The sequence below is a fragment of the Microcoleus sp. Pol12A5 genome (genome assembly GCF_036701435.1).
GTDB lineage: Bacteria > Cyanobacteriota > Cyanobacteriia > Cyanobacteriales > Microcoleaceae > Microcoleus.
The window spans coordinates 1-115,343 of sequence record NZ_JAUBQU010000004.1; the positions used below are offsets into that span (position 1 = coordinate 1).

Here is a 115,343-nt window from a genome sequence, read left to right on the forward strand (position 1 = left end):
TTTACCCAAATCCCTTCTCTTACTTGATGAATGAGAGGGAATTCTTATTTTCTTCTGCCTAGAGTGACAGAAGAGGGATATTTAAGGGTTTCAGCCATTTTTGACCGATCGACCTCTTTGACTTACTCCAAAAAGTTTTCAGCTTTTTTAGGGGCTAGAAAATATCTAACTCCCAATTACCTTTGAATGCTTCTCGGATCGAGAGCATCCCGCAACCCATCCCCCAATAAATTAAACGCCAACACAGTCAAAATAATCAGTATAGCCGGAGGCCAAACCAACCAAGGCTGCAACACTAAAATTGAAGCATTAGTAGACAGGGATAATAAATTTCCCCAAGAAGGATCGGGCTGTTGAATTCCCAAGCCAATTAAACTTAAAACCGACTCCGCCACAATAAAACCCGGAACCGACAAAGTAGCAGAAATAATTACATAAGTAGCAGTTTGTGGCAAAACGTGGCGGACAATAATATAAATTGGATTTGCGCCCATTGCCCGCGCCGCTTGCACGAATTCTAGCTGTTTAATTGACAGTACCTGACCGCGAATCACCCGGGCTAAACTCGCCCAACTGATAAATGAAGTAATCAGCACAATCAATATAAATCGTTGAGCACTTGTCAATCCCGGTGGCAATACTGCTGCTAGCGCTACTAATAAATAAAGACCGGGAATCGTCATCAATACTTCGGCGAAACGCATTAAAATACTATCAATCCAACTGCCGAAATAACCAGATATGCCTCCGATTAACAATCCCAAGGGAAAAGAAATTGCTATTCCTACTAAACCGATGCTGAGGCTAATTCTGCTGCCGTGTACTAAGCGACTGAATTGATCGCGAGCTTGTTCATCCGTACCTAAAATGTTAATTTGGCCTTCTCCTGTAGTACCAAACAAGTGCCTGTCTAATGGCAAAACTCCTAAAAACTTATAGGGAGAACTTTTGACAAACAAACCGATAACAGAGGGTTTTTGCCAGTCTACAATTACCTCGCGAGCGCCGGTATTCGCATCCACCGGGCCCTGAGTAGTCGGATAAACGTGGGGCCCAATAAATCGCCCGTCTTGGGTGGTTAAATAAATCTGAGTCGGTGGCAGCAATGAACCGTTTAATTGAGAGTCGTAGGGGTCGTAAGGTGCCACAAATTCGGCTAAAAGCGCGACTGTATAAAAAATTAACAGCAGCACGGCTCCCAACCGAGCTAGAGGATTGTTTCTAAGATTTTGCCACCAGTTCATAAGTTTTTAGGTTTGAGTTTTAAGTGGGTTAGTAATAAAGACTAAAGTTCTTTGTAGAGACTTTAGTCTGTTCTTAATGGACTCAACAGCCAACAGTTAATTTCTGAGTTATAAAAGTTTTCATAATTGAATTGCTTACTACAAAAATTAGACTACTTGTGTTCATTTTCGACCAAGATTATTCTAGTTTCATCTTCTGGTATTTTCCCCAATTCCTCGCCGCTAAAAGGATTGTAGAAAAACGAGCCTGTTTGGGGCGGCAATTTGGGATTGAGTACAATTTCTACTATACTTTTTACAACCCCAGTGAGCGGGATTGCTAAGATAACTCCCAACAATCCTCCGACTCTTCCTCCTAAGAGCAAAGCTGTGAAAATAATTACCGGACTTAATCCGGTGAGATTGCCCATAATTCGGGGAGCTACTAAATTATCCTTGATTTGCTGGAGACCGATCGCCACTACCAACACTTGCAGCGCCAGCCACCAATCAATAAAGGCTACAATTATACTAACAGTGCCAATTCCCAAAGTTGCTCCAATAAACGGAATTATTTCCGTCAACCCTATAAACACGGCAAACAACAGAAAAAACGGCACTTGCAGCCACCAAAAAGCCAGAGTCAGCGAGATGGCCATAAATAGTCCCAGCAATAACTGTCCCGATACAAATCGCTGGAGGTTTCTCTCCAAAGTCTCTGTTAAAACATAGCGAATGTCTGGGGAAAAAATGCTGGTCAAACCCTGCCACACTCTTTTCCCGTCTAGGAGCATATAAAAGGAAATTACCAAAATAAAAATTAAGTCCAAAAACCAGTTGACAGTACCTACAACTAAGCCTAAACCCGTACCGGCGATCGCCTGGACTTGTCCCTGGACTCTAGCTGACAGTTGCTGCTCGAATATTTGCACGTCAAACGGTAAATTGCGCTCGGCACTCCACGCTTGAAATTCACCTAGCTGCAGCCGCCCCGACTCCAGCAATTCCGGCAACCTCACCCCCAACTGGCTCGCTTGGCTGAATACGGGCGGCACAATAGTTAAACCGATTACTACTACTATCACACCCGCAGTTAAATAAACCAGCCCCGCAGCTACTCCCCGCGGCAAAAATACTTGCAGTCTTTTTACTGCATAATTTAATAAAAATGCAATGAGTCCCGCTGTTACTAAAATGCTCACCAGTTCCCCAACATAACTGACAGCAGTTAGGGTAAACCATCCCGTCACTAGCACTAGCAGCCAAGTAATTAGAAACTGTTGGAGGGGAGAAAAGAGACTATTCATTTTGATTTTTTTTAAATAAAGTGGCACAATTTTTTCATCAGATGTGCCGTATTATACAATAAACACATGAGAGTATAGATTAGGAATAATCTGTTCAAGATTAGACTGACTTTTCTGTGCATTGATAGATAGGTGACGGCTCAGCCAGTTGGGGAAACACAAATGCCAGCCCGATCGACCCCACGATCCGAAATCACTCTAATATTCAGTATGCCCCACAGACCGATCAAATTAAATGTCGATCGTACAAACTCGGATCAATTCGCCATTGTAATGTGAAAGGGCACCACACTCACCCAAAAGGGGGACGCGGGACTGCTGAGGCCATCCGCTAAAATGAATCAAATATAAAAACCGCAATCTTTCTTTACAATCAAAAAATCACAGGCTAATAACGGCGAGAGGAACTACCGTGACCAATCAAATTTTTTCAGAAGCGGAAGAAAAGCAACCCCTTCCCCCCGTGCAGAGCGGACGTGACAAGAACTCAGCAGTGGATGTACCTGAAAGTGGGGTCTCAGAACACTCTCGCTGGTCGTTATCCGGTGAGGAAGATGAACGAGAAGTTGCCCTAGAAGCTCCAGAAATGGAGGGGGAACAATCAGAAGAGTGGGAACCAGAAGCAACTGAAGTTGGGCCCCGTAAAGAAATCAGGTGGCCGGCCTTGTTGGCGGGCGCGGGGGTTGGGGTGGCTGCAACGCTGCTAGCAGTAAACTTGACTGGGGGCAAGCAGAGTTCACCTCCGGCAGCTCCAATTCCATCGGCAACTCAGCAGGCGACGGCTGCGACGGTGACAGTGGCGCCTGTGGAATCAGCCCAGGTGGGTGAAACTTTGGAAGCGACAGGCACGGTGGCAGCCTACGACTTGCTGCCGGTACTGCCACAAGCCAACGGTTTGCAAATCAAGCAGGTGTTGGTGAATGAAGGGGATGTGGTAGAAAAAGGTCAGACGATGGCGGTTTTGGACGATTCGGTGTTACGATCGCAAATTGCCGAAGCGCTTGCGGGAGTACAATCGGCCAATTCTACCGTAGAACAAGCCGAAGCTCAGGTAGAGCAAGCTCAGTCAGCCCAACAAGAAGCCCGAGCCGGGGTCGCTCAAGCCCAAGCTGGCGTAGAAAAAGCCATCGCTGACGCAGCGCAAGCCAAAACAGGGGTCGGGCAGGCAAGGGCAGGTGTGGAACAAGCTAAAGCCGGTGTCACTCAAGCTAAAGCAGGCATTGCCTCGGCTCAGGCTAAATTAGATCAAGCTCAAAGAGAAGTAAATCGCACCCAAGATTTGGCGACCCAGGGAGTAATTAGTAAGCAAGATTTAGAAAGACGCAAGACAGAACGGCAGACTGCTGTTCAAGACTTGAACAAAGCTAAAGCTGACTTGAATACAGCTTTGGAAGAACAGAATAAAGCAGCGGAAGAAGTGCAATCTTCTCTCGCTAAAGTAGCTACTGCTGAAGCTAATATCAGTACGGCTAGAGCCGCTCTCGCCAGCGCTCGTGCAAAAGTGAATACGGCCGGAGCGAGTGTCAGCAGCGCCAGAGCAAATGTCGGAAATAACGCAGCAAGTGTCCGCAGCAATGATGCCCAAGTCAAACAGTTACAAACTCAACTAGAACAAACAATTGTTCGAGCGCCGGATAGTGGCACTGTGGCTGAAAGAATTGGTCGAGTTGGCGATGTTTCTTCGGGCAGTCAAAAACTTTTTTCGATTATTCGCGGCAACAAGCTGGAACTGCAATTAAAAGTACCGGAAACTCAGGTTTCGCAAGTCCGACCTGGAACAGCAGTCCAAATTACTTCTGACTCTGACAAGCGCATTAAGTTGTCAGGAACTGTGCGAGAGATTTCGCCGCTAGTTGACCCGCAAAATCGACAAGCTACGGTGAAGATTGATTTGCCGGCAAGCGAGTTTTTGCGATCGGGAATGTTTTTGCGCGCATCTATTTCGACGGCAACGGCTCAAGGTTTAAAAGTGCCGGCTAAAGCTATTGTGCCGCAAGCTGACGGCAGTTCTATTGTTTATAAACTTGTGGGCGAGGACAAGGTACAGGCTCAACCGGTGGAAGTTGGGGAAATTTCCGGGGGTGCTGTGGGCGATTTGACTGCTGCTAAGGTGGTGGTTAAAAAGGGTTTGAAGGCGGGCGATCGGGTGGTTGTTACTGGGGCTGGTTTTCTTAAGGATGGCGCTGAGGTTAAGGTTGCTAAATAGTTATTGGTTAGGGCTATTTGGAGTTAGGATTATTTAGAGATTATTGCCTTTTTTTTGCCGCAGATGAAGGCGGATCGACGCCGATGAACGCAGATAACCACTGCCAACATTTCGATTACGCACGTCTACGGAAATTGCATAATTAAAGCACAGTTAACATTCAACAATCACGGACGGTACAACCAGAATTGATATCAATTATGTCTTTGGTAAATATCAGTGTCTAACTTTCTGGGATATCTGTTCGTAGCGGCAACCTCACGGTAAAGGTTGCCCCTTGTCCCTCACCCGGACTTTCTGCACTAACAGTACCGCCGTGGAGTTCTACTAAATGACGGACGATCGAGAGTCCTAGCCCCAATCCAGAGTCTCTGCGAGAGAAACTGCTATCGGCCTGACGGAAGCGATCGAACACATAGGGGAGAAAATCAGGGTGAATGCCCTTACCAGTATCGCTAACTTGGATTTGAGCCATGCCATCAATGTAGTCTAATGCGACTTCAATTCTTCCCCCGGCTGGGGTGAATTTAATCGCATTTGAAAGTAGATTCCACACTACCTGTTGTAAACGGTTTGGATCGCCCAATACGTTTAGTGTTAAAGGAGTTAGCCTGGATTCCATTTGAAGATTTTTGGCTTCTGCTGCCAAAAGAACCACCTCCATTGCATTTTCAACCAGTGGATTCAGCTCAATTTCAGAAGCATTGAGCCGAAATTGACCTGTGGTAATCCGCGAAACGTCTAAGATGTCATCGATGAGCTGGTTTTGTGCTTTGGCGGCGCGCTCGATCTTTTTTAGCGCCTCCTCTGTTTTAGCCTCGTCAAATTTTTTCAGGCGCAGCAACTGTGCCCAGCCAATCATCGCATTGAGCGGCGTCCGCAGTTCGTGAGAGAGGACGGACAAAAACTCATCTTTGATGCGGTTGGCATCCTCAGCAGCCGCACGAGCCGATTGTTCTTGAATCCGAAGGCTGCGTTCTGTCTCCAACTGTTTTTGTTCGGTGATATCCTCGATCGCCAACAGAACCATCTGTGTATCGCCTATCGGAGGCATTTTGCGGGCATTGAGCAGCATTATTTTATGCCCGATCTGCTCAAAGTCATGCTCGACTTCAAAATCTTTAAACTCGGGGTTGCCTGCCAGAATTTCTTCTAGGAGCGATCGCAACTCGGGAATATTCCACTGTCCATTACCCATATCGAACAATGAGCGCTGCTCAGTTTGGCTCGGCATCACCTGAAACGTCTCGTAGAAAGAACGGTTGGCGGTGATCGCCTGCAGGTCGAGATCTAGCACTAGCAACGGTTCCCGCACGGTTTCCACGATCGTTTCGGCGTAATTTTTCGCTTCCATTAACTGCTGGGCGCTCACTTTTAGCTCGTTGATATCCACCAACATCAGCACAGCGCCATCAATCTTGTTGTCGATCGTCCGGTAGGGTCGAATGTGAAAATCGTACCAACGACCGTCTCGATCTTGAATCTCCTGAACTTTCAAATTGAGCGTGCGGATCACCTCTAAAATCCGTTGTTCTAAGTCCGGCACTATTAACTTGTGAGTGATGTCGCTCAAAGACCGCCCGACATCGCTAGAAATTAAGTTGAAGATACCTTCGATTGCAGGAGTAAACCGGCGGATTCGCAGGTCGCTTCCCAGCATCAGGATCGGAATATTGATGCTGGCCAGCAGATTCTCTAAATCGTTGCTCACCTGAGTGGATTCAACATTGCGCCGCTGCAATTCGTCATTAATCGTGTTGAGTTCTTCATTGGTTGCCTGAATCTCTTCTTTTGCCGTTTCGAGTTCCTCATTCATGCTTTGCAACTCTTCGTTGCTCGACAAAATCTCTTCGTTGGCGGCTCTCAAATCTTGATTAGCTGCTTGATGTTCTTGGACGATCGCTCCGAGATGTTGTTTAGTGGTTTTCAGTTCCTCTAGCAGCCTTGCAATCTCCTGACTTTCAGACTGTAAAGGATCGGAATTGACTCTACTATCGTCTGCAGCAGGCATTGCAGAGATCGTCGGGGACTCCTCTTGAAACAACACTAAAAAATAGTCTTTTGCCACAGCGCCGGCTTGGAATGGAATCACATTAATTCCGACCTGCCGGACGATCTCGCCCTCTTTAACTTGCAAGCCTGCCCGTGCGATCGATTGCTTCTGCCGTGAGGCTTCTTGAATTGCAGTTTGCAGTTCCACGCGCAATCCTTCTTTTGCCATTCTCAGCAAGTTAAAGCTCGCCCTACCGGGAGCGACTTCTAGGTAGGGATTCGTCTGTCCTCGAAATTGCAGAATCTCGCTGGCTGAGTTAATCACGACCCCGACAGGGGCATAGTGATTCAAAACAATGCGATCGGCCTCTTTCTCCATTTCGAATTCCTCCCATCTTTCGGTCTGCTGCGGTAGAAGGTTGGAGGCTTTCAGAGGATAGTTGCTCACATTTAAATCCATGCTGAGCCAATCCGATCGCTGTTTTTTAGTATAAATTTTATTCTTTTTGTCGAATACCGCAAAGAATTCTGAAAACTCACCAACCGTTTCCGAATAGCCTAACAGCAAAAAGCCCGCGGGTCGAAGCCCGTAGTGGAACAGTGGCAGCAGTTTTTTCTGCAACTCTGGTCCCAGATAGATCAGCACGTTCCGACAGGCAATCAAATCCATCCGGGAAAATGGCGGATCGGCGATCAGGTTTTGTCTGGCAAAGACGCAGAGTTCCCGCACGGGCTTAGCGATTTGGTATCCGCCCTCGACTTCGACAAAGAACCGATGCAGGCGTTCGGCTGAAACATTCGCGACTTGGGCCCGGGTATAAAAGCCAGTGCGGGCGCTCACGATCGCATTTTCGCTGATGTCTGTGGCATAAATCTGAATCGACAGGTTAGTAGATCGAGCTGCTAAAAACTCTAGCAAGCAGATGGCCATCGAGTAAGCTTCTTCACCTGTTGAACAGCCGGCAATCCAAATTCGGATCGGTGTTTTCGGCGATTTATCTTTGACAATTGCGGGAAAAACATTGGTGCTTAAGGCTTCAAAGCTTTCGGGGTCGCGGAAAAAGCTGGTGACATGAATTAAGACATCGTGATACAGCGCCGTTACTTCTGTCGGGGCGTTTTGAAGATATTCGGCATAATCTTCGATCCGTTCCAGCTTGTAGAGCAACATCCGCCGATTTATCCGCCGCTTCAAGGTGGTTTGCTTGTAGTTAGTGAAGTCAACTCCTGTAGCAGCCCGCAGCAAACTGTAGATAATGGCGATCGCATCTTTATTTGCGATCGTCTCTTCGCTGGTTGTCGATTCTGTCGCAGGCTGAGCGGCAATGTAGGGATGACGGCCGATCTCTGCTATTTTCTGGGCAATTTTTTCCGGTGTCAAGATAAAGTCTACCTGACCCGTAGCCACCGCAGTATTCGGCATACAGCTAACTTGTGCCGAATTTTCACATTGGGCAAAAGTAATACCACCGGCAGCCTTAATCGCTTTTAACCCTTGGGCACCATCGCCGTCGCCCCCGGACAAAATGACGCCAATGGATTTGTTCCCCCGTTCTTCGGCGAGGGATAACAGAAAAGTATCGACGGACATAAATACCCCGGTTCGTCTGCCGCGAGGCTTTAGCTTCAGCAGTGAGCCCTCAATGGTCATGCTGAAATTCGCGGGGATAACGTACACCTGATTCGGTGCTATGAGCATCCCATCTGTCACCTCATGCACGCGCATCTGGGTCGATCGAGCCAGAATCACACTCAACACACTTCCCTGACTCGGCAACATATGCTGAATTATTACAAAGGCCATGCCGGTATCGATCGGCAAATGGCTCAGTAATTCCATAAAGGCTTCCAATCCACCTGCAGAAGCTCCTATTCCGACTACAGGAAATAAGTCGTTTTGATTGTTTTGTTGCTTGCGATGGACTTGGATACCAACTTTACGTTGAGATTTCTTGGAATTATTTTTTCTTGTCATTTTTTATACCCTGTTTATTCTTTTTTTGACCAAGTATTATTTTAGAGTTTATATTTATTATAATAATTGATAATCCTAAAATAAATGATTAACCATCTACCTGCGGATATATTGAGAGGCAGTCTGCGCGTGCGATCGAGCGATTTTTAAATTATTATTATTATTATTATTATTATTATTATTATTATAGAGAGCCATACTGCCTGCATCAAGGGGGACAATCGTGAGGGTTGAGATTTATCAAAAATTCTACTAATTGTACTCTTGAAAGTTGATAAGGAGTAAATTTTTCACCTTCTGCGATCGTAGCAATTCTATGAATGTTTGCCAGAGAGTCGAGTTCCCCTCAGTTCCCCTACTTATCGAGGAACTTCCAACCGGAATCTTGTCCACCCTTCTCAAGCAGTGGGGCTAGGGATAATAGGCGGCGAAAGAAAACAGTACAATTAAGTAGATAAACCTAAAAAAACAGAAGACCATACAGAACCGTAATTAATCTTGTTTTTAGGCAGCTTGTGGCGCTCCCAAATTCGCTCGCGCCGCGTCGATATAAACTATCTCTGGATTATGTTTTTAACTGCTTCATCACTTTTGGCTGGGGCATTTTTACCTTTTGAGTCATTTCCAGAGTATCGTCGATTAGCGGTTGCCAATATCGATCTAATTCACCAATTACTTTCTGAACTTCTTCTCGTGTTTAAGTTTGAGGCTGTTAATTTGCCGACACAATCTAATAACTGAGTTGATTACTTTCCCACAATCAGGCACTTTTTGCTAATATCTTAAATAAAAGTAACAAAAATATATTTTAATGGGGCGAGGGAAATTAGGGAAATCCAAGCAGCGCTGCAAAATTCGGATTCTCAAGACAGGCTGCCGGGGGTAACTGCTGTGAGAAAGGGCGCTTCTGCGGTGGCGCTACCGATGTTGGTGAGGAAAGTGAACGATGGGGAGTTTACTGTGCGGTTCGTGGTGATGGGATGGCGGCAGACTCAAACTGCGGAAGCTTTGGCGGCGCTGTTAAAAATGATGCAGTTCGATCGCGATCGGAATGTGCGCGCAGAAGCCGCTAACTCTTTGTCAAGGTTCGGGCAAGCTTTTCGTCGCGATGACAATTTGCTCGTCCGCCGCAGTTCATGGCTCCGCTGTGCGATCGGCGATCGCCCAAAATAGATTGTCAAAATGCTATACTCAAAATCAGAAAATAGTTGTACAATGTTTTTCTAGTCATTTTTTACCGCTGCGCCTCCAAAGTCAAAGAAGGTGAAAACAGGTAAAATACACTAAGCGCGGGCGTAATTCAGTGGTAGAATGTCAGCTTCCCATGCTGAACGTCGTGGGTTCGAGTCCCACCGTCCGCTTTGACTGAATTTTCATAGAAGTATGAGAATTAATTAGTGCTATAAATTCAATCTATGACTTATTTCTTAACCGCTGCTTTATATAAGTTCGTTGAACTACCTGATTTTGCTGAGCTGAAAGCACCGCTACTCGATTGTTGCAACAACAACAACGTCAAAGGCACTATCTTGCTAGCCCAAGAAGGCATCAATGGCACGATTGCAGGCTCATCCGAGGGCATACACGCAGTGCTGGCATTCTTGCGTAGTGACCCGCGTTTTGCGGATCTCGTACACAAGGAATCTTTCTCGGAAAAAGCACCTTTTTACCGCCTGAAAATACGCTTGAAGCGCGAAATCGTCACGATGGGAGTACCGGACATTAATCCCCGCCTCATGGCTGGCAAATATGTTAAGCCGGAGGAGTGGAATAAGCTGCTTGAGGATCCCGATGTTGTCGTGGTTGATGTGCGTAACGACTTCGAGGTATCTATGGGTACTTTTGAAGGCGCTATTAATCCAAAAACAAAAAGCTTTTCTGAGTTACCGGAATGGGCGCTGCGGGAAACTGCTTTACGCAATAAACCCAAGGTGGCCATGTTTTGCACGGGTGGTATTCGCTGCGAAAAATCTACTGCTTTTTTGCGTACTCAAGGTTTTGATGAAGTCTATCATCTCGAAGGCGGAATTTTAAAATATTTGGAAACGGTGCCGGAAGCAGAAAGTCGTTGGGAAGGCGAATGTTTTGTCTTTGATGAACGGGTTTCTGTTGGTCAGGGGTTAAAGCCGGGAAACTATGAACTTTGTCGCGGTTGTCGTCACCCGATTAGTCAGGAAGATAAGGCTTCTGAATTATTTGTACTTGGTGTGAGTTGTCCTCATTGTCATGACTCAAAAACTGAAACCAAAAAACAAGCTTTATCTGAACGTCAACGTCAGATTGAGCTTGCTAAGCGTCGCAACCAAGTACATATAGGCGCGCGCTACGATGCGAAGGAAAAAGTAGATGGTGCGATCGACTAATATGATTATTCACTAAGCTTAAAGAAACCCCTTTTATACGAAAAATCTTGTTTAGCGACAAGGAATCTACCAAGGAACGGGGTTTCTGACCCGAAAAACCCGGTCGCGCGATCGACTAATTATATCGTTTCCGGCGCAGACCGGAATGATATCAAATCCGCGCTTCATCGTCGGGCATAAAATCTAATCCTGCGGTCAACAAATAATTCGCGCAATTTTCATTTATTTGACCAACAGTCAACAGTCAACAGTCAACAATAATTCCGGTGCAACCGGAATTGATATAATATGTCAGCAACATACCCGATTTTATATTCCTTCCGCCGCTGTCCCTATGCTATGCGCGCGCGCTTAGCCTTGATGGTTAGCAATCGGGTGTGTGAGTTGCGGGAAGTTGTTTTGCGAGACAAACCACAAGAGATGTTGGAAGTATCTCCCAAAGGTACAGTACCATTATTGATTGATGTTGATGGGCAGGTACTCGATCAAAGTATCGATATCATGTTGTGGGCCTTGAGACAAAATGATCCTGAAAAATGGTTGATGCCACAGCAAGGTTCTGTTACAGAAATGCTGGAACTAATCGCTCTATTTGATGATAGGTTTAAATATCATCTTGACCGTTATAAGTACCCCGATCGTTATCCCGGTGTTGATGCCCAAGTACATCGGTATGAAGGTTCTTTATTCCTGGAGAAACTCAACTCACAGTTAAGTGCCACTAAATATTTGTTTGGTAACAATGTAGCATTGGCTGATATGGCGATCGCACCTTTTGTTCGTCAATTCGCTCATACGGATCGAGCTTGGTTTAACGAACAGCCTTGGCCACAACTACAAGCTTGGTTAGCAGGGTTTACAGACTCGGAAATTTATAGCAGTGTTATGCAGAAATATCAGAAATGGGAATCCGGTAATCCAGGGGTTATTTTTCCTCCCTCGTAATTACTTATTCTTATTCGCTGCCCGCATATTTATTAATTCTCAAAATGTTATTTACCATGCTAAACTTATTGTTTTGAGAATACCAGATTGACCGAAAGCATCCAGGGTACAAGCCCCCGGATTCATCCGTGAATAAATAAAAAACCTATATCCGATAAATAAGCCCCCGAATTTATCCGTGGGGTCAATCCTTCAATTCTTTAATCTAAAATCTAAAATTTAAAATCTAAAATCGATTGGCTGTCATTTGACTAGAAAAGTGATGCAGGCAAAAATTGCGTTTTGCTAAAATTTTTAACTGGAAAGGATTTATTGTAATCTAGTAAGTATTGTCAGGCTGAAATTATGATTGATGTTGGTTCGTTAGTTCGATCGCCCCGAAACGATTTGGGAGTCGGAAAAGTTGTCGAGGTATCGCGTACCGAGGCGGTAGTTGAATATTTTTGCTCAGTTAAAAACCGCATCCGCAAAACTGTACCCTTGGGTTTGCTGCAAGAAGCCAGACTTCAGCGCCAAACCCGCTGCTACCTCTGGAGTACCACTCAGGAAAGATGGATAATTGGGCGAGTTTATGACTGGGATGAAGATAAATTAGAGTACGAAATTGATCTGCCCGACAGCCAAAGTTTGCAAGCAGTCGAAAGCGAACTTTACGTTCGCTGCAATATCCCGATCGCCGATCCGATCGACATTTTAGCAGTCAAAGGCCAAGAAACGCCGTATTTTCACGATCGCCGATTGGCATTTGTTCAATCTGCGATCGAACAGCGGGCCGTCAGCCGCGGCATGACCGGTTTAATTTCTGCTAACATAGACCTCTATCCGCACCAAGTTGAAGTCGTCCGGCGCGTCCTAGAAGACCCAATCGTGCGCTATTTATTGGCAGACGAACCAGGATTGGGAAAAACAGTAGAAGCAGGGACAATTCTCCGCCAATTCCTGCTAGATGAACCCAACGGACGCGCGGTGGTTCTGGTTCCGAAATACTTGCTCGAACAGTGGCGGCAGGAGTTAGAAAATAAATTCTATTTGTCTCATTTTGCTGACCGAGTGCAGCTTGTGGCTGTTAGCGACATCAATCAAATTAGCCGCAACGCTAACCTAGATTTTCTGATTGTGGATGAAGCGCATGATGTGGCGGCAATGGCCAATTCGAGCGATCGCGCTCAGCAGCAGTCCTTTGAACTCTGTCAGAAACTAGCTCAGAAAAGCAAAAATGTATTGTTATTATCTGCAACGCCAGTTCTCGGCCGCGAGCAAGATTTTCTAACGATGCTGCACTTGCTAGAACCCACAACTTACCGTCTTGATGACCTGGAAAGCTTCAAAGAACAGGTGCAAAACCGTCAAGAAATCGGCCGCGCTTTGCTGGATTTCCGAGAAAATGCCAAGCCTGCTGTTTTGCAAACAACACTCGCTCAACTTCGCACTATTTTTGCCAAAGATGATTTTTTAATCGGATTAGCAACCGAGTTAGAAAGTTGTTTGAAAACTAAAGAAACAGCAGAACAGGCTCGCCTTGTCCGAACTATTCGCACTCACGTTAGCGATACCTACCGTTTGCACCGCCGCATCCTTCGCAACCGCCGGGATGCGGTTGAAGATGTGATTTTCGATCGAGATGCTGTCCCCAAAACCGAGTACGATCTGAATGACGAACAGTGGGCGGAAATTCAAACCGTACTCGATAAATGGCGCACAGTCGCTCCCAAGTCTAGCGAATATCAGAGAATTTTTCTGCTATTTTTCCGCGCTTCCGGTACTTGGCTGAGTGTTTTAGAACGGGTTGTCAAAGCTCGCTTGCAGAAAAAATCGACTCCAGAACTCGATCGCGAATTTGGACAAAATGACACGGCAATTTTGACCAAAACTGCGTTGTTTCCCGAAGAAAGGGAAATGCTGGAAACCTTGCTCAACACCCTGGAAAAGCCCCAGGAAGGACTCGATCGACTGAGTTTGTTACGAATCGCGATTCTCCGATTTCTGGCAGTGGCTTTGAAGGTTCCGCGCGAGTATCACAGCAAACCTCGCGATTTGTTGTCGCGAATTCAACAGCAAATAAAACGCCCGATTCCGGGCGAGCGTTTCCCGAAAATTGTGATTTTTACCAGTTTTACGGCAACTTGTAAAGAGATTGCGGAAAATTTAGCGAAAATCTTTGGTAAAAATGCGATCGCCAGCCATGACACGACCAAATCGGCTGATGATGTGGAGGCTAGTCTCAAGCGGTTTAAGACTGAACCGCATTGTTTTATCTTAGTGTGCGATCGATCCGCGGAAGTAGGGGTAAATCTACAAGTGACAGATTGGTTAGTTCACTTCGATTTGCCGTGGTTTCCCAACCAGTTAGAACAAAGACTCGGCAGAGTCGATCGCATCGGCAGCAAAATGGGAGTGCAATTTTGTTTGTTTGCAGGCCCGGATTTGCCAGAGAGTCCCCACGAAGCTTGGTTTCAAGTTTTAAAAGATGGGTTTGATATTTTCAACAAATCTATTGCCAGCCTTCAGTTTTATGCTGAAGAAAAACTTCTCAAACTTGAAGAAAAGTTGTTTGCTGAGGGAGGCAAGGGCTTATCAAGCGAAATTGAAGCGATTAAAACTGAAATCGAACAAGAGAAAATCAACATAGACGAACAATACGTTCTCGATGAAATTGATACTCTTGATGACAGCGCATCTCAGTATTTTGAATCTCTCGATAACTGCGATGCTAAGCATAAAGAAATGCAGCGGGCCACTGAAGGCTGGTTGTGTCAAGCTCTTCACTTCAAACAAATCGAACATCCGAGTGTATCCGGGCTGTTGCGCTATCAACCTACTCAAAAAACGTTGATTCCCTCGAACGATTTGAGAACCAGATTGATTCCTTATTGCCAGCAATATGGCAGTTACAATCGCCGCATTGCTCATCAGAATGCGGATGTCGCTCTTTACCGAATTGGTGAGGGATTGATCGATGCACTTGGCTCTTATATTCGCTGGGACGATCGCGGTCAAGCTTTTGCTATGTGGCGGCATGATGAAAGTTGGGATGCTGCGCCTGGGAAGGAGTGGTTTGGCTTTCAGTTTAATTATTCAATCCAGACTGATGTGCAGCCTGCCGAGCAAGTTTTGCAAGCACAAAACATCGAAAATTACAACTTAAAAGCTTTGCAGCGCCGCGCTGATGCTCTGTTTATCCCAACTTTTGAAACTGTGTTTGTAGATGCTCGCAGCGAAGAAATGTCTCTGGTGGAAGATGCGGAAATTCTAGCGATTTTGCAGCGGGCTTATAAGGGGAAAGGCGGGCCAAATCGGGATTACAATTTGTCGAAAAATCGCACGTCGCTGATTGACAGTTTTGTCGATCCGCTAGATTGGGATGATTTTTGTCAAAAGGGACGGGTGGTATCGGAGGAATTGCTGCGCGGGCGATCGGCTTTTGTGGAAATGTGCAATAGTTTCGCTGTCACTGCTGCTATCCAACTCGAAAACCGGGTAAATCAATTGCAATTGCGCTTGAATCGACTTTCTAAATCCGAACAACTTTTAGAATCGCTTTTAGCTGAGGAAATCAGTACGGAAAGTTTGTTGAGTGAAGCGGTTTTAGCTGGTATTCGCCGCCCGCACATGACTCTTGAGTCTGTGGGATTTATTGTGATTTCTGGGCGTCCTCCTGTAAAGGAGGATGAAGGATAATTTGTTTGGGAGGGCGATCGCTCTTTTTGAGGGCGATTCCCTACCCTTCGGGAACCCATGCGGGAAGATAGCTTCGCTTCACGCTCTTTTTCAACCGCAGATGCAGGCGGATAAACGGGGATGGACGCAGATGAATGAAAGGGCGATCGGTCTTATTTAAACTGCGGAAGTGACAGCAATTTTTAGGTTATGGGACTGTAAAAAGGGTAAGATAAAAGCAGTAGTAATGAGTAGCAGTGATTTAGTTAAAAGCCACGTTTCGGTCTGACATCAAAGCGCGTCGATCGCATGGGCATTGAACCGCACAGCCAAAATGAAGAAGTCTCCGGTAAAAATTCTGCTAGTAGAGGACGATGGAGGGCTGAGTGCAACACTCGCCAAGGTTTTGGAAGCAAATCATTACGGGTTCGATCGGGCAAATGATGGACAAGCGGGCCTAGACTTGGCAGCAGCAATTGAGTATGACCTGATTTTGTTAGACGTGCAGGTTGCCAAACTAGATGGGATTAGTCTATGTCGGCAACTGCGATCGCAAGGCTACCGCAAACCGATCCTGTTGATGACGGCAAATGATTCAGATGCGGAGGTGGTGGCTCTTTTCGATGCGGGAGCCGATGATTACATTAGCAAGCCTTTTGCTACGGAAGTATTACTGGCAAGAATCCGAACTTTATTGCGACGCAGTAAAGCACTTTCCCCAGCAGGTTCTACTCAGAATTCAGCGACTAATACATTGACTTGGGGAGATCTTTGTTTAGATTTGGATGCTGGTAGAGTGACATTTTGCGAACAAATAATTTCACTGACAGCGACAGAATATAATCTGCTGGAATTATTACTCCGAAATCCCGATCGCATTTTTAGCCGCAGTGCTATTTTGGATCGTCTGTGGGGATTTGATGACGCACCAACCGATCGCGCCATTATCACTCATATTAAGGATGTCAGAAAGAAACTGAAGGCCGGCGGCTTAACTGAAGAAATCATCGAAACAGTTTATGGCATGGGCTATCGACTGAAACCGTACCCCCAATCTGCGTCATCTAGTTCAACTAATCCTGGGATTGAGCGCACCCAAAAACCTCAATCTCGCCGGATAGATAAGTCTGAGAGCGACAAAGTGTTAGAGCGGTTTCGGGGAGTATTCAACCAACAAATGGCTGTATTGGAACAGGCAAAAACCGATCTATTAGCCGGAAAGTTAGAAACAGAATTACAGCAAGCGGCAAAACATGAAGCTCATAAATTGGCAGGCTCTCTGGGATCTTTTGGTTATCCCGAAGGCTCGAAATTGGCACGATCAGCAGAGCATTTACTAATAAACGATCGCTCTTTGACTGCTGAGGAAATTACCCGCTTTTCGGAATTGGTGACAGGATTACAGCAGGAATTAGACAAAACACCAATTACATCAACGGCTGCACCAGTTTCTACTATTTCAAATTTTAACTATCGGGTTTTGGTAGTTGATGATGATGCTGCATTAACAGAGCGATTGAAATTAGAATCCGAAGCTTGGGGATTTCGGATGAAAATTGCGCCCAATATTACTGATGCCCGATCGCGTCTTGCTTTGTCAATGCCCGATGTGATGTTACTAGATTTAAGCTTTGCAGAGACAGAGGAAGATGGATTGACGCTACTGCGAGAACTGAGCGAGCGATCGCCTACTCTTCCTATAATCGTTTTTACCGGACGAGATAGCCTTGCCGATCGCTTGGCTGTATCGCGCTTAGGTGCTAAGCAATTTCTCCACAAACCTGCAACCACCGAGCAAATTTTTCGAGCGATCGCCCGTGTTCTACCCAGTCCCAAAACTTCAGAAGCCAAAGTTTTAATCGTAGATGATGACCCTTTGATGCTGGTTAAATTATCAGCGTTACTGACTCCTTGGGGAATTGAGGTGACAAATCTCAAAGAACCACAGCAATTTTGGGAGGTGTTAATTAGCATTGAACCAGATTTAGTAGTGCTGGATCTAGAAATGCCGATCGTCAGCGGCTTAGAATTGTGTCAGGTTGTCCGACAGGATATCCAATGGGAAAATTTACCGATTTTGGTGGTGACAGCCCATACCGATCCAGAATCTCTCCAACAAGCCTTTGCAGCGGGAGCCGATGATTTTATTACCAAGCCGGTACTAGGGCCTGAATTAGTCACGCGGGTACTCAGCCGAATCAAGCGCACTCGTCCTTTACTTAAGCCTGCGAATAGTTAAATAGAACTTACGCACGAGGGCTAAAAACCCGGTTTCCGCCTCAATCTAAAAAATGTAATTAATTAAGTAGATTAATGATAGAAAATACTGATGAAGATTATGGGAAATGGCAACAACAGCCACACCCAATCCTGGCTAAAACAGCAGTTTCTCTCTCCGCATCCCTCAAACTAGAAGATATTCTCAACTCTACGGTCACGGAGCTCAGAAACATTCTGCAATGCGATCGCGTAATTATCTTCCAATTTTCTCCAGGCTGGAGCGGAAAGGTTCTGGTAGAGTCAGTTGGTTCAGAATGGACAGCAATATTATCCACTCAGATACACGATCCTTGCTTGGGTCAAAGCTATATCGAACCCTTCAAACAAGGCTTATTCACCTCTAAATCTGATATTTATACTGCCGGAATTGATACTTGTCACCGGGAATTCCTGGCAACTTTTCAAGTGAGAGCTAACCTGGTTATTCCTATCCTTGAGGGAGAAGAACTTTGGGGATTATTGATTGCCCATCAGTGTGCAGCACCTCGCGAATGGCAACCCTCAGAAATTGAACTCATGCGACAGCTAGCAACTCAAGCGGGAATTGCCATTCAGCAAGCTGATTTATTTGAGCAAGTACAAAGGGAACTGAGAGAGCCAAAACAAGCAGAAATTGCCCTACAACAACTCAATACTGAACTCGAACAACGAGGCATAGAACGGACAGCAGAACTCAGTGAAGTCAACCATAGCTTGCAACACGAGCTCAGTCAAGTTGAAGACCTCTATAATAATGCTCCCTGTGGCTATCATTCCCTAGATGCAGCAGGAACAATAATTATGATTAATGATACGGAACTGAAGTGGTTAGGCTATACCCGCGATGAAATTGTAAATCAAAAGAAATTTGTTGATTTACTGACACTTGAAAGTAAAAATATTTATTATCAAAACTTTCCCTTATTTAAAAAACAAGGCTGGATCGAGAATTTAGAGTTTGAGGTGTTGAATAAAAGCGGAAAACCCATTTGGCTAAACTTAAATGCTACAGCAATTTATGATGAAGCAGGTAACTTCATGATGAGTCGTTCTAGCGTATTTGATATCACCTATCGCAAACGTACTGAAGAAGCATTTCGCCAATATGAACGCATCGTATTCAATACAACAGATGGGATTGTGTTGATGGATCGCAACTATATTTATCAAATAGTCAATCAAGCTTATTTGACTTGGTGCAACAAATATGAAAGCGAAGTTATCGGAAATTCTGTTAGAAATATCCTGGGTGCAGACGTGTTCGATAACTTGATCAAACCTCGGTTAGATAGGTGTTTGGCGGGCGAAAAAATTCAGTATGAAAACTGGTTTGATTCTCCCAATTTAGTCAGGCAATTTTTGAGCGTTACTTATACACCTTTACGTGATGCAGGCGAAAATATTGTAGGGATAATCGTTATTCTGCGCGATCTGACTAAACTTAAACAAGCCGAACAAATGCTGGAGCTTCAGGCTGTCATTACCCGCAACATGGCGGAAGGAATTTGCTTAGTAAGAGTAGATAATGCAGTTATTGTCTATGCCAATCCTAAATTTGAGCAGATGTTTGGCTATGACTTTGGCGAACTCAACGGTCAGCACGTTTCGATTCTCAACTATGGCAACGAATCGGTCAGTCCTGAAGATGTAAATCAAGCCATTCGGTCTGCAGTTTTACAAAGGGGTGAATTTAGCTATGAAGTTCATAATGTCAAGAAAGATGGAACTCCATTTTGGTGTAGTGCCACTTGCTGTGTATTCAATCATTCCGACTATGGCGATGTTCTGGTGGCAGTTCATCAAGATATCACAGTAGCGAAGCACCTCGAAGAAGTTCGACAACAGGCGGAAGCAGCCTTACTACAGAAATCTCGAAAGGAACATTTGCTATGGAGGATTACTCAAGGGATTCGCCAATCTTTGGATCTGAATGCGGTTCTAAATACTGCGGTTACTGAAATCAGGCAGACATTACAAACAGATCGCACTGCCATTTACCGCTTTAATCCTGATTGGAGTGGTGATTTTGTCGTGGAGTCAGTTGGTGAGGGTTGGGTAAAACTGATAGGAAGCGAGCTTCAAAAAAATTGTGCAGATACCTATCTGCAAGAAACTCACGGCGGTCGATTCCGCAATCATGAAAAATTTGTTGTTAATAATATTTACAGCGCTGAAATTCAACCCTGTCATATCGAGCTAGTGGAACAATTTCAAGCAAAAAGTTATGCAGTTTTCCCGATATTTTTGAGAGAAAATCTCTGGGGTTTGTTAGCTATCTACCAAAATACGGCTCCTCGTCAATGGCAATCGTGGGAAATAGAATTACTTGAACAGATTGCCAGCCAATTGTCGATCGCCATTCAGCAATCCAAACTCTACCGACAACTTAAGGTCGAACTGCAAGAACGCCAGCAAGCCGAAGCCACGATCCGAGAAGCCGAACGACGCTGGCGATCGCTCTTGGATAACGTGCAGTTGATTGTTGTCGGACTTAATATAGAGGGAAATGTCAATTACGTTAATCCTTTCTTCTTAAAAATTACGGGATATACTCACCCAGAAGTTATCGGAAAAAATTGGTTTGAAAACTTCTTACCCGGTTCTCTTCAAGAATCAGTTAAAATTGTTTTTTCAGAAGTTTTGACCCATAATTTTCATCCCTATTATCAAAATTTTATCTTGACCAAATCGGGTGAAGAACGGTTCATTGCCTGGAACAATACCATGCTGCAAGATTCAGAGGGAAACATCATTGGAACTATCAGCATTGGGGAAGATATTACCGAACGACAAAAGCTCGAACACATTAAAAATGAGTTCATTGGCATTGTCAGCCATGAACTTCGCACTCCTTTGACAGGAATTCAAATGTCATTGGGGCTAATAAAAAGTGGGGTTTATGATAAAAAGCCCGAAAAATCTAGACGCATGATTGAAATTGCCATCCTCGATACCAATCGTTTAGTGAACCTGGTTAATGATATTTTAGATTTGGAGCGCATAGACTCCGGGCGGGCAATTGTGGAGAAAACCGTTTGCAAAGCTGCCGATTTGATGCAGCAAGCAGTAGATAGCACTCAAGCGCTGGCTACTCAACAGCAGATCTCATTAATCGTTACCCCCACGGATGCAGAAGTCTGGGCAACAAGAGATGCGATCGTCCAAACTTTAACAAATTTGCTCAGTAATGCGATTAAATTCTCACCTGCCGATTCCACAATTCATCTGAGTGCCGAAAACCAGGCAGACTTTGTGCTGTTCCAAGTTAGCGATCGCGGACGAGGCATTCCTGCCGATAAACTAGAACTCATTTTTGGTCGATTTCAGCAAGTCGATGCCTCCGACTCCCGCGAAAAAGGAGGCACCGGTTTAGGTTTAGCAATCTGTCGCAGTATTGTTGAGCGGCATGGCGGCAAAATCTGGGCGGAAAGTATCTTAGGTGAAGGCAGCACATTTTGCTTCACCCTACCCTTACCCACTATTGAATAACGCTTAGATTAATCTGCAGTATCAATCCCAAATCCAAAATCTCCAATCCAAAATCCCATGACAGACAGACAAATTCTAGTTGTTGACGATGAAGAACACCTTCGGGAACTTGTGCAAGCCTGCTTAGAAGATTTAGGCGGATGGAAAACAGTGGGGGCAGGATCGGGAGAGGAATGTTTACAAATACTGCAAATAGAACAACCCAACGCTATTTTGCTGGATGTATCAATGCCGGGAATGGATGGGTTTACTGTGTACGAGATCCTCCAGTCCGATCCGATTACCCGATCGATTCCAGTGATTCTGCTGACAGCGAAAGTTTTGCCCAGCGATCGGGCTAAATTTGCCCAAATGGCGGTAGCTGGGGTAATTGCCAAACCGATCCAACCCATCACCTTGACGGAAGAAGTAGCAGAGATTTTGGGATGGAATGAATAACTTTCACCATTTTTGTCAAGTTTTGTAACAATAACGAAATCTTTACCAATTCCTTACCGTTGCTATTTAGTCTCCTGTTATGCAGCTAACAGTTCTTTGCATTAGGAGGAGACTCAATGAATGCTTTTCAGGGTGTGAATGATGTAAATCAGGATCTCACAGGTTCATTTTCCGGTTTGCCCGCTGGTTGTCAGCAATCCACACCTTGGATTGCTCATACAGAGGAAACACCGATCGCAGGCATTAAAATTCAAGAAAAGGATGTGACACTTATCCTTAAAGTTGACATTTCTGACCTTCATCTTGTCAAATTGAATCTCCACATCACTCCAGAAACTGTTTTAATTCAAGGTCAACCTACCAAAGTGGCTGGAGTAGAAGGTTATTACCTTCCTAGGGGATTTCAAAGTCTCATCCCGTTGCCCCACCGCGTACATCCTGAAATCTATGTGGCTAAAATACACCAGGATCGTTTAACAATTCGCTTGCTAAAGAATTGAGAGTTGAGCAATCCGAAGTTCGGATTCAACTCTCAAATACACATCTTTGAGCGGTTGCTTAAAGATGTGTATTTGAGACCCAATTGGCAACCCAAAAATTAATTTATAATCAAAAAAAATGAACGCTTTGCAAGTAGCTAATTACGATGGCAGGCTCCTGCCCGAAAACAAGATGATAGGGAAACAAATTCTCATCGTTGATGACCAAGAACACCTCCGCGAACTCGTACAGTTGTGCCTGGAAGACCTCGCGGGATGGAACACCCTGGTGGCCGAATCAGGACAAGAATGTTTACAAATCCTAGAAACAGAACGACCTAATGCTATTTTGCTGGATTTATCAATGCCGGGAATGGATGGGTTTGCTGTGTACGCTCGTCTCCAATCCGATCCCATAACTCGATCGATTCCAGTGATTCTGCTGACAGCAAGAGTTATGTCAAGCGATATGGCTGAATTTGCCAAAATGGGTGTTGCTGGGGTAATTCGCAAACCATTTGAACCCACAACCCTGCCGGGAAAAGTGGCAGAAATATTGGGATGGAATGATTGACACTCCCTGGTATGGCAGACGCAGGATTCTTAAGAGTTTACCTCTACATTCATAGAGTTGCTGCTTCCACCCAGCTTACAGCACTTGGCAACAAAAGAAAAATACACTTTCGTCGACAAAAAAGAGGTTTTTATGACAAGCTGTCCTTGCTGCACGAATCAAATGCTGCGTCACCTTCGCCAAAGTCAAGTATACTGGTTTTGTCGTCAGTGTTGGCAAGAAATGCCTGTTTACCCTCTTAACAGCTACGGTTCATCCCTCTCTATAAATGTAGTTAGAGAGTTAAGGATAACTAAGAAGCAACTTTTTTCAGAGGCGGTAGTTTTAAGGTGAAATTCCATCACACAGGCGTCACGCCCGCGCCACAATGGAGGCGGATGAATAAAAGGGAGCTCGCACTTACCGATTAAACCTCCTCAAAAATTGCGCCTCGCTGCTGTAGATTCACCTGCATCTCCTCATCCATTCCTGAATTGTTCCCGAATCTGGCTGACTCGACATTCGCACCGCTGAAATTTGTATTTGTTAAGTTCACTTCCAGCAGATTTGCGCCGCTCAAATTGGCACCGCTGAGGTTAGCTAAAGCTAGACTGGCTTTGTGCAAATCTGCACCGCTTAAATCAGCATTTCCTAAGAAAGCACCACTCAAATCTGCACCGCCGAATTTGGCATTTTGCAGGTTGGCGTCGCTGAAATCGGCATCGCTTAAATTTGCACCCCGGAAATTTACCCGATCGAGATTTGCGCTGCTAAAATCCACTGCACTTAAAGTCGTTCCGCGCAAGCTACCACCCGCGAAATCCAGTGCTGGATTGAGATTGGCGATTTGGGCCAGCTCTACAAAATTGTCGGTTTCAGCGGAGATAATGCGATCGACCATTTCCTGCAATTCCGATTCAGCTTCCGGGACAATTTTCAGTTCGCGCGGTTCAACCGGAGGTAAATTGTAGGACAATAGCGCCCAACTGAGGGCAGGTTGGAGTTTATGTTTTTGCAGGTATATAGTTAGGATTCTTTCTAAAATAGAATGTTGATTTGGCGTGATTTCGTGCGGCCACAAACCCTCCGCATCTGTGAGATTAATATCTTCTTTAGCAACCTCAAAAGCGGCTGCCATCCGAAATTCTTTGCCATAAATTTCTCCCAGCTTAGCATTTTTTAGCAAACCTTTTAATACTGATTTGCCTTGTTCTACTGAAAAAATCCAAGCTGGCGTTGTATCATCGCTGATTGTGGAAATGTGACAAAATATGCTCTCTGTTTCGTTAGTTTTTTCCGCCTTCTCCCCGTCCTGAACTCCCGGCTGACTTTCGGTTACTAAATTTTCTGCACTGCTTTGAATGGCCAGGGTTTCTTTAATCGGCAAAAGCTTAAAAGCACCGACTAACTGACGCGATGCTACGGGAATTTTGCCGTTTTCTAGATGGAGTTTGAGCGTTCCGCCTTGCAGACCAAATTTGACGCGACCACCTAGCAGGGGTTCCCAATGCTCGTTAAAATTCAGGCTCAAGTGAATGTCTAGCTGCTGGGTTTGGTCTGCAACCGATGGAAGTGGAATTGCTTCTAATTGCATCCACAAGCAATCTGGGTATTTGTTGTGACACTCGATCGATCGCATATCGGGTAGAATTGCTGGCACTACCAGCCTGTAATTGATATTTAAATTAGTTTATCATCTCTATTTTATCACAACAGAGTTTTTTTTAGTAGGTTAAAATTGTAAATTTTGTTTAATTTTATCCGCAACTCATAGGTTTGGCTTAATTTGGCTTTTTACCCAATTCCGAAATGCTTTTACTAATTCCAAATAATCTATTGTTTCTGCTTGTTCCAAAAATCTGACAATCTCTAATATCGGTAAGCTGGGAAATGCTAAACTGATATCGCCCTCAACGTATTCTCCATTTTCTAATCTGTTGATTCTGAGTCGCGATCCATTATAAATCCAAACTTCCGGCACTCCCAGAGCCGCATAAACCTGCAAGGTATTTTCTGAACGACTGGTAATATCAATTTCTACCACTAAATCCGGCGGCGGATCTTGATTCATGTCGATTCTTTTTTTGCCTTTAACGGCACTAATATTCTGGATGTAAAAACATTTATCTGGTTCTACACCGCTAAGTTCAGGACGTTTGAATGTGGTAGAACCAAGAGGTTCAATTCTCACCTCTAATTCTTCAGCTAAGGTTTCAACAAATCGACCCAATACTTCTTTGAAGCGTTCGTGTTCTGGAGAAGGTACCATAATTTCAAGATTGCCACGATTATATGTCAGTCGCAGTCGCCGCTGACTGAGTTCAGCCAGCAAAGTTTCGTAAGTTTGCCAACTGATACCCGATAGCTGGACAATTTGTTCCGGGGGGGAGAGAGTTTGAGCAGTCATCTGATTTTATATTTTAGATTTTAGATTTTAGATTTATCCCGCGAATAAATTAGGGGTCAGAAACCAAAATGTTTTGGATGATAGCGATTAAAAGGGCGGGTTTTTGAGATTGTCAATTATTGGCAGATATTTTTCGTGAACCCGCCCCTACCGTATTAGGGGTAATCGACCGGACATAATATCATTCCTTTGCACTTTTAGATTATATCATCGAAAAAAGCTCGATCACTCTTTAATTACTGAGTTAAAATATGTGCTATCGAGCCTGAATGTTTAGTCACCACTCTGCGCCGGAAATACCGAAGACAAATCTAGAGACAACTCTGGAAAACCCGGAATTACCACCGTCTGATTTGGCAAAACAACCCGTTGCAATTGATAACTATAACTCCCGTTTTGTTTCTGATAAGGTTCGCTGTGCATTTCCAGTTGGTTGTCACGCAAATTAAATATCCAATAATTAGGAATCCCTGTTTCAGCATAGAGAGGCAACTTCGTTCTCCGATCGTACTTCAAAGTAGAATCCGAAACCTCAATTACCAACAAAATATCAGCAGGCTCCGGGTGAGAAGATAAATAATTGTCAGAACGATTGCGGGCAATAACAACATCAGGCTCTGGTTCGCTATCATCCGTCAAAATAATCGGCTCTTGACCGCGCACGATCGCCCTTTTTCCCAGCAGCGCGTACAATTCTCCAAACAGCAGCGAATTACAAACAGAGTGAAACGTACCTTTAGCAGCCATAATGATAATTTCTCCGCGAATCAATTCAACTCTGTCATCCGGTTCAAAAAAACCCAGTTCTCCCAAACGGTGATATTCGGCGATCGAAAATCGTTTTGCAGTTACGGCAGTCATAGCTTTTCTTACCCTCCACAATTACCAACCTTTCCAATTAATTTTATTCAAAAATCCCGCCCCGTGCCATCAATTCAACCTTCAGGGCTTCGGAAATTCCCACACAACCAGAAAATTTCGCATTTTTAACCACTGTATTTTTCAAATCAGCGCGGCTCAAATCAGCACCGTTTAAATTCGCACCACTCAAATTAACACCGCTTAAATCAGCATTCTTGAAATCAGTATTTGTCAAATTTGCATTTACTAAAATCGCATTCGGTAAATAAGCACTGCTCAAATTGGCGCCGGTTAAATTTGCACCGCTCAAATTCGCCCGGGGCAGCTTTGTTCGCAAATCAGCACCGCTCAAATTGGCGCTGCTGAGCTCAGCATCCCGCAAATTAGCATTGCACAAATTAGCATCAATTAAAATAGCAGCGCTCAGCAAAGCACCGCTGAGATCTGCCAAAGTCAAATCTGCGCCTCGGAGGTTGGTTTCGCGCAAATCAGCACCGTTAAAATCAGTGTAATGCAAGTCAAAACCGCTTAAATTAGCCCCAGCAAAATCTTCAACCGGATTCAAACCAACTGTTTCTACAAGTTGTACAAAACTATTATTTTTATCAGTTAAAAACAGTTGCCGGACGATCGCCAATTGCTCCTGTCGGTACTGATTAGCCTTCTCGTAATCTGCTAAATACTTGTAAGCAAGCTTCAAATTCTTGAGAGCATTGCGCTCAACGCGATCGTCCTTGCTGGCGCGCGCGATCGACAACTGCTCCTGATAACATTCGATCGCACCAGGCAAATCTCCCTTAGCATCGTAAGCTAGCGCCAAATTGCCCAAAGTTTCCAATTCAGAGCGCCCGTCGCCAGTGTCACGTGCGATCGCCAAACGCTGCTGCTGGTAATCAATAGCACTAGAAAAATCCTCCAGAGCACAGCAAGCATTCCCCAGATTTCCCAAAGCATTTGCCTCGCCCCGGCGATCCCCAATTTCCCGCGCTAACACCAAATGCTGCTGGTAGCAGTCGATCGCCTGAACATAATTTCCCAGCGCTTCGTAAGCTACGCCCATATTACCCAGCGCCGCACCCGATCGTCGCTTATCGTTCATTGAGCGATACAGCGCCAGCGCTTCCTGCCAAGAACCCAGCGCCGCCTCAAATTGACGCGCCTGATATTGCGAAATCCCCTGCTTGATTAGCTCGCTAGCTTGTTCGCTCATAATGTCAAAATTAGTTAATAACTAAAGTTGATATTAATCGACTCAAAGCGGTAATTGCTAATCGGTAATCAGTAATCGGGGATCGGTATGGCCAATCCCCCTCTCCCATCCGTATTTTCACGTCCGTGCAAAAAAAAAGACAAAAAAAAGAGAGAGCTACCTAAGTAACTCTCTCTGCCATCAGGGTGCATCTACATAACACAATATAACACTATTAGGATGAGGGGTGTCACCCCCAAACGTGAAGATGTTGTAAAGAAATGTAGATTAATTATAAAGTTACGATCTCGCGAGAAGGGCGATCGCGCGGCGAGCTCCGGAAAAACCGATCGCGCGCCGCTGTATCCGCTACACGACCCCCTTAACAACTGCTTAGGCTGGGCCGTTAAGCTTCGCCGCCAGCAGCTCATTGGTCAGTTTGGGATCGGCCCGGCCGCCCGTTTCCTTCATCACCTTGCCGACAAAAAAGCCCAGCAGCTTAGTTTTACCGGCTCGGTACTGTTCGAGCTCCTTGGGATTGGCGGCCAACACCGCATCGATCGCTCGATCGAGCGCCCCAGTATCCGAAATTTGAATCAAACCCTTGCTCTCAACGAACTTCTGAGGCGAACCACCGTTTGCCAGCAACTCCGGCAAAATATCCTTAGCGATTTTGCCACTGATCGTACCGGCCTCAATTAGCCCCAGCAGTTCGGCTAAATCCTGCGGTTGGAAAGGAATTTCTGCGATCGCCAGTTTTTCATTTTTCAGATAAGCAGTAATATCGCCCATCACCCAATTCGCAGCTTGTTTAGCCACAGCACCGGCGGCGATCGATTTTTCAAAATACTCCGCCACCGCTTTGTCGTCAGTCAGCACCCGCGCGTCGTAGGGAGAAAGACCGAGCTCAGTTTCGTAGCGATTGCGCTTTTGGGCCGGCAATTCTGGCAGTTGAGCTTGCCAATCCTGCAATTGCTCGGCCGAAACTTTGATCGGAGGCAAATCCGGTTCCGGGAAATACCGGTAATCGCTCGCGCCTTCCTTAACCCGCATGCTGAAAGTACACTGCTTGTTTTCATCCCAAAGCCGGGTTTCTTGGACGATGGTTTCGCCATTTTCCACAGCTTGAATTTGCCGCTCGATCTCGTAATCGATCGCCCGTTCGATCGCATTAAAAGAGTTCATATTTTTAATTTCCACCTTCGTGCCGAACTCTTTTCTGCCAACGGGGCGCACCGAAATATTCACGTCGCACCGCAGCGAACCTTCCTGCATATTCCCGTCGCCCACACCGATGTAGCGCACGATCCGGCGCAATTCTTGACCGTATTCGGCCGCTTCCGCGCCCGATCGCAAATCCGGTTCCGAAACTATTTCGATTAGAGGCACACCCGCACGGTTGTAATCCACCATTGAATAAGTAGAACCGCTCAACCGATCGCTACCGCCGTGAACCAATTTTCCGGCATCTTCCTCCATGTGCAAGCGAGTGATCCCAATTTTTTTTCTAGTAGAATTTCCAGTCTCATCCACCAGTTCAATTTCTAGCCAGCCGTTAGTAGCGATCGGCAAATCGAACTGAGAAATTTGATAATTTTTCGGCAAATCGGGATAGAAATATTGCTTGCGGTCAAACTTACTGTAAGGTGCGATTTCGCAGTTGAGAGCCAGCCCTGCTTTCACCGCATACTCCAGAACTTTTTGATTTAATACTGGCAATACTCCAGGCATTCCCATACAAATTGGGTCAATGTTAGTATTTGGAGCATTGCCAAATTCTGTAGAAGAACTGGAGAAAATTTTAGTATTCGTACTCAATTGACAATGAGTTTCAAGACCGATAATGGCTTCGTACTGAGTTTTAACTGGTGCAGCAGCAGTCATAAGCGACCTACAAGACTGAATAACTTTAGATTTTATTTTAGCTTTTTATTGACCAAACTGATTGGAGATTATTTGTAGCTAGGGGGGTTTTCATTGGTGTCAGCAAGCGCGTCAAACCCTTAGTTCGGGAGGTTTAAACCCCTGCCAGACTTTGAGAAAGCGTGTTTAGTTGAGACAAATGGGGATCTGCATAGGCAACGCCCTGCGACAGATTGGCGATCGACCCAAGCCCGCAGCCACGCCGATCTCCTTTTGATCGCCCCCAAACAACAACTCTATGCAAAAATATACTTAGGGCCAGCTCCTGCCCGTACCCTTCCCTTACCCAAGAGAGTTTTAGACCGATCCACCACAATTGCCGATCGATCTGCACCCCAAATTCTTTGACTGGCAGTTTTTAATAACGCCGCCCGCCTCCAACGATCTGCTCCACGCACAGCTTAAAAGTTAAAAATGTATAATTTAACAGGAAATTACATATTTTTAACTTTTAAGCTTTAATTTTGAATTCTAAAAGTAACACTTGCCTAAGTGTCAAAACTATGCCTGAAATTCCAGTTAAAAGTGCCACACTGTTTCAGAACAGCATCACTGAGCTAGAGCAGGCGGAATCAGCCCTCGAACTCGCTTGGAACGAACTCGAAAAACAAACAGCAGAAACCATTGCTCGCATTGCCAACATCGGCTCAGCAAACCCACAGGAACTCAGAGACCGCTTAGTCGGGGCGAAGCAACTCCGGCAGCAACTTCAGACTCAAATAAAAAAAGCCAACTCGCGACGGGAATTTCACCTAGAAAACTCACCAATGGCAGTTGTAGAGTGGGACAAAGAATTTCGGGTAGTGCGGTGGTCGCCAAGGGCAGAACAAATATTTGGCTGGAGTGCAGCAGAAGTAATGGGCAAATACTGGCACGAATGGTCAATAGTTCATCAAGAAGACTTCGAGGAAGTGTGTGCCGTCACAAATCAACTGTTAGACTGCAGAGAAACCCGCAACATTTGCCGCAACCGCAACTATACCAAAGATGGCTCGGTAATTTACTGCGAATGGTACAATTATGCACTCATTGATGAATCGGGAAGAGTAGTTTCAATTCTCTCTTTTGCCAGAGACATAACCGAGTTCCAGCGCGCTCAAGAAGAACAGCATCATCGCGAACAAGCTTTCAGCGCCATCGCCGAAAATTCGACAGATATTATCGCCCGGTTCGATCGCAAATTACGCATCCTGTACATCAACCCAGCAGTAGAATCAACAATTGGAAAACCCGCTGCCAAATTGATTGGCAAAACCAACCAAGAATCAGGGATGCCACCGCACTTGTGCAGCCTGTGGGATGAGGCTTTTATCAAAGTTTTGGGTAGCGGCAAACCAGAAACTATAGAATTTGAGTTTCCCACTCCCGATGGCATAAAACATTACCACTGTCGAGTCATTCCCGAATTGGCTGAAGACAATTCAGTAGAAACAGTTTTATCCATCTCCCGCGACATCACAGAACTCAAACAAATCGAATCGCAGTTACGACAGAGCGAATCCAAATTTAAAGCCATAGTTGATTCTAATATGATCGGCTTAATTTTTTGGGATCTTAACGGCAGCATTACAGATGCCAATGCGGCTTTTTTAAACACGGTAAAGTATACGCGGGACGAGCTGCTTGCCGGAAGAGTTAACTGGCAAGAAATGACACCACCAGAATACGTGCGTTTAGATACAGAAAAAGTTGCCGAACTGAAGGCTAGAAATACTGTTGTTCCCTTTGAAAAAGAATTTATACGCTCCGATGGTAGTCGCGTTCCTGTGCTGCTCGGCAGCACATTTTTAGAAGGAACGAAGCAGTTAGGCGTCAGTTTTGTGCTGGACTTAAGCGAGCGCAAGCAGGCAGAATCAGAACTGCAAAAACATCAGCAACTTTTAGAGAGTATTGTTACAACAATACCTAACTTTCTCTACATTTACGATGCAGTAGAAAACAAAAATATTTATGCAAATGAATCGATCACAGCCATGCTGGGGTACACTCCCCAAGAATTGCAAGATTTGGGTACCGACGCTCTCGCTAACTTAGTTCATCCCGATGATGTGTTAAAGCTAATTACAGGCATAGAGCGACTAAAACACAGCAGGAATCCCTATGAAACGGATGACAGAGACTACAGAATCAAACACAAAAATGGGGAATGGCGCTGGGTGCACGATCGCTCTACAATCTTCAAAAGAACCCCAGACGGAAAAATTTTACAACTTATTGGTTCCGTACTCGACATCAGCGATCGCAAACAAGCCGAAGAATCATTAAAACAGCAAAAAGAACTGCTGCAAACTATCTTCGACAACGTGCCGATTATGCTCGCCTTCTTAGACAAAAATGGTCAAATAAACTGGGTAAACCGCCACTGGGAACAAGTGCTAGGCTGGAGTTTGGCAGAAATCAAAAACCGCGATATCTTAGCAGAATTTTATCCGCAGCCAGAATACCGTCAATATGTTTTGGATGAAATCCAAGCAGCAACTCAGAAGTGGAGCGATTTCAAAACACAAGTTAGAGACGGGCGAATTATTGACACTTCTTGGGCTAATGTTCACCTTTCCGACGGCAGTTGTATCGGCATTGGTCAAGATATCACCGAACGCAAACGAGTAGAAGCTGCACTCAAAGAACTCAACGAAACTTTAGAAGCTCAAGTCGCCCAGCGTACCGCAGAATTAGAGACTTTTTTCGATGCTTTGCCCGACTACATTTATGTTGTAGAACGGGACCATATGCACTTTTCTTTTGTCAACCATCCCCTTGCCGGATTTTCCGGCTTCGACAGCAGGCAGCAGATGCAGGGCAAAACCATTTTTGAGTGCTATCCCAGCGAACTCGCAGAACGATTCCGCCGGGAAAATTTGCAGGTATTTGAATCTGGCAAAACTCTGCACTTCCAGGAAAAATTTGTGAGAGCGAGCGGCAATGCTTACTTCGACACGTTTAAAATTCCGCTGAGAAATCTCAACGGTGAAGTTTATGCTTTAATTGGCACTGCTCGCGATATCACTGAGTTGGTAGAGACAAAACAAGCTTTGTCAGAACGTACAGAGCAATTAGAAGCTGCAAATCAAGAATTAGAATCTTTTTCTTACTCCGTCTCCCACGATTTGCGCGCACCTTTGCGACACATTTCAGGTTTTATAGAAGCGTTGAAGCAGCGGCTAGAATTAACTGAGGCTTTGAGCGATCGCAAAATAGTTCACTATATGGAAGTAATTGAAGACAGCAGCCAAAAAATGAGCCTGTTGATTGACGGTTTGCTCGCCCTGTCGCGGGTGACTCGCACCGAGTTGAGACAAATTCCGATCGATCTGAGCCGTTTGGTACAAAATGCGATTAAATTGACTAAACCTCCAACTGTCGCAAATGCGAACCAAACTCCCCACAGCGTTGAATTTGCCGTCGGAAAATTGCCGACGGTAATGGGAGATCCAACCTTGCTGCAACAGGTGTTCAGCAACTTGATTAGCAACGCCGTCAAGTTCAGCCGCGGACGCACTCCGGCTAGAATAGTTATTGAGGGTCTACCTGATGGAACGATTTTTATCAAGGATAACGGTGTGGGTTTTCCGATGGAATATGCCGATCGCCTGTTTGGAGCCTTTCAGAGGCTGCACTCCCAGAGAGAATTTGAAGGTACGGGCATAGGTTTGGCGATCGTCCAGCGGATTATTCACCGCCACGGCGGCACGGTTTGGGCCGAAAGCCTACCTAGTCAAGGAGCCACGTTTTACTTTAAACTAGGGCAAACAATCTCAAACCGTAATATAGATTCGTAAGTTAAGTGTATAAGAGTTTTAAATTCTACATTTAAAACTCTTATACACTTAAATAAGTCACAATCGGTGAGAGTATGAGAATTTTAGTTTGACACGAGTGTTAACTGTGAGGGATGGAAGCGAAAGATATAGGCTTGGCTGTGCAAGATACTTGCACTCCGAAAAAAACCTTTTTACAGAATAGGGAGGCTCCCCCATTGGTTCAGTCAGACTTAGACTCCCTGTGGTAAATAAAGGCCTTGAGAGTAGAGAATATAATTGATTGTGCTAAAAACCAAAAATATTGAGATAAAATTAACCAAACTCAGTCGTAAAAATTACATTTAGCAACCACACGAATAACCAATTTAAAACCTCCCCCATAGCTTATGTTAGATATAACTCAGACTAATTATCTACTAAAACTGGTAGCGGAATCAACATTAAAGTTGTTGATTATCGAAGACATGGCCGAAGATATGGAATTAATAGTACTCGCATTAGAAGCGGGGGGAGTAAATTTTAATTACGACACAGCAGAAACAGCAACAGAGTGCAGAAAACTGCTCCAAAATTGCAAGTACGATGCTGTACTATCCGATTACCGCCTGCCGGGCTTCAACGGCTTAGAAGTGTTGAAATTAATGCAGGAATTGAACCACGACATACCATTGATTTTAATAACGGGAAGTTTGGGAGAAGAAGCTGCCGTAGAGTGCATCAAAGCTGGAATGACTGATTACGTATTAAAAGGGCGGCTGTTTAGGTTGCCAACAGTCTTAGAACGATCGCTCCAAGAATACAAAATGCGGCGCCAACAACAAGAAGCGATCGCCCAAATTCAGCGGCAAGCTCAGCGAGAAGCGATCGTCAACCGCATCCTCCAAGCCATGCGCTTCACCCTTGTACTCGACGAAGTGCTGCAAACCACCGCAGATCAACTGCACGAAGCTCTAGACATCAGCGCCTGCGCCATCTTGCAGCCAGATGCTGAAGGCGGCATCAGAGTTCGCTACATCAGTAAAGCATCAGACAGAGAAGGGTTTGTCGGGCTAAATTGCAAAGTGGCCGAGCACTACAGATCGGGACTCGCGGCCGGGGAAACCCTGAGTATCGACGAGTTATCGACCCTGTGCCCGTCCCTGCAAGAATCAGCAGGGTTGGTAGGGTTTCGCTCCGTTGCGATCGCGCCACTGCTCTACCAGCAGTCATTTTTGGGAGGAATTAGCCTCTATCAGTGCGATCGGGCGCGCTCTTGGAGCGTGGAAGAACTGTCGCTACTCAAAGCCATAGCCGATCAGTGCGCGATCGCGATCCACCAAGCCGAACTCTACCAACAAGCCCAAACCGAACTTGCAGAACGCAAGCGCGCCGAAGCAGCAGTCTGCGGCATCCAGCAGCAGCTAGCCACAATGGCAGCCAACATTCCCGGCTCAGTCTACCGCACCGTGCTGCATCCAGATGGCACAATGTCCATGCCCTACATCAGTCCGGGCGTGCGCGAAGTTACTGGGTTCGGGGCCGAAGAAGTGATTTCGCACCCGGAACTCTTGACCGAAATCATCCATCCAGAGGACAAAAGTTCGTGTGACAGCAGGGTAGCAGCATCGAGAGCGAGTCTTTTGCCGTGCGATCGCCAGTACCGCATCGTTCTGAGATCTGGGGAGGTCAAGTGGGTGCAAGACAGCGCTAAATTTTCCAAAAACGAAAACGGCGACGTAATTATAGATGGAGTAGCCCTAGACATCAGCGATCGCAAACAAGCAGAGTCAGCCCTGCGCCAAAGCGAACAGCGATTTCGCTCGCTCATTGAAAACGCCACAGACATCACCATCATTCTCGACGCCGAAGGAATCTTCCGCTACATCAGCCCTTCCGTCAAGCGAATTTTAGGATACGCGCCCCACCAGGCGATCGGGCGCAGCGCCTTAGAAATAGTTCACCCCGACGACTGCGCCGCGATCGCCGAAACCCTCCACAAAGCTATAAAAAACCCCAAAAGAAGCCAGTGTCCAGTTGAGTACCGAGTCCGCCACCGCAACGGTTCCTGGTGTTATGTAGAAGCTGTAGCCACCAACTTGCTCTACGATCCCGCAGTCGAGGGAATCGTGATTAACTGTCACGACATCACTCAGCGCAAACTCGCCGAGGAACAACTGCTGCACGATGCTTTCCACGACGCCCTCACCGGATTGCCGAACCGATCGCTATTTACCGATCGGCTGGAACACGCTCTGAGGCTGGCAAAACGGCGCAAAGACTACTTGTTTGCCGTACTGTTTCTCGATTTAGATAGATTTAAAGTAGTTAACGATTCCCTCGGCCACGCCATCGGCGATCAACTGCTAGTATCGATCGCGCGGCGTCTGGAAGCTTGTCTCAGGCCCGGAGATACAGTGGCGCGCCTCGGAGGAGACGAGTTCGTGCTGTTGCTAGAAGACATCGAGGGCATCCATGAAGCTACCACCATTGTCAACCGCCTGCAAAAGAAAATTACATCCCCTATCCTTCTAGACGGACACGAAGTATTTATCACCGCCAGCATCGGCATAGCTTTGAGTTCTGGCGAATACCTGGAACCGACAACCCTGCTGCGCGACGCCGACACAGCAATGTACCGCGCCAAAGAACTCGGCAGAGCCCGACACGAAGTTTTCAACAGTTCCATGCACGCCCACGCTTTGCGACTGTTGCAGCTAGAAAACGATTTGCGACGGGCGATCGAATCAATTAGAGAGCCGGCCAAAGAAGAAGAATTTCCCCCATCCCCCGAATCAGTCTTACCTCCCTTATCCGCAGCGCCCCAGTTTATTATTCACTACCAGCCGATCGTGTCGATCGCCACTAACACAATTACCAGTTTTGAGGCCCTAGTGCGCTGGCAGCATCCAGAACGCGGTTTAGTTTCCCCCGGCGAATTCATCACCATCGCCGAAGAAACCGGCTTGATCGTACCCCTGGGCCGCTGGGTACTTCGCACAGCTTGCCACCAAATCCGCCAGTGGCAGCAGGTATTTCCCAGCAACCCCCCCTTGAGCGTTAGCGTCAACATTTCTGTCAAACAGTTTTCTCAGCCAGATTTAATCGAATACATCGACCAAGTTCTCGCAGAAACTCACCTCGACGGCAGCAGTTTAAAACTAGAAATTACCGAAAGCGTACTCATAGAAAATTCCGAATCAGTAACAGCAATGCTGGTGCAGCTCAGAACGCGAAACATACACTTGTGCATTGACGACTTTGGCACCGGCTATTCATCGCTTTCCTACCTGCACCGCTTCCCCACCAATACCTTAAAAATAGACCGCTCTTTTGTTAGCAGGATGGGAGGTGAGTTCGATTTCAGTAAAGGAGGGATTGACCCCACAGAAATTGTGCGGTCGATCGTTACTTTGTCCCACAATTTAGGCATGGATGTAGTAGCAGAAGGAGTCGAAGAAGCCTCGCAACTATCTATACTCAAAGGGTTAAAATGTGAGTACGCCCAGGGATTCTTTTTCTCAAAGGCAGTAGACTCTCAAACAGCAGCAGCCCTCATCCGACAGCAAGCAGAAAATCAGAATTTGCTGACATTTAGTTTGTTAGAGAAAGGTCATTAAAAAAACACGGCATTTTCTGAGTCCCGTTTCAGCATAAAATCTTAAAATATTTTAAAGCTGTGCCTAACTGGCGTCAGTTAATAACTACGGCATCCAAATCACTGTCAACGACCCAGATCTCAAGACACTCTTGCTTCGGGCCTAAGACTTAAACCATAGTTGACCAGAGGCGTACCTGCGTACTACGTTAACGGTAAGAGTTAAAGACCTACCAGGGAATGCTCTCGCTAGTTCCTTGCCAAGCGAAATTTAGGATTAAACAGACTTATTGGGTTAAATCAGTTTCCTAGATATAGTACCGGCTGTTAACGAAGGCGCAAGCTAACATTACCCCTCTCATAGAGGCTCATAAAGGAGCGAACATTATGCGATCGCCGGTTGCGACTTTGGATGTGGTAATTGTCCCACTGAAAGTACATTACAAAAGTACACTCCCATCTAGCAATCCCCGTGTAATGGAAAGATTCACGGCGGTTAAAACCGCCTAGCCGTTTCCGTCTCAGGTCTAAAGACACGCTCGTTTCCCACTTACCGAATTTTTTTATGACTATTGGCTACCTCGCACTCGTTCTCCACGCCCACTTGCCTTTTGTCCGCCACCCCGAAAGCGACTACGTTTTAGAAGAAGAATGGCTGTTTGAGGCGATTGCAGAAACCTACATTCCCCTGCTGCAAGTCTTTGAAGGGCTCAAGCGCGACGGCATCGACTTTAAAATTACCATGAGCATGACGCCGCCCTTGGTTGCCATGCTGCGCGACCCCTTGCTGCAAGACCGCTTCGACGACCACTTGGCTAAACTCGAAGAATTAGCCGATCTCGAAATCGAACACAACAGCGGAAACGGTCACCTCCGCTATTTAGCAGAACATTACGCCGCCCATTTCTCTCAAGTCCGCAACTTTTGGGAAAAGTACGATCGAGATTTAGTCAAAGCCTTCAAAGAACACCAAGACACCAACAACCTCGAAATCATCACCTGCGGCGCCACCCACGGCTACCTACCGCTGATGAAAATGTACCCCGAAGCAGTTTGGGCACAAATTCAAGTAGCTTGCGACAACTACGAAGCAAACTTCGGCCGCCGACCAAAAGGCATTTGGCTGCCCGAATGCGCCTACTATGAAGGCTTAGAACGGATGTTAGCCGACGCAGGCCTCCGCTACTTTCTCACAGACGGTCACGGCATCCTCTACGCCCGCCCCCGTCCCCGCTACGGCAGCTACGCCCCAATTTTCACCGAATGCGGAGTCGCAGCCTTCGGCCGAGATCACGAATCCTCGCAGCAGGTTTGGTCTTCCGAAGTCGGCTATCCAGGCGCGGCCGAATACCGCGAATTCTACAAAGATTTGGGCTGGGAAGCTGACTACGATTACATTAAGCCCTACATCATGCCCAACGGCCAGCGGAAAAATACCGGGATTAAATATCACAAAATCACCGGTCGCGGATTGGGTTTAGGCGATAAACAGTTGTACGATCCTTACTGGGCAAGGGAAAAAGCAGCCGAACACGCCAGCAACTTTGCTTTCAACCGGGAACGCCAAGTCGAACACCTCAACGGCATTATGCAGCGTCCGCCGATTATTGTTTCGCCTTACGACGCCGAACTTTTCGGTCACTGGTGGTACGAAGGGCCTTGGTTCTTAGATTACCTGTTCCGCAAGAGTTGGTACGACCAAAATACCTACGAGATGACGCACTTAGCCGATTATTTGCGGGGAAATCCGACTCAGCAAGTGTGCCGCCCGTCTCAGTCTAGCTGGGGTTTCCGGGGTTTCCACGAATATTGGCTCAACGATACCAATGCTTGGATTTACCCGCACTTGCACAAAGCTGCGGAACGGATGATTGAGTTGGGAAGCATGGAACCTGCGGATGAATTGCAGTGGCGGGCTTTGAACCAGGCGGCGCGGGAAGTGCTGCTAGCTCAATCTTCTGACTGGGCATTTATCATGCGTACAGGAACGATGGTGCCCTATGCAGTGCGGCGGACTCGATCGCACTTAATGCGCTTTCACAAGCTTTACGATGAAGTGAAAGAAGGGAAAGTTGATTCGGGTTGGTTGGAGAAGGTTGAGGAGATTGATAATATTTTCCCTGAAATTAACTATCGCGTTTATCGATCGCTTTAGGTCTCGTTTCCCCTTTAATCCTGTCCCCCCCAGCCCTGCTTAAGGGAGGGACAGGATGTTAATTAAAATTATGGGTGATGGGGCGATCGCCATGAGTCGAATGAGAGGGGCGATATTTGGTTGAGAGTGTGAGTGCGATCGCATTTTTGGTCGGGAAAGGTCGATCGCACTTTATGTCTTTTTCTCAACGCGCAGGCGAGCCCCTTTTTGGTATGGAAAGGTCGATCGCCGAGACCAGCAAATAGCCAGCTAATTAGAAAGAAAGCTGCCATAATTCACTCAAATATAAGCGGAACCAAATCGAGAAACTTAACTCGCGAAGTTAAAGCGATTGTTAGTTGAAATCCGAAGCCAAGTATTTGATTGTGCTAAAGAATTGCCGTAGTTGCGAGGATACAGCAATACTGTTGATATTAATGCGGAAAATTATTATATCGAAAGTTATCCTAAAATCCAAAGTTTTTCCATTGAAGGCGGCAACTTGTGTTTTTGCCGAAGTTCCTGAGTTTGCGATCGCGGAAATATCAAATCTAAGTTAAAAATACTTAAACTACCTGCTTGCCCATCAAGATTTGTTCTAGCAGACAATATCCACAATTCGTGGGAGGGGTGAAATAGAATAGGTGGAATTGAAACGGGAACAGGAAGAGAAGGAACGTCAGCGCGATGCGAACAAATAGAATTATACAAGCAAAAGGAACAAGAGCAGGAAGAGTGCGCTCAAGAACAAATGGAAATCTGCAGGAAGAACAAAAACAAAGAGAAAAAGCGATCTAGCCAACTTGAGAATATCATCTTTTTTTGTCGGAACTGCGATCGGAGGCGGACAAATCTTTTAGACCAGCTATCCCCTAATCAAAGATACACCCCTTAAATGGCAACCCGATTTTTCCCTCCCCCTTCATCCCTTCACGGCGACGATTATATGGAATTTGCTTTGCGGTTTAATATTCGGCCTGCTGATACGGGGTATCCTGCCACTGGCGATAAAAATATCCCCCAGAATCCTGCCACTGGTAAGAAAAATATTGCCCAGGTAAAGCGGTGCGTGACTGTCAATAGTAAATGGCTGCCGTGCAATCATTTTTCACCTTCGCCTACCCTAGGACTTACAAAACAGTGTATTCGTAAGGAAACGGCATTGCCCTGTCCCGCAGCAAAACCGAACGGCAATACAGTTCATCAAACAAAAAACCGGGTTTCTGCTCAAACCCGGTCACCATTAAGACAAGCAATATTAACACTGCTCAAACCTCAATTTTTCAATAATTTCATCCCCATTTTCACCTTATCCAAAATCGTTTTTTGCGAGACACAAGTAATCAGACAAAGCTTGCCGCAATTCAAAGTATCGCGGCGAACTGCCTGAGCTTTTTCGCCGTACCAAATCTCGCGGGCGCTGGCGTTTTTCACATTACCAATTACGGGAAAATCATCGCACAATTTCACATCGCCGCGGGTATCAATCCAGTAATTCCGCAGTCCAACGCGGCAAGGACGAGTTGAATCAGGAGCTTTTTCTTCCGCAAAGTGAGGAATCATCAATCGCAACACTTCATCGCTGTTCATAATCGGAGCACCGTTATGCTTCATTTGAATTAGGCGCTCGATCACCTGTGAAAATTCCTCAATGTCTTCTTTTTCAATCCACAATTCCTCGTATGTTTCTGGCGTCCAGCGGTTGACTGGTTGGAAGTTCACCGTCGTCGCCCCAATTCCCTGAGCCCAAGTGACTATTTCCGGGAGGTGGCGGAAATTGAGTCGGTTCATTGTCGGTTTGATGTTGATCGGAAACAGGATGTTCTGTTTTTCTTGTTCTTCGCGCAGATAACCGATTCCTTTAGAAAGTCTGTCAAACAATCCCGGTTGACCGCGCAAATAATCGTGCAGTTCTGCATTCGGCCCGTCAACGGAGATATTCACATTAAAAGGACGAGCAGCTACAGTTTTGGCTGCATTTTCCCGGGTCATGCAATAGCCGTTGGTGGTGACGCCGGCGTGAATGCCATTTTTATTCGCAAAGGCCAGCAAGTCTAGAAAACCTTTTTTAATATAAGGTTCGCCGCCACTAAAGTTGATTGAAAACTCGCCCACAAATTCTTTGACGCTCAAGAGGGCATTTTGCCATTCTTCAATCGTCATTTCGTCTTTATATTCTTTAAGCCGCCAATATTCGCACTGGCGGCATTTAACATTGCAATGCTCATTGACGATTCCGTAAAAAGTTACGGGGCTCGTCACGTCGTATCCTGTATTGATCCGCAGCGATTCCGCTACTGCACTCTTGGTGTGCTTAACGCCCAGTCTCGATAATGTTAAAGCATCCATGTCTTTTTTTCCTTACGTGTTGTTAGTTAAGTCAATTTCTCGCACCCTCTTTTGTACGTATAATTACGCATCGCTGATTACGTATTGCTTTTAAGTACGTATGCCCCATCCTAAGTGTTCCCTTTGGGTATGGCTAGATGTTTTTGAAATATTTATAATTTTAAGAGTTGTAACATATTAGTATTTCCAATCAATCAAGTGTTTCTTTGTGTTAAAACATGAATCATGCTTAATAATTGCCAAAATATATGGGTTTAATCTTGCCTCAAATTAATATTTGTAATTTTTGTTTAAATATTGTTAAATAACTTAATATTTTTTGTGAGTAAAACTCCTTAAGTAAGCGGTATCAATAATTTAAAATTATAGTTAAATGAGCAGCCCATACAGCAGTTAACTTCACACAACCTTTAAAATATGGGAATTTAAGTATTTACAGGGCAAAAAATGACGACAAACATGGGACGATATTTGCACGTACTGAAATTGTTCTGGGGTGCGGCGATCGCAGCGGAACTAGAATACCGAATCAACTTTGTCCTCGCGACCCTCAGCAGCCTCGGAAATCTTGCGGGCAGCTTGTTTGGGCTGTTTTTGTTTTACCGTACCGACTACACGTTTGCCGGCTATTCATGGGAAGAGGCTTTAGTTGTACTCGGTATTTTCACGATTTTGCAGGGGTTTTCGTCAACCTTTCTAGCACCTAATCTCAGCCGTATTGTCGATCGAGTGCAGCAAGGTACTCTCGATTTTGTACTCCTGAAACCCATCAGTTCCCAATTCTGGCTATCTGCAAACACAGTTTCGCCTTGGGGCATCCCAGATTTAATCTTCGGCACCGTATTGCTGCTGTATGCTGCTAACAAGTTGGGAGTAGAAATCGGCAACTATTTTTTAACAGCAATACCGCTGTTATTTGGAACTATTACTCTTTACAGTATATGGTTTATGTTAGGGGCAACCAGCATTTGGTTTGTCAAAATTTACAATGTTACCGAAGTCCTCAAAGGATTGTTAGAAGCGGGTAGATTTCCAATGGCAGCTTATCCCGCAGCTTATCGATTTTTCTTCACTTTCGTAGTTCCCGTTGCCTTCTTGACGACTGTGCCAGCAGAAGCCATGCTGGGGAGAGGTGAAATCGTTTGGATGGCAGGGGCGGGAATATTGGCGATCGGGCTGTTATTTTTCTCCCGCTACTTCTGGCAATTTGCACTCCGCTTTTACACCAGCGCTTCCAGCTAGTTAAGTAGGTAGGTAAGCTGGTGCACATCTAGATTGTCTATTATGTTTGAGAGGGAGAGGATTTGACACCGGGGAACAGGGAATTGAAATATACATTTTAAAAGCCCAACAGCGTATCTAAATTTGTTTTTCTACTTACTTAGATAGTTAAATAGATTTAAGACTTCAACTTATCCTTGAAAGGTAAACTGGAAATAAACCACGCAAACGAAGGCAAACCAATGAAAAGAAAAAAACTGGGTAAGAGTAATTTTACTATCAGCGCGATCGGTCTTGGAGGTATGCCAATGTCCTTAAGCGGCCGGCCGCCCGAATCGCAATCAATTTCGGTAATTCACCGCGCCCTCGATTTGGGTGTCACCCTAATTGACACCGCAGATTCCTACTGCCAAGATCAATCCGACAAACACCACAACGAGCAACTGATTGCCAAAGCTTTGCAACAGTACAGCGGAGATGTTAGGGCGGTTACCGTCGCCACTAAAGGCGGCTTAATGCGACCTCAAGGTGCGTGGACGCGCAATGGCAACCCCCACCATTTACGCAAGACAATTCGCGAAAGTTTTGAAGCATTGGGCGGCCAGAAACCGATCGACCTTTGGCAATATCACTCGCCCGATCCCGCTTATACCATTGAAGCAGCCCTAGCACCCGCAAAAGAAGCAGTAGAAGCAGGAATGATTCGATTTATTGGAGTGTCCAACTTTTCTGTAGAGCAGATCAAACGCGCCCGCGATACAGTAGAAATTGTCTCTGTGCAGAATCAGTACAATCCGTGGCACAGACAGCCGGAATCAGACGGCGTTCTGGAATATTGCGAAACCGAAAAACTGACATTTTTTCCCTGGAGTCCTTTGGGAGGAAGCCGCCGCGTCACCAGCTTGCAAGATATACCCGCGATCGCCAAATTAGCCGCAGAAAAAAACGTTTCAGTTTACTGTATAGTATTAGCTTGGTTAATGGCTCAATCGCCCTGCATCGTTCCGATTCCCGGTGCGACCAAAGTATCGAGTATTGAGGACTCTGTGCGGGCGCTCGAAGTTAAATTGACTGACGAGGAATTGCAACAAATTGCCGCAAGTTAAGTATATAAGGGCAAAAAAAACAATAGAACAGGCTTTTCTGCCTGTTTCACAAACAGAACTTTATTGTGGGGTGGGTCGGAAAGCCCGCCCCTGAAAGTCGAATTTAATGAGTAAAGTTGACATTTTTTGAGGAATTGGGTTTTATGGAAGCTAATCAAGTGAATGCCGATCGAGACGTAGCAATTGAACATCAAAACGTACCTGTTGCCCATGAAGGACTGCACAACTTTTTATACAGTTCCGACTCAGAACACAGCGCAGCAGCCGCTATTTCTGAAATAGAAAATGACGGCACGCAAGTAATGTCAATAGATACATGGCGCGATTTGGCAACTAACGCGAAAGTCGCCGGCGTTTACGCTGTAATGGACACTTCCCGCAACACTAAGTTTATCGGTTATTCGCGAAATATCCTGCTTTCAATCAACGGTCACATCGCCCAAAATGGCGCCGAAAATTGTGCTTTCCTGCGCGTGCAAACTTTCAAATTCCCGAAGCGGGAAGAAATGGAAAGTTTGCGGGATGCTTGGATAGCAGAAATTGGCAGTATTCCGCCTGGAAACGGTGCTGAAAGCGAAATGTGGGCGAGTACAGTAGGTCAAGCGGCGCGATCGGCAATGTCTGCGGAGGAACAAAAAGCTTATGAGGAAAAGAAGCTGAAATTGCGAAAAGCAATGGCAGATTCCAGTCTTACCAAAGAGTTAGAAACCGCTGTCCAAAGTGACGGCAAGCGCGCTAAAGATTTGGAAGCGGCTGTTAATAATGATGACTGGAGTGCGGTGATTCAATCGCAAACCCAGGAAACAAAATCCGGCGAATAAAACTCGCAGATACATAAACTTTTGTCCGCCCTAAATGGGGCGGGTTTATGTAGATTATGGGTGGAAATTAAAGAGTGTTTGTGAACCAGCTCATACTAATTAATGACTAACTTTGCGTTCAGTAACTAAAGTCAAACTTACCCATTCACCCCGCTCATTGTAACTGCGAATCATCCGAAACCGTAAGTGAGGTTCTACCAACCAACCAGCCTCGAAAAATATAGGTTTTCTGGATTCAATCTTAACAGGTAAAGTGCAAGAACCGCCGTCAGGAAGGAGCACAACTTGCACGGGGGAAGCACCTTCGTTAAAGTGCAGAACTGAACCGTCAATGCTGGCGCTAGAAGTGATAACAGTAGCATTACTGCCAAAAGTAATTTTCTGCACTAGGCGATCGCTACTTTCTAAATGCAATTGCATTTTGGTTGAATAAATGTCAGGAGAACGCCCATCTGGATACATTGTCACGGCTTCACCCTGCCACTCTCCCAGCAAAGCCTCAACAGTTAAAGGCGGACGTTCGGGGACATTTTTATCCGGCTGTTTTTCCCGAATTAAGGTAAGGTTTGATAAATTGCCGTCGGTATTGTATAGCTGAACGAAGCGCAATCGGCGATAATTGTAGATAAAACCAAACTCGGCACCGCACTCAGAATAAGGCGCTAGTTGAATAGTACCCTGAGAAAAAGCTCCATTTTCAAAAAACAAGATATCCCGTCCCAAACCCTGATATTCTCGAACAAGTTCGCTCACTTCTGGTTCGCCGACACCGCTAGGATTTGGGGAAAAGCGACGGAGTTTCAATCGCACTGTTTTGTTGTCATTGAAACCTTCGAGAGAAATAATGCTAGGAGTATCCTGAAGTACCTCTCCTCGCATTGATAGCTGAGTGAAGGAACCGTGCCATTCTCCCAAGTTTTGCAGAAAATTTTCCCACTGCGCTACCATATTCTTACCTGTGGATATATGTCTAAAAATAGAATTATAACTCTGCTGACGGATTTTGGATTAAGCGATGTTTATGTGGGAGTGATGAAAGGTACGATCGCCCAAATTAACCCGCAGTTAAAAGTCATTGACATTACGCACCAAATACCATCTCAAAATATTGCGGCGGCGAGGTTTTGTTTGATGACTGCTTTTGCTTATTTTCCGCCGGAAACCGTACATATTGCTGTCGTCGATCCGGGTGTGGGAAGCAAGAGACGCGGGGTTGCGGTTAAATGTGCTAATTGCTTTCTTGTCGGACCGGATAACGGGTTGTTTAGCGGGGTGTTGAGTCGGGAAAGTGCGAGATCCTCTGTCGAACTCACCAACCCCAAATACTGGCGCACACCTCAACCCAGCAGCACTTTCCACGGTCGCGATATTTTCGCTGCAGCGGGCGCTCACTTGGCGAACGGGGTGGCGTTGGAAGAGTTGGGAGATGCGATCGACCCTGCAAGTTTAGTGCAGTTAGAAATACCAAATTGTGCCGTTACAGCCACAGGTATAGATGGCTGTGTTCAATATGTCGATCGCTTCGGCAATCTAATTACTAATATCCCCAATAATTGCATTATAGGTAACAATTGGTCAGTGACAATTAGCAATAGTTTTGATGCAATTCGCATCCCCAGCGGTAAAACCTACAGCGACAGCGAACCGGGCGATTTAATTGCCATAACTGATTCTGACGGTTGGGTAGAAATTGCCGTTAATGGCGGCAGCGCTCAATCTGTCTTAAAATTGGAATGCGGAGCGATCGTGCAATTGCTTTTTGAAACTAACAATTAAATAGGACTTACGCATGGGCGATCGGAAACCGGGTTTTTTACGAAAATACTTTGTTGTCACCAGCAGATGCGGTGAAAAACCCGGTTATGAAGGCGGAGTGCGTAAGTCATAGTTTTTTTCGATCGATTACTTTTTCGGCAAAATCCACAATAGTTTGGCGATATTCGGGATTATTAAAAAAAGCATCTCCATTATTGTGCCTAGCATTAGGAACTAGCAAAATTTTTTTATATTCAGGAGAACTAGCATATAACTTTTTGCTCATAGTAGCAGGAACAAAAGAATCGGCAATCCCGTGAACAAACAAAATCGGCATTCGCAGTGATTTAACCTTAGCAATAGAATCAAACCTTTGCGTCAGCAACAACCGCACCGGAAAAAATCGCATATAAGCATTATTTTCCACCATATCCACCATAGAAGTAAACGAATTGTGGACAATCAAACAAGCAGCTTCTGGATGCCTTATTGCTAACTTAATAGCAACAGCACCTCCCATTGAATGACCATAAAATAAAATTTGGCTAGGCAACAGTTGCCGCTGCTTAACTAAATAATTATAAGCGGTTTCCGCATCTTCATATAGCCGATATTCGCTGGGAAAGCTGCCTTGACTGCGGCCGTAACCCCGGTAATCAATCAGCAATACAGAAAAACCCAATTGCCGAAAGCGGTAAGATTGAGCGATATTCGCACCGATGTTCAAACCCCTGCCGTGCAGGTACAATAAAGTTCCTAATGATTGTCGGTTTGCGGCGGGCAGCCACCAACCGTGAAGTTTTTCAATTTTGCGCGATCGACCCTTAACTGGCAACCAAACTTCTTGGTAAGCGATGTTAAAAGCATCTGGTGTTTTGGCGATTGTAGGTGTTGGCTGAAAGATCAAACGAGTTTGCAGAAAAAACAAGAGTATACAGGAAGCAATGTAGGCGATCGCCCAAAGTTTTCCTAAACACAATAGCCCTCTCAAAAAACGTTTTTTGGTTTTGTTTAGCTTGCTCATTTTTGGCAGGGCTAATTCTTAACTTCAAGTATTAAAAACCCGGTTTATTGAAGAAACCGGGTTTCTCATCTTTATCCAGCTACCACGAAATTAACCAATTTTCCAGGCACCACAATTACCTTTTTAATCTCCTTACCTTCTAGGTGACGCTTGGCCAATTCCGACTCGCGAGCAAACTTTTCCAAAGCAGCTTTATCAGCACCAGAAGGCACTTGAATTATGCCGCGAGTCTTGCCCATAACTTGAATTACCAGCGTAATTTCATCGGTAACTAATGCAGATGGATCGACAGCCGGCCAACTTTGCGTATGCACAGATTCACTGTTACCAGTATTGTGCCACAACTCATCAGCTATATGCGGTGCAAAAGGCGCTAACAAGCGAATCAAAGTGTTAATTCCTTCTGCATAAATTGGCGAATCTTTACACTTAGCATCATTCAAAGCATTGCTGAGTTTCATCATTTCAGAAACAGCAGTATTGAACTGATAGTCGCCCTCTAAATCTTCGCTAACTTCCTTAATTGCAGTGTGAATTGCCCGCCGTAAATCCTTCTCAATTTTGCTTAATTCAGCATTCTCTCCTGCTTGATCGGGGGTGGCAGGGACTCGTCCAGCAAACTCTGTAACCACGCGCCAAACGCGATTTAAAAAGCGAAATTGCCCTTCCACATCAGCGTCGTCCCACTCCAAATCCTTCTCTGGCGGCGCTTTGAATAAAATAAACATCCGCGCCGTATCTACACCATATTTTCCCATAACTTGCAAGGGGTCAACGCCGTTATATTTTGATTTTGACATCTTCTCGTAGAAGACTTCTAAAGCTTCACCAGTTTCAGGATCTTTTGGATTTGCGGGGTCTATATCTGCTGGGGGAACGTATTTGCCAGTAACGGGGTTTTTGTATGCCATTGCTTGCACCATGCCTTGAGTTAACAGGCGTTTAAATGGTTCGTCACAATCGATCAAACCCCGATCGCGCAAAACCTTGGTAAAGAACCGCGAATACAGTAAGTGCAAGATGGCGTGTTCGATGCCGCCGACATATTGGTCTACGGGCATCCAATCATTTGTCTTTGCCGTATCGAAGACTTGCTCTTGATTTTGAGCATCGGGATAGCGCAAGAAATACCACGAAGAATCGATAAAAGTATCCATCGTATCTGTTTCGCGCTTCGCCGGAGTGCCGCAACTCGGACAAGGAACGTTTACCCATTCTTCCATCTTTGCCAATGGCGAACCTTTGCCAGTAAATTCTACATTTTCCGGCAACAACACGGGTAAATCTGATTGAGGGACGGGTACTGTGCCGCAGGTGGGACAGTGAATTACGGGAATCGGGGCGCCCCAATAACGCTGTCTAGAAATCAACCAATCTCTCAAGCGGTATTGGATTCTGGCTTTGCCATAACCTGCATTTTCGGCATGGTGAATAATCGCTGCTTTGCCTTTAATTGAATCCATGCCGTTGAAGCTTTCGGAATTAATCATAATCCCAGGTTCGGTGTAAGCTTCGGTCAGCGGAACTTCATCATCATCCACAATTACTACTTTAATTGGCAGTTGATATTGATTGGCAAATTTGAAATCTCGCGTGTCGTGGGCGGGTACTCCCATGACTGCGCCGGTGCCGTATTCGTACAGCACATAATCGGCAATCCAAATGGGGATTTCTTCGCCGTTGAAAGGATTGATTGCTTTGCCGCCTGTGGGGATGCCGCGCTTTGGTTTGTCTTCGGCTGTGCGATCGATCTCGCTTTGGGCGGCGACTTCTTTGATGAAGGTTTCTACGGCCGCTTTTCTATCTTCGGTTGTTACGCGCTGAGTTAGTGGATGTTCCGGTGCTAAAACAACGTAACTGACACCGTAAACTGTATCGGGACGTGTGGTGAAAACGGCGATTTTTTCATCCATTCCGACAATCGGAAATTCTAAGTAAGCGCCGACTGATTTGCCGATCCAGTTGGCTTGCATTAATTTGACTCTTTCTGGCCAATCTGGCAATTTGTCTAAGTCGTTTAATAACTGTTCGGCGTAATCGGTAATTTTGAGGAACCACTGCCGCAATAATTTGCGCTCGACTTTAGCACCGGAACGCCAGGAACGACCTTCGTTATCTACTTGTTCGTTTGCTAAAACTGTTTGGTCTATGGGGTCCCAATTAACTGCCGCTTCTTTTTGATAAGCTAATCCTGCTTCTAAAAATTGCAAGAAAATCCATTGAGTCCACCGATAATAATCGGGAGAACAAGTTGTAACTTCTTTTGTCCAGTCGAAAGAAATACCCAGCCGGCGAAATAAGCCTTTCATTTGGGCAATGTTTTGATAAGTCCATTGTGCAGGGGGAATTCCTCGCTCGATAGCTGCATTTTCTGCGGGCAAACCAAAAGCGTCCCATCCCATCGGATTCAATACGCGATAACCTTGCATTCGCTTGAGTCTGGCAATTACATCGATGATTGTGTAGTTGCGGACGTGGCCCATGTGCAGGTTTCCCGACGGGTAGGGGAACATGGATAAGGCATAAAATTTAGGCTTTTGGGTATCTTCTGGCATCTGGTCTAAGTTTTGCTCAGCCCATGTCTGCTGCCATTTTTCTTCTATGGATTGGGGGTTATATCTTGAATCCACAACAATTTCTCCTTTTATAATTTACTAATGTTTGCTTGAATATTTTTGCACATTCAAGGGGTATCGATTAGGATTTTTCTGAGTACCAAGGATTTTGGCTCGAATATCTGTATTATATATTGTAGTATAAGTAATTTGAGCTGGGGGCGATCGACCAAATATCCCGGTTCGCCCTGAAAAAAGTAAATAACTGCAATCCCCAGAAACCCGATTTCTTTGACAAACCGGGTTTATTCTCCTAGTTAGAGCTTAGATGCTATCAGGATCGATGTTCAATTACCGCAGTTTGGCGGCTAAACGTTCCGCTTTTTGAGCTTCTTGTTCGGCACGCTGCGAAGCTTCTTCGGCACGCTGAAATTCTTGTTCTGCGCGCCGTCGCTCTAATTCTCGCTGTTCATCTAATTCGGAATAGGAAAGAAACTTTTGTCCATCAGGTCGATAAATTTCTAACCCTTCCGAACCCAACTCAAACCGCACTCCCAATCTTGGACTTATCCAGCCCTCCATAGGTTCAATTACTTCTAACATTCCTTCAATTCTTCGCCAACCTGTCAACTCATTTTGTGCTGGGTCATAAAGGTAATACTCCTCAACTCCGTAGCGATTGTAAAATGAAAATTTCTTGTTCATTTTTATTTGGCTGTCGCTGAAAGAGCGAATCTCAAACACGACTTGGGGAGGAATATTATCTTCACGAAATTGTAGGTAAGAACGCCGATCGCCCTTTTGCCTCCCAAATACCACCATTACATCGGGCGCTTGAGAAATATCTGTTCTACCCTCAACCGGATACCACAGTAAATCGGCGGCTATAAACACGTTTGGGTCATCTTTCAACAGCGACTCGCAACCTTCTTTGATGGTGACAATTAATTTGTATTGAATTGTGCTATCTGCCATCGGTTGACCGTCGCTGCATGGATAAATAATTTCTTCTGTTGTGACTTGCATTGTGGTTGTCTCCGAGAAGTATCTCAGCTTAATTATACTATTGTTTGAAGCCGCTACTGGGGTCGGACACGGTACTGCCTTTTCCCGAATGAAAAAATATTCAAAATAGCGAGCAGCGGCGCTTCAAAGCTGCTTGCAAAAGAGTGTTGTACAGTTTTTCTTTAATAGTATAAGCGCCGAATCTTTCTAAGTGCGGATTGTTCATTTGAGCGTCGAAAATTAGATAAGATCGATTGCGCAATCTCTCCACCAACTTCACCATCGCCACCTTAGAACCCTCGGGAATTCGGTAAAACATCGACTCCCCAATAAACGCACCGCCGATCGACAATCCGAGAATACCGCCCGCCAATTCGTCGCCGCACCAAGTCTCGAAGCTGTAAGCCCAACCGGCCTCATACAAACCCCAGTAAATCTTCTTGAGCTCCTTAGAAATCCAAGTCGTTTCGCGATCGGCACAACCCTCAACCACCGCCCCAAAATCGCGGTTCACAGCCACCGAAAATCGATTTTGATTGATTTGGCGACGCAGGGATTTCGGATAGGTAAATCTTTCATCCAGGGGAATCAGCGCCCGCTGACGGCTCGAATACCACCCCAAACTTTCCTCGCCGTCATTTGCCATCAAGAAATAGCCTTGGGCATATCCTTGTATAATTGTCGGTATATCATATTGCATATATTTATCAGTTGTCATTTCTCAGTTAACTTTTCAAAGTCAACATTAGCAATTAGGAATAATCATGTCTGAAATCATTGAACCTATTACCTTACCGCCCGCCCAAAACCCCGAACAAGAAGGCCAATGGCTCCAACAAACGCTGCTGGCATGGCTAGACTCCGAGTTTATCCCAGAAGCAGCCAACCAGCAAATAGCTAAAAGGGCTGCCCAAATCTATGTCCGCCAGCGCATGGAAGGGGAAAACGACTTGGGCAGCCTCGTAATTGCGATCGTCACCGAAATGCAGGCCTATGATTTTTCTAAAAGCTTCTACGGCGAATTTGCGATCGCCAATGCCGTCAGCGACTTGTTACTCGAAAGTCTCGGCATCGATAAATGCTGTGGTCAGTGAAGCAAGAAGGAGGAAAATTTAACTCATAAGTCTGAAACAAAAATCAACCCCAAACCTAATCCTGCCGATTAATTGTGAGTTTTTTTCTTTCTTCTTCCTTCTTCCTTCTTCCTTCTTTCTCGTGCTACCAGCTAGACTTCACAACACCGGGCAAAAGACCTTCGTGAGCCATTTCTCGCATCATGTTGCGAGACAGTCCGAAGTCACGATAGTAACCTCTGGGCCGTCCAGTTGCCCAGCAGCGGTTCCGCAAGCGAGTCCGCGAACTGCTGCGAGGTAGCTGTTGCAGTTGGCGGTGAATCGCCATTTTGTCCATCTGATTGGTAGCTTGGTCAAACTGGTCTTTGAGGTCTTCCCGCTTGTCGGCGTACTTGTCTACGAGTCGCTGGCGCTTTTTCTCGCGCTCGACCATGCTCTTCTTAGCCATAATCTGTTGATATCCTTAGATTAATCACAATCTACTATTTTACTATATTTTTGTCTTTTTGGATAACTTTAATTTTAAATATTTTTATTTACACATAACAACTTATCTCATTTGCAGGGTGCCTCAGCTAATATTGTGCGATCGACAGTTGCTCGAATTCGAGCTGACGCACCCTAGGAACTACTCCTGGTTCTCGCCAAGAGTTTGTTGTGCAGCGTGTCTAATGTGGAGGATGCGAACTGCGGACACATCTTCACTTTCGGCAATAGTGAAAAGAATGCGGTATGAGTTGCGCCCTTTACCATAAAGTAACTGCCTAATTTCTTTACTGAAGTATTGATTTTCCCTGGCGATAGGACAACGTTTGGGCATCGCTGATAAAGACTCGATCGCCTTCAGCAATCCCTCATACCACTCCCTTGCTTTCTCTGGTGATGTCATCTGAGATAATAGCAGGAATGCACTATCCGCTTGTGCTTCTGCAACGCTAGAAATTTCAATGAGATATCTCATCAGTTTGTTGGAAAACTGTACTTGGTGCGCTGTGATTTAGCAAATTCATCAAAAGAACGAAACCGTCCTAACTCAAAATCATTTAACCCCTCCTGAATACCCTCAATAGCTTCTTCAGAGTCTCGGGCTTCCCATTCTAATATCCGAGTTAGCAATTGGGCCGCAACAAGGCTAATATCTTGTCCTTCCCGATTCGCTTTTTCACGAAGTAGTGCCTCTATTTCTGGACTGAGGGAAATCGCAATACTCATATATTTACTTCCTTAGCATTAAGCTGTTGACAATAATTATAGCAAACTCAAAAAACGAGCGACCGAGCGAGTTCATTTATAAACTCTTCATTTCAGCAATTGTAATGTGCCTCAGATTCTATATTTTAATGCTAGTTGCTAGCCTCGGCACTGACGCACCCGTGCGTAATATTAGCAGAAGGACACAAATCTGCAAGTTCACAAATATTGCAAGCCGGATTTCTCGCATTACAAACTGCCCTGCCGTGATAAACTAACCGAATCGACCAATTTTCCCAATCCGGCTGCGGCAACAATATCATCAAATCCCGCTCTATCCTTATAGGATCGGTATGTTCGGTCAATCCCAACCGCTGAGTCAAACGTTTGACGTGAGTGTCTACGGTCACGCCCATATTAATACCAAAAGCGTGAGCGAGAACGACATTAGCCGTTTTGCGGGCAACTCCGGGCAATTCTAGCAGCAGTTCCATCCGCTGCGGTACTTGATTGTTAAATTTATTGACGATCGCCTGACAAGCACCTTTAATATTTTTAGACTTATTGCGGTAGAAACCAGTCGATCGCACCAGACTTTCTAGTTCTTCTATATCAGCATTTGCCAAAGCCACCGCATCGGGGAAACGCTTAAACAAAGCCGGCGTTACCAAATTTACTCGATCGTCCGTACACTGAGCCGAGAGAATCGTCGCCACCAGCAACTGCACGGGAGTTTCGTAGTTGAGAGTGCAAGGAGCTTCTGGATAGAGGCGTTTGAGGCGAATCAGAATTTCGAGCGATCGTTGTTTTAAACTTAACTTTTTAGTCATTAGTCAGTAGTCATTAGTCATCAGTAGTCATTACTCATTTGTTATTTGTTTTTAACTGGTTCCCACCAGGCACGACCGGGGAACCCATAACCAGAGGATATGCCTCGCTTGAGTAGGAAAAAAAGAAGAAGGAAAAATAGGAAAATAGGAAAAAGAAAAACTAGACATAATTCTTCCTTCTGCCTTCTGCCTTCTTCCCTCTGCCTTCATTTACTATTGCATGAAATTTCGCAAATCAAATCCAGCCAAATTAGCAGTATCGCGAATAATCAAGAAAACTCCCAAACCCAGCAACAACACCAAACCAGTCTGCATGACATTTTCCTGAATGCGGTTCGGCAGAGGCTTGCCCCGCAGTCCTTCTATTAACAGAAAAGCTAGCTGACCGCCGTCCAAAGCAGGTAAAGGCAAGATATTAATCACAGCCAAATTGACGCTAATTAACACCGCATATTGAAACAAACTCGCAGCATCCGATTTGGCAATCCCTGCACCAATCGCCACAATCGCCACAGGCCCGGACAACTTGTCGGCAGTCTGGCTGAAATTGCTAAGTAACTGCCCGAAACCTTGAACCGTCAGCACCACAATCCGCTCAAATTCTTTGGCGGCCTTGCTAAACGCCTCTACAATTCCGGCCCTCTGCCGCACCACAGTGCCGTTAGAAGTTAGCTGCACACCAATGCGACCTTTGCCGTCGGGCGACTCTTCAGGAGTTACTGTCACCACAAATTTTTGTTCTTGGCGCTGAATTTCCAACGCTAGGGGTTGGTTGGGATGATCTTGGATTGCTGTGACCAATAATTTGACTGCTTCGCGGGAAGCGCCCAATTCCTTGCCGTCAACAGACAGAACAACGTCGCCCGATCGAATTCCCGCTTGTTTGGCGGCCGAACTGACTTCCGCAGCGACTTCCGGGACTTTAACTCCCGGTAGGTAGTTCATTTCTGCCGCGCCGACAGTGGTCAATTGCACCACCAGCAGGAAATAAGCAAAAATTAAGTTGGCAATTACCCCTGCACTAATGACGATCGCCCGATCGATCACGGGGCGATTTTTGAGCAAATTCGGGTCATTTGGGGGAATTGTACTGTCGGGATCGTCGTCCGGGAAACCCACGAAACCTCCCAGGGGAAAGGCGCGGAGGGCGTATTCAGTTTCCGGGCCTTGGTACTTCCACAGGATGGGTCCGAAACCGATGGAGAAGCGGTTGACGTGGATGTGTTGAAGTCTCGCCGCCAAGAAGTGGCCGAGTTCGTGAACGACAATCAAGATACCTAAAACTGCGATCGCTGCCAAAACTGACATGAAGGATTCCACTAACACTTTTACTGGACTTTGATTTATTTTAATATCTTTTTAATATCGGTGGCTTCGGAGGGGCAATTTTCAGTCAAACTGGAAGGTGGTGTTTTTGTCGGAAGTCCCGGCTGCTGCGATCGACCCGACGCTGCCAAACCGATCGCGCGATCGTACCTGAGTTTACCTCTAAAACCCATTCCCATTACCAATTCCCTATTACAAATTACCCATTACCAATTCCCAGTTAGCCCTTCGCCATTATGAAAGACACTTCTTTGAATATTATCGCTATTTCTATCTTTGCCATCACCGTTTCAATATTGTTGGGGCCCCTATTCAACTTGCCAGAAGCCGTACCTGCGATCGCCACTTTTTGCCTGTTGGGGCTAGCCACCCTTGACAGTTTCCAGTGGCAAGGTCAAGGCGGTACTATTTTATTAGATTGGCTGGGGGGAACTTCCAAACAAAAGCGCGATCGTATCCTTCACCACGAAGCCGGACACTTCCTAGTCGCCCACCTCTTGGGAATTCCCGTAACCAGCTACGCCCTCAACGCTTGGGAAGCATTTAAACAAGGTCAAACAGCCCAAGGCGGCGTCCGATTTGAAGACGAACAATTAGCATCTCAACTCCAAAGCGGCACTCTTTCCGCCCAACTTTTAGACCAATACTGCACCGTGTGGATGGCCGGAATAGTCGCCGAAAAATTTGTTTACGGCAGCGCACAAGGAGGAGCAGAAGACCGCACAAAAATTAGTGCAATTTTAACACAGCTGCGCCGTCCCAGTTCCGAGATTCAACTCAAACAAAACTGGGGTTTGCTGCGAGCAAAAAACCTGATTGAAAGCCACAAATCAGCTTACGAAGCCCTAGTATCAGCAATGGAAAAAAGAGCAACTGTTGCCGAATGCTGCGACATAATCCAGCAAAATTTATAGGAAAAAGATTACGCACTCTTGCCTTATTAACCCGGTTTATCTCTAGATTTATCACAAAAACAAAAAATTTGCGTAGAAACCGAGTTTAAGAGCGTATTTTAAGGATTAAAAATTAATGTCAGAACCAAACAATTTTCCAACAACACTGCAAACAGCAAACCCAAATACAGAAAAATTGTTGTGGCTGTTTGGTTTTCGGATCGACCCCGGCACCGAAATACCAAATCTATATACTCTAATTGTCTATGGAGAACAAGAGCCGCCCTTAGTAGCCGGCGGTCAACTTGTATTTTTTACGCGTCCCGAACTAGCGATTAACGCTCTCAAATTGTGCCATATCGATGTCAGCAAACTGGGAAAGCCACCCACACAAATAGACGCTATTTGCGACATTGCGGAAACGCTGTACTTGCTCGATGCCGAAGATTTTGACGAGTCAGCTACTATCCTCAACTGTTTGAACACGCTTTTCGATTTAGTGAAAGCTACTTTAATACCGATGCCAACTGAATACAAGCGCATACTTTATGATTTTGCAGACCATTTGAATATTGAGGAAGAGTTTGCAAGTTTTTTAGACGCCGAAGATATTCAGCGATCGGAGATTGTCAATGCCATTTTGTGGTGTGTGGGAGCAATTACAACAAAATCTAGATTGTTGACCGAGTAATTTAAGAAAAACTAGAATGTGAATCGATAATAGATAATATCGCCCAAGGAAATTGTGCCATGACTGTAACAGATTTACGCTTGTGGACTGTAGAGGAATATCGCCGCATGACCGAAACAGGCATTCTCAATCCCGATGAACGAGTCGAATTAATTGACGGGCAAATTATTTCAATGAGTGCAAAAAATCCTCCCCACGCAGCAACTAATCTCTGTGCAGCCGACTATCTTAGAAATCTGCTGGCAGGACTTGCTTTAATTCGCATCCAAGACCCGATCGCTCTAAGCTATAATTCAGAACCAGAACCGGATATTGCTGTAGTGCAAATCGACCCTCGGCTGTACCAAGATTTTCATCCCGCACCCGCCAACATTTTTTTATTAGTAGAAATAGCTGATACCACCTTAGAAACAGACCGCAAGCGAAAAGCACCGGCTTATGCTAAGGCGGGAATTACTGATTATTGGATACTTGATATTAATACGCGACAAGTTTATGTTTTTCGCGAACCGGGCGAGGCAGACTACCGACAAGAAACAGTATTTAATGAAGATGATGTTTTGTCAATGCTGGCATTTCCAGAAATAGAAGTTCAGATTTCGCAACTGTTTCCTTAAGTAGGGGCAGGTTTTACCAAGAATAATTGCCTAAGACCAATAATCTCGTAAACCTGCCCCCACCAACCTATCAATTACCAATTACCAATTATCAATTACCAAATCTTCAAGCTTGTCCCGATCGCTACAAAAAACTTAGTATTAGGGCGTAGCGCGAGTTATACTCCTACTGGAAAGACTGTGACTGCCAAAAAATCCCGAAATCAAAGTTTATGAGCAACATTTCCCCGCCTCAACCAGCCGCCGACAACCCCAGAACACCAAAACTCAGCCTCTCGACAAAATTAGCTTACGGTGCAGGCGATCTCGGCCCGGCAATTACCGCTAATGTTTTGGCATTTTACCTGCTAGTTTTCTTTACCAATGTCGCTGGTTTACCTGCTGGCTTAGCTAGCAATATTTTGGTGATAGGCAAGGTTTGGGATGCCATAAACGACCCGATTGTGGGGGTTTTGAGCGATCGCACTTCTCATCCTTGGGGCCGCCGATATCCTTGGATAGTATATGGTGGCATTCCCTTCGGCATATTCTTCTTATTGCAGTGGATTGTACCTAGCACGGATCACACAGTGTTATTTTGGTACTATGTTGCGATCAGCATTTTGTTCAACACCGCCTACACGGCTGTCAATCTTCCCTACACTGCCCTGACTCCAGAACTTACTCAAGACTACAACGAACGCACTAGCCTTAATAGTTTTCGATTTGCTTTCTCCATTGGCGGCAGCATCTTTTCATTAATCTTAGCTCTAATTATCTTTGCTGTATTTGACAAGAACCCGAATCAACAATATTTAGTCTTAGGTGCAATCTCTGCTGTTATCTCTGTCTTACCTTTGTACTGGTGCGTTTTGGGAACTCGCAAGCACGTCGCAGCTCAACTACTAGAAAACGCAGAACTCGATAATTCTACATCCTTGCCACTGAAAGAACAGTTGCAGATTGCATTTAGCAATCGCCCTTTTTTGTACGTAATTGGAATTTATCTTTTTTCTTGGCTGGGAGTGCAGTTGACTGCTACTATTATTCCCTACTTTGTTGTTAACTGGATGCAACAGCCACAGTACGTTTTTAGCTTAGTTGCGATCGCAGTTCAAGGCACTGCATTAATCATGCTATTTGTTTGGAGTAAAGTCAGCGAGAGATACGGCAAAAAAGCCGTATATTTTATGGGCATGAGTTTGTGGATTATTGCCCAAGCTGGACTGTTTTTCCTCCAACCAGGACAAGTATTGCAGATGTACCTATTAGCAGTCATGGCAGGTGTCGGAGTTTCCACGGCTTATCTAATACCTTGGTCGATGATACCGGATGTGATCGAACTCGACGAACTGCAAACAGGAGAAAGACGCGAAGGCGTTTTCTATTCGTTTATGGTATTGCTGCAAAAAATCGGATTGGCAGTGGGTTTGTGGTTGGTAGGCCAAGCATTAGAAGGAGCTGGATTTCTATCTACAGTTCCGGGACAGCCAACACCCGTACAACCAGATTCTGCACTCTTTGCCATTCGAGTTGCGATCGGACCGCTGCCCACAATTGCTTTAATAGCTGGCATGATTCTCACATATTTTTATCCCATAACCCGCGAAGTTCATGCAGAAATTTTGTTGAAACTTCGAGAAAGAAAAGCACAAAAGCAGTAAGCGCTAATAAAAAGTAGTTGGTAATTAGTAAAATCAAAAAACAATAACTACCAATAGCTAATCCGAGCGAAAGCAATAGCAATCCTCCTATGCGGTGCGAACTCTTTTTTTATTTAACAATGTGTCATCTTCTTATTGCATCGGTTAATAAAAAAACTGTTGCGCGTTTACCGAAAGGATTGCTATTGCTTTCGCTCGGAGGGCTAATAAAAGCGATTGTTTTAGTAATAGCCCCCGAACCCAAAACCTAGTTTTTATACTAAAAAGCATAAATAGCGCAGCACCATCCGCCCCGGTAGAAAAACCGACAAGGCTTGAGTTGTTCGAGATGTCGATCAATCCTGAAAAAACAAATTATTAAATTTTATGTCGGTTGCACACTATTGAGAGTAGTGTGTGATATAAGGAGGACGATGAGTAAGCCGATCAACTTCAACAGTCACCCAGCTACTCAAAAAGTTTATAATTAAGAGAAGAGACAGATTTTTCTCGGAAATTGATTCGATTAGTTGCCGTTCCAAAAATTTGCTGAATGTTACTAATTATATCTACATAGAAAATGCCAAACGTTTTAGCCTGTCAGTTAAGTAGTAAGTTAACATATGCTTCTGCAGTTGACTGCGAACCGAAAAATGGCATAGAAGAAAAACCAATACCAGCGCAAGTGGTGGCTCAGGTGTTACAGTCAATTGTAAAAGTTTAGTAAAGTTATTGAGTTCCCTGTCGCGAAGCTGAGCGACACCTGAAAAAGTTGGCTTCCTCGCCCGGAAACCTTAAATACAAGCACAACGCAGCAGACTCAAATGCAGTCTGATATAACTATCCAGCAGTTGTAAAAGAACTTTTGCCGCGGGCATAGCATAGGGATTTAGTTATTTTTGTATACTATGTGAAAAGAGTGAGAACTATTAGAAGGAAGTGGGCTCGACCAACCAATAATTTCGTGTGATATCCTTAAGCCAATGCTCAAAGTATCAACCCGAAGGCTCGCAGAAGAAAGCTGATTTTACCCACACAATATCCAAGAGGTCAACATGGAAAGAGAACAGGACGCTCATATCGTACCCATTAGCAACCAGAGCCGACAGGTGCAGCAATTTTCCGTTGACGAGGGAGAAGAGTTAAGCGCGCAGCCTCAGAAAGGATTGAATGTTAAACCGTTGTTGAGGACTTTTCAGCGACAAGCCCTCATCATTATTGGGATTATAGGTCTAGTGGGCGCTGGAGCTGTTTATCAGATCCAGGGAGGCAAGAAAACATATCAAGGCGATTTTCGGATGCTAGTGGAACCCGTGACAACGGAGGCAAGAATTGCTGACCCCGCTGCCCTAGCCAATCGCAGCGAGGGGGGAGGAGTACCTAATCGAGATTTTTTTAGTTTGGACTACGCAACTCAACTTGAAATTCTCAAGAGTCCTCAGATGCTTTCTGCTATTGCAAAACAAGTCCAAAAACGATATCCAAAAGTTACAGAAAAAATTCTTGAAAAAGAATTAATTGTTTTGCGGATGGGAGAAGATCAGATGACGCTCACTAAAATTTTGCAAGTTCGCTTCATGGGGGATGACCCTAAATTAATTGAGTTCGTTTTACAAGAAACTAAAAAGAAATATTTAAAGTACAGTCTTGATGAACGCAAGACTCGGATTGGTGAAGGTGTTAAATTTATTGAAGACCAGCTTCCGGGACTCAATAAGCGCGTAAACAGCCTGAAATCGGAGTTACAGGTGATACAGGAGAAGCAAAAGATTACCAATCCTCAAGAACAAGGCGCGCAATTAATCCAGCAAGTTCGTGCCGTAGAAACTTTAGAGTTAGAAACTCAAAGGCTACTGCAAGAACAGAAAACGCTGTACGCTAACTTGCAAAAACAATTAGATTTTACACCAAATGAAGCTATTGCCGCTTCAGCTTTAAGCGAAGAGCCTCAATATAAAGAGTTGCTGACCAAGGTTAAGGAAGTAGAAGGTCAGATTGCTGTAGAAACAGCTCGTTTTAAATCTGCTAACCCTATAGTGGAAGCTTTAGAGCGCAAGCGGGCAAATTTAGTAGCTTTGCTCAACCAGCAAACTGATAGAATTTTGGGGCAAAATTTAGTCGGCACTCAAGCTAATTCTAAAGTTCAAAATTTTCAAAATTCTATTCGCATAGGCTTGATTAAACAATTGGTGGATACTGCTAACCAAGTTGAAGTCTTAGAAGCTCGCCTTCAAGCAATCACCCAAACTAAAAATAATTTAAACCGACAAGCAACAGAATTCCCCACTATAGCCCGCCGCTACAACGAACTGCAACAGCAATTAGAAGTAGCTGCCCGCACCCGCGATCAACTTTTAAGTCAGCGGGAAACTCTGCGCGTCCAAGCAGCTCAAAGCCAAGTACCTTGGGAAATAATTTCTGAACCAGGCATACCGCGAGATGAGAAGGGCAACCTGATTCCAGTTGCCTCGAAAGCTAAAAACAAATTAATGATGGCAATTGTTGGAGCGCTAGTTTTGGGTCTGGGAGCTGCTATCCTTATTGAAAAGTTCCGCAATATTTTCTACTGTGCTGATGATGTTAAAGATGCGGTTGAAGCACCTTTATTAGGAGCAATTCCTCTGGACAAAAATGCTAGAAAATTGCCCCCTTCTATTGCTAATGCCTATGCTTATCTGGAAAGAAAAGAGGGTAATAAGAAAAATGCTGCGGAATTTATAGAAGCTTTTGACTCTCTTTATACTAATATCCGCTTTCTTTCTTCCAATCGAACGATTAGCTCTTTGGCAGTTGGTTCGGCTACAGTTGGCGAAGGAAAATCTACCGTTGCTTTAAACTTAGCTCACGTGGCAGCGCTGGCGGGTCAGCGAGTGCTGTTAGTAGACGCGAATTTGCATTCGCCCAGCGTGCACTTGCTGCTGGAACTGCCTAATGTCAAGGGATTGAGCAACTTGCTCGACCATAAAAACGAACCCAATGAAATTATCCAACGATCGCATCTAACAGATAATCTTTTTGTATTAACTGCCGGTGTCCCTGGTCCTGGTACTGCCCGACGGCTGGCCTCATCTGGGATGCAGTATTTAATGGAAGAACTTCAGGCAAAATTTGACTTAGTTATCTACGATACGCCGTCGCTCGTTGACAGTAAAGATACGAATTTTTTAGCTGCGCGCACAGATGGCATATTGATGGTTGTAGCAATTCAGCAGGTTCCCTTTTCCGTAGTTCAAAAGGTTTTCACTCAATTAGAAAATTTTGGCATACCATGCTTGGGTACAGTTGCGAATCATGCCCCTAAACGCAAGAAGTATCCAGCATCTAGAGCCTCAGTTGTTGAAGATAAAAATGAATATTTGAATTTGCCACCAGCATCGTCTCGTATCCGCAAACTAGCTCATAAAAAAGAGTGATACCCCACAAAGCTGAGGGAGCATCTCAATGAAAGCACCCAAGGTAGGAATTGAAGGCAGGAGACAGGATCCAGTAGGAAAGGCTCAGAAAGAAGGAGTCAGAACAAGTGTTTTTACAAATATGAGATGCTCCCCCAACGATTATCTGCTGCTAACGCGCACCCGTTGGGGAGTTCAAACTCTGCTGCTGGGCTTGGGGCACCGCGAGACTTTTCGGTACACGATCGCAGGTAATGATGCACTGGTTTTGAGACATCTTAGCAGCAATTATTGCATTTGACCACCCCAGCCGCGCTGACAAATCCATAAAACATCTCTTTTTTCTCTTTATTCAGCAAGCCCTATGTAGGGTGTCCACTGCGCACTTTACCGCGATAAATGTAACCGCTATAAGTAGCCCGTAAAACCCATTTTGGCGTAATTCCTGTAAGTGTAAATATTTAGGGACATCCCAAACTTTCGCGGGTAGGAACTCCCGTCACGGGATTGACACCATCTGCTTTTTCGCACAGGATAGTTACTTGATAAGCGTCGATAATCGCGTCAGTAAAATCTGCGCCAGAAATTGCAGCATCAAAAAACCGAGTTCGAGTCATAATTGCCTCGGAAAAATTAGCATTCGTCAAATTAGCGCCGTCGAATGTAACTCTATCTGCCAAAGCACCGGAGAGGTTCGCACCTGATAAGTTGGCATTTAGTAAAACTCCCTTAGTCAAAATCGCATTAGTTAAATCAGCACCTTGAAAATTTGTTCCCCGCATTTCAGCAGCGACAAATGTTCCCCCCGCTAAATTCGAGTTGGAAAAATCGCGATCGGACAAATTAATATTTGTGTAATTAATATTTGTTTTCGGCAGGGCCAATGCCGGAGTAGCACTCAGCAGCACCCACCCCAAAGCCAACACTAAACTTACAAACAGGCTCAGGAAAATTCTGAAAACACTTTTCACAGATATTGCGCTCATGGTAATTGGCTCATGACTCATCAAAATCGCTTTACCCAATCTTCGCCAACGCGAAGCGTCAAGTCAGAATTGATTTCACCGGTAGAAGATGCTTCAATTTTACCGCCTCCTAATTCTTTTTGCAGTAGATTCGCTGCCTCTAAATCGCCTTGCTGAACAATAATTAGACTTTGACGCTCCTTCTGGGGTGAATCCTGCACTACAGATACATTAAAAAAGCCCTTTTTTGTGAGAAGCTCACCAACGTTTTTTGCCGTTGTCGGTTTGCTAGAAGCGTTTTGGACAGCTATTTTGAGGTTTTTGGGCAAAACGGACTCAGTTGGATTGCGAACTCGTCCTTGTGCAAAATCCGGCACGCTCTGATTGAAATATTGTGTCATAATGCGCTCCAGCCCGATCGCATCTACAATCCAATAACTCCTCAAATCGGCTTGTTCTGAACTAGAACTTCCAGGCAACATTACCATTTTAAAATTCTCTCGATCCAATTGCAAACCAAAATTTGCCAGGGTCAATATTTCCTCATAATTTAGGTTTGTATCCACATATTTTTGCATCAATCGCACAATTTGTGGCAAGCGCACCAATACTGATGGACTTGTGAGGCGGTTCCGAATAGCTTGAATTAAAGATTGCTGTCGCTGAATACGGCCGATATCTCCTAAACCATCGTTGCGAAATCGAGCAAATTGTTCTGCTTGTTCTCCGTTGAGAGTTTGCCATCCCTTGGCTAAGTTTATTTTTAACTTTTGGGCGCTATCTGTATACGACATGGCGCGAGGTACAAATACCTCAATTCCGCCCACTAAATCGACTAATTCCCGAAACGCATTGCTGCTGACTCGCACGTATCGTTCTATTTTCGTATTGTTCAGCATACTGCTAACCAATCGCGTCGCCAAAGCTGCTCCTCCTCTAGCATTGGCTTCGCTAATTTTGCTAAAGCGAATTCCGGGAACTTCGACTTTAGTATCTCGCGGAACAGAAAGCAAACTAATAGATTTATCTCTAGGATCGAGGTGAAATAAGAGTATTGTATCGCTGCGGCCCTCAAAAATCTTAGGGCCATTGGCTGCAGCTTCAGGCACGCCGTCAATTCCCAATATCAAGATATTAACTGACCGCGACAGGCGGTATCCAGAGCGGTTGGAGGATAGATAGTCAAAGCCAGTCGCCTCTAATACTCTATTGATAATTGGGGGTTCCACGGGAGCTAACAGGGCAGTAATTGCCCCCATTGTGGCCGAGATGGCGGCGGTGAAGACTAGGAAAAATAGCCCCACTATATACAGGAAGAATTTAGGCTTTTTTCGAGAGGTTTGATCGACTGGTGTAACAAAGTCTCTTTTAAAAATTGACAAGTTTTTCATTGACTTGCTGTTAATTATTGCAGTTTTTCAGCTTTGCAGTAAAACTTGGGCGGTGCTTCTGGAAAGTATTTGAACATAGCCGGACACAGCCAGCCTTCGAGATTTTTGGATTCCCACCGATACCAGTTACCGCCGTATTCTGCTTTCAACCACAGCATTTCTGCTTGATATCCGGGAAATGGATTGGCTGAAAATAAAAGTCGGAAACCTTGAGCGGCATTGGGAATGTCTGCGACGAGCGCGTTAATCATTTCCGGGACGCCCTGAACAAATGGTTCTCGCACAAGTCCGACTCGCTCGTCGTCAAAAACCCAGGTGTACTGTTCGCGGTAGGGGTAAATTACCATCATGGCATTGGACATGATATTTTCCTCTTTTCCTTTCCTTTGTTTTGTCTGCGAAAATGCAAATGTTGATACATTATATTGTGTTGCGCGGAAGTTGGGCGCTATCCGATTTGAAAACCCTGTTTTAACTTAAAAAATTTCGCGGGCTATTTACAAACTTTATTGGGCTTGGGCAGATTGGAGAAATCTATGGCTATCGGGATTAAGAGCAGTTTTTTATCTGAGGTAAATGGTAACAAATTAAAAAAGTGTTAAAGATTATTATTTGCCGAATTTATACTTCTAATTGTGCCTTGTTTGATAACAATTATTATGTTGGTAGTAAGGACGAATACTCTGTATTCACTAAAACTATGAAAACTTCATCCTAACTAGAAACCTATAACTGTTCGTAGCTGGGTGTTATGTTTATTTTCGGGAAGCTTCAGCTCAAATTTTCGTCAGCTCAACCAGCGCCTTAGCTAAATATTGATACTGTGGCAAAGTATTGTACAACTGAGCCGAAATCCTCACCAACTGCTTGCTAGCATCCGGCCAAGGAATCACCGGAACTTCTATCTTGAAAATCTCCCACAGTGCCTCTTGCAAAGGTGGGATTCCTCCCTTTGCAACCACATCAGACTGAGAGTCTACCAGTTGCACAACCGCCATAGAACCCACCATTTCATCAGGACAAGGCAGTGGCAAATCTAATTTGTCTGCCAATATTTTTCTCCCCGCCAAGGCTAAAGCATGATTTTTTGCCCTCAATTCCGGCCAGCCGCCGCTCAACAAAGAACCCATAAAATCAATAGCTACAGGCACGCACAAATAGGGACTGGGATCGACAGTTCCCATCCAATCAAATTCTAATTGAAAGCGCGATTTATCAGCGCGGGGCGAATTAGCACCGTGACTGATCGTAGTTGGCCGAATGGCATTTTGCTTGTCGCGCCGCACGTATAAAAAGCCCGCACCTTTCGGCGTACACAGCCATTTGTGGCAATTTCCGGTATAGTAAGCCGCGCCAATTTCCTCTAAATTCAAGGCTACCATTCCCGGCGCGTGAGCTCCGTCTACTAATACATCGACGCCACGGTTAGCTAACTCGCCGACTAATTGTTTGATGGGAAATATTAAACCTGTTTGGCTGACAACGTGGTCTAATAAGGCTAACTTTGTTTTCGGTGAAACGCACTTAATTATTGCTTCAATAATTTGGTCGGGTGACTCAATTGGAAAGGGGACTTCTGCTACTATTACTTTAGCGCCTGTACGCTCGGCTACAAAATTAAGTGTGTTGCGACAAGCGTTGTATTCTTGATTTGTAGTTAGCAATTCGTCGCCCGAAGAAAAACAGAGCGATCGCAAAACTGCATTGACTCCCGTCGTCGCATTCGGGACAAACGCCAAGTCATCCTCACTCGCACCAATAAATGCTGCTAACTGATTTCTTGCATTATCCAACAATGGTTCAAATTCCCGCAGTAAAAAGCGCAATGGTTCTCTTTCCAGTTGTTCTCGAAAAATGGTTTGCGCTTCGAGTACGGGAATCGGACAAGCCCCAAAAGAGCCGTGATTGAGGAAGGTTATATTGCGATCGAGCAACCAATATTCGTTAATCATTAGTAATTAATCCTTAGTCAGTAGTCATTAGTCATTAGTCAGTTAACCGTCAACTGTCAACCATTTTACCTTTTAATTGCTCAAACTCTTCTAATGTATTGCAATTGGATAACATTACTGCTTCTCGTTCCCCTACAGGTAGAGGGATGGCGGAGGTTTGATTTAACCACACTTGAAAGGAACGTCCCCCTTTGTCAATAAAACTTTGCAAACTGGGCAGAGATTGTTGGCGGTAGAAGCCACACAAAGGCTCCCAGCGCGAATTGTGATAAGGCACAACTGCTAAAGTTGATGGGGGAAATTCTGTTAACTGACTTGCCCACTTCTGAATAATCTGGGTATCCAACAAAGGCAAATCACAAGCTAACAGTAAAATCCACTCGGCGGCAATTTCTGTCAATCCCTGAGTCAATGCAACCAATGGCCCGGAGCCTGGATTGTACTCTACAAGAAATTGTGATGTTTCGGTTAAGGTCGATCGATAGCGATCGGGCCAAGCAGTCAGAACATAAACTGCTGGCGTTACAACTGCCGCCACTTCCAACGCCCGCTGCAATAGGGATTTGCCCTGAATTTCCAGCAGAGCTTTATCCCTACCCATCCGCGAACTTTGGCCGCCGGCAAGCACAATTACAGCAATTTGATGGTTAGTCATTAGTCAGTAGTCATCGTAAGAATTGCCTGTTTTGAACAGGCAAGATGCCTGTTCAACAATAATTATTGGAGATGTCTAGTAGTCAGCAGTCAGTAGTTAACGGTTAACTGTCAACTTTCAACTGTCATTCTCAACTCAAAACGCTAACGGCTTGGCTAACTTCCTCAAGTTTTTGCACGACTTGACCACTACTCAATAAAGTTTCTGCCTCAATCAAACCCGAGTTCATATCCAAACAAATTCCGCTGAGCCACAGATAAAATCCGCCGTTCCAGATAGCGGACTGCATCAATTCCGAGGGTTTTCCCAGCAACACTTCCTGCATTTGTTTGAATAACTCAGAGGCTGATTCAAAGGCAGGATTTGTGCTGCTAAAACCGTAATCTCCGTGGGCCAAAAGCACTCGCTCGAAGTCAGCGTCCGGCTTAGCAATGCCGATAATCGCAGTACGATCGCGCGGCAAATCGCAGCTTCCCTCCAATCCCTTGACAGTGGTATAATTTTTGATTCCCCGCAACTCAAAGGCTTTTTGAAACATACCTTCTGTGGGCGGGTGGACGTAGCCGGATATGACATTAACGTCGCCGGCACAGGGACACCACATCAACTCCATTGTGGAAAAAGGTGGTCGTTTGCCAATTTCGCGGCGGTAGGGTACTAAAGCTGCTGCTTGAGGAAAATGCTTGGGAAGGTAAACAAAACCTAAACCCGTACTGTCAAAAACTTGCTGGACTTTTTCTAAAGTCAGTTTTCTCCAGTCTACTCCCAAACCGCGCCAAATTTCAATCAGGGGAATGCCTTCCTTGGTTGGCATGGTATCGCCCCCGTGCATGAGGCTTGGGACGCCAGAGGCGGCTAAAATTAGGGCTGTTAAAGGGCTAATTGGAGCCGTTCGCGATCGCCCGTCGTAAGCAACGCCAAATACGGCGACGGTAGAGACGGAAAAACCTTTTTCTCGGTTTGGGGGGGCAAGCATAGGGCCCAATTCTTCATAAGCATCGAGCATTCCGGCTAATTCTTCCCCAGTGGGCCGTTTAATGCGGTGGGCAATCATAAAAGCTCCGATTTGAGCCGGTGTTGCTTCCCCCAGCAGCATCATCCGCGTGGCTGCTGCTGCTTCGGAACGAGTTAAGTTTTCTCCTGTGTGTACTCCGCTGCCAATTTTTCGCAGCAATTCTCTAAATGCGTCACTCATAACTTTTGAAGTTAGTAATTGGTAGTTAGTAATTGGTAATATTTGAATCGTTTTAAATTTAAAATTCCCAAAATTCAATTCAAAATTATCTAATTAACTGCCTGATTTTTCTAGCTTGATTACATCAAGTGGCGGCACAAATTCGCGTACCAGATTCCAAAAATGGGCGATCGGCGGAATTTGCATTCGATCGTGAGTTGTCACTAATACCACTTCGCGAGTCCAAGTGGGATCTGCGGCCAATTGACCGATCGCCGAAACCTTGGAATTTGAGCGCTCTTGGGCGATCGACCGCACTGCTAAAGTGCGATCGCCCTTCGCGTCCACCAAAGCTGAATGCGGCAGCAAAGCAATCAATTCTCCCTGTCGCACCACACCCCGAAAAGCATCAAGAGTGTTGAGTTCCAAAACAGCATGAAGTTTAGCACCTATGCGTCCAAATTGTTCTTGCACCATCCGCTGCATTCCGTACCCGTCCTTAAACACCACTTGCGGGTAACAAATCAATTCCGGCCAAGGTACTCGATCGTACTCGGCCAGGGGATGACTAGCGGCCATCAATACCTCGATCGGCTCATTGTAGAGCACCTCAACCAACATTTCCGGGGCTTGAGTAAAATGGCGGTTGTTCATTACCACCGCGATGTCCACCAAACCGTCTTTGAGGACTTTCAGAGCTCGATCGCTCCCGAGGGAAGTCACCCGCAACTGCACGTCTGGATAGTCGCGGCAAAACTTTTGCAGCACAGGCGGCAAATAAGCAGCGCAAACCGAGTGAATCGCAGCCACGCACAGTTCCGGCTGCTTTCCCGCCCGTAAGTCTCCCAATTCTTCAGCAGCATTTTGCCAAGTCTGACATATTTTGCGAGCGTGAGGTAACAGGCATTCCCCTCCCACAGTCAGTTTCGCGTGGGCTGTGCGGTGAAACAGCGACAAACCCACTTCCGCTTCTAATCCCTGCACTTGGCGGCTAATAGTCGATTGGGTAACGCCGCACTTCCGGGCCGCTTGCTGAAAGCTACCAGTTTCAGCAACTGAAAGAAATGCTTGAAGCTGCTCTAAGCGCATGGAGGTTTAATTCGAGATGGTTTCAGAAATTTTACTGGAAGATAATCTGTGACATTAACCGATTTAGTAGCAGAATTTAGTAGACTTTGATACAGGTACAGATTAGTTTTGATTCCGGGGCGAGAGGCGGGGATGCTAAGCTCCAAGCATCAATCTGCTCCGGCAGGATTTCTAAGCCTCCAAGTAGAAGTCGGTTCTCTTATGTTGAAAGGATTTCTGAATCGGCAAACTTATCAAAAAATAGATTCAATAAAGATGAGTTTATCGAATATTGCCAGCTTCTAGCTAAACCGTTTCAATGAACGGCACTCTAGTAATCCCTTTATCAAGTGAGTTCAATCGATCTGTTTTTACGTCAGTTGTGAATTCAAAAGATAGCATTGAATTTCGTACATCCTGGGGAATTATAGTACCTCACTCTCCCTAAACCTCTCAATAAATGTACGAATATTGCAGGCCGGTTAAATCCTGCTATGAACTTTCCTCCCCGAACTAAAGTCACTCTTGTTTTATGTTTTTTTGTGTATAAACTAGAAATTAGCGGGTCAGCAACACAAGTGCAACTAGGATCGATCGCACAGGAAAGCCGAAATGCTGCCATTTTATTAAGATTATGTCATTTAACCACAATTTTATTCTGCAAGGCGGATGTTGCCAGTGGCAAGCCCAGTTGATGGGACTGCACGCGGTCAGCGATGTGTTAATTGCCTTGGCTTATTATTCAATTCCAGCAATTCTGACATACTATGCCCGGAAGCAGCCGGACGTGCCTTTGAGTAAGGGATTTCTCCTATTGGGAGCCTGGTTTTTCTGGGGCGGGACAACTCACTTGATGCAAGTTTGGATGCTGGTGCATCCCAGCGAATGGCTGTCAAGTTCGATCGCCGGCTTAACCGCTATCATCTCTTTGTGGGCTTTAGCGTCCCTGATACCCTGGATTTCTCAATTCTTGGCTATGGCTGGAGCTGCCTCTTTTGCAGGAAATACCGCGCTGCGAACCCAAAAGGTCGATCGACCGCAAGCCGACTCTGCTATTAAAAATTCCTTCCCATCCCCCACAAGCGAACTCCAGCAAATTAACCAGCAATTGCTTGCAGAAATAACACAGCGGGAGCGAGTCGAGGAACTCCTGCTTGACGCTGTAGACAAGTTGCAAGAAAGCGAAGAACGCTTCCGCGTTTTTCAGGAATTATCTCTAGACGGATTTAACGTGTTCCGCAGCATTCGCGACGAATCCACAATTGTGGATTTTGAATGGGAATACGTCAATCCCGCAGCGGCAAAAATTCAGCAGAGTACCCCTGAAGAATTAATCGGCAAGCGATTGCTGCAAGTGCTGCCCGGTCATAAAGATAATAATTTGTTCGACCGTTACGTCGAAGTTATAGAAACAGGAATTCCCCTCGACACCGAGATTTATTACAACAGCGAAGGCATTGTCGGCTGGTTTCGGATTATGACCGTTAAATTGGGCGATGGCATTGCTATTTCTTTTGGGGATATTACTAAGCGCAAGCAAGTAGAAGCATCCCTGCGCGAGGCGCTGCAAAAACTAACTTCTCATTTTGAAAATACCCCCCTAGCGGTGATTGAGTGGGATGAAAACTTTCGGATCAGTGGGTGGTCGCCTGCGGCAAAAAAGATTTTTGGTTGGGACAAAATAGAAGTTTTAGGCAAGCATTTTAGCGAATGGAAATTTATCGGTCGGGGGGATTTTGAAGAGGTAGAATCGGCAATTTATAGTTTAAAAAAACCAGAAAATCGCTGCAATGTAGTTCGCAACACGAATTATAATAAGTGGGGTTCGTTGGTACACTGCGAGTGGTACAATTCGGCTTTTTACAGCGATTCTGGACAGTTGATATCGGTGCTGTCTCTGGTTTTGGACGTGACGGAACGCTTTAAATTTCTAGAAGTGCTGCGACAGTCTGAAGAGCGGTTTCGGATTGCGGCAGAAAGTGCCAGTGATTTAATTTATGAATGGGATATCGAAACCGGGATCGTGCTGTGGTTCGGTCACGTAGACGAACATTTGGAGTACGCAAAAGGCGGATTTCCGAGGACAAGAGCAGCTTGGAACAGTATTGTTCACCCGATCGACCGCGATCGAGTTTTGGCAGCGGTCGATCGGTATTTGAGTGCGCCAGACAGTTCTGCCGCCCCATTTTTTCAGGAATACCGCGTTCAGTGCCAGCGGGGCCGCTTGCTCCACTGGATCGATCGGGGCAAAGCAGTGCTTGACAAACAAGGCAATCCCTGCAGGTGGATCGGCGTGATTAGCGACATCACCGCTCGCAAAGAGGCCGAAGAACAGAGGAATTGGGCATTGGCCCGGGAACAGGCCGCCCGTCGCCAAGCCGAAGCCAGCGAACAGTTGTACCGCGTCCTCGCTGAAGCTATCCCGCAAATAGTTTGGACTGCCAGACCCGACGGCTGGCTCGACTACTACAACCAGCGCTGGTTTGAATATACTGGCTTGACGCTGGAGGAAACTCAAGGCTGGGGGTGGCAGCTAGCCCTGCATCCAGATGACGTGGAAAATTCCGTAGAAAGCTGGAAGATCTCGGTGGAGACAGGGAAGACTTACGAGGTGGAATACCGCTTTAAACGGGCATCTGACGGAGCTTACCGCTGGCATCTGGGCAGGGCATTACCCGTGCGGGACGCTGACGGGAAAATTCTCAAATGGTTCGGGACTTGTACCGATATTGACGATCGCCAGCGATCGGCCCAAACAGCCTATTTTAGCGCTCAAGCCTTGGCTTTGCTGTCGTCGGCTTCCCTAGATTACGAGAAGGCGCTGCAAGGTTTGGCAGATTTAACAGTACCGGCGCTGGGGGATTGGTGCTGTGTGCATTTGCTCGATACCGACGGCTCGATCCGCTTGCAAGCAGTTGCTCACTCTGATCCCAGCAAAGTCGCTCTGCTGTGGCAAATCGATCGGCGTATGCCGCTAGACCCCCATGGACGGCACGGAGTAGCAAAGGTGCTACGGACTGGTGAGTCGAAGCTCTACCCAGAAATACCGGAATGGGTGATCGAGGCGGTTGTGCCAGACAGGGAACTGCAGTTGGTGCTGCGATCGCAATCCCAGGTTCTGTCGGCAATCTGCGTGCCGCTGATCGCTCGTGGGCGGACGCTGGGAGCGATTTCGCTGCTGTGCGGGGAGTCGGGCCGCCGCTGCGGGCAGGACGACTTGGCTTTACTTGAGGATTTGGCGCGGGATGCGGCGGTGGCTATCGACAATGCGCGGCTTTACCGGGAAGCAGACGAGGCCAACCGGATTAAAGACCAGTTTTTGGGAACGCTTTCTCACGAGTTGCGGACGCCTCTGAACGCGATTTTGGGCTGGGCCCAGATGCTGCGGCAGCGCAAATTGAGTCCGGAAAAAACGGCTGTGGGTTTGGAGACTATTGAGCGAAACGCGCGGTTGCAGACTCAGATGATTGAGGATTTGCTGGACGTTTCCCGGATTGTGAGTGGCAAAGTCTGTTTGAAGCTGTGCCCGGTGGATTTGGCACGGATTGTAGAAACGGCCGTGAAGGCGCTCAGCCCTGATGCTGAAGCTAGGGGAATTGAAGTGGTGAGTTTTTGTGATGAAGGGGTGAGCTTGGTGAGGGGGGATGCTACTCGTTTGCAGCAGGTGGTGTGGAATTTGCTCTCGAATGCTATTAAGTTTACGCCGCCGTCGGGTCGCGTGGAAATCACCCTATCGGAGGATGGGGAACCGGGAGCAGCGGGTGGCGCCATGTTATCTGGGCCGTCTCCGATTCACTCTGTTTCGATCATTGTCAGAGATACCGGAATTGGCATCAGCAAGGAGTTTTTGCCCTTTGTGTTCGATCGCTTCCGCCAAGCTGACAGCACTTCTACGCGCAATTACGGCGGTTTGGGACTGGGATTGGCGATCGTCCGCCATCTCGTGGAACTCCACGGCGGCAGTGTCTGGGCCGAAAGTCCTGGGGAAGGACTCGGCTCGACTTTCGGAGTGCGGCTGCCAATTTAGTCAATTCTCAGTTAACAGTTAACTGTTGTTATTGGTTACTGGTTATTCGTTTTTTTAATACCAGGACTCTGCTCTTGAGTGTAAGATTCGTTGGTAAAATAGTAATGACTGTGCGGTTCGTTTTTAGGACTTACTCCATTCACCACTAAGCCCAGAACGTGCTGATTTGATTTCTTCAATAGCTCCTTCGCAAAAGCCACAGTACCAGAGTGAAGAACTCCAGGTCGCACTACTAATAAAATCCCATCGGCTTTATTCCCGATAATCAGAGCATCAGCAGCAACATTCAAAGCAGGAGTATCAACGATCACGGCATCATAACTAGCCGAAAATTGCTTAATTAATAAAGTGAGCCGCTGCGAGTCCAACAGAGCCATTGGATTAGGCGGAATCACACCGCAACTCAGTACATCTAAATTATCCATAACTTGTGCGATCGCATCCCCAAATCCAGCTTGTCCGACTATCACGTTGCTCAAACCTACTTGATTGGGAAGTTCCCAAATCCGATGTTGAACAGGACAGTGCATATCCGCATCTACCAACAAAACCTTCCTTCCTAATTGAGCTATAGCTACAGCCAAATTAGCAGATACCGTAGACTTGCCTTCTTGCGGTAGCGAACTACTGACAACAATAACTTTCAGCTCTTTATCAGAACTCAGGAATCTCAGATTTGCCTGAAGCATTCGATAAGCAGCACTGCTCGAAGTATGAGGAGTATCTCTAACCACAATCTGTCCGGGAGATAGCTCTAAATCCTGCGTAGCAGACTTAATCTGCCGGGAATTGCGCCGAGGATTTTTGTCCGGCTTTCTATGCAAAGGAATTACCCCCAACAAAGTAAACCCAAACAATTCCCTCGCCTCTTCAATAGTTTTCACAGACTTATCTTGAGATTCTAAAAGTATCGCCGCAGCTATAGCTAGCAGAGTTCCCAACAAACCGCCAGATACCAGCAATAAAAGCTTGCGAGAACCTACTGGTTCTTCAGGAACACTCGCCTTTTGGATAATCCTAGCATTCCCCACTTGCTGATTTTCAGTAATCCGAATTTGCTGAAGTTTTTTCTGCAATTCTTCATAATCAGCTTCGGCTTCTTGAAGTTTCCTTTCAAGTTCGCGCTTTTCTTTCTCTAGCTTCGGCAAAACTTTAACTCGCTGCCTGTAGCCAGCTAGAGCATTTGATAAAATAGTAACTCGCTCAGCCAAACCCTGGCGTTCTACATCTACCTTAACAAATTCTTCGATCAGTTTTGGTTTCACCTCTCCTATCTGTAAAGTTTGAGTTGGCAACAGCTTTTTTTCGCCTAAAACTTGTTGTATTTGTTGGTCTAGTAAAGCTTTTATAGTAGCTTTCTTAGTTTCTAACCTAGTTATTACAGGCGAAGTTTCCAGGTAGCGGTTTTGCTCAATTGCTAACTGCCGCTCGATCTGTTTGTACTCTTTGAGAGCTTCCTGCACCGTGCTAGATTGGCTGAGAGTGCTGGCGGTCAATGCTTGCTGGGGATTCATTTGTAATTCGTCTTCAAATGCTTTGGACTTAGCAATTGCCTTGAGCAAATCAGACTTAGCTTGGTCGATTTGACTTTCTAGTTCCGCCATAACTGCCACTGCTGATTTAGCTTCTTCTTCAAGATTTACAACTTTATTATTTTCTTTAAATTTGCTCAATTCTCCCGCGGCTTTTCGCATAACTTTCTCTGAATTAGGCAGTTTTTTTTCAATAAACTGTCGAACAGACACAGCTTCTAAGCGATTGACTTTTTGATTGTTATCTATATAATAGTTCATTAGAGTTTTTACGACATCTGCTGCTATTTGCGGATTTTTGTGTTTGTATGAAATCCTGAGAATATCAGCTCCCCGAATAGTAGCTACAGTCAGATTTTTCAAAAAATCTTTAGTTTTGAGATGATTATTTTCTTCGTCTTTTAACTGAAGTATATTGATAGTTTTTTCAATAATTTCTAGAGAACGAACGAGTTCGATCTCAGTAGTCAGAGGGTTACTTTGCTCTGCGGCAGGAGTCAACTGTCCGATTTCTTTTCCCAATTCTGTTAAAGCAGAACCAGGAGTTGTTTTCTTAAATAACAGCTTTCCTTCTGCTTCATAAATGGGCTTTTCCTCGATCGCACTGTAGCTGACGAGTGCAATAACGGAGGCAAATACAACTAAAGCTGGCAGCCACCTGCGCTTAAGAATCTGCCAGTATTGCTGAAATCCGATACCACTTTCAGTTGATTCCATCAGTTACTCCCGAAAAATGATTTTTGGTAAACAGTAACACCCTAGGCTTTTCAACTCATTATTGAGGATATCTATTGTATCACTTAAGTCAAGCACTGTCATGGTTTAAACAAATATATGTGTGTTCCCCATAACAAATAAGTTATATATTTTTGTTAAAAAAAAGTAAAGAATTATAAATTTACGAGCAAGGGAACCAGTATTAGGAGAAGATTGACTCAGCATTAAAATCTCAGAATTCAATCTAAAAAAAGAATAAAAACCACAATTAGGAGAGGCGAAGTATTCTTGGTAATCGCCTTAATGATATCACTTGAGTGATGCCGGATTAAAAGAAAGACGGATTAATTTCAGCGGGCTGGGCGGTATAAAAAAATACCTCAGCATTAGGTACTAGATATAGGTTTAGTAAAGTTTTTGTGTAATAGGGTAGGATGAATATGAGTGTCAAAAGAATCAGCAAAGTGTTGGTGGGATTAAGAACCCGTCATTTTTTAATAATCGATGCAATTTGTTTAGCAATTGCACCGTTATTTGCCCTGGCAATTCGTTTAGATGATACATTAACTCTGGCTCCCTACCTAAACAGTCTAGCGTTAGTGACAGTATTATTTGTAGCAGTCAAACTAGCAGTCTTTTATGCGGGGGGCTTCTACAAGCGTTACTGGCAGTATGCGGGTCTGGAAGAAATGGCACAAATAACGATGCTGATAGGTATATCCCTAGCAGGAGAAATTATATTGTTCCAAGAACTCTACCAGCTAAATAATTCGCCGATCGCAAATCTGCCACGATCGCTGCCGCTACTAGACGCTATCATTAGCTTTTTGTTAGTTGCGGCCATTCGTTTCAGTATTCCAGCCCTCGAAAGATGGAACCAAAAACCGTGGAAAGTTCAGCAACGCGATCGCGTCCTGATAGTCGGTGCGGGCAGTGCAGGCACATCTCTGATGCAAACGATGCAGAGGAGCCCGGAGGTAGGACTCGATCCAATCGCTTTCATTGACGACGACCCCAAAAAAATCTCCAAGCAGATTGGCAGACTGACTGTAGTCGGGAATCGCTGCAACATTCCGGAAGTAGTTCGATCGCTAAATATCGGCAAAGTTATGATTGCCATCCCCTCAGCTCCGGGAAAAGAGATTAGGGAAATCGTAGAAATTTGCCAGTCAATTGGAATTCCAACCAGCACTCTCCCCGGCCTCAATGAAATCATCAAAGGTCGCGTCAGTTTAGGTAGCCTCAGAGAAGTACAGATTGAGGACTTGCTCCGCCGCGCCCCCATTCAAACCGATACCCAGAAAGTCTTGGGATTGATTGGAGGCAAGAAAGTTCTAATTACTGGTGCCGGGGGCTCCATCGGCAGCGAACTTTGTCGGCAAATATTAAAGTGCGCTCCTGCGGAAATCATCATCGTCGGACATGGAGAAAATTCTGTATTCAACATTCAACAAGAGCTCACAAAAGTCCTGTCAGAACTCAAAAAGACCAGCCAAACCAAAACAGCTCTTACTCGCCTGACAGCTTTTATCGCCGACATTCGTTTGATCGATCGCTTAGAGTACGTTTTTGAAAAAAATAGGCCAGACATCATTTTTCATGCAGCGGCTCACAAACACGTACCCATGATGGAATTAAACTCGCCGGAAGCGATTACTAACAATGTGCGGGGGACGAAAAATCTGCTGGATCTGGCCTTGAAATACAATGTAGAACACTTTGTAATGATTTCCACTGACAAAGCGGTGAATCCAACTAGCATTATGGGAGCTAGCAAAAGAGTTGCCGAAATGCTGGTGCTGCAAGCAGCAAAAAAAAGCAAAAACCCCTTTGTAGTGGTTCGTTTCGGTAATGTTCTTGGCAGTCGCGGTAGCGTCGTACCCACTTTCAAGCGACAAATTGCTGAGGGCGGGCCGATCACAATTACCCATCCAGATATCTGTCGCTATTTCATGACAATTCCCGAAGCAGTTCAACTCGTTTTGCAGGCAGCAGTCCTCGGCGGCGGGGGGGAAGTATTCATGCTAGAGATGGGGGAACCGATCAGAATTTTCGATTTAGCCAAGGACTTGATCCGACTCTCAGGATATGAAGTGGGTCAAGACATAGAAATCGCGTTTACAGGGCTGCGACCTGGAGAAAAATTGTTTGAAGAACTGTTTATTCCGGGCGAGCAATACAACCGCACTAAACACGAAAAAATTCTTAGCTTGGGCAATGCCAGCCGCATAGTGAAAGAAAATATCGATCTGGAAGTAGAAGCTCTTTGTCAAGCAGGCGATCGCAATGATACCAATTTAATAGTTTCAATGTTACAGCAGTTAGTGCCTGAGTACGTACCAGGATATTCAACAGCGAATTTGCACGCAAATACAGCAACAGAAACAACCGCTCCGGCAAAGATTAGCAGTGCAGCATCAGTTCAGTTGGAGAATGATTTGCTGGTGGCTCTTGCCAATGAGGAGTTTCGGATTCACTATCAGCCGATCGTCTGCCTGGAAACCAACCAAATTAGTAGTTTTGAAGCACTGTTGCGCTGGCAGCACCCCTATCGAGGCTTGCTTTGGCCAGACGAATTCCTAACACTGTCAGAAGAAACGGGCTTGATTATTCCTATTGGCGAGTGGGTACTGCGGCAAGCTTGCAGCCAGATGCGAATTTGGCAGTCGCAATTTTGTCTTCAGTCTCCTTTAACAGTCAGCGTGAATCTAACTAGCAAACAGTTTTTCCAAGCCGACTTAATCCAGACAATATGCCAAATATTGAAGGAGACAAATCTTGATCCTTCTAGTTTGAGGTTAGAAATTCCTGAATATGTTGTGACGGAAAATCCAGATTTGGCTGGGTCTGTTTTTGTCCAACTTAAAAGTTTAGGGTTGCAAGTACAAATAGACCACTGCGGTCTCAGTGATTTATCATTAACTCACCTCTACCAATTGACGCGGCTGAAGTATGGGAAATTCGACAGTTTGAAGCTGGATTGCTCTTTAGTCAGCGGGCTTGATGCTAGCAACCCGAACTTAGAAATTCTTCACAAAATTATTGCCATAACTCAGGAGTTAGGCATGGGCATGATTGCCACAGGAGTTGAAACGAGATGGCAAATAGCTGAACTCAAAGCTCTGAAATGCCTCTACGGACAGGGATACTTTTTCTCGAAGCCTGTAGAATGCGCGGCGGTAGGGAACTTGATAGGGGGTATGGCTGCTAAAAGTTAATGGGGTATTTGTGACTAACTTGGAAATGGAAAAATATACGATTTGAATTCACCAATTAGCAATCAGGTAATTAGGTACTAATGCAACAGTTGAAACCACTAACATTACGCCGGAATTTTTCCTGGACTTTCACGGGTAATCTCGTTTATGCGGCTTCCCAATGGGGGATGTTAGTAGTGCTAGCTAAATTGGGCAGTCCTGAAATGGTGGGTCAATTTACCTTGGGTTTGGCGGTGACAGCCCCTGTTATCATGTTTACTAATCTGCAACTGCGAGGTATCCAAGCGACAGATGCGAAAGGAGACTATGTTTTTAGCGATTATCTGGGTCTGAGGTTAATTGGAACTGGGTTAGCACTGTTGATAATTGCGGGAATTACGCTCAAAGCTGGATATCGGTGGGAGACTTCACTGGTGATTTTGGCGATCGCCCTGGCAAAGGCTTTTGAGTCGATCAGCGATGTGTTTTACGGCTTGATTCAACAACACGAACGGATGGATCGGATTGCGATCGCCCTGATGATTAAAGGCCCTTTATCGCTGTTACTTTTAGGCATCGGAGTTTCTCTGACTGGGAGTGTTGTAGGAGGAGCGATCGGATTAGCAATTGCCTGGGGTTTAGTCCTATTCGCTTGGGATCTTCGCAATGGTAGATTAATTTTAAAGAATTCCTCGCATGGAAGAGAGAGAGAAAGTTTATTTGTTGCCGATGCTCAACCTGCAAACAGCCACAATCCCTTGTACCCGCGCTGGCACCGAAAAACTTTGGGCAAGTTAGTTTGGCTTGCTTTACCTCTGGGTTTTGTGATGATGTTGATTTCGCTGAATACTAACATTCCTCGATACTTTATCGAGCGGTATTTGGGCGAACGCGAACTGGGCATTTTCGCTGCCATGTCTTACCTGATGGTGGTTGGGCAGATGGTAGTGAGTGCGCTAGCGGAGTCTGCAAGTCCGCGACTAGCAAAATATTATGCAGCGGGAAATAGCACTGCTTTTCGCACACTTTTGCTCAAGCTGGTGGGGGTTGGCTTGATGTTAGGTGCGGGAGGCGTTTTTGTCGCGGTTGTTGCCGGCAAACCAATCTTAACTTTACTTTATAAACCGGAATATGCCGATCGAGCAGATTTGTTCCTATGGCTGATGGTGGCTGCGGGTATTTGGTACGTTTCTGCCTTTTTGGGTTACGGGATGACGGCAGCTAGATACTTTCGAGTGCAAATGCCTTTGTTTGTTTTGGTAACGGGGTGTTCTGCGATCGCTTGTCTGTGGTTAATTCCAATTATGGGACTTCAAGGGGCGGCGCTGGCGCTGATCGTTACTGCAATTGTTCAAGCAGTTTTTAGTTTAGGAGTTATCGTCTATGCACTGCACAGACTCGACAGATATCAAGGAACAAAATCAAACATCGACTAAGCAGCGTCCAATCCGTATTCTTCATGTCGTCGGCGGCATGAATCGGGGCGGCATAGAAACTTGGTTGATACACGTTTTGCGAAATATCGATCGCGATCGTTTCCAGATGGACTTTGTAGTTCACACTGAGAAACCCTGTCCTTACGACGACGAAGTACGTGCTCTTGGCAGCAAAATTATCCCGTGCCTCCATCCTTCAAAACCTTGGCTTTACGGTAACAACTTTAAACGAATTTTACGCGAATACGGGCCCTATGATATTGTTCACAGTCACGTTCACCACTTCAGCGGTTACGTTCTTTGGTTGGCAAAACAAGCCGGCATAGCTGTCCGCATTGCCCAAAGCCATAACGATACCTCCTCAGTTCAGGCAAAAGCAGGATGGTATCGGCGTTTGTATCTCGCTTTAACAGAATGGTGGGTCGATCGCTACGCAACAGTTGGTTTAGGAGTTAGCTACAAGGCAGCCGCGTCTCTATTTGGTTCAGCATGGTCAACCGATCCGCGCAGGCAAATTCTTTACTATGGCATCGATCTAACTCCGTTCCAGTCTCCTGTCAATTCGGTTGCTATTCGGACTGAATTGGGTTTACCTGCGGATGCTTTTGCGATCGGTCATGTAGGGAGATTTATCGAACAAAAGAACCATCTGTTTCTGTTGGAAATTGTGGCGGAAGTTGCCAAACGAGAACCAAAAATGCGCCTATTACTGATAGGTGATGGTTCGCTGCGCCCAGAAATCGAACAGAAAGTTATTCAGCTTGGTTTGACAGACCGTATTATTTTCGCAGGTGTCCGACCTGACGTACCCCAGTTAATGCTAGGTGCTATGGATTTATTCCTTTTGCCATCCTTTCACGAAGGATTGCCCTTAGTATTGCTAGAAGCACAAGCGGCTGGGCTTCCCTGTATTTTTTCGGATGTCATTACCGAGGAAGTCGATATTGTCAAGCCTCTGGTGCGGCGAATGTCCTTGTCGCGATCGGCATCGGATTGGGCTGAGGCAGTTTTGGCAGCACGAGGCGATACATCGGCTATTACCCAATCGGATGCACTAGGGGTTTTACAAAAGAGTTCTTTCAGTATTGATATGAGTGTAAAAGAGCTAACAAAAGTCTATGAGGCTAACTTTCCTAGCTGCTAGCATTAGTCATTTTTCGTAATTTTATTTTATGTTAGACCTGCTGTTTTGGTTGAGCTTTTTCTATTGGACGGTGCTACCATCGACCAAAACTCCGTGGTTTGAAATTGAATCGATACCTGTTAACGGCAAAGACATACTTCTTGTAGTAGTCGCTTGCATGTTCCTGTTGTGTCCGAGGAGGAAAAAAACTTCAAGTACCACCTTACAAAGACGGGAACATCTAATCAACGCCTTCCTCGAGCCTTGGCATTATCACTTGCCGATATTGACAGTTAGCCTGATATTTTATGCTACGCTATCCCTTCAAGATAGTCGCATCGACCCGCGCGATGCTAAGGGAATGATGTTTACCCTGATTTTGACAGCATCCAGCTTTTTGCTTGGCTATAATGCGATCGCAAAAAGACCGGCTGAATCTGTACGGCTATTTCTCTGGCGACTCACAGTTGGTTTAACTGGAGTAGGGCTGTTATACACAGTTGCATCTTTATCATCCTTCCAGTTTGCAGGTGTAAGAAGCGCGCTAATTAACGATCCGACAGTGCGGGTACAAGGCCCGTTGTTTGGGTCAGATGATGGATATTTTGTGCTAATACCGGCGTTAGCATTTGCGATTCAAGAGCTGATTCAAACTCCTACCAAACGTTTATTTAAGCTTACCATTATTTTTATTTTAATGCTGACTCTAATCGGTCTTGGGTCACGGGGCGCAATACTCATTATTGGTGTATTTCTTTGTTTGACTATTTTATTTAATAAAAATAAGAAAATTGCTCTTCTTGCTGCTCTGGGAGTAATTGTTTTCGTAATGATAGCAGCAGCAATAGTATTTGCAACATCAAATACTGGCGAGCGCTTGCAGTCCTTGGAAGACTCATCCCGTTCAGATACATACTTAACATCTTTTAAAATTATTGGTAATCGGACTACAGACTTGAATATTTTGGGGTCTGGGTATGGCTCTTATTGGGATTGGTATATTCTAGATATTGAGGATGGTTCAGATGCAGAGGGAGGAAGAACTTTTAAGATAATACGAACTTCCTTCGGACCAATTTTATATCACCCTCACTCAACTTTTTTGCTACTAATTGTCGAGCTAGGAATGGCTGGTTTTCTATATTTTCTGTTTTTGTGGACTGTTTATGCTCGTCTCCTGCTTCGGGATTCAAGAAAATTGGAATTTCCAATCTTGGGCTGTGGTATTGTTGCTTCAGGATTTTCACTATTTATGAATTTTTTCATTTTTAGACTGCAAATGCTCACTTGTCTGTGGTGGATTTTCCTATTCGGTGCTTTAGCCTTGAGTTCAACTGCGAGTTCGTGTAGAACACAAAATACTATTCCTCCCGATGAACGATCGCAGTTTGCAAGACACGCTGACCGACTTTAAAAAGGTAGCAAGATAATCGCATAGGAACTTAACAAATGAGTAGTAATAATAGAAAAATAACGAATAAGTTTTCTAGTAAATTAATTAGAACATTATCGGCTTTATTGATTTCAGTTATTTTTTATTTTAGTTCGTGCAATAGTTCTTATGTCAGCTTATCCTGTGCAGATCGTATCCCCGTTCTTCCTACTACTACTCCTATAGTGGGGGTGCGCGCAGACGGTACTGCTATGGTTAATGGCAAGCCCTTCTTTCCCTTTGGTTTTTATCACGTTTCCTGGGCATCTACTGCAGACGTTCGCATGAATCACTTACGTGAAATTGCGGCGGCAGGATTTAATATAATTCACCCTTCTTTTAAAAGATTTGAAAAGTTTGAAGAATATGAAAAATTTCTCGATGAGGCTGAGCGAATGGGTATTTACGTCCTGACTGAATTTGAGTTAGTGCCAACGGTCGATCCTATTCAAGTTGTCAATAAATTCAAGAATAAATCAGCTATTTTTGGTTGGAGTATTGCTGATGATGTCGATAGTAACAAAGATGGATTTACTTTGAATCAGGTTTTAGATTTACATTGTAAGTTTAAAACTGCCGACCCCGCTCACATAACCTATATTAGCGGTAGCAAAGAAAAAAAAATTTCTACTTTTATTAATAGTGCTGATGCAGTAGGAGTTCAAGCTTATCCTGTGGGATTAAATTTACCATTGAATTCGGTTAAAAATATAATTTCTATTGCTCGCGATGCTGCTCCCAACAATCGTTTAATTATTGGAAACTTGCAGTCATTTCGGTGGTATGAGAAAGGCGCGGCGGTACCAACTTTTGATGAGGTACGTAATATGACATATCAGGCCATTTTAGCTGGTGCGAAAGGAATTATTTACTACACTTATTACGATCGAAAGTGGAGTTTACTGGAACATCCAGATTTATGGATGGGAATCAAATCTTTAGTACCAGAAATGCAAGCAATTAATTCGCTCTTACTAGAAGGAGATTTCAAAACTATTGAGACGGGCGCGAAAAACATCTTAGCTGGAATTTGGGTGCATCAAAACCAAAATCTAGCTGTTTTCATCAATACTTCATACGATCGCACTCCTCAAGTGGCGATTAAACTTCCAGGAAATGTGAGAGAAGTACAACCTATGTTTTCAGGTCATACTTCTGGTATGAGCTTCAAAAATGGTCAACTCAGTGGTTTCCTCAATCCCTTAGATGTTCACGTTTATCGTCTGAGAAGCTGATTCATGAATGTTGTTTTTGCTTGAGAAAATCGATGCGATCGCACCCCCGACGGACAGGTACGGTTTTAAGGATTACTTTTGTGACACAGGTAAAAGGCATCCAATCACTTTTGCGGGGTTTCCAGCTACGATAGTGTGATCCTGAACATCTTTGGTAACAACAGCACCTGCTCCAATTACTGAACCCCGCCCTACATATCGAACTTGTGGGAGGACAATTGCTCTGTAGCCTATCCAAGCACCTTGACCAATAACCTTCGTACCTGGTGAATAAATTTCACCTGCTCTGTTTTCAGGGTCATTATAATTATGAGTATTACCGAGCAGACATACATAATCTGCTAGAGTCACAGTATCCTCTATGACTACGTTTTTTCCAATGTCACAGTATTTTCCAATAAAAACTTTGTCCCCAATCTTAACATTTTCATTGATTTGAGTATGCCAACGAATAGTTACCCAATTTCCTATCTCTATAGTTCTTCTACTGAGAAATCGAACTTCATGCTCTATAGTGATGGGAAAACCGCAGGAGCGCAAAAGCAACTTAAGGAACAAGCCACGAAAAATACCAATCACCTTTCCTAGTGTTATCTTTTTCTTAAATACAGACATCTTGACCATTGGTACAGTTTCCTAAATCTTTTAAACAATCAATATAAATATAACTGATGTTACGATATCTTAGCAAAATTTACCACCTTGACAGGGCTGGCTTCTTTAATGGCACGATCGGTAACGCTCTAATTGTTATAATTTTTACATAATCTGTAGTGTTTATCCCAATTGGTAAACCTATCAACGACATTCCGTTTAATAATACGGTCATCTAGGTATTTCTATTTCCATTGTTGCTCCATTAGATCCTGCTTCAGTAAATGAATATTTGTAAATTTTATATAAATAACTTACCTTAAAATACAGGCTATGCTATAAAAATTATGTCATTACTTAATTAAAAAATATTGACAGCAAAAAAACTCATCAAAGTTAATTTATTATTATGAATAAATAAATTTTAGGGGTTGTCAATTTATGAATGTTGTTGTTGCTCTCGAACATCGATTCGATCGCACTCCCGACGGAAAAGTTTGGACGCAAGTAGCGTTTCCACATTCCTTCTGGATGCGTTACTTGGAAGTTTTCGATCGCGTGCGCGTGGTGGCAAGGGTTCAAGAAGTTGCTTCAGTTTCTGGCGACTGCAAACGCGCAGACGGCGAAGGGGTTTCCTTCGCAGCCGTACCATACTACATCGGCCCTTGGCAGTACCTCCAGAAAGTCTCGCAAGTCCAGCGTGCCGCCAGAAATGCAGTGGCAGCAAACGATGCGGTAATTCTGCGGGTTGGTTCGCAGATAGCTTCTTGCATTCAACCGATGTTAAGCAAGATAAATCATCCGTATGCCGTAGAAGTCGTAGCCGACCCCTATGATGTCTTCGCGCCCGGTGCAGTTAAACATCCCTTGCGCCCGTTCTTCCGCTGGTGGTTTCCACGCAAGTTGAGGCATCAATGTGCTGGGGCTTGTGCTGCTGCCTACGTTACAGAAGGTGCCCTGCAACGCCGATACCCTTCTGGGTCTGGGGCGTTTTCAACCCACTATTCCAGTGTTGAATTGCCAACTTCGGCTTTTGCTGCTGCACCCCGTTTTTACGATCGCGACAACCAATCTTTCACCATGGTTAGTGTCGGTACGCTGGCTCAACTCTATAAAGCCCCCGATGTCTTAATTGATGCTGTAGCTTCCTGCGTGCAGTCGGGATTAAACCTGAAGTTGGTTTTGGTAGGAGATGGCAAACATCGGTCTGAATTGGAGGCGCGATCCCAAGCCCGCGGTATAGCAGATCGGGTTTGTTTTCTCGGCCAATTAACTGCTGGCGATGCTGTACGCGCCCAGTTGGACAAAGCAGAGCTTTTCATCCTGCCTTCCCGCCAGGAAGGTTTACCTAGAGCAATGATCGAAGCGATGGCCCGATCGCTCCCGTGCATCGGTTCTACGGTAGGTGGCATTCCCGAACTGCTGCCGGCCGAAGATCTTGTACCCCCCGGTGATGCGACTGCTTTGGCTCATAAAATTCGCGAAGTGGTGACGAATCCAGAACGCATGAGTCGGATGTCGGCCCGCAACCTGGAGAAAGCCAAAGACTATCGAGATGAAGTGCTGCAGGAACGGCGGAATCAACTTTACCGCTTCGTTCGAGAGCAAACAGAAGTTTGGTTGAGAGAAAAACAATGAACAAACTATTGATAGTAACGACGATCGCACCAACTCTCCGCGCTTTCTTCGCACCCATTGCCCGCCACTTGCGCGAGATCGGTTGGGAGGTAGACGGGATGGCCAAAGGAGTTTCGACTTGTCCAGAATGCTTGCAGGCATTCGATCGCACCTGGGAAATCGACTGGTCCCGAAACCCCACCGCGACGCAAAATCTGCTGGTTGCGCCGCCACAAATCCGAGAAGTGCTATCACAGCAAGCCTATAACCTGGTAAATGTTTCCACCCCCGTGGCGGCCTTTGTCAGTCGTTATGTTCTCAATGATTGGAGAAAGCAGGGAAAACTCAAGGTGATCTATACGGCCCAAGGTTTTCACTTCTACAAAGGAGGTTCACCGCTGAAAAATGCAATTTTTTTGGGGCTAGAAAAGCTTGCCGGGCCTTGGACTGATTGCCTAGTGGTGGTGAACCGAGAGGATGAGGAAGCGGCCAAACGATGGCTGGTTCCCGCTGAACGAGTCCGTTATATACCGGGAACTGGGTTAAATGTCGATCGCTACAACCCCTTGGAGATTCCTGAAGCAGAAATACGGAGAGTGCGCCAAGAATTGGGAATATCGCCGGATACGCCGCTGTTTTTGTCGGTTGCTGAGCTGATTCCCCGCAAGCGCCCCCACGACGTTTTAAAGGCTTTCGCTCGTTTGGGAAGACCAGAGGCACACTTAGCCTTTGCTGGCCAGGGAAAAATCAAGGAGATGCAGCAGTTGGCATCTGAGCTAGGAGTGGAAAATCAGGTGCATTTTTTGGGGTTTCGTCGGGACATTCCTGTTTTGATGCGGGCCTCAGCAGCAACAGTCCTGGCTTCTGAGCAAGAGGGGCTTCCCAATTGTGTCATGGAGTCGCTGTGCCTGGAAGTTCCGGCGATCGGTACAGATATTCGCGGCACTCGGGACTTGCTCGAAGGAGGTTGCGGCCTTCTTGTCAAGTTGGGAGATATCGACGGGTTGGCTCAGGCTATGGCTTGGGTGCTCGATCGCCCGGTCGCAGCTCGCGAAATGGCACAGCGCGGTAGTAAAAGCATACTTGCTTACGAACTCCAGAACATTCTGAAGCAATACGAGGCTTTGTACGCTGAAATCAACAACCAACAATCAACAATCAATAATTAACACATGACTAATATAGTTACAGGCGCGGCAGGTTTTATCGGCTCTCACTTAGTAGAAACTCTGTTAAAACAGGGTGAGAAAGTTATCGGCATTGATGAAGTCAACGATTATTACGAGCCCGAATTGAAGAGAAAAAATCTAGCTCATTTTGCAAAACATCCAAATTTTCAACTGCTGGAAGACAATATTTTATCTTTGGATTGGGGTCCGCTCTTGGCTAATACAGAAGTCATTTATCACCAAGCAGCGCAAGCAGGCGTCCGCGCTAGTTGGGGAGAAGGTTTCCGCCGCTACACCGATCGCAACATCAATGCAACTCAGGTACTCTTAGAAGCAGCAAAAAATGCACCGCAACTGAAAAGATTTGTGCTAGCTTCTTCTTCTTCGGTGTACGGCAATGCTGAAACTTTCCCTACCAGCGAAACTGCCTGTCCTCAACCAGTGTCTCCCTACGGAATTACTAAGTTAGCCGCTGAACGTTTGTGTTCGCTTTATTATCGCAATTTCGGCGTTCCGGCAACCATGTTGCGCTATTTCACCGTTTACGGGCCTCGCCAGCGTCCCGATATGGCATTCCACATATTTTTTAAATCAATTTTGCGCGGCGAAGCGATTTCAATTTACGGAGACGGACAGCAAACCCGAGACTTCACGTTTATCAGCGATTGCATTGCTGCTAATGTAGCTGCTGCTAAAGTTCCAGAAGCTGTGGGCGAAATCTTCAATATAGGAGGGGGAAGTCGAGTTGCTTTAGCAGAAGTTATTCACACAATGGAAAATATTGTCGATCGCCCGATTCGCATCAATTACCTAGAATCGAGCAAAGGAGATGCGCGGGATACTAGCGCTGACGTATCCAAAGCTCAGAAAATATTGGGATATCAGGCACAGGTTTCTTTGAGGGAAGGATTGAGGCAAGAATGGGAATGGGTGCAGTCTTTGTATGGTTAGGACGTACTGAATCAATAAACGCTTAAAAAAAGCTTGTAGTCAGGATTTTAGTCCTCAAAATACTAAAGTCCGCAGCTCGGATCGCACTCGTGTCAAGGTCGATTAGCCGGACATAATATTACAGGTTGGACACAGGTCAACGCTCGCACGGCCCTCGATCTTACCTACTTCATCGTTAAGTTATGTAACAGTAAGCGATCGTCCCAACCACAGGTTCACAAAGGCTTCATAAAAAACCGAAGTTATTTAAATTTTCTGTAAAGTTGACAGAACTCGTTACCGTATAAACCCCGATACTGCAAGAATCAGTGAAGTACAGTAAATTGCTTTTGGGGTGCAGAATCATGAGTATTTACGAATTACTACCGAGCAAGTCAAACTCACAAATATCGCAACTTAATCAACGAGTAAATCCCAAAAAAGTCAGTCAATTGGTTAAGTGGGTATTAGATAGATTATGTGCAGCGATCGCCCTTTTGCTTTTCTCTCCGGTAATATTAATAGTTGCGATCGCCATTTACATCCGCATGGGTGGGCCCATCTTTTTCTGCCAACCCCGTCCCGGTAAAAACGGCCGGGTTTTCAATTTCTACAAGTTTCGCACTATGACAAGCGATTGCGACGCTGATGGCAATTTGCTGCCCGACGAACAGCGTCTCATACCCCTGGGTCAATTTCTTCGCAAAACAAGTCTGGACGAACTCCCTCAACTATTGAACGTCCTCAAAGGCGACATGAGCTTTGTTGGGCCTCGCCCCTTATTAGTACGATATCTAGAACGCTACAGTCCCGAACAAGCGCGCCGCCACGATGTTATGCCCGGAATCACCGGTTGGGCCCAGGTAAATGGTCGCCGACTTCTAGATGGAAATTGGCCGGAGAAATTCAGGCTGGATGTTTGGTATGTCGATAATTGGAGCCTGTCATTAGATTTAAAAATACTTTTCCTAACAGTCTGGAAAGTCTTGGGGCAAAAAGAAATTAGTCAAGAAGGCCACGCTACGGGTGAAGAGTTTAAAGGTAATGAATGAGGTATTACAATCAATGATAGCAAGATGGGAAGTCGGTTCAGAATTTCATTGGTCGGATGATGCCTTGACACCATCATCATCATCGGAAAAATTATTCCCCGAAAACTACGAACTATTTTCCACAGCTACGGGCATTCTATTGGCTGTTGAGCGTTTTTTGAAAGGATCTCGCGAAGGTCGATTAAGGCTGCATTTACCGACATATTACTGCATGGAAGTTGCAGCAAAAATCAGTAAAGTTTTCGAGCTGTGTTGGTATCGCGATTTGCCCACAGAACGAGTTCCAGATTTTAATTCCCTTCGCCCCTTACCGGGTGATTTAGTATTGGCAGTTAATTTGTTTGGGGTGAAAGAAGGAAAACCTTGGCAAGATTGGCAGACTCAAAATCAAGATATTATCTTAATTGAAGACCACAGCCACGATCCTTTCTCGCTTTGGGCGCAGCAAACTACCGCTCATTATGCAATGGCATCGCTGCGTAAAACACTGCCGATTCCAGACGGAGCGATGATTTGGTCGGGGCAAAAAATGGAACTGCCTCGACCTTCTAAACCCGAATCACCGGCAGCCGCCCAAAAACTCACGGCTATGCTGCTAAAGCGAACGTATTTAATGGGTGCGGATATTTCCAAAGATAGCTATCGAATCCTGCAAATGGAAGGAGAGGAGCATCTAATCAATGATGGCGATCGGTCTATTTCCGCCCTCACAAACAATGTACTCTTAAGTTTAAAGATTTCCGAAATGAGGCAACAGCGGGCAACCAACGTCAAAGATTTTTTAGATCTGCTATTAAAAAATCAACAGGAAAGTTACCAACCTCTATTTACAAATTGGTCTTCCGGTTCGGTTCCCTTTAATAGCATCTTAATCTGTAAGAATCATCAAATTAGGGAAGAACTGCGCCGATTTTTGATAAGTAAAAACATTTTCGCTCCCGTTCATTGGCCTCAACCGCCAGACCAATTGTCGGGTAAAGATCCGAAGGCATTCGATTTATCTAACCGCCTGCTGACTGTTCCCGCAGATCATCGTTATTCCTACAACGATATTACCCAAGTAGCAGCAAAATTTGCTGAATTTTGCCAACTGCAACCAAGCGCTAGTTATTAGTCAGGAGTAAATCAAGAATGGAGACTTTTTCCCAACATCTTACCGCAGAACAGATAGCTCTTTTACCCACAGAAGAAGATGTTGCTTTTTACGAAGAACACGGCTGGTACATCTCTAAAAAAGTCATCCCCGATGAAATGATTGAAGAGGGAATTCTTGGCTGCGAAAAGTTCTACCGGGGAGAACGAGATGCGGTACTTCCCCTCAGTGGCGGATACTGCAACTGGAAGCCGGAAGATGGGGACGTTACGCGCAATAACGAATTCATTTCCTTGCAAAGCAAGCTGCTGCGAAAATTTGCCCTTCAGCCAATTATTGGCGCGATCGCCGCACGACTCGCCAGAACCAAACAAATTCGCATTCTAGACGATCAAATCATCTGTAAACCACCCAAAAGCACCAAAACCACAATCGGCTGGCACGTCGATCGCGCTTACTGGTCTACCTGTACCTCCGACAACTTACTTACCGCTTGGATACCTTTCCAAGACTGCGATGAGTCTCTGGGGCCGATCGCCGTTTTCGACGGTAGCCACAAGTGGCCCGGGCTCGGAAATATGCGCTCCTTCAACAACCCAAACCTTGAAGAAATTGAAGATAAATTTCACCGAGAAGGACGAAAAATCGTTAAATTGCCAATGATATTAAAGAAAGGTCAAATCAGCTTTCATCACTGTTGGACAATTCACGGCAGCTACCCCAACACCAGCAATGTCTTCCGCTTGGCCATGGCAATCCACCTACAGGACGAAGCCAACCAATATCGTTCTTTTTGGAACCAAAAAGGAGAAGAAGTTCACATCCCTAACGAACTTTTGTGCCGTAAATTGCCCAACGGCGCTCCTGATTTCAGCGATCCGGCAATATTTCCCATTGTGTGGTCGGAGTAAGACAAATGAACGTTCAAATTATTGATTTATTAAACCCATTGTGGCGGGAAACCTTGCAAAAAGTACGCCACGATATCTACCATTTGCCTGAGTATGTGTTGGCCGAAGCAAAAAGAACCAAGACAACTCCTGAAGCTTTTTTGATGGTTGATGGCGAAAAGATTTTTTTCCTGCCTTATTTGCTGCGTCAATGCGATGATATACTTCCCACAAAATCAACCGCACGGGGAATTTTTGATGCGGTTTCGCCCTACGGGTATCCCGGAATTTTATTAAGTGAGGCAGCAGCTAGCACGCCGGGGTTTCCAGATTCGGCGATCGATGAGTTGAAGCGAACATTCAGGAGCAAGAATATATGTTCCGCTTTTTTTCGGCTTCATCCCATCCTCAACGACAACATAAATCAAATATTTAAACCCGGTACAGTCACTGAGAATGGCATCACGGTATCCGTTGACTTAAAACTTTCTGCAGCTCAAATTAAATCGCGTACTAGAAAAGGTCATAAAAGTACAATTAATAAGTGCAAACGATTGGGTTTGACGACAAGGATAGTCCCTTATTTAGAATATATCAATGAATTCATGGCAATTTATGAAGAGACTATGGGGCGCGTTGAAGCAAGTCAATCTTATTATTTTGGACGCAGTTATTTTGAAGATTTATCAAAATTAGGCGATGGCATTCATTTATGCCTTGTAGAAAAGGAAGATCAAATTGCCAGTGCTTGCTTGTTTCTGGAATGCGGAGGCATAGTTCAGGCTCACCTCGGGGGAAGCAAAACCGAGTTTTTGAGCGAGTCTCCTTTTAGTTTAGTATTTGATTACGGCAGATACTGGTCTCAAGAACGAGGCAATGAGTTTTTTCACATGGGAGGTGGTGTGGGAGGATCAAATCAAGATAGTCTCTATATATTCAAGTCTGGGTTTTCTCAACAAAGGCATCTTTTTTTTACAATGCGTCTGATTACAGATGAAGAAAAATATTATCATTTGGTAAAATTGCGGGCAAGCGCTTTGGAGACGGATTCTGCAACACTGCTCAATTCAGGGTTTTTTCCTGCCTATCGTGCTTTACCATAACAGCAAGCTCGTAGTAAATAAGCCTGGTTAGAAGTCATGCTCAAACAAATTCTCCTCTCAACACCTCACATGGGTTCACTGGAACAGGAGTTCGTCAAAGAAGCCTTTGATACCAACTGGATCGCCCCCGTTGGCCCCCATGTAGACGCTTTCGAGCAAGAATTCTGCCAAGTAGTTGGCGCTAAACACGCAGCGGCTGTTAGTTCCGGTACGGCAGCTTTGCATTTGGCTTTACAATTAATTGGCGTCGCTTCGGGAGATGAGGTTTTTTGCTCGACTCTGACTTTTATTGCGACTGCTAGCCCGATTACTTATCTTGGCGCTAAACCAGTTTTTATTGATAGCGATCGCACTTCTTGGAATCTGAACCCCGATTTGTTCCGAGAAGCGCTGGACAAACGAGCAAAAATTGGTAAATTACCCAAAGCTGTTGTTATCGTACACCTCTACGGTCAAAGTTGCGATATCGACCCAATTCTGGAAGCTTGCAATGCTTATGAAATTCCGCTCATAGAAGATGCGGCAGAATCTCTAGGGGCTAGCTACAAAAATAGATCGCCTGGAAGCTTTGGTAAAATAGGCATTTTCTCATTCAACGGCAATAAAATTATCACCACTTCCGGCGGCGGAATGTTAGTTTCCGATGACCAAAAACTGGTAGAAAAAGCTCGTTTTTTGGCAACACAAGCCCGCGACCCCGCTCCTCATTACCAACATTCAGAAATTGGCTACAATTATCGTCTCAGCAATGTTTTGGCGGGAATTGGTCGCGGTCAATTACGGGTTTTGGAGGAGCGAGTTCAAGCGAGACGGGGCAATTTTGACTTTTACAAACAAGCTTTAGGAAACTTGCCGGGAATTGAATTTATGCCGGAAGCTGCTTTTGGAAAAGCTACTCGCTGGCTGACTTGTTTGACGATCGATCCGGCAGCTTTCGGTGCAGATAGAGAACAAGTTCGCCTAGCGCTTGCTCAAGAGAAAATAGAAGCGCGTCCGGTTTGGAAACCTTTACACTTACAACCAGTATTTGCTGATTGCGAATGTATGGGCGGTGCGGTGGCTCAAGAGTTATTTGAGTACGGGCTTTGCTTGCCTTCTGGCTCTAATTTAACTGATGAAGATTTAGAGCGGGTGATAAGTGCGATAGCCCAAATTCACAAATAAAATCGATGATATAGCCGAAGGAAGTTCGGCAACGGATTTTGTAACTGATGTAACGGAGACAGGAAGAAGAAAGATGCGATCGCTATTAGATCCCCGACTTCTCCAAGAAGTTGGGGATTTGGGTATTCTGTCTTTTGATTAATTTTCTTGCCATTCTTGCAGGGCGATCGCAATTCCTTGTTTCAATCTTGGTTCGAGAGTCTCTTGTTTCACTAAGTTTTCTAATTTCTGCCTGGCCTCGGCAGCACCTAGCTGTTTGAGCGCTGCCATGCAGTGCAGCCTGACGCTGCTGTCTGCGTCGCCCAACATTGAAATCAGAGCTTCTAGCCCTCTGATATCTCCTAATTTTCCTAAACCTAAAGCTAAAGATTTTTTGCTAACTGCCTCCTGCAGTGCCGGATGACCTGTTTTTAACAAATCAATCAGAATTTCAGCAGCAATAGCTTTTAATTCCGGCTTTTCTACTCGCCCTAAAACAGTGACTATCTCTTGATAAACAGTAGAATTTATGCTAGTAAATGGCGCCCTTAAAGTCTGATGCAAATATGCTAAAGCGGTTGCAGTTTCCATCCAGCTTAGGGCGCGCACAGTTTCGATTTGCAATTCAACCGGAGTTATTGGCGATCGCAGCAATTCAAATAAAGCAGCCGCTGCAGCATCGGTTTTCACTCGCCCGATTGCAATCGCCGCTTGCTGACAAACTTCTAATCGGATGTCCGAAAGTAAAGGTTTGAGCAAGTTAACTAAATCTAATTCTGCGTCTAAATAGGCGCGCGCGCCAAGAGCTCGCACGGCTTCTTTTCTGACTGCTGTCGCAGTATCTTTGAGTGCTGCTACCAGCACCGGCGGGATGCGGGAGTCGTGAAAGTTGCTCAGGGCCTCGATTGCGGCTGCCCGCACCGCAACTTGAGAGTCTGCGACTACGCTCAACAGCGGCGGGATGGTTTCGGTGCGCCGAATTTGGGCGAGTGCCGCTGTGGCCAACTGTCGCGAGTCTTCTTGCTGCAAGAGAGTGGCGAGGGATTCTATGGCTGTCGGACCAAAATTCCCTAGGGTTTCGGCGGCGATTTGGCTCAATTCTTCGTCGGAATTTTTGACCAATTCTACTAAAGCTTGAATCACCTCCGGGCGATTCCCTACGGGATAGCTTTGCTTCACGAACTTTCCGAGAATGCGGGCGGCGAACCACCGGGGTTCCGTGTCTGCGTCTTCGTCTTCGAGTACGGCAATTAAAGGTGCGATCGCGCCATTTCCCAAATTTGGCAATACTTTAGCAATTTCCCAGCGGTCTTGAAAATCGCCCGATTTTAAGGCTTTTATTGCTAAACTGACAGCTTGCTCTAAAATGTGTTGTTCCTGCGGCTTGCTACCGTCGGCTGTCACTTGCTGCAAGCATTCAACTAACAAGGGCCAGTTTTGGCGATCGGCAGCGACTTGCGCTTCTTCAAAAAAATTAGACATAATTTTAGTTTTACTTCTTTAAGGAGCTAGCGGAGAACGCAAGATACTTTTTAGCAATCTTTTGTTACAATTATCCATTTTTTGACATATTTGTCAATCGAGCATAATTGGTAAAATCGCAATCAAGCATTAATGTGAGCCGCTTAACCCATCAAGCTATAATTTTGGTAATTAAAAACACTCAATATTCCCCATTAAAAATCAACAAATGAACAAAGCTCTACTTTTAGTAAACCAGCACTCCAGAAAAGGACAAAAGCTATTATCTCAAGCCACTGTAGAATTAGAAGCACTGGGTTTTGAGCTAATTGTAGAATCTACGGATCACGCCCGCGAACTTCCCGACACAATTCGCCGCTACCAAAATCGAGTTGAATTAGTAATAATTGGCGGTGGCGACGGCACTCTCAACGCTGCCATAGAAGGTTTGACAGACACCAAGTTACCCTTGGGTATTTTGCCGATGGGAACTGCTAACGACCTAGCCCGCACTCTGGGAATTCCTACAGATTTACCCGCAGCTTGTCAAGTAATCGCCAGCGGTAAAGTTCGGCTCATAGACTTGGGTTGGGTGAACGGCCAGCATTTTTTTAATGTGGCAAGTTTGGGATTGAGCGTGGAAATTACCCAGCGGCTGACTAAAGACGTAAAGCAGCGCTGGGGAGTTTTAGCTTATGCTTTTACTGCTTTGCAAACAATTTTGTCAGCGCGACCGTTCCGAGCAGAAATTAAAGTAAAAAACCAATCTTTTAATGTAAAAACTATTCAAATTGCCATTGGTAACGGCCGCTACTACGGCGGTGGCATGACCGTTGCCGAAGATGCCACAATCGACGACAAGCGACTAGATTTATACAGTTTGGAAATAAAAAAATGGTGGGAAATCATTGCTTTGCTGCCAGCTATGAGGCAAGGAAATCATACAAGTTGGCCTAACGTTCGCGCCTTGCACGCTCAAGAATTTGAGGTTAATACTAGCAAACGCCGTCCGATTAATACCGACGGTGAAATCACAACTCACACACCTGCAAAATTCCGAGTAATTCCCCAAGCTTTAGCAGTTATAGCTCCTTCATAACTCATAATTAATATATCAGTTAACTGGTTCCCAGGCTCTAGCATGGTAACGAGTAATTTTATTGTGTAACAGGCCGGAGAGGCTGTTCACTTAATAATCGCCTCCAGCGCCATATTGCCATGCTTCAACTAATCGGTGCAAATAGTATTGCTGCTGCGGTGCTAATTTTTTTACCTGCGGTTCTACTGCTTTCCCCAAAGGATACAATCCCGTATAAATTCCTAAATTTAAGTAATGAACCATCCAATCCAGCAAATTAGCTATTCCCACCTGCGGGATAATTCTCATAACTAATCCGGGATGGCTAACTGCTGTTTTAAACAGGGTTTGTGACAAAGCCGGAAACAGCACGATATCTTGAAGAAACGGTTTGAGTACGGGTTCTCCCAACTCTTCCATTACCTGAAACACGGCAGCCAAAAGTTGATTGATTTGATGGGGGTCTATTCTTTGATTCATCGCAGCACTCATCGAACGCTGAAACAACCAGGTAACTGATAGATTCGGCTGATAGGGTTGCAAAAGTGCGAGGGAATTTTTGTCGAGACTGTCGCTTGTCAAAGCTTCCTCAATTCCTAGAGTCAAGCGTTTGAGGTGCCGTACCATTGCGCCGAAACCGCCGAAGCTGAGGGGAGATTGGCTACCACTGCTATCTCCGACTGGGAGTATGCGATTCCAAGGCATTTTTAGAGGACTTTGGCGATAGCAGGGGAAGATTCCGTAAAGTGCTCTTTGGAATTTTAACTGTTCGAGTTCGACGTTTTGATATTGGGGAAGCAAGCGCAAATACTCTTCAAATAATGTTTCTAAACTGAATCTTTCTGTGTCGGCGTCTATGTATGTAAATAAGTAGGTTGTGCGGCCGTCTCTGGCTGGAAATGCTTCCCAAAAATATTGGCACTGATTTTGCATTGGGGTGAAGGATGCAAATATATCTCCAGTGTCGTTTTTGGGGTATCCTCGAGCGCAACTGCCGACTACTAAACATATGGCGTCTGGTTTTTTGCCTTGTCTTGCTTGGCGCACAATAGGCGAAAAATGGCCCATTGCGTCTAATAATAATCGGGTTTTAAATAAATTTGTAGCAGGTTGTGTATCGGTATTTGCAGATTCTACCAAGACTCCATCCGGGTGAATGGTTGCTGTTTTAAATGGTGTATTTTCAAATAGCTTTCCTCCAGCTTGGAGGAATCGCTGCTTGAGGGTTTCTAGGAGGTACACTGGGTCGATTCCGATGTTGAGTACGTCCCGCACCCAGATGTCGGGGGTGTTTGCAAAGCTGATTCTGGCTGGGTTGTATTCGGTGGCTATGGCTTTTTCTATCTCTTCAACAGATAGCAAATTGAGTTCTAAGAATGCGTCTAATTCTTTGCGAGAAATGTTCCATTCTTGATCGCGGCCTCGCAGGGTGCCGCGTTCGAGCAGGGCTACTCGCCAACCCCGCACGGCTAAGGCTGTACCGATTAATATTCCTAGGGTTCCGCCCCCGATAACTATGTCGAAGTCGAGGGTTTCGAGGGGGTGTTGGCTGTGTTTGATTACTTGAGGTGCTGGTGCGGTGTTTTGTTTGAGGTTTTCCCAGAGTCGATCGACTTTTCTCAGGCCTCCGAGGGCGTCTCCTGGCAGTTGGGAGAGGATTTGTTCGGTGAGGGGCATTGGGTTTTAGTATTAAACAGTGGTGGATTTTTTATAATTTAGCTTAGATTAACATTTGCGACAGTTTCAGTGCTGAGGCATCGGTGGCGAGAATCACGGAGTTTTTATTATCATACAAATAATCACACAGAGAAACCCGGTTTCTGAAAAAAACCGGGTTTCTACCTCTCGTTGGTAAGTCTGAGGAATTATCTTCAATCAGCCGTGCTTAATTCTTCAACTCGCAGCCGATCGCACAAAATTCGCTCGCACACTATAACACCCGTATCCGCACTCCTGCAAACTTCTAACTGAGCTTCCGGCAGCGCTTCAAACAAAAAACGTTCCCCCGGAAACACTGTCCTCTCAAAATACCAATTAGGAATATTTGTAATGCGAGCGATTTGCACTTTGCTAGTATTATTTAGATACCAACACAAAATGCGCGTATGACCTTCGGAAATTACCTGATTTAGTGTCAAATTCATCTTTTTAACTTGTTTGTGCAATTGTGCGATCGAGTGGCGAAAGGCCTAAGCTTATTATAGCAGATTCCCAGTTAAAACAGAATTTTTTATACGTTTTTTTTACATTCTTTGGGTTAATTAATAAATTTCTCCGGGGAAACATCAGGGCCTTCCCCCTATTCCCAAGAAGGTGCAAAAGCCGGCATTGCTAAAGTGCAAGATTTCCATCCTCCCCTAACAGGTGCGTTCAACAATTGACAGTGACCAACTGAACCTCTTGCCTGTTGGTAGTGACCACAAAAATTACACTTGGAAGTCGGATTGCACCCGCGCTCGCTAATTACAAGGCAGGGCTGGTTTTGGGTTTGGTTGCGGTCGATAGTTAAAGTGTTCATTAAATTACTACTTTTTAAATGTTCAGTCTTAAGTATGACGGCTGAAGTGCAGTCCTGGCGTCTATCTCAAGGCTTAGTTCGCCTTTAAGTTTTGTTTAGGGATCGATATAAAATATATTATTTTTGAGATTATCAAGCTAGGGAGCAATTGAATTTTCTTTCGGGCGCATTGGCGGCCCCGGCTTTAGGGCCGATCGCGCTTGCTGGAGATATACTTCCTCAGACAGAGCTAATTATTGTCGCCTAACTTGCTGAACAAATCCGATAAAATGGTATTAGAAAATAAAAAACCTTCGGGATCGCTCAACCTCAAATTCCCCGAAAGTGGCAGTTTGCCGCCGTCGCCTAAAGTTGCGTGAAGCGAAGCTATGCCGTAGGGAATCGCCCCCTCCTCCGTCATAATTTCCACCCATCCTTGCCGCCAGTAGGGCTGCAAACAACGCCAAATTTTATCAACCGTTTGCTGAGTAAACTTTTGAGTCAGCGCCGACAGGCTAACTCCTTCTGCTAAACGCAAACCTAGCATCAGCGTTTCTAACAAAACGTCATTTTCTGAAAATTGAAAATTTTGCTCAACTGCTGAGTAAATTTCCTGCTGGGTTTCCCCCCTAATTTGAGGAGTAGCAGGGGAATTGAGGCTAGAAATCGATCGCACCCACTGATAATATTCTTGAGTTTTGCGAGGCCTGGTCAACCTCCGGCCTTCCACGTAACTCGCCGCCCCCATGCCCAAGCCGTAATAAGGGCGATTTTCCCAATAAACGCGGTTGTGGTGGCACTGATAGCCATCGCGAGCGTAATTAGAAATTTCGTAATGTTCGTAGCCAGCCCCCGTCAGAATTTCCCTTGCTAAACGGTACATTTGAGCAGCGGTGTCATCTGCAGGCAGTGGCTGTGCGCCTGCTTCAAAGTAGCGCCCGAAAGCAGTTCCCTGCTCAACAATTAAGTCGTAACTCGACAGATGAGTCGGGCTAATTTCCACCGCCGATTTCAGGGAAGCTTCCCACTGTTCTAAAGTTTGGTGCGGCAGTCCCGAAATCAGGTCTAAACTGAAATTGACAATACCAGCTGATCGCACTATTTCTACTGCTTCAAAAATTTCTGCTACCGAGTGCGATCGTCCGCAAGCTTGCAGCAATTCATCCTGAAAAGCTTGCACTCCCAAACTAACTCGATTTACTCCCGCCGCTGCATATCCCCGCAACTGTTCTAAAGTAAACGTACCCGGGTCTATTTCTATAGAAATTTCCGCCCCAGCAGCAATCCCAAATTTGCCGTCGAGAGTCTCCAAAATATTGCTCAACTGACTCACTGAAAGCAGCGAAGGCGTGCCACCACCAAAAAAAACTGTTTTCAGGGATGCGCCTAAATTTTTTGTTTCTTGAATTTCTTGACAGAGTACGGCAACGTATTGCACAATTGTGCCGGAATTATCGCCATTTTTGCGATCGCCCACCACAAAAACCGGAAAATCGCAGTAGTAACAGCGGCGCCGACAAAAAGGTATGTGCAGGTAAGCCGAAGTGGGAATGCTGGGATTTGTCGCTGGCACACTTTTTTTTAATTCAAATGTTAAATAATCAGTGATAGGGTTCATTACTTTTCAAGCCAAAAGCGCAACTTCAAATCTAAAGTTTTAATTAAACAATCATGAATAATTATGTATATTATGACATTTGCTTACCAAAAAAGCGCTGCGAACGATCGGCTCTTGTAATTTAACCTCGTACCAGTTTCGCTCCGTCACAATTCCCGAACAGCCCGCAGGGCGGTTTATTCACACCTCGTGCCTGCTTTCGGCCCGGCATGGTAAATGCCGATATGCTCGATCGCACATCCCTCAGAGGGTACAACCCCGAAATATAAGTTTATGAGAATCCTTGAGTAGATATAGCCAGATCCGACCACAGCATGAAAACAAGTATCAGCACTGGAAAGATATAATAGGAATAAATTCATTAACCTAGAACTAATGCTAGACGCAATCATAATAATCTCATTCATAATCGCAGGCGGAGGCATCGGCTATTACGGAGTCGAACTCCTGCCGAGCAATCTGCTGCTGCAAGTTACAAATATACAAGGTTTAAGTTCTGTACTAGGTTCCTTTGGAGCATTAATCGGCTTCGTGATGGGATTAGTGGCTCAAACAACCTACCGCCGGCTGGAAAAACAAGTTCGCGATATGCCAGTGGAGATGTTACTGACGCGGGCGATCGGCTTAATCATCGGACTTCTAGTAGCGAACTTAATGCTGGCTCCGCTATTCCTGCTGCCAATTCCCCGCGAGTTCGGCTTCATCAAACCTCTAGTCGCCGTCTTGGGTAGCGTCATGTTCGGCTTCACAGGCGTCAGTTTGACCGACACCCACGGCCGTGCTTTCTTGCGGCTGATCAACCCCAAAAGCTTAGACACGGTGTTGGTAGCGGAAGGGACTTTCAAACCAGCCTCTGCCAAAGTGGTCGATACTAGCTGCATTATTGACGGCCGGATTGAAAACCTGTTAGAAACAGGTTTCCTCGAAGGTCAAATTATTATCCCGCAATTCGTTCTCCAAGAACTGCAACTGGTAGCTGATTCAGCCAACGATCAAAAGCGAGTGCGCGGGCGCCGCGGCTTAGATGTACTCAACCGCATCAAAGAAACATATCCAGAACGGATTCAAATTCACTCGGCTGACTACGAAGATCTTGCCACAGTCGATGCAAAATTAGTTCGGTTCGCCTTGGATATCGACGGCATTTTGCTCACCAACGATTACAACTTATCGAAAGTAGCTACTGTCCAAAAACTGCCGGTTTTGAATATTAATGATTTGACTCATGCGGTGCGCCCCACTTATTTGCCGGGAGATACGATCGAACTAAAAATCCGCAAAGAAGGCAAAGAACCCTCTCAGGGAATCGGTTACTTGGATGACGGAACAATGGTTGTCGTAGAAGCAGGAAGCAGCTATGTAGGCGGCGAAGCCAGAGTCGTAGTCACCAGCGCCCTGCAAACAAGCGCCGGCCGCATGATATTCGCCCGCCCTCAAGAGTCCGTTATTGTTTGAAACAGAGTAACAATGGCCAGGGCAATCAGAATCAAATATTGCGATCGCTGTTCCCAATCTGCCCCGACTCTCTACCGTGCCCGGTATGACGAGTCGGGGCAGTGGTTTTTTTTGTGTCTTAAATGTTGGGAATCGGTAAGTAAAAACAATCCTTTTTACTTCTACGGTGGCACTTGGAAAGCCAGCAAGAAAAAATAGCCATTACCAGCTTCTTCTTCTTCTTTTCTCTTTCTTCGCGTCCTAGCGCTTATGCGCGGCTTCGCTTAACGCGTCTTCGCGGTTCAATCATATCAACATCAGTGATTCAGGAGTAATTAAAATCAAGCAATCTCGATCGCATCTTCATACAAGATCTCGATCGCACAGCTAAAACTCACGCTAGCAAACTGAACTTCTTGTCCTTGAGTGTAAGGATAAAGCACCCAAAAACCCTCTGCATTCCGGCGAAAACACTCTACACTAACTCTTTCTTGATTTATTAATACATACTCTTGCAAACTTTCAGAAGTGCGGTAATCAGCAAATTTATCGCCTCTGTCAAAAGCCGCTGTTGTCTGCGATAAAACTTCCACAATTAAGCGCGGGTAGCGAATGAAATCTTCCCCAGCATTTTTGTCTCGTTCATCACAACTCACCGCTACATCGGGATAGTAATAAAAATTTGATGTATCGAGCATAACTTTCATGTCTGCCATGTAAGGTATGCAGCCACTACCCCGAAGATGATTTCTCAACAGTGCAAACACATTTCCGGAAATGATGACATGAGCTTTGCTTGCCCCTGCCATTGCATAGATTTCACCTTGCCTGTACTCGTGTTTGATCGGACTGACTTTCTCGGCTGCTAAATAATCTTCAGGAGAGACGTAGGTGTCGCTTTCACTTGCAACCATATAATTTTGAGGTTGGTGAGGATTACACAATTATAGTCGTAGCACGGGCGAGGGCGGGACGCCATCGCCCTTTTTCAGTTTTCAGCCCTAGTTTCAACGTCGGCGCGGGGCCGGAAGCCTCGCACTATTTTGCGGTTGCGGTTTTTCTTGCAGCTTCATCGTCAAACTAACCCGCTTTAACTTCTCATTCACCTCCAAAACCCGCACTTTCACCACTTGTCCGACTTTAACAATCTGTTTGGGGTCATCTACAAAGCGATCGGCTAATTGAGAAACGTGAACCAAACCATCTTGGTGCACTCCCACATCAACAAAGGCTCCAAAGTTAGCTACATTCGTGATTATGCCTTCTAATTCCATCCCAACTTGCAAGTCGGAGATTTCTTTAATTCCTGCTTGGAAAGTGGCATATTTAAACTCGGCACGCGGGTCTCTTCCCGGTTTTTCTAGTTCGGAAATAATGTCGCGAAGTGTTGGTTCACCCACTTTTTCAGTGACATATTTCTTGATATTTACAGTCTTGATTTTTTCCGATATTTGTGTTGTTTCTGTCAGCGGCAAGTCTAAATCCTTGGCGATCGCCTGCACGACAGGATAACTTTCCGGATGAACTGCGGTATTGTCCAGGGGGTTTTCGCCACCGCGAATGCGGAGAAACCCGGCTGCTTGTTCAAAAGCTTTTGGCCCGAGTTTGGGAACTTTCAGGAGTTGACGGCGATTTTTAAATGCGCCGTTTTCGTTGCGGTAATTGACGATATTTTTTGCAACTGTTGCCGTCATTCCTGATACAAATGTCAGCAATTCTTTGGAGGCTGTGTTTAAGTCAACTCCGACATAATTAACGCAGCTTTCGACTGTTTCGTCGAGTTTCTTTTTGAGCAATTTTTGGTCAACATCGTGCTGGTATTGGCCGACTCCTATTGATTTTGGGTCGATTTTCACGAGTTCGGCGAGGGGGTCTTGCAAGCGCCGCCCGATGCTGATTGCGCCGCGGACGGTGATGTCGAGATCGGGAAATTCGGCGATCGCCACTTCGCTTGCTGAATAAATCGATGCACCGGATTCATTCACCATGACTTTAATCGGTTTCCTGTCCATTTCTGCCAAAACTTCCGAAACAAATTCGTCTGTTTCGCGGGAAGCTGTACCGTTGCCGATCGCGATTAATTCAATTTTATATTTTTCAATTAAATGCTTGACGATTTTACCAGCTTGCTGTCGCTGGGCGGCCGCTTGGTGGGGAAAAATTGCTTGATATTCTAAAAATTGCCCGGTTTCATCGAGGGCGGAAACTTTACACCCCGTGCGAAATCCCGGATCGATCGCCAGTGTGGGTTTCATTCCCGCCGGCGCCGACAGCAGCAACTCGCGGAGGTTGGTTTCAAAAGTGGTAATGGACTCGATATCGGCGACGGCTTTGTTGTGCGATCGCACTTCTGTAATTAACGAAGTCTTCATCAGTCGGTTGAAGGCATCCTTCAAGGTCGATCGATAAAACTCTTTAACTTCCGGTATCCTAGTTCTAATTTCCTCACCTTCCAAATAAGCCATCACTGCGGATTCATCAAACGCCAGTTCCAAATCTAAAACCCCTTCCGTTTCCCCGCGAAATAGCGCTAACATATTGTGCGACTGAACGCTTCTCGCTGCAACTTGGTAATTGCGGTACATTTCAAATTTAGTGCTTCCTTCCGGGAAATCATCTTTAATTTTTGAGACAAAAACTCCTGTTTTCATCAAAAATTCTCGCAAATAAGCCCGCAATTCGGCTTTTTCCGAAACCGCTTCCGCCAAAATATCCGCAGCCCCTTTTAGAGCTTCTTCTGCTGTTTTCACTCCCTTTTCTTCTGAAATGTATTTAGCTGCTTCCGCCTCAAAATCTGCTGGTTTAGCCGTCGGTAAGTTCAGAGATTTGATAAATTCTGCCAGCGGTTCCAAACCTTTTTCCCTAGCAATTGTGGCTCGCGTCCGCCGCTTGGGTTTGTAAGGCAGATAAAGGTCTTCGAGTTCGTTTTTGTGCAAACACGATTCGATTTTAGCTTGCAGTTCTTCTGTGAGTTTTCCCTGAGAGCTAATCGTATCTAAAATCGACTTTTTGCGCTCTTCAATTTCCGTCAGATAGGTGAAGCGATCTGAGATATCCCGCAACTGAATTTCATTCAGCAAATCCGTGCGTTCTTTGCGGTAGCGGGCAATAAACGGAATTGTTGCTCCCTCTGCGAAAAGTTCCAGAGCATTATTGATTTGAGACAGATTAATGGAAAGTTCTTGAGCAATCAGTTGAGGAATGTCGATCATAGTGCAGAATTTCGGATCGGTCGATTTGAGATTTTAGAGGTGAGATTTACTTCACAAAAGAGAGGAAGAAAAGTTTGAAATAAACGTTTTACAGGGTGTGGGCACTCGTCCTGCAAGTATTAAAATGATGTTAGCATAAATGCAGTCATTTCTCAATATTATATGTTGCCTTTTAAATATCCTGTGCCGCAAACCGATCCGCCGCGATGCCCAGAGAAACGCTGCCGACGATGTACGATTTACCCAGCGAAGACCCGGAGGAACCTGGTTTGCGGGACAAATTTCACGATTTGCAGGCGCAGTTGTTGAGCCTGATGTTTCGACCTCGGAATTATCCTGCTTCTGAGATATTTAGCGGCACCGACATGAACCTTTATTATGACGTGCATCATACTCTCTTGCACAAGCGGCCGGATTGGTTTGCAGTGGTGGGAGTTCCCCGACTTTACGATCGCTCCGAACTGCGGATGAGTTATGTTACTTGGCAGGAAGGCGTCAATCCTTTTGTAATTGTAGAACTGCTTTCGCCGGGAACGGAAAAAGAAGATTTAGGCGACAATAACGATGAAGAAAAGTTGCCACCTCAGTCGGGAAACACTGCGGGTAACGGGCAAGTTTTGGAGCCGGAGATGAAGGAGAAACCGCCCAAAAAATGGGATGTTTACGAGCAATTTTTGCAGTTTCCTATTTATGCCGTTTTCAGCCGTTATACTAACAAATTGCGAGTGTTTGAATTGAAGGGCGGACACTATCAAGAATTAGAATTGCCAGAGTCGCGAGTGTGGATTGCTGACCTAAGTTTGGGCTTGGGTTTGTGACAAGGAGAGTTTCAGGGAATCGATCGACTTTGGTTGCGCTGGTATGATGTTGATGGCAATTGGATTCTGACTGAAGCGGAAAAGCAACGGCAGCGGGCAGAGTCAGCGGAAGCTCAGTAGCAGTCTTTAATTCGGCGGCTGCGGGAATCTGGCATCGAGCCCGATCGATTTTTAAACGGTTAGAGAGGACTGAAGTCCTGACTAAAAAGGGGTTCGCAGTCAGGACTTTTGTTTTTTTACTTCACAAGAAGACTGAAAGCCTCGCTATACACAGGCTTTAACATTTGATCGAAACTTGATTTGTTGTCGCTTGTTTGTTTGTTGCTGGTGCTCTTTGCGGTCAAGTCATCCGCGTAGGGAGAGTGATGCAAATGAGCTTTACCGACAGAACCGAAAAGTTGCAGTTTGTCAGAAATGACCCATCGCATGGCATTGATAGATTTTTCCATTATTTCCAACAAATCCGGATCTGACAAAGAAATGCTACTTTTTAACACGTCCATATAAGCTTCGCGAACTTCTGTACTCACATTGAATTTCGATACCCCTAATTGAATACATTGATGAATCATTGATTCCGGCAAACCGCTAGCACCGTGCATCACTAATGGCACTGAAACAGCAGCCCGGATTTTTGCCAGACGCGAAAAATCTAGTTTTGGTTCGCTTAAATATTTGCCGTGAACGTTACCAATTGTTACGGCTAAAAAATCCACATTAGTTTCTTTGATAAACTCTACTGCTGCTACGGGATCGGTCATTTTTGCGGCTTTCTCATCGATTGTCAAACAGTCTTCCCTGCCACTAATTCTGCCGATTTCTGCTTCAACTGCCGCACCGTTAGCGTGGGCTAATTTAGTCATTTCCCGGCTAAATATTAAGTTTTGTTCGTAGGGCAAAAAAGAACCGTCTGCCATAATTGATTTAATGCCCGCACCTAGGCCGAGGTGAATGTCTTTTTCTGAGGTGCTGTGATCTAAGTGTACTGAGATCGGCACTAGAGATTTGCGGGCCGCTTCCATGCACAGTGCGACTAAAGGCGATTTTCCGTATTGGAGGGCGCTGGGGTGAAGTTGCAGTATAGCAGGACTGTGCAGCGCTTCTGCCGCATTGATGACGGCTTTTACTCCTTCGAGGTTGTAGACGTTAAAAGCCCCGATCGCATAACCATTTCTCAAAGCCGTGTTCAGCAATTCGTTAGTTGACGCGAGCATATAGTACCTACTTTAAAAACTTTTCTGAATATTGATCATTCTATCCAAGTTTAAGGGCAAGCTCAGCTTAATTTGTGTTTATTTTAATTGCGAATTCTTCGGCTAGCATTTATTCTGCATGTCGATCGTTATATCAAAGTTTAAGGGCAAGCTCAGCTTAATTTGTGTTTATTTTAATTGCGAATTCTTCGGCTAGCATTTATGTGAAGCGCATTTATTCTTGGGTAAGGTGCGCCTAGCGCACCCTACTATTTGTTTGGTGAGCCTAGCGCACCTTACTCCTTGAGTGATTTACTATGTTTGTGTGTTACCAGCGTGCAAACCGCATTCTTTTACGGTTGCTTCTTCCCACCACCAGCGACCTTCGCGTTCGTGTTGGTTCGGCAATATCGGCTTCGTACAAGGTTCGCAACCAATACTCACAAAACCGCGTTCGTGCAACTTGTTGTAAGGCACATCCAAAGCGCGAATGTATTCCCAAACCTCTGCCGAAGACCAGTTTGCTAAGGGGTTGAATTTAATTAATTCATGGTCGGGAGTTGAGAATGCAGTGTCAACTTCAATAACCGGAATACCGTTGCGGGTACTGGGACTTTGGTCTTTCCGCTGACCAGTAATCCAAGCATCGAGAGTATTCAATTTGCGGCGCAGCGGCTTGACTTTCCGCACGCCGCAGCATTCTTTGTGACCGTCTTGATAAAAACTAAACAATCCCTTTTCTTCTACTAGGGCTTGTACTTCAGCAGCATCGGGAAACATTACTTCTAGTTTAATGCCGTAATGTTTTCTGACTCGATCCAAAAACTGATAAGTTTCAGAGTGCAATCGTCCGGTGTCTAGGGTGAAAACGCGGAAATTCTTGGTGATTTTTGAGGCAAGATCGATCAGAACTACATCTTCAGCCCCGCTGAAAGAAATGGAGATATTGTCAAAATTTTCTAGGGCAAATTTGAGAATGTCTCGCGGTGTTTTTTGACTGTATTCTGCTTCTAGCGCGGCAATGTTGAGATTTCTTTGGATGGCAACCATATTTTCGGGTTTTCGGTGTTCTTTTCCTCTAGCCCTTTATTATAGCCGATCGCCGTCTCTCCCTCACCGACTAATTTTACCATCAAGCAATTTCGTCCGCGACCGCCGGATTCATCCGTGAAGCGAGAAAAAAGCTCAGACTGCTCATCACCAGCCCCCGGATTTATCAGTGTGAGCGCTTCTTCAATTCTGAAACCTAAAATCTAAAATCTAAAATCGATTGACCGCATCTTGCAGCAGTCTTTTCGGCGAGGCCCACAATCAAACTCAAGGATGGCGATCGCCTGCTGGTAGTAGTTATGATGAACCCAACACTTCTCTACTGGGTAAAATAGGACTGCCGGGCGGTCCATTGAATTTGCCCCCAAATTATAAATCATAGACAATAAAATTATTTAATAAATGTCAGTGTTACCATCCTCAATTTTGAGTTGTATTATTTATAAATAAATAGCGCTTATTAAGCGATGTTTTGCTGTTTTTTCAATTCAAAATAGTTTTGTTGTCCGTAAAAAAAAACGCTGTCAATACTTTCCAATTGCTGTTAATGGCGCTAATTAAAAAATAGTCTGCATTCTTTAGGCAATGCTATAAATTAGGTGAGTGGAATAAAGCTAAAAGAATATGATAGAAAATCCGGCTTGGGTCTTCCCATCGCTCCTTCTACTAAGACCTGTTGGTTTCCCAACCGCGAATTACCGATAATCAATTACTAATTACCGATTAATTTATTCAGGATGATTCCTTTAGCAAAGTAAATTTGTATCGTTTTTTATCGATGACAGCTAACCTTCAGCCATACGATCGGCTATATTGTATTTGGAAGTACATTAATTTGTCGGCAAAGCGGTCTAGTCCCATCGCCGCCGGTCGCGCCAGCTTCTAAATAAACGTAGTCTGCTGTCAATAACAGCAAGGAAGTGTGGAATCATGTCAAAAATTTTAGTAGTGGACGACGTTAAGACCGAACTAGAAATCATCTGCCGCATTCTTCAAGATGCGGGACTGGATGTGATCCGGGCAGGCGACGGCGAAGAAGCGATCGCCATGATCCGCAAAACCCCTCCGGCTTTGGTCGTTTTAGATGTAGTGATGCCACGAATGAACGGGTTTGAAGTGATCAGAGAATTGCGGGGCGATCGCGCAACTGCCAAATTGCCCGTAGTATTTTGTACTCATAAAAACACCGAGATCGATAAAGCTTGGGGAACCGATTTAGGCGCCGACGCTTACGTTAGCAAACCCTTTGAACCTCAGCAACTGGTCCACATAGTGCAGCGTCTGCTTTCGGCGTAATCCGAATATAAAGTCATCGGCAGCTTTCCAAAAAACCTTATACCGACAAACCCCGTTTTTATTAAATAAACTGGGTTTTAGAATTCCATAAAAGTTTATGTTTAATGATAGCAACCTACTTATTTGCCAATCGGCGATTTATTTAACAGAAACATTTGACGCATCAAAACCGATCCAGAAAAACTAGATCGGCGATCGGCTTTAGGGTCAAAGCAAAATTATAATTTGTAAGCTACACTATAAACTAAAAATAAGCCATGAAAAGAACGGCTCCCCCGGCTGGGGGGAATCAGACAAGTGGAACAAAGCAATTTCTCCTGTTCGGTCAAGGAGGCAGTCTGTTCGCCATAGACTTAGAGGCAGTGCGGGAAGTCCTTTCCCTCAATGAACAACCGATTTCCCTGGTTCCCAATACCCTGCCATTTTTGCTGGGATTAACAAACTTGCGGGGCGAAATCTTGGCAGCAGCAGACTTCGGACTGTTCGTCGGTATTGAGTCGGTTGACATCCACCACCCAAACAGCCGCATCTTAGTTGTAGAAGCCCCCGATCCGCGAGACGTGAGATTGTTGTCGAGAATCAGCCTGGGATTAGCCGTCTCCCGCGTCGAAGGAGTTTTACCTCTCAATCCCGATCGCATTGTCTCAGCACTAGATGTCAGTCCCGACCTAGCTCCATTCTTAAAAGGTCTGTACAATTCCGAAGGACGCTTGCTAATGATTGTCGATGTAGAAGCGATCGCCCATTCCGAACGCTGGTAAAAAGCAACCATACAGGTAAGTCTACAACTGCTTTCCATCAATAATTTTAACTAACGATCGCCCGCATCCGATTTGCCCATCCTTAATTTTATGATCGAAATTCTCTATACCTGGATCGCAACGACTTTAACCCTGACGTTCCCTGACTTCTCCCCATCGCTGGTAGCTGGGGCTGCTAATGTCATCATTTCTGGATGTTACTTTGCCATCGCTTGGCTAATCAGCTTAGCTATGTGGCGAAACCGTCAATTCGGGTTCGACATCTTCGCCACAGTCACAGCAGGCATATTTTGGAGCTGCGCTTTCGGCCACAGCGGCCACGCTGCCGAATACCTAGGACTGCCGCACTCTGCGGTAGTGCAAACTGTGTTCGATTGGATCACTGTAATTGCGGCGATCGCTTTTTTGAGTTTGTCCAACCGCTACGGCTTCTTAGTAGGTTCCACCCGCATCCTTAACGCTAAAAAAGAAACAGAACAAGCGCTCAGCGAAACAACCCAGCGATTTCACGCAATCTTCGACCAAGCTTTTCAAGCGATCGCATTATTGGAGGCAGACGGTACTCTGATCGAAGCCAATCAGACAGCGCTAAGATTGGGCGATTTCCCAGCATCAGAAGTGCAGGGGCTGAAATTTTGGCTGACACCAGGGTGGGCATCATCCCCAACCAACCAGCAGCGCCTAAAAACGAACATTCAACAAGTTTCTGCCGGAAATTTTATCCGGGAAGAATACGAAATCACCGGAGCTAACAACCAGGTAACAGTAATTGACTTGTCGTTTAAGCCGCTGTTAAATGCAACAGGAGAAGTATTTCAAATCCTCGCAGAAGGCCGGGAGATTACCAAGCGCAAACAGGCTGAAGCCGCATTGCAGAAGCTAAGCGCAGAACTAGAGCAGCGAGTGAATGAAAGAACCGAGCAGATCCTGCAAACTAACGCACAATTGGAACAGGAAATTCTCGATCGCACCGCAGCCCAAGAGCAATTAAAAACCTCAGAACTATTCTTAAACAACATCCTCAACAGCATCCCCGATCCGATTTATGTCAAAGACCAACAGCACCGCTGGATTATATTAAATGATGCCTTTTGTCAATACATCGGTCACAGCAGAGAAGAACTAATTGGCAAATGCTACGACCAGTTTTTGCCCAAAGAGGAAGCACAGAGATATCGAGAAAAAGACGAATTAGTTTTATTGACAAATACCAGCAGCGAAATCCAAAAAACCCTCACAGACTCAGCAGGAAACACCCGCTTTCTCTCCGCCAAAAAATCTACATTTGTAGATACCGAGGGCAGGAAATTTCTCGTTTCCGCGATGAGAGATATCACCAAGCGCGTGCAAATGGAAGAACAACTGCGGCAGACGCTCGCTGAAGTAGAAAGCTCCCAAAACTTGCTGCGGACAGTCATTGACGCTACGCCAGACTGCATATTTGTCAAAGATCGAAACTCGCGCTATACCCTAGTCAATGCAAGTTTCGCCACCGCCTTCGGCAAAACTCAAGCAGAAATTATCGGCAAAGACGACGCAGAAATAGGCATATCGGTCGATCGAATCTTTGGCAGCTTCCAGGCCCAAACCGATTCCCAGAACCAAATTCAAAACTTCGGGGCAGACAACCATCTCGCCCCGAACTCTAACGACTCAGCCACCTTAGCCGACGGCAAAGTACACAGCTTCGACACCCTGAAATTGCCCCTCAAAGACGCAGAAGGCAACATTTTAGGAATGCTCGGCTTGGCGCGCGACATCACACAGCGCCGCAAATCTGAAAAAGAACTATTGCGGTTCAAAGCAATTTTAGAAACCACAACAGATTGGGTAGGCATCGCCGACTCCCAACAGCGCACCATTTATCTCAACCGCGCAGCCAGAGAAATGTTGAGAGTTGGCGAAAACGCAGATTTAGCCGGATTCAGCATTTCCGACCTGACATCGCCCAAAAGTATCGACACTCTTATCAACGTCGGTATCCCCGCAGCTTGCCGGGAGGGAACCTGGAGCGGCGAGGCAACATGGCGAACTTTAGACGGCCAAGAAATACCAGTTTCTCAAGTAATTATTGCTCACAAATCCGAGAAGGGAGAAATTGAATTTCTGTCAACGATTGCCCGCAACATTACACAAAGCAAGCGCACAGAAGAAGCCTTGCAGCAGAACTTGCAAATGCTCGACCTTGCTAGCGACGCCTTGATCGTTCGGGATATGGACGGCACGATTAATTATTGGAGTCAGGGAGCCGAACGGATGTACGGCTGGACAAAAAAAGCAGCCTTGGGGAAAGTCACCCATACTCTACTTCACACCATTTTTCCCCAGCCTTTCGCAGCTATTTTGTCACAGTTAGAAGAGCAGGATTATTGGGAAGGAGAAGTAATTCATACCACCAATTACGATACCAAGATTACCGTATTTAGCCGCTGGAATTTGCAGCGAGACGAACAGGGCAAACCCAAAGCCATTTTAGAAACTAACAACGACATCACGGAGCGCAAGCAAGCAGAAATCGAAAAACAAAGATTGATTTCGATCGTAGAAAGCAGCTCGGATTTTATCGGCACGGCTACCCTGGATGGAGAGGCAACATACCTGAATCTCGCTGGGATTAAACTAGCAGGATTGCAAAATATTGAAGAAGTAAAAAGCAAAACTATATATGAATTCTTCTCAGAAGAAGATGCTAAAATCTTCAAAGAAGAAATCGTGGCTGCTACTGTGCGAGACGGTTTTTGGCAGGGTGAATTCCGCTTGAGGAACTTTCAAACCGGCGAAGACTTTCCGGTTGACTTCACCCTATTTACCGTCAAAAACCCAGAAACCGGCGAGCCTATCGGGTTGGCAACAGTTACTCGCGACATCAGCGATCGCAAACGTGCAGAAGAGATGCTGCGCGAGCGCGAAAGACTGTTCCGAGCCATTTTTGACCAATCGTTCCAATTCATAGGTCTGCTCAAACCGGACGGCACCGTTTTGGAAGCCAATCAAACAGCCCTCGCCGCCGCAGGCCTGCGGATCGAAGAAATAGTAGGCACTCCGTTTTCGGAAACCCTGTGGTGGCAGATTTCCCCAGAAACCAAGCAACAGATACAAGAAGCGATCGCCCTCGCCGCAGCCGGCGAGGTAGTCCGTTACGAAGTGGATGTGCTAGTTGCCAACGGTGCAGTCGCGACAGTTGACTTCTCCATCAAACCCATCACAGACGACAGTGGCAAAGTCTTGATGCTAATTCCAGAAGGCCGGGACATTAGCGATCGCAAAGCCCTAGAACGAGAATTAGTTTTGCGTCAAACCCGCTTTGACGCATTTTTCGCAGCCGCCCCGGCCTCAATGTGTATTTTTGACGAGCAGTTGCGCTTCGTGCAAGTCAACGAGAAATTAGCGGCAACCACCGGCGTCTCAGTTGCCGAGCACCTCGGTAAGACGGTGAGGGAAGTTATACCCGAAATGAGCGATACCCAAGTGCCGATGTTGCAGCAGGTTCTCGCCACCAACCAACCGTTGTTAAACCTTGAGGTGTCGGGATCATTCTTCAACGAACCGGGCGTCCTGCGAGATTGGCTGGCGTCATACTTTCCTTTGCCCGGATCTGACGGCAAACCCATCGGTATCGGGGTTGTGGCGATCGAAATTACCGATCGCAAAAAAGCAGAAGCAGAGCGCGATCGATTTTTTACCCTTTCCCTAGACTTGGTTTGTACTTTAGATTTTGAAGGCAGATTCAAGCGCCTCAATCCCGCTTGGGAAAAAACCCTCGGCTACACCCTAGAAGAAGTGCAAGACCAATCTTTTCTCAATTTCCTCCATCCAGACGATCGCGAAGAAAGTATAGCCGCAGCAAAAAGAGTAAACGAGGGCCGGGAAATAAAGTTCTTTGAAAATCGCTACCGCTGCAAAGACGGTTCCTACAAATGGTTGTCGTGGAAAGTGCGACCTGAAACCGAACAAAAGCTCATGTATGCAGTGGCTCGCGACGTTACCGAAAGCAAACACGCGATGGTGCAACTGGAAACAACAACAGCCCAATTAGCCAGTTCCGAAGAGCAATTTCGGCGACAAAGCAATCTCTTGCAACTGCTAATAAATAGCATTGGCGACGGCATAATTGCTGCCGACGAAAAAGGCAATTTTGTTTTGTTCAACCCCGCCGCCGAAGATATGTTTGGCATGGGTGCGACAGATGCTGTTCTCAACGAATGGTCGGCAAGATACGGTTTATTCTTGCCCGATACGGTAACTCCCTTTCCCCCAGCCGACATACCTTTAGCGCGCACGGTTCGAGGAGAAGCCGTTGACGACATAGACCTTTTCACCCGCCACCCAGGCATGCCAGAGGGCCTGTGGGTGAAAGTTAACGGCCGGCCGCTCAAAGACGAAACAGGGGCGCTTAAAGGCGGCGTAGTCGTTTGCCGCAACGTCACCGAACAAAGAGCATCCCAGCAGCGAATGCAGCAGTTGGCGGAGGCACAGGAACGCTTACTGCAAGAACTCAAAACGCGGCAAAATGCCCTAGACGAATCGGCGATCGTCAGCGAAACTGATGTCCAAGGCATGATTACCTACGTCAACGACAGATTCATTGAAATCTCCGGTTACAGCATGGGAGAACTCCTGCACCGCAACCACCGCCTCATCAATTCCGGCTACCATCCCAAATCATTTTTTGAAGAAATGTGGGTGACACTTTCTCGCGGTTTGGTGTGGAAAGGGGAAATCAAAAACCGACGCAAAGATGGCTCGTTTTACTGGGTAGATTCGACGATCTCCCCCATTTTTGATACCAGCGGCACCATAGTCAAATATATCGCCATTCGCTTTGACATCACCGAGCGCAAAGAGGCAGAAGAACGACTAGGAAAATTGGCAGCAGAACGTAAAGCTGAAGCTGATTCTCTGACGCAGCAAGTTCTTAAATTGTTGGGAGAAATTAAAGGCGCGGCTCAAGGCGACTTGACAGTCAGGGCGGAAGTGACTAACGATGTTTTAGGTGCTGTCGCCGACTCTTTCAACTTCTTAATCGGTTCTCTGCGGAAAGTGGTAACGGGAATTCAAACTTTAGCCGAACAGGTAACATCTGCCACCGGCGAGTCGATTAACAATACCAGTCAACTCACGCAACAGGCGGAAATTCAAGCAGCAAAAATATCTGCCATCATGCGCGAAATTGAGCGGATTGTGAATTCGATCCGCGACGTGCGAGATGTTTCGGTGCGCGCCG

83 protein-coding genes and 1 tRNA gene (1 of these 84 running past the window's edge) are annotated in these 115,343 nt (G+C 45.4%); 45 read left to right on the plus strand and 39 right to left on the minus strand.

What is annotated here, in order from left to right; all coding sequences use genetic code 11:
* Positions 1 to 176: 176 nt before the first annotated feature.
* Together QUA45_RS01735 and QUA45_RS01740 are read right to left on the minus strand one after the other, a co-directional pair.
* Positions 177 to 1,244 (minus strand): ABC transporter permease, encoded by a 1,068-nt coding sequence (locus tag QUA45_RS01735; protein WP_333219103.1) that lies wholly within the window; start codon positions 1,242 to 1,244, stop codon positions 177 to 179.
* A gap of 152 nt (positions 1,245 to 1,396) precedes the next feature.
* The gene (locus tag QUA45_RS01740; protein ID WP_333096450.1) at positions 1,397 to 2,530 is read right to left on the minus strand and encodes an AI-2E family transporter; all 1,134 of its coding nucleotides are present in this window, start codon (positions 2,528 to 2,530) and stop codon (positions 1,397 to 1,399) included.
* Positions 2,531 to 2,942: 412 nt separating this feature from the next.
* Between QUA45_RS01740 and QUA45_RS01745 the strand changes: the two genes are divergently transcribed.
* On the plus strand, positions 2,943 to 4,736 hold the full coding sequence (locus QUA45_RS01745) for an efflux RND transporter periplasmic adaptor subunit (RefSeq protein ID WP_333219105.1): 1,794 nt from the start codon (positions 2,943 to 2,945) through the stop codon (positions 4,734 to 4,736).
* 223 nt (positions 4,737 to 4,959) lie between these two features.
* On the opposite strand, the gene QUA45_RS01750 is transcribed toward QUA45_RS01745, so the two are convergent.
* Positions 4,960 to 8,703 carry a chemotaxis protein CheB gene (locus tag QUA45_RS01750; RefSeq protein ID WP_333219106.1) on the minus strand — a complete coding sequence of 1,248 codons (3,744 nt, stop codon included), beginning with the start codon at positions 8,701 to 8,703 and terminating at the stop codon, positions 4,960 to 4,962.
* Between the two features lie 891 nt (positions 8,704 to 9,594).
* On the opposite strand from QUA45_RS01750, the gene QUA45_RS01755 reads away from it, so the two are divergent.
* From QUA45_RS01755 to QUA45_RS01800, 10 genes are all read left to right on the plus strand, one after another.
* Positions 9,595 to 9,876, plus strand: coding sequence for a HEAT repeat domain-containing protein (locus tag QUA45_RS01755; protein WP_333219108.1), 282 nt, complete (start codon positions 9,595 to 9,597; stop codon positions 9,874 to 9,876).
* Between the two features lie 116 nt (positions 9,877 to 9,992).
* A tRNA-Gly gene (locus tag QUA45_RS01760) sits at positions 9,993 to 10,064 on the plus strand.
* Positions 10,065 to 10,118: 54 nt separating this feature from the next.
* Positions 10,119 to 11,066, plus strand: a complete 948-nt coding sequence (gene trhO / locus QUA45_RS01765; protein ID WP_333219110.1) for an oxygen-dependent tRNA uridine(34) hydroxylase TrhO — start codon at positions 10,119 to 10,121, stop codon at positions 11,064 to 11,066.
* Between the two features lie 288 nt (positions 11,067 to 11,354).
* Positions 11,355 to 12,011: a glutathione S-transferase gene (locus QUA45_RS01770; protein WP_333219112.1), complete on the plus strand. Its 657-nt coding sequence runs from the start codon at positions 11,355 to 11,357 to the stop codon at positions 12,009 to 12,011.
* Positions 12,012 to 12,356: 345 nt separating this feature from the next.
* On the plus strand, positions 12,357 to 15,689 hold the full coding sequence (dpdE, locus tag QUA45_RS01775) for a protein DpdE (RefSeq protein WP_333219114.1): 3,333 nt from the start codon (positions 12,357 to 12,359) through the stop codon (positions 15,687 to 15,689).
* A gap of 313 nt (positions 15,690 to 16,002) precedes the next feature.
* Complete coding sequence (locus QUA45_RS01780) at positions 16,003 to 17,907, plus strand: response regulator (RefSeq protein ID WP_333219116.1); 1,905 nt, start codon at positions 16,003 to 16,005, stop codon at positions 17,905 to 17,907.
* A 74-nt stretch (positions 17,908 to 17,981) separates the two neighbouring features.
* The gene (locus tag QUA45_RS01785) at positions 17,982 to 21,416 is read left to right on the plus strand and encodes a PAS domain S-box protein (RefSeq protein WP_333219118.1); all 3,435 of its coding nucleotides are present in this window, start codon (positions 17,982 to 17,984) and stop codon (positions 21,414 to 21,416) included.
* Between the two features lie 57 nt (positions 21,417 to 21,473).
* Positions 21,474 to 21,854 carry a response regulator gene (locus tag QUA45_RS01790; RefSeq protein ID WP_333219120.1) on the plus strand — a complete coding sequence of 127 codons (381 nt, stop codon included), beginning with the start codon at positions 21,474 to 21,476 and terminating at the stop codon, positions 21,852 to 21,854.
* Positions 21,855 to 21,970: 116 nt separating this feature from the next.
* Positions 21,971 to 22,354 carry an Hsp20/alpha crystallin family protein gene (locus tag QUA45_RS01795; protein WP_333219122.1) on the plus strand — a complete coding sequence of 128 codons (384 nt, stop codon included), beginning with the start codon at positions 21,971 to 21,973 and terminating at the stop codon, positions 22,352 to 22,354.
* Between the two features lie 172 nt (positions 22,355 to 22,526).
* Entirely contained in the window at positions 22,527 to 22,907 is a 381-nt protein-coding gene (locus QUA45_RS01800) for a response regulator (RefSeq protein WP_333219172.1), read from the plus strand.
* A 406-nt stretch (positions 22,908 to 23,313) separates the two neighbouring features.
* Here the strand turns inward: QUA45_RS01800 and QUA45_RS01805 are convergent, their stop codons facing one another.
* From QUA45_RS01805 to gatB, 5 genes are all read right to left on the minus strand, one after another.
* Positions 23,314 to 24,546 (minus strand): pentapeptide repeat-containing protein, encoded by a 1,233-nt coding sequence (locus QUA45_RS01805; RefSeq protein WP_333219124.1) that lies wholly within the window; start codon positions 24,544 to 24,546, stop codon positions 23,314 to 23,316.
* 108 nt (positions 24,547 to 24,654) lie between these two features.
* Positions 24,655 to 25,293 carry a Uma2 family endonuclease gene (locus QUA45_RS01810; protein ID WP_333096424.1) on the minus strand — a complete coding sequence of 213 codons (639 nt, stop codon included), beginning with the start codon at positions 25,291 to 25,293 and terminating at the stop codon, positions 24,655 to 24,657.
* A gap of 273 nt (positions 25,294 to 25,566) precedes the next feature.
* A complete protein-coding gene (locus QUA45_RS01815) occupies positions 25,567 to 26,154 on the minus strand; it encodes a Uma2 family endonuclease (protein ID WP_333219126.1) in 588 nt (195 codons plus the stop codon).
* Positions 26,155 to 26,197: 43 nt separating this feature from the next.
* The gene (locus QUA45_RS01820) at positions 26,198 to 27,364 is read right to left on the minus strand and encodes a pentapeptide repeat-containing protein (protein ID WP_333219128.1); all 1,167 of its coding nucleotides are present in this window, start codon (positions 27,362 to 27,364) and stop codon (positions 26,198 to 26,200) included.
* 372 nt (positions 27,365 to 27,736) lie between these two features.
* On the minus strand, positions 27,737 to 29,227 hold the full coding sequence (gene gatB / locus QUA45_RS01825; RefSeq protein WP_333219129.1) for an Asp-tRNA(Asn)/Glu-tRNA(Gln) amidotransferase subunit GatB: 1,491 nt from the start codon (positions 29,225 to 29,227) through the stop codon (positions 27,737 to 27,739).
* A gap of 542 nt (positions 29,228 to 29,769) precedes the next feature.
* Here gatB and QUA45_RS01830 point away from each other — a divergent pair.
* The 3 genes from QUA45_RS01830 (at position 29,770) to QUA45_RS01840 (ending at position 38,756) form a co-directional block, all read left to right on the plus strand.
* A complete protein-coding gene (locus tag QUA45_RS01830) occupies positions 29,770 to 33,045 on the plus strand; it encodes a PAS domain S-box protein (RefSeq protein ID WP_333096416.1) in 3,276 nt (1,091 codons plus the stop codon).
* Between the two features lie 368 nt (positions 33,046 to 33,413).
* Positions 33,414 to 36,623 carry an EAL domain-containing protein gene (locus QUA45_RS01835; RefSeq protein WP_333096414.1) on the plus strand — a complete coding sequence of 1,070 codons (3,210 nt, stop codon included), beginning with the start codon at positions 33,414 to 33,416 and terminating at the stop codon, positions 36,621 to 36,623.
* 543 nt (positions 36,624 to 37,166) lie between these two features.
* Positions 37,167 to 38,756 carry a glycoside hydrolase family 57 protein gene (locus QUA45_RS01840; RefSeq protein ID WP_333036521.1) on the plus strand — a complete coding sequence of 530 codons (1,590 nt, stop codon included), beginning with the start codon at positions 37,167 to 37,169 and terminating at the stop codon, positions 38,754 to 38,756.
* Positions 38,757 to 38,824: 68 nt separating this feature from the next.
* On the opposite strand, the gene QUA45_RS01845 is transcribed toward QUA45_RS01840, so the two are convergent.
* The 3 genes from QUA45_RS01845 to QUA45_RS01855 all read right to left on the minus strand — a co-directional run bounded on the left by QUA45_RS01845 (position 38,825) and on the right by QUA45_RS01855 (position 41,084).
* Positions 38,825 to 39,028, minus strand: a complete 204-nt coding sequence (locus tag QUA45_RS01845) for a hypothetical protein (RefSeq protein WP_333096412.1) — start codon at positions 39,026 to 39,028, stop codon at positions 38,825 to 38,827.
* A 169-nt stretch (positions 39,029 to 39,197) separates the two neighbouring features.
* Positions 39,198 to 39,344 (minus strand): hypothetical protein, encoded by a 147-nt coding sequence (locus tag QUA45_RS01850; RefSeq protein ID WP_333096410.1) that lies wholly within the window; start codon positions 39,342 to 39,344, stop codon positions 39,198 to 39,200.
* Positions 39,345 to 40,010: 666 nt separating this feature from the next.
* Entirely contained in the window at positions 40,011 to 41,084 is a 1,074-nt protein-coding gene (locus QUA45_RS01855) for a radical SAM protein (RefSeq protein WP_333219132.1), read from the minus strand.
* A 447-nt stretch (positions 41,085 to 41,531) separates the two neighbouring features.
* On the opposite strand from QUA45_RS01855, the gene QUA45_RS01860 reads away from it, so the two are divergent.
* The 3 genes from QUA45_RS01860 (at position 41,532) to QUA45_RS01870 (ending at position 44,232) form a co-directional block, all read left to right on the plus strand.
* A complete protein-coding gene (locus tag QUA45_RS01860) occupies positions 41,532 to 42,326 on the plus strand; it encodes an ABC transporter permease (protein ID WP_333096405.1) in 795 nt (264 codons plus the stop codon).
* Positions 42,327 to 42,547: 221 nt separating this feature from the next.
* Positions 42,548 to 43,411 (plus strand): aldo/keto reductase, encoded by an 864-nt coding sequence (locus QUA45_RS01865; protein WP_333219134.1) that lies wholly within the window; start codon positions 42,548 to 42,550, stop codon positions 43,409 to 43,411.
* Positions 43,412 to 43,554: 143 nt separating this feature from the next.
* Positions 43,555 to 44,232 carry a GIY-YIG nuclease family protein gene (locus QUA45_RS01870; RefSeq protein WP_333096401.1) on the plus strand — a complete coding sequence of 226 codons (678 nt, stop codon included), beginning with the start codon at positions 43,555 to 43,557 and terminating at the stop codon, positions 44,230 to 44,232.
* 99 nt (positions 44,233 to 44,331) lie between these two features.
* Here QUA45_RS01870 and QUA45_RS01875 read toward each other — a convergent pair whose 3' ends face one another.
* The gene (locus QUA45_RS01875; protein ID WP_333096398.1) at positions 44,332 to 45,180 is read right to left on the minus strand and encodes a DUF3598 family protein; all 849 of its coding nucleotides are present in this window, start codon (positions 45,178 to 45,180) and stop codon (positions 44,332 to 44,334) included.
* A gap of 18 nt (positions 45,181 to 45,198) precedes the next feature.
* On the opposite strand from QUA45_RS01875, the gene QUA45_RS01880 reads away from it, so the two are divergent.
* Positions 45,199 to 46,008, plus strand: a complete 810-nt coding sequence (locus QUA45_RS01880; protein ID WP_333096397.1) for an SAM-dependent chlorinase/fluorinase — start codon at positions 45,199 to 45,201, stop codon at positions 46,006 to 46,008.
* A gap of 106 nt (positions 46,009 to 46,114) precedes the next feature.
* Here QUA45_RS01880 and QUA45_RS01885 read toward each other — a convergent pair whose 3' ends face one another.
* The 4 genes from QUA45_RS01885 to aat form a co-directional block, all read right to left on the minus strand.
* Positions 46,115 to 47,011, minus strand: coding sequence for an alpha/beta hydrolase (locus QUA45_RS01885; protein WP_333096395.1), 897 nt, complete (start codon positions 47,009 to 47,011; stop codon positions 46,115 to 46,117).
* A 71-nt stretch (positions 47,012 to 47,082) separates the two neighbouring features.
* Positions 47,083 to 49,641 carry a leucine--tRNA ligase gene (leuS, locus tag QUA45_RS01890; protein WP_333096393.1) on the minus strand — a complete coding sequence of 853 codons (2,559 nt, stop codon included), beginning with the start codon at positions 49,639 to 49,641 and terminating at the stop codon, positions 47,083 to 47,085.
* Positions 49,642 to 49,917: 276 nt separating this feature from the next.
* Positions 49,918 to 50,592, minus strand: coding sequence for a Uma2 family endonuclease (locus QUA45_RS01895; RefSeq protein WP_333219136.1), 675 nt, complete (start codon positions 50,590 to 50,592; stop codon positions 49,918 to 49,920).
* Positions 50,593 to 50,692: 100 nt separating this feature from the next.
* Positions 50,693 to 51,289: a leucyl/phenylalanyl-tRNA--protein transferase gene (aat, locus tag QUA45_RS01900; RefSeq protein ID WP_445304931.1), complete on the minus strand. Its 597-nt coding sequence runs from the start codon at positions 51,287 to 51,289 to the stop codon at positions 50,693 to 50,695.
* A 46-nt stretch (positions 51,290 to 51,335) separates the two neighbouring features.
* Between aat and QUA45_RS01905 the strand changes: the two genes are divergently transcribed.
* Positions 51,336 to 51,665, plus strand: coding sequence for a hypothetical protein (locus QUA45_RS01905; protein ID WP_333096388.1), 330 nt, complete (start codon positions 51,336 to 51,338; stop codon positions 51,663 to 51,665).
* A gap of 124 nt (positions 51,666 to 51,789) precedes the next feature.
* Here QUA45_RS01905 and rpsN read toward each other — a convergent pair whose 3' ends face one another.
* The 6 genes from rpsN to QUA45_RS01935 all read right to left on the minus strand — a co-directional run bounded on the left by rpsN (position 51,790) and on the right by QUA45_RS01935 (position 55,164).
* Complete coding sequence (rpsN, locus tag QUA45_RS01910) at positions 51,790 to 52,092, minus strand: 30S ribosomal protein S14 (protein WP_333055623.1); 303 nt, start codon at positions 52,090 to 52,092, stop codon at positions 51,790 to 51,792.
* Between the two features lie 180 nt (positions 52,093 to 52,272).
* The gene (locus tag QUA45_RS01915; protein ID WP_333096385.1) at positions 52,273 to 52,605 is read right to left on the minus strand and encodes a type II toxin-antitoxin system RelE/ParE family toxin; all 333 of its coding nucleotides are present in this window, start codon (positions 52,603 to 52,605) and stop codon (positions 52,273 to 52,275) included.
* A complete protein-coding gene (locus QUA45_RS01920; RefSeq protein WP_333096384.1) occupies positions 52,605 to 52,856 on the minus strand; it encodes a hypothetical protein in 252 nt (83 codons plus the stop codon). Before QUA45_RS01920 ends, QUA45_RS01915 begins: the two co-directional genes overlap by 1 nt.
* A 131-nt stretch (positions 52,857 to 52,987) precedes the next feature.
* The gene (gene nth / locus QUA45_RS01925) at positions 52,988 to 53,665 is read right to left on the minus strand and encodes an endonuclease III (protein ID WP_333219138.1); all 678 of its coding nucleotides are present in this window, start codon (positions 53,663 to 53,665) and stop codon (positions 52,988 to 52,990) included.
* A gap of 213 nt (positions 53,666 to 53,878) precedes the next feature.
* On the minus strand, positions 53,879 to 54,973 hold the full coding sequence (gene rseP / locus QUA45_RS01930) for an RIP metalloprotease RseP (protein WP_333219140.1): 1,095 nt from the start codon (positions 54,971 to 54,973) through the stop codon (positions 53,879 to 53,881).
* A 35-nt stretch (positions 54,974 to 55,008) separates the two neighbouring features.
* Entirely contained in the window at positions 55,009 to 55,164 is a 156-nt protein-coding gene (locus QUA45_RS01935; protein ID WP_333219142.1) for a hypothetical protein, read from the minus strand.
* Between the two features lie 63 nt (positions 55,165 to 55,227).
* Here QUA45_RS01935 and QUA45_RS01940 point away from each other — a divergent pair, with 63 nt between their 5' ends.
* From QUA45_RS01940 to QUA45_RS01965, 6 genes are all read left to right on the plus strand, one after another.
* On the plus strand, positions 55,228 to 55,905 hold the full coding sequence (locus QUA45_RS01940) for an ATP-dependent Zn protease (RefSeq protein WP_333219144.1): 678 nt from the start codon (positions 55,228 to 55,230) through the stop codon (positions 55,903 to 55,905).
* Positions 55,906 to 56,020: 115 nt separating this feature from the next.
* Positions 56,021 to 56,575: a hypothetical protein gene (locus tag QUA45_RS01945; RefSeq protein ID WP_333096375.1), complete on the plus strand. Its 555-nt coding sequence runs from the start codon at positions 56,021 to 56,023 to the stop codon at positions 56,573 to 56,575.
* 59 nt (positions 56,576 to 56,634) lie between these two features.
* Entirely contained in the window at positions 56,635 to 57,192 is a 558-nt protein-coding gene (locus QUA45_RS01950; protein ID WP_333096373.1) for a Uma2 family endonuclease, read from the plus strand.
* A gap of 212 nt (positions 57,193 to 57,404) precedes the next feature.
* Positions 57,405 to 58,835: an MFS transporter gene (locus QUA45_RS01955; RefSeq protein WP_333096371.1), complete on the plus strand. Its 1,431-nt coding sequence runs from the start codon at positions 57,405 to 57,407 to the stop codon at positions 58,833 to 58,835.
* A gap of 1,034 nt (positions 58,836 to 59,869) precedes the next feature.
* Positions 59,870 to 62,227, plus strand: coding sequence for a polysaccharide biosynthesis tyrosine autokinase (locus tag QUA45_RS01960; RefSeq protein ID WP_333096367.1), 2,358 nt, complete (start codon positions 59,870 to 59,872; stop codon positions 62,225 to 62,227).
* 28 nt (positions 62,228 to 62,255) lie between these two features.
* Complete coding sequence (locus QUA45_RS01965) at positions 62,256 to 62,507, plus strand: hypothetical protein (protein WP_333096365.1); 252 nt, start codon at positions 62,256 to 62,258, stop codon at positions 62,505 to 62,507.
* A 160-nt stretch (positions 62,508 to 62,667) separates the two neighbouring features.
* On the opposite strand, the gene QUA45_RS01970 is transcribed toward QUA45_RS01965, so the two are convergent.
* From QUA45_RS01970 to QUA45_RS02000, 7 genes are all read right to left on the minus strand, one after another.
* Positions 62,668 to 63,192: a pentapeptide repeat-containing protein gene (locus QUA45_RS01970; protein ID WP_333096363.1), complete on the minus strand. Its 525-nt coding sequence runs from the start codon at positions 63,190 to 63,192 to the stop codon at positions 62,668 to 62,670.
* A gap of 20 nt (positions 63,193 to 63,212) precedes the next feature.
* On the minus strand, positions 63,213 to 64,562 hold the full coding sequence (locus QUA45_RS01975; protein ID WP_333096361.1) for an LCP family protein: 1,350 nt from the start codon (positions 64,560 to 64,562) through the stop codon (positions 63,213 to 63,215).
* Positions 64,563 to 64,576: 14 nt separating this feature from the next.
* The gene (locus QUA45_RS01980; protein ID WP_015175132.1) at positions 64,577 to 64,924 is read right to left on the minus strand and encodes a DUF6717 family protein; all 348 of its coding nucleotides are present in this window, start codon (positions 64,922 to 64,924) and stop codon (positions 64,577 to 64,579) included.
* A gap of 414 nt (positions 64,925 to 65,338) precedes the next feature.
* Positions 65,339 to 66,514: an aminotransferase class V-fold PLP-dependent enzyme gene (locus tag QUA45_RS01985; RefSeq protein WP_333096359.1), complete on the minus strand. Its 1,176-nt coding sequence runs from the start codon at positions 66,512 to 66,514 to the stop codon at positions 65,339 to 65,341.
* Between the two features lie 49 nt (positions 66,515 to 66,563).
* Positions 66,564 to 67,169, minus strand: coding sequence for a molybdenum cofactor guanylyltransferase (locus QUA45_RS01990; RefSeq protein ID WP_333096357.1), 606 nt, complete (start codon positions 67,167 to 67,169; stop codon positions 66,564 to 66,566).
* Between the two features lie 130 nt (positions 67,170 to 67,299).
* Positions 67,300 to 68,364: an anthranilate phosphoribosyltransferase family protein gene (locus tag QUA45_RS01995; RefSeq protein ID WP_333096355.1), complete on the minus strand. Its 1,065-nt coding sequence runs from the start codon at positions 68,362 to 68,364 to the stop codon at positions 67,300 to 67,302.
* 93 nt (positions 68,365 to 68,457) lie between these two features.
* Entirely contained in the window at positions 68,458 to 69,432 is a 975-nt protein-coding gene (locus QUA45_RS02000) for a LysR family transcriptional regulator (protein WP_333096354.1), read from the minus strand.
* A gap of 613 nt (positions 69,433 to 70,045) precedes the next feature.
* Here QUA45_RS02000 and QUA45_RS02005 point away from each other — a divergent pair.
* On the plus strand, positions 70,046 to 73,438 hold the full coding sequence (locus tag QUA45_RS02005) for a PAS domain S-box protein (RefSeq protein ID WP_333096352.1): 3,393 nt from the start codon (positions 70,046 to 70,048) through the stop codon (positions 73,436 to 73,438).
* 35 nt (positions 73,439 to 73,473) lie between these two features.
* Here the strand turns inward: QUA45_RS02005 and QUA45_RS02010 are convergent, their stop codons facing one another.
* Positions 73,474 to 75,687 carry a polysaccharide biosynthesis tyrosine autokinase gene (locus QUA45_RS02010; protein WP_333096350.1) on the minus strand — a complete coding sequence of 738 codons (2,214 nt, stop codon included), beginning with the start codon at positions 75,685 to 75,687 and terminating at the stop codon, positions 73,474 to 73,476.
* A gap of 440 nt (positions 75,688 to 76,127) precedes the next feature.
* On the opposite strand from QUA45_RS02010, the gene QUA45_RS02015 reads away from it, so the two are divergent.
* The 5 genes from QUA45_RS02015 (at position 76,128) to QUA45_RS02035 (ending at position 84,110) form a co-directional block, all read left to right on the plus strand.
* The gene (locus QUA45_RS02015) at positions 76,128 to 78,905 is read left to right on the plus strand and encodes a polysaccharide biosynthesis protein (RefSeq protein WP_333219146.1); all 2,778 of its coding nucleotides are present in this window, start codon (positions 76,128 to 76,130) and stop codon (positions 78,903 to 78,905) included.
* 80 nt (positions 78,906 to 78,985) lie between these two features.
* A complete protein-coding gene (locus tag QUA45_RS02020; protein WP_333096347.1) occupies positions 78,986 to 80,320 on the plus strand; it encodes an oligosaccharide flippase family protein in 1,335 nt (444 codons plus the stop codon).
* Positions 80,268 to 81,464, plus strand: coding sequence for a glycosyltransferase family 1 protein (locus QUA45_RS02025; protein ID WP_333219148.1), 1,197 nt, complete (start codon positions 80,268 to 80,270; stop codon positions 81,462 to 81,464). Before QUA45_RS02020 ends, QUA45_RS02025 begins: the two co-directional genes overlap by 53 nt.
* A gap of 28 nt (positions 81,465 to 81,492) precedes the next feature.
* On the plus strand, positions 81,493 to 82,857 hold the full coding sequence (locus QUA45_RS02030) for an O-antigen ligase family protein (RefSeq protein WP_333219150.1): 1,365 nt from the start codon (positions 81,493 to 81,495) through the stop codon (positions 82,855 to 82,857).
* 35 nt (positions 82,858 to 82,892) lie between these two features.
* Positions 82,893 to 84,110 (plus strand): hypothetical protein, encoded by a 1,218-nt coding sequence (locus QUA45_RS02035; protein WP_333096343.1) that lies wholly within the window; start codon positions 82,893 to 82,895, stop codon positions 84,108 to 84,110.
* Between the two features lie 72 nt (positions 84,111 to 84,182).
* Here QUA45_RS02035 and QUA45_RS02040 read toward each other — a convergent pair whose 3' ends face one another.
* Complete coding sequence (locus QUA45_RS02040; protein ID WP_333096341.1) at positions 84,183 to 84,734, minus strand: acyltransferase; 552 nt, start codon at positions 84,732 to 84,734, stop codon at positions 84,183 to 84,185.
* Between the two features lie 411 nt (positions 84,735 to 85,145).
* Between QUA45_RS02040 and QUA45_RS02045 the strand changes: the two genes are divergently transcribed.
* The 8 genes from QUA45_RS02045 to QUA45_RS02080 all read left to right on the plus strand — a co-directional run bounded on the left by QUA45_RS02045 (position 85,146) and on the right by QUA45_RS02080 (position 93,722).
* A complete protein-coding gene (locus tag QUA45_RS02045) occupies positions 85,146 to 86,342 on the plus strand; it encodes a glycosyltransferase family 4 protein (protein WP_333219151.1) in 1,197 nt (398 codons plus the stop codon).
* Positions 86,339 to 87,490, plus strand: a complete 1,152-nt coding sequence (locus tag QUA45_RS02050) for a glycosyltransferase (protein WP_333096337.1) — start codon at positions 86,339 to 86,341, stop codon at positions 87,488 to 87,490. Before QUA45_RS02045 ends, QUA45_RS02050 begins: the two co-directional genes overlap by 4 nt.
* A gap of 3 nt (positions 87,491 to 87,493) precedes the next feature.
* On the plus strand, positions 87,494 to 88,441 hold the full coding sequence (locus QUA45_RS02055; RefSeq protein ID WP_333096335.1) for an NAD-dependent epimerase/dehydratase family protein: 948 nt from the start codon (positions 87,494 to 87,496) through the stop codon (positions 88,439 to 88,441).
* Between the two features lie 344 nt (positions 88,442 to 88,785).
* Positions 88,786 to 89,472, plus strand: coding sequence for a sugar transferase (locus QUA45_RS02060; RefSeq protein WP_333096334.1), 687 nt, complete (start codon positions 88,786 to 88,788; stop codon positions 89,470 to 89,472).
* Between the two features lie 13 nt (positions 89,473 to 89,485).
* Positions 89,486 to 90,586, plus strand: coding sequence for a DegT/DnrJ/EryC1/StrS aminotransferase family protein (locus QUA45_RS02065; RefSeq protein WP_333096333.1), 1,101 nt, complete (start codon positions 89,486 to 89,488; stop codon positions 90,584 to 90,586).
* Between the two features lie 17 nt (positions 90,587 to 90,603).
* The gene (locus tag QUA45_RS02070) at positions 90,604 to 91,476 is read left to right on the plus strand and encodes a phytanoyl-CoA dioxygenase family protein (protein ID WP_333096332.1); all 873 of its coding nucleotides are present in this window, start codon (positions 90,604 to 90,606) and stop codon (positions 91,474 to 91,476) included.
* 5 nt (positions 91,477 to 91,481) lie between these two features.
* Complete coding sequence (locus QUA45_RS02075) at positions 91,482 to 92,558, plus strand: GNAT family N-acetyltransferase (protein WP_333096330.1); 1,077 nt, start codon at positions 91,482 to 91,484, stop codon at positions 92,556 to 92,558.
* A 36-nt stretch (positions 92,559 to 92,594) separates the two neighbouring features.
* Positions 92,595 to 93,722, plus strand: coding sequence for an aminotransferase class I/II-fold pyridoxal phosphate-dependent enzyme (locus QUA45_RS02080; RefSeq protein WP_333096328.1), 1,128 nt, complete (start codon positions 92,595 to 92,597; stop codon positions 93,720 to 93,722).
* 138 nt (positions 93,723 to 93,860) lie between these two features.
* Here the strand turns inward: QUA45_RS02080 and QUA45_RS02085 are convergent, their stop codons facing one another.
* Positions 93,861 to 95,183 carry a HEAT repeat domain-containing protein gene (locus QUA45_RS02085; protein ID WP_333219153.1) on the minus strand — a complete coding sequence of 441 codons (1,323 nt, stop codon included), beginning with the start codon at positions 95,181 to 95,183 and terminating at the stop codon, positions 93,861 to 93,863.
* Positions 95,184 to 95,391: 208 nt separating this feature from the next.
* Between QUA45_RS02085 and QUA45_RS02090 the strand changes: the two genes are divergently transcribed.
* Positions 95,392 to 96,261 (plus strand): lipid kinase, encoded by an 870-nt coding sequence (locus QUA45_RS02090; RefSeq protein WP_333096325.1) that lies wholly within the window; start codon positions 95,392 to 95,394, stop codon positions 96,259 to 96,261.
* A 90-nt stretch (positions 96,262 to 96,351) separates the two neighbouring features.
* On the opposite strand, the gene QUA45_RS02095 is transcribed toward QUA45_RS02090, so the two are convergent.
* The 3 genes from QUA45_RS02095 to hemW all read right to left on the minus strand — a co-directional run bounded on the left by QUA45_RS02095 (position 96,352) and on the right by hemW (position 100,355).
* The gene (locus tag QUA45_RS02095) at positions 96,352 to 97,917 is read right to left on the minus strand and encodes an FAD-dependent oxidoreductase (RefSeq protein WP_333219155.1); all 1,566 of its coding nucleotides are present in this window, start codon (positions 97,915 to 97,917) and stop codon (positions 96,352 to 96,354) included.
* Between the two features lie 194 nt (positions 97,918 to 98,111).
* Positions 98,112 to 98,384 carry a DUF1830 domain-containing protein gene (locus QUA45_RS02100; protein WP_190661072.1) on the minus strand — a complete coding sequence of 91 codons (273 nt, stop codon included), beginning with the start codon at positions 98,382 to 98,384 and terminating at the stop codon, positions 98,112 to 98,114.
* A 603-nt stretch (positions 98,385 to 98,987) separates the two neighbouring features.
* Positions 98,988 to 100,355, minus strand: coding sequence for a radical SAM family heme chaperone HemW (gene hemW, locus QUA45_RS02105; RefSeq protein WP_333219157.1), 1,368 nt, complete (start codon positions 100,353 to 100,355; stop codon positions 98,988 to 98,990).
* Positions 100,356 to 100,730: 375 nt separating this feature from the next.
* On the opposite strand from hemW, the gene QUA45_RS02110 reads away from it, so the two are divergent.
* On the plus strand, positions 100,731 to 101,810 hold the full coding sequence (locus QUA45_RS02110; RefSeq protein WP_333096317.1) for a PIN/TRAM domain-containing protein: 1,080 nt from the start codon (positions 100,731 to 100,733) through the stop codon (positions 101,808 to 101,810).
* 320 nt (positions 101,811 to 102,130) lie between these two features.
* Here the strand turns inward: QUA45_RS02110 and QUA45_RS02115 are convergent, their stop codons facing one another.
* Complete coding sequence (locus tag QUA45_RS02115; RefSeq protein ID WP_333219159.1) at positions 102,131 to 102,703, minus strand: Uma2 family endonuclease; 573 nt, start codon at positions 102,701 to 102,703, stop codon at positions 102,131 to 102,133.
* Positions 102,704 to 102,796: 93 nt separating this feature from the next.
* On the minus strand, positions 102,797 to 105,001 hold the full coding sequence (locus QUA45_RS02120) for a Tex family protein (protein WP_333219161.1): 2,205 nt from the start codon (positions 104,999 to 105,001) through the stop codon (positions 102,797 to 102,799).
* Positions 105,002 to 105,207: 206 nt separating this feature from the next.
* On the opposite strand from QUA45_RS02120, the gene QUA45_RS02125 reads away from it, so the two are divergent.
* Positions 105,208 to 105,819 carry a Uma2 family endonuclease gene (locus QUA45_RS02125; RefSeq protein ID WP_333219163.1) on the plus strand — a complete coding sequence of 204 codons (612 nt, stop codon included), beginning with the start codon at positions 105,208 to 105,210 and terminating at the stop codon, positions 105,817 to 105,819.
* 236 nt (positions 105,820 to 106,055) lie between these two features.
* Here the strand turns inward: QUA45_RS02125 and QUA45_RS02130 are convergent, their stop codons facing one another.
* Both QUA45_RS02130 and QUA45_RS02135 read right to left on the minus strand, forming a co-directional pair.
* On the minus strand, positions 106,056 to 107,033 hold the full coding sequence (locus QUA45_RS02130) for a class II fructose-bisphosphate aldolase (protein WP_333096308.1): 978 nt from the start codon (positions 107,031 to 107,033) through the stop codon (positions 106,056 to 106,058).
* A 294-nt stretch (positions 107,034 to 107,327) separates the two neighbouring features.
* Positions 107,328 to 108,062: a phosphoadenylyl-sulfate reductase gene (locus QUA45_RS02135; protein ID WP_333096305.1), complete on the minus strand. Its 735-nt coding sequence runs from the start codon at positions 108,060 to 108,062 to the stop codon at positions 107,328 to 107,330.
* Between the two features lie 930 nt (positions 108,063 to 108,992).
* Between QUA45_RS02135 and QUA45_RS02140 the strand changes: the two genes are divergently transcribed.
* From QUA45_RS02140 to QUA45_RS02150, 3 genes are all read left to right on the plus strand, one after another.
* Positions 108,993 to 109,358: a response regulator gene (locus QUA45_RS02140; RefSeq protein WP_333062848.1), complete on the plus strand. Its 366-nt coding sequence runs from the start codon at positions 108,993 to 108,995 to the stop codon at positions 109,356 to 109,358.
* 257 nt (positions 109,359 to 109,615) lie between these two features.
* On the plus strand, positions 109,616 to 110,119 hold the full coding sequence (locus tag QUA45_RS02145) for a chemotaxis protein CheW (RefSeq protein ID WP_333070276.1): 504 nt from the start codon (positions 109,616 to 109,618) through the stop codon (positions 110,117 to 110,119).
* Positions 110,120 to 110,209: 90 nt separating this feature from the next.
* Positions 110,210 to 115,343 carry the 5' portion of a PAS domain S-box protein gene (locus QUA45_RS02150; RefSeq protein ID WP_333219165.1) on the plus strand. 659 nt of this gene lie beyond the right edge of the window, so the window shows 5,134 of its 5,793 coding nt (coding positions 1–5,134); the start codon lies at positions 110,210 to 110,212; its stop codon lies off the right edge, out of view.

Bases quoted from the DNA above. Each gene is read 5' to 3' on its own strand.
- QUA45_RS02030 (WP_333219150.1), top strand. From the start codon at position 81,493: ATGTTAGACCTGCTGTTTTGGTTGAGCTTTTTCTATTGGACGGTGCTA.
- QUA45_RS02065 (WP_333096333.1), top strand. From the start codon at position 89,486: ATGATAGCAAGATGGGAAGTCGGTTCAGAATTTCATTGGTCGGATGAT.
- rpsN (WP_333055623.1), bottom strand. From the start codon at position 52,092: ATGGCTAAGAAGAGCATGGTCGAGCGCGAGAAAAAGCGCCAGCGACTC.
- QUA45_RS01980 (WP_015175132.1), bottom strand. From the start codon at position 64,924: ATGTCCAATGCCATGATGGTAATTTACCCCTACCGCGAACAGTACACC.
- QUA45_RS02015 (WP_333219146.1), top strand. From the start codon at position 76,128: ATGAGTGTCAAAAGAATCAGCAAAGTGTTGGTGGGATTAAGAACCCGT.
- QUA45_RS02020 (WP_333096347.1), top strand. From the start codon at position 78,986: ATGCAACAGTTGAAACCACTAACATTACGCCGGAATTTTTCCTGGACT.
- QUA45_RS01990 (WP_333096357.1), bottom strand. From the start codon at position 67,169: ATGACTAACCATCAAATTGCTGTAATTGTGCTTGCCGGCGGCCAAAGT.
- QUA45_RS01865 (WP_333219134.1), top strand. From the start codon at position 42,548: ATGAAAAGAAAAAAACTGGGTAAGAGTAATTTTACTATCAGCGCGATC.
- QUA45_RS02000 (WP_333096354.1), bottom strand. From the start codon at position 69,432: ATGCGCTTAGAGCAGCTTCAAGCATTTCTTTCAGTTGCTGAAACTGGT.
- QUA45_RS01820 (WP_333219128.1), bottom strand. From the start codon at position 27,364: ATGAGCGAACAAGCTAGCGAGCTAATCAAGCAGGGGATTTCGCAATAT.
- QUA45_RS01995 (WP_333096355.1), bottom strand. From the start codon at position 68,364: ATGAGTGACGCATTTAGAGAATTGCTGCGAAAAATTGGCAGCGGAGTA.
- QUA45_RS01815 (WP_333219126.1), bottom strand. From the start codon at position 26,154: ATGACTGCCGTAACTGCAAAACGATTTTCGATCGCCGAATATCACCGT.
- QUA45_RS02060 (WP_333096334.1), top strand. From the start codon at position 88,786: ATGAGTATTTACGAATTACTACCGAGCAAGTCAAACTCACAAATATCG.
- QUA45_RS01895 (WP_333219136.1), bottom strand. From the start codon at position 50,592: ATGCAAGTCACAACAGAAGAAATTATTTATCCATGCAGCGACGGTCAA.
- hemW (WP_333219157.1), bottom strand. From the start codon at position 100,355: ATGAACCCTATCACTGATTATTTAACATTTGAATTAAAAAAAAGTGTG.
- QUA45_RS02035 (WP_333096343.1), top strand. From the start codon at position 82,893: ATGAGTAGTAATAATAGAAAAATAACGAATAAGTTTTCTAGTAAATTA.
- QUA45_RS02140 (WP_333062848.1), top strand. From the start codon at position 108,993: ATGTCAAAAATTTTAGTAGTGGACGACGTTAAGACCGAACTAGAAATC.
- QUA45_RS01985 (WP_333096359.1), bottom strand. From the start codon at position 66,514: ATGATTAACGAATATTGGTTGCTCGATCGCAATATAACCTTCCTCAAT.
- gatB (WP_333219129.1), bottom strand. From the start codon at position 29,227: ATGACTGCTGCTGCACCAGTTAAAACTCAGTACGAAGCCATTATCGGT.
- QUA45_RS01740 (WP_333096450.1), bottom strand. From the start codon at position 2,530: ATGAATAGTCTCTTTTCTCCCCTCCAACAGTTTCTAATTACTTGGCTG.
- QUA45_RS01845 (WP_333096412.1), bottom strand. From the start codon at position 39,028: ATGGCAGCTTTCTTTCTAATTAGCTGGCTATTTGCTGGTCTCGGCGAT.
- QUA45_RS01935 (WP_333219142.1), bottom strand. From the start codon at position 55,164: ATGGGTTTTAGAGGTAAACTCAGGTACGATCGCGCGATCGGTTTGGCA.
- QUA45_RS02040 (WP_333096341.1), bottom strand. From the start codon at position 84,734: ATGGTCAAGATGTCTGTATTTAAGAAAAAGATAACACTAGGAAAGGTG.
- QUA45_RS02120 (WP_333219161.1), bottom strand. From the start codon at position 105,001: ATGATCGACATTCCTCAACTGATTGCTCAAGAACTTTCCATTAATCTG.
- QUA45_RS02050 (WP_333096337.1), top strand. From the start codon at position 86,339: ATGAACAAACTATTGATAGTAACGACGATCGCACCAACTCTCCGCGCT.
- QUA45_RS01770 (WP_333219112.1), top strand. From the start codon at position 11,355: ATGTCAGCAACATACCCGATTTTATATTCCTTCCGCCGCTGTCCCTAT.
- QUA45_RS01855 (WP_333219132.1), bottom strand. From the start codon at position 41,084: ATGGATGCTTTAACATTATCGAGACTGGGCGTTAAGCACACCAAGAGT.
- QUA45_RS01960 (WP_333096367.1), top strand. From the start codon at position 59,870: ATGGAAAGAGAACAGGACGCTCATATCGTACCCATTAGCAACCAGAGC.
- QUA45_RS02070 (WP_333096332.1), top strand. From the start codon at position 90,604: ATGGAGACTTTTTCCCAACATCTTACCGCAGAACAGATAGCTCTTTTA.
- QUA45_RS02085 (WP_333219153.1), bottom strand. From the start codon at position 95,183: ATGTCTAATTTTTTTGAAGAAGCGCAAGTCGCTGCCGATCGCCAAAAC.
- QUA45_RS01810 (WP_333096424.1), bottom strand. From the start codon at position 25,293: ATGACTGCTCAAACTCTCTCCCCCCCGGAACAAATTGTCCAGCTATCG.
- QUA45_RS01905 (WP_333096388.1), top strand. From the start codon at position 51,336: ATGTCTGAAATCATTGAACCTATTACCTTACCGCCCGCCCAAAACCCC.
- QUA45_RS01800 (WP_333219172.1), top strand. From the start codon at position 22,527: ATGATAGGGAAACAAATTCTCATCGTTGATGACCAAGAACACCTCCGC.
- QUA45_RS01830 (WP_333096416.1), top strand. From the start codon at position 29,770: ATGCCTGAAATTCCAGTTAAAAGTGCCACACTGTTTCAGAACAGCATC.
- QUA45_RS01940 (WP_333219144.1), top strand. From the start codon at position 55,228: ATGAAAGACACTTCTTTGAATATTATCGCTATTTCTATCTTTGCCATC.
- QUA45_RS02090 (WP_333096325.1), top strand. From the start codon at position 95,392: ATGAACAAAGCTCTACTTTTAGTAAACCAGCACTCCAGAAAAGGACAA.
- QUA45_RS02135 (WP_333096305.1), bottom strand. From the start codon at position 108,062: ATGGTTGCCATCCAAAGAAATCTCAACATTGCCGCGCTAGAAGCAGAA.
- QUA45_RS01785 (WP_333219118.1), top strand. From the start codon at position 17,982: ATGATAGAAAATACTGATGAAGATTATGGGAAATGGCAACAACAGCCA.
- QUA45_RS01970 (WP_333096363.1), bottom strand. From the start codon at position 63,192: ATGAGCGCAATATCTGTGAAAAGTGTTTTCAGAATTTTCCTGAGCCTG.
- QUA45_RS01975 (WP_333096361.1), bottom strand. From the start codon at position 64,562: ATGAAAAACTTGTCAATTTTTAAAAGAGACTTTGTTACACCAGTCGAT.
- QUA45_RS02095 (WP_333219155.1), bottom strand. From the start codon at position 97,917: ATGCCCCTCACCGAACAAATCCTCTCCCAACTGCCAGGAGACGCCCTC.
- QUA45_RS01750 (WP_333219106.1), bottom strand. From the start codon at position 8,703: ATGACAAGAAAAAATAATTCCAAGAAATCTCAACGTAAAGTTGGTATC.
- QUA45_RS02110 (WP_333096317.1), top strand. From the start codon at position 100,731: ATGCTAGACGCAATCATAATAATCTCATTCATAATCGCAGGCGGAGGC.
- trhO (WP_333219110.1), top strand. From the start codon at position 10,119: ATGACTTATTTCTTAACCGCTGCTTTATATAAGTTCGTTGAACTACCT.
- QUA45_RS01870 (WP_333096401.1), top strand. From the start codon at position 43,555: ATGGAAGCTAATCAAGTGAATGCCGATCGAGACGTAGCAATTGAACAT.
- QUA45_RS01835 (WP_333096414.1), top strand. From the start codon at position 33,414: ATGTTAGATATAACTCAGACTAATTATCTACTAAAACTGGTAGCGGAA.
- QUA45_RS02025 (WP_333219148.1), top strand. From the start codon at position 80,268: ATGCACTGCACAGACTCGACAGATATCAAGGAACAAAATCAAACATCG.
- QUA45_RS01735 (WP_333219103.1), bottom strand. From the start codon at position 1,244: ATGAACTGGTGGCAAAATCTTAGAAACAATCCTCTAGCTCGGTTGGGA.
- dpdE (WP_333219114.1), top strand. From the start codon at position 12,357: ATGATTGATGTTGGTTCGTTAGTTCGATCGCCCCGAAACGATTTGGGA.
- QUA45_RS02145 (WP_333070276.1), top strand. From the start codon at position 109,616: ATGAAAAGAACGGCTCCCCCGGCTGGGGGGAATCAGACAAGTGGAACA.
- QUA45_RS02010 (WP_333096350.1), bottom strand. From the start codon at position 75,687: ATGGAATCAACTGAAAGTGGTATCGGATTTCAGCAATACTGGCAGATT.
- QUA45_RS01915 (WP_333096385.1), bottom strand. From the start codon at position 52,605: ATGAGATATCTCATTGAAATTTCTAGCGTTGCAGAAGCACAAGCGGAT.
- QUA45_RS01790 (WP_333219120.1), top strand. From the start codon at position 21,474: ATGACAGACAGACAAATTCTAGTTGTTGACGATGAAGAACACCTTCGG.
- rseP (WP_333219140.1), bottom strand. From the start codon at position 54,973: ATGTCAGTTTTGGCAGCGATCGCAGTTTTAGGTATCTTGATTGTCGTT.
- QUA45_RS02005 (WP_333096352.1), top strand. From the start codon at position 70,046: ATGTCATTTAACCACAATTTTATTCTGCAAGGCGGATGTTGCCAGTGG.
- aat (WP_445304931.1), bottom strand. From the start codon at position 51,289: ATGACAACTGATAAATATATGCAATATGATATACCGACAATTATACAA.
- nth (WP_333219138.1), bottom strand. From the start codon at position 53,665: ATGACTAAAAAGTTAAGTTTAAAACAACGATCGCTCGAAATTCTGATT.
- QUA45_RS02045 (WP_333219151.1), top strand. From the start codon at position 85,146: ATGAATGTTGTTGTTGCTCTCGAACATCGATTCGATCGCACTCCCGAC.
- QUA45_RS02115 (WP_333219159.1), bottom strand. From the start codon at position 102,703: ATGGTTGCAAGTGAAAGCGACACCTACGTCTCTCCTGAAGATTATTTA.
- QUA45_RS02055 (WP_333096335.1), top strand. From the start codon at position 87,494: ATGACTAATATAGTTACAGGCGCGGCAGGTTTTATCGGCTCTCACTTA.
- QUA45_RS02080 (WP_333096328.1), top strand. From the start codon at position 92,595: ATGCTCAAACAAATTCTCCTCTCAACACCTCACATGGGTTCACTGGAA.
- QUA45_RS02100 (WP_190661072.1), bottom strand. From the start codon at position 98,384: ATGAATTTGACACTAAATCAGGTAATTTCCGAAGGTCATACGCGCATT.
- QUA45_RS01795 (WP_333219122.1), top strand. From the start codon at position 21,971: ATGAATGCTTTTCAGGGTGTGAATGATGTAAATCAGGATCTCACAGGT.
- QUA45_RS01780 (WP_333219116.1), top strand. From the start codon at position 16,003: ATGAAGAAGTCTCCGGTAAAAATTCTGCTAGTAGAGGACGATGGAGGG.
- QUA45_RS02125 (WP_333219163.1), top strand. From the start codon at position 105,208: ATGCCCAGAGAAACGCTGCCGACGATGTACGATTTACCCAGCGAAGAC.
- QUA45_RS02075 (WP_333096330.1), top strand. From the start codon at position 91,482: ATGAACGTTCAAATTATTGATTTATTAAACCCATTGTGGCGGGAAACC.
- QUA45_RS01965 (WP_333096365.1), top strand. From the start codon at position 62,256: ATGAAAGCACCCAAGGTAGGAATTGAAGGCAGGAGACAGGATCCAGTA.
- QUA45_RS02130 (WP_333096308.1), bottom strand. From the start codon at position 107,033: ATGCTCGCGTCAACTAACGAATTGCTGAACACGGCTTTGAGAAATGGT.
- QUA45_RS01880 (WP_333096397.1), top strand. From the start codon at position 45,199: ATGTCTAAAAATAGAATTATAACTCTGCTGACGGATTTTGGATTAAGC.
- QUA45_RS01840 (WP_333036521.1), top strand. From the start codon at position 37,167: ATGACTATTGGCTACCTCGCACTCGTTCTCCACGCCCACTTGCCTTTT.
- QUA45_RS01945 (WP_333096375.1), top strand. From the start codon at position 56,021: ATGTCAGAACCAAACAATTTTCCAACAACACTGCAAACAGCAAACCCA.
- QUA45_RS01860 (WP_333096405.1), top strand. From the start codon at position 41,532: ATGACGACAAACATGGGACGATATTTGCACGTACTGAAATTGTTCTGG.
- QUA45_RS01885 (WP_333096395.1), bottom strand. From the start codon at position 47,011: ATGAGCAAGCTAAACAAAACCAAAAAACGTTTTTTGAGAGGGCTATTG.
- QUA45_RS01875 (WP_333096398.1), bottom strand. From the start codon at position 45,180: ATGGTAGCGCAGTGGGAAAATTTTCTGCAAAACTTGGGAGAATGGCAC.
- QUA45_RS01955 (WP_333096371.1), top strand. From the start codon at position 57,405: ATGAGCAACATTTCCCCGCCTCAACCAGCCGCCGACAACCCCAGAACA.
- QUA45_RS01920 (WP_333096384.1), bottom strand. From the start codon at position 52,856: ATGAGTATTGCGATTTCCCTCAGTCCAGAAATAGAGGCACTACTTCGT.
- QUA45_RS01950 (WP_333096373.1), top strand. From the start codon at position 56,635: ATGACTGTAACAGATTTACGCTTGTGGACTGTAGAGGAATATCGCCGC.